General features: G+C 59.5%; 105 protein-coding genes and 10 pseudogenes (2 of these 115 only partly in view). 68 read left to right on the forward strand and 47 right to left on the reverse strand.

Going from position 1 to position 113,393, the window contains the following annotated elements; translation table 11 throughout:
* The 4 genes from OH764_RS31390 to OH764_RS31405 form a co-directional block, all read left to right on the forward strand.
* Positions 1-146, forward strand: the 3' end of a protein-coding gene (locus OH764_RS31390) for an alkene reductase (RefSeq protein ID WP_498849908.1). 1,069 nt of this gene lie to the left of the window's left edge; 146 of the gene's 1,215 nt are visible here — the last part of the coding sequence; the start codon falls outside the window, past its left edge; it ends in the stop codon at positions 144-146.
* Between the two features lie 88 nt (positions 147-234).
* Entirely contained in the window at positions 235-591 is a 357-nt protein-coding gene (locus OH764_RS31395) for a host attachment protein (RefSeq protein WP_498851336.1), read from the forward strand.
* Between the two features lie 329 nt (positions 592-920).
* The gene (locus OH764_RS31400) at positions 921-2,048 is read left to right on the forward strand and encodes a porin (protein WP_498849909.1); all 1,128 of its coding nucleotides are present in this window, start codon (positions 921-923) and stop codon (positions 2,046-2,048) included.
* A 534-nt stretch (positions 2,049-2,582) separates the two neighbouring features.
* Positions 2,583-4,271 carry an alkaline phosphatase family protein gene (locus tag OH764_RS31405; protein ID WP_498849910.1) on the forward strand — a complete coding sequence of 563 codons (1,689 nt, stop codon included), beginning with the start codon at positions 2,583-2,585 and terminating at the stop codon, positions 4,269-4,271.
* A gap of 291 nt (positions 4,272-4,562) precedes the next feature.
* Here OH764_RS31405 and OH764_RS31410 read toward each other — a convergent pair whose 3' ends face one another.
* Positions 4,563-5,966 (reverse strand): aminotransferase-like domain-containing protein, encoded by a 1,404-nt coding sequence (locus OH764_RS31410; protein ID WP_498849911.1) that lies wholly within the window; start codon positions 5,964-5,966, stop codon positions 4,563-4,565.
* Positions 5,967-6,258: 292 nt separating this feature from the next.
* Between OH764_RS31410 and OH764_RS31415 the strand changes: the two genes are divergently transcribed.
* The 10 genes from OH764_RS31415 to OH764_RS31460 all read left to right on the forward strand — a co-directional run bounded on the left by OH764_RS31415 (position 6,259) and on the right by OH764_RS31460 (position 16,243).
* The gene (locus tag OH764_RS31415; RefSeq protein WP_498849912.1) at positions 6,259-6,480 is read left to right on the forward strand and encodes a hypothetical protein; all 222 of its coding nucleotides are present in this window, start codon (positions 6,259-6,261) and stop codon (positions 6,478-6,480) included.
* Positions 6,480-7,715 (forward strand): NAD(P)/FAD-dependent oxidoreductase, encoded by a 1,236-nt coding sequence (locus OH764_RS31420; RefSeq protein ID WP_498849913.1) that lies wholly within the window; start codon positions 6,480-6,482, stop codon positions 7,713-7,715. Before OH764_RS31415 ends, OH764_RS31420 begins: the two co-directional genes overlap by 1 nt.
* Before the next feature lie 148 nt (positions 7,716-7,863).
* Positions 7,864-9,015 (forward strand): branched-chain amino acid ABC transporter substrate-binding protein, encoded by a 1,152-nt coding sequence (locus tag OH764_RS31425; RefSeq protein WP_498849914.1) that lies wholly within the window; start codon positions 7,864-7,866, stop codon positions 9,013-9,015.
* Positions 9,016-9,406: 391 nt separating this feature from the next.
* Entirely contained in the window at positions 9,407-10,285 is an 879-nt protein-coding gene (gene sapR / locus OH764_RS31430) for a MurR/RpiR family transcriptional regulator (RefSeq protein ID WP_498849915.1), read from the forward strand.
* Positions 10,286-10,290: 5 nt separating this feature from the next.
* Complete coding sequence (gene ddpX / locus OH764_RS31435; RefSeq protein WP_498849916.1) at positions 10,291-10,857, forward strand: D-alanyl-D-alanine dipeptidase; 567 nt, start codon at positions 10,291-10,293, stop codon at positions 10,855-10,857.
* 57 nt (positions 10,858-10,914) lie between these two features.
* A complete protein-coding gene (locus OH764_RS31440; protein WP_498849917.1) occupies positions 10,915-12,522 on the forward strand; it encodes an ABC transporter substrate-binding protein in 1,608 nt (535 codons plus the stop codon).
* A 21-nt stretch (positions 12,523-12,543) separates the two neighbouring features.
* Positions 12,544-13,614, forward strand: coding sequence for an ABC transporter permease (locus tag OH764_RS31445; RefSeq protein ID WP_498849918.1), 1,071 nt, complete (start codon positions 12,544-12,546; stop codon positions 13,612-13,614).
* 58 nt (positions 13,615-13,672) lie between these two features.
* Positions 13,673-14,587, forward strand: a complete 915-nt coding sequence (gene nikC, locus OH764_RS31450; protein WP_498851337.1) for an ABC transporter permease — start codon at positions 13,673-13,675, stop codon at positions 14,585-14,587.
* Position 14,588: 1 nt separating this feature from the next.
* On the forward strand, positions 14,589-15,479 hold the full coding sequence (locus OH764_RS31455; RefSeq protein ID WP_498849919.1) for an ABC transporter ATP-binding protein: 891 nt from the start codon (positions 14,589-14,591) through the stop codon (positions 15,477-15,479).
* Complete coding sequence (locus OH764_RS31460) at positions 15,476-16,243, forward strand: ABC transporter ATP-binding protein (protein WP_498849920.1); 768 nt, start codon at positions 15,476-15,478, stop codon at positions 16,241-16,243. The genes OH764_RS31455 and OH764_RS31460 overlap by 4 nt, the downstream gene beginning before the upstream one ends.
* A gap of 37 nt (positions 16,244-16,280) precedes the next feature.
* Here the strand turns inward: OH764_RS31460 and OH764_RS31465 are convergent, their stop codons facing one another.
* The 9 genes from OH764_RS31465 to OH764_RS31505 form a co-directional block, all read right to left on the reverse strand.
* Positions 16,281-17,384 (reverse strand): GntR family transcriptional regulator, encoded by a 1,104-nt coding sequence (locus tag OH764_RS31465; RefSeq protein WP_498849921.1) that lies wholly within the window; start codon positions 17,382-17,384, stop codon positions 16,281-16,283.
* Between the two features lie 19 nt (positions 17,385-17,403).
* Entirely contained in the window at positions 17,404-18,603 is a 1,200-nt protein-coding gene (locus tag OH764_RS31470; RefSeq protein ID WP_498849922.1) for an ABC transporter substrate-binding protein, read from the reverse strand.
* 32 nt (positions 18,604-18,635) lie between these two features.
* Complete coding sequence (locus OH764_RS31475) at positions 18,636-19,709, reverse strand: CobW family GTP-binding protein (protein ID WP_498849923.1); 1,074 nt, start codon at positions 19,707-19,709, stop codon at positions 18,636-18,638.
* A complete protein-coding gene (locus OH764_RS31480) occupies positions 19,706-20,005 on the reverse strand; it encodes a hypothetical protein (RefSeq protein ID WP_498849924.1) in 300 nt (99 codons plus the stop codon). Before OH764_RS31480 ends, OH764_RS31475 begins: the two co-directional genes overlap by 4 nt.
* Positions 20,006-20,021: 16 nt before the next feature.
* Entirely contained in the window at positions 20,022-20,780 is a 759-nt protein-coding gene (locus OH764_RS31485) for an SDR family NAD(P)-dependent oxidoreductase (RefSeq protein ID WP_498849925.1), read from the reverse strand.
* A gap of 36 nt (positions 20,781-20,816) precedes the next feature.
* On the reverse strand, positions 20,817-21,572 hold the full coding sequence (locus OH764_RS31490) for an SDR family NAD(P)-dependent oxidoreductase (protein WP_498849926.1): 756 nt from the start codon (positions 21,570-21,572) through the stop codon (positions 20,817-20,819).
* 18 nt (positions 21,573-21,590) lie between these two features.
* Positions 21,591-22,928, reverse strand: a complete 1,338-nt coding sequence (locus tag OH764_RS31495) for an MFS transporter (protein ID WP_498849927.1) — start codon at positions 22,926-22,928, stop codon at positions 21,591-21,593.
* 68 nt (positions 22,929-22,996) lie between these two features.
* Complete coding sequence (locus OH764_RS31500; protein ID WP_498849928.1) at positions 22,997-23,878, reverse strand: polysaccharide deacetylase family protein; 882 nt, start codon at positions 23,876-23,878, stop codon at positions 22,997-22,999.
* Between the two features lie 22 nt (positions 23,879-23,900).
* Entirely contained in the window at positions 23,901-25,277 is a 1,377-nt protein-coding gene (locus OH764_RS31505; RefSeq protein WP_498849929.1) for an amidase, read from the reverse strand.
* 403 nt (positions 25,278-25,680) lie between these two features.
* Between OH764_RS31505 and OH764_RS31510 the strand changes: the two genes are divergently transcribed.
* Complete coding sequence (locus tag OH764_RS31510) at positions 25,681-25,932, forward strand: GlsB/YeaQ/YmgE family stress response membrane protein (protein WP_214883518.1); 252 nt, start codon at positions 25,681-25,683, stop codon at positions 25,930-25,932.
* A 143-nt stretch (positions 25,933-26,075) separates the two neighbouring features.
* Here the strand turns inward: OH764_RS31510 and OH764_RS31515 are convergent, their stop codons facing one another.
* Positions 26,076-27,326, reverse strand: coding sequence for a DUF1479 domain-containing protein (locus OH764_RS31515; protein WP_498849930.1), 1,251 nt, complete (start codon positions 27,324-27,326; stop codon positions 26,076-26,078).
* Positions 27,327-27,470: 144 nt separating this feature from the next.
* Here OH764_RS31515 and OH764_RS31520 point away from each other — a divergent pair, with 144 nt between their 5' ends.
* Complete coding sequence (locus OH764_RS31520) at positions 27,471-28,562, forward strand: cupin domain-containing protein (RefSeq protein ID WP_498849931.1); 1,092 nt, start codon at positions 27,471-27,473, stop codon at positions 28,560-28,562.
* Positions 28,563-28,716: 154 nt separating this feature from the next.
* Here OH764_RS31520 and gltA read toward each other — a convergent pair whose 3' ends face one another.
* From gltA to OH764_RS31555, 7 genes are all read right to left on the reverse strand, one after another.
* Complete coding sequence (gene gltA / locus OH764_RS31525; protein WP_317016816.1) at positions 28,717-30,018, reverse strand: citrate synthase; 1,302 nt, start codon at positions 30,016-30,018, stop codon at positions 28,717-28,719.
* Between the two features lie 72 nt (positions 30,019-30,090).
* Positions 30,091-30,363: an FAD assembly factor SdhE gene (locus tag OH764_RS31530; protein WP_020071103.1), complete on the reverse strand. Its 273-nt coding sequence runs from the start codon at positions 30,361-30,363 to the stop codon at positions 30,091-30,093.
* 81 nt (positions 30,364-30,444) lie between these two features.
* Positions 30,445-31,149 (reverse strand): succinate dehydrogenase iron-sulfur subunit, encoded by a 705-nt coding sequence (locus OH764_RS31535; protein WP_020071104.1) that lies wholly within the window; start codon positions 31,147-31,149, stop codon positions 30,445-30,447.
* A 24-nt stretch (positions 31,150-31,173) separates the two neighbouring features.
* Complete coding sequence (gene sdhA / locus OH764_RS31540; RefSeq protein WP_498849837.1) at positions 31,174-32,949, reverse strand: succinate dehydrogenase flavoprotein subunit; 1,776 nt, start codon at positions 32,947-32,949, stop codon at positions 31,174-31,176.
* Positions 32,950-32,953: 4 nt separating this feature from the next.
* On the reverse strand, positions 32,954-33,322 hold the full coding sequence (gene sdhD, locus OH764_RS31545) for a succinate dehydrogenase, hydrophobic membrane anchor protein (protein WP_110406629.1): 369 nt from the start codon (positions 33,320-33,322) through the stop codon (positions 32,954-32,956).
* 4 nt (positions 33,323-33,326) lie between these two features.
* On the reverse strand, positions 33,327-33,740 hold the full coding sequence (gene sdhC, locus OH764_RS31550) for a succinate dehydrogenase, cytochrome b556 subunit (protein ID WP_440783612.1): 414 nt from the start codon (positions 33,738-33,740) through the stop codon (positions 33,327-33,329).
* A gap of 155 nt (positions 33,741-33,895) precedes the next feature.
* The gene (locus tag OH764_RS31555) at positions 33,896-34,696 is read right to left on the reverse strand and encodes a GntR family transcriptional regulator (RefSeq protein ID WP_027780668.1); all 801 of its coding nucleotides are present in this window, start codon (positions 34,694-34,696) and stop codon (positions 33,896-33,898) included.
* A 593-nt stretch (positions 34,697-35,289) separates the two neighbouring features.
* Between OH764_RS31555 and OH764_RS31560 the strand changes: the two genes are divergently transcribed.
* The 6 genes from OH764_RS31560 to acnA all read left to right on the forward strand — a co-directional run bounded on the left by OH764_RS31560 (position 35,290) and on the right by acnA (position 43,523).
* Complete coding sequence (locus OH764_RS31560; RefSeq protein WP_498849932.1) at positions 35,290-36,273, forward strand: malate dehydrogenase; 984 nt, start codon at positions 35,290-35,292, stop codon at positions 36,271-36,273.
* A 204-nt stretch (positions 36,274-36,477) separates the two neighbouring features.
* Positions 36,478-37,476 (forward strand): HpcH/HpaI aldolase/citrate lyase family protein, encoded by a 999-nt coding sequence (locus OH764_RS31565; protein ID WP_498849933.1) that lies wholly within the window; start codon positions 36,478-36,480, stop codon positions 37,474-37,476.
* A gap of 25 nt (positions 37,477-37,501) precedes the next feature.
* Positions 37,502-38,671, forward strand: coding sequence for a 2-methylcitrate synthase (gene prpC / locus OH764_RS31570; protein ID WP_498849934.1), 1,170 nt, complete (start codon positions 37,502-37,504; stop codon positions 38,669-38,671).
* A gap of 103 nt (positions 38,672-38,774) precedes the next feature.
* On the forward strand, positions 38,775-39,284 hold the full coding sequence (locus OH764_RS31575) for a hypothetical protein (protein ID WP_498849935.1): 510 nt from the start codon (positions 38,775-38,777) through the stop codon (positions 39,282-39,284).
* 24 nt (positions 39,285-39,308) lie between these two features.
* Positions 39,309-40,760: a bifunctional 2-methylcitrate dehydratase/aconitate hydratase gene (locus tag OH764_RS31580; protein ID WP_498849936.1), complete on the forward strand. Its 1,452-nt coding sequence runs from the start codon at positions 39,309-39,311 to the stop codon at positions 40,758-40,760.
* Positions 40,761-40,805: 45 nt separating this feature from the next.
* On the forward strand, positions 40,806-43,523 hold the full coding sequence (gene acnA, locus OH764_RS31585) for an aconitate hydratase AcnA (RefSeq protein ID WP_498849937.1): 2,718 nt from the start codon (positions 40,806-40,808) through the stop codon (positions 43,521-43,523).
* A 106-nt stretch (positions 43,524-43,629) separates the two neighbouring features.
* Here acnA and OH764_RS31590 read toward each other — a convergent pair whose 3' ends face one another.
* The 5 genes and pseudogenes from OH764_RS31590 to OH764_RS31610 form a co-directional block, all read right to left on the reverse strand.
* Positions 43,630-43,926, reverse strand: a complete 297-nt coding sequence (locus tag OH764_RS31590; RefSeq protein WP_498849938.1) for a hypothetical protein — start codon at positions 43,924-43,926, stop codon at positions 43,630-43,632.
* Between the two features lie 698 nt (positions 43,927-44,624).
* The gene (locus tag OH764_RS31595; RefSeq protein ID WP_498849939.1) at positions 44,625-45,020 is read right to left on the reverse strand and encodes a hypothetical protein; all 396 of its coding nucleotides are present in this window, start codon (positions 45,018-45,020) and stop codon (positions 44,625-44,627) included.
* A gap of 12 nt (positions 45,021-45,032) precedes the next feature.
* Positions 45,033-45,302 (reverse strand): annotated as a pseudogene (locus OH764_RS31600) (response regulator transcription factor); the annotation flags it as partial.
* Between the two features lie 653 nt (positions 45,303-45,955).
* The gene (locus OH764_RS31605; RefSeq protein ID WP_498849940.1) at positions 45,956-46,198 is read right to left on the reverse strand and encodes a helix-turn-helix domain-containing protein; all 243 of its coding nucleotides are present in this window, start codon (positions 46,196-46,198) and stop codon (positions 45,956-45,958) included.
* 607 nt (positions 46,199-46,805) lie between these two features.
* On the reverse strand, positions 46,806-47,345 hold the full coding sequence (locus tag OH764_RS31610; protein WP_498849941.1) for a hypothetical protein: 540 nt from the start codon (positions 47,343-47,345) through the stop codon (positions 46,806-46,808).
* A 904-nt stretch (positions 47,346-48,249) separates the two neighbouring features.
* On the opposite strand from OH764_RS31610, the gene OH764_RS31615 reads away from it, so the two are divergent.
* Genes OH764_RS31615 through OH764_RS31630 form a run of 4 tightly spaced genes read left to right on the forward strand, consistent with a single transcriptional unit; the run spans position 48,250 to position 49,666 of the window.
* Positions 48,250-48,399: a hypothetical protein gene (locus OH764_RS31615; RefSeq protein ID WP_498849942.1), complete on the forward strand. Its 150-nt coding sequence runs from the start codon at positions 48,250-48,252 to the stop codon at positions 48,397-48,399.
* Entirely contained in the window at positions 48,393-48,947 is a 555-nt protein-coding gene (locus OH764_RS31620; RefSeq protein ID WP_498849943.1) for an HAD domain-containing protein, read from the forward strand. Before OH764_RS31615 ends, OH764_RS31620 begins: the two co-directional genes overlap by 7 nt.
* A gap of 13 nt (positions 48,948-48,960) precedes the next feature.
* Positions 48,961-49,245, forward strand: coding sequence for a hypothetical protein (locus OH764_RS31625; RefSeq protein ID WP_440785557.1), 285 nt, complete (start codon positions 48,961-48,963; stop codon positions 49,243-49,245).
* A gap of 19 nt (positions 49,246-49,264) precedes the next feature.
* Entirely contained in the window at positions 49,265-49,666 is a 402-nt protein-coding gene (locus tag OH764_RS31630) for a hypothetical protein (RefSeq protein WP_309587182.1), read from the forward strand.
* A gap of 229 nt (positions 49,667-49,895) precedes the next feature.
* Here the strand turns inward: OH764_RS31630 and OH764_RS31635 are convergent, their stop codons facing one another.
* Together OH764_RS31635 and OH764_RS31640 are read right to left on the reverse strand one after the other, a co-directional pair.
* A complete protein-coding gene (locus tag OH764_RS31635; protein WP_498849944.1) occupies positions 49,896-50,603 on the reverse strand; it encodes an MgtC/SapB family protein in 708 nt (235 codons plus the stop codon).
* Between the two features lie 768 nt (positions 50,604-51,371).
* Positions 51,372-51,794, reverse strand: coding sequence for an HU family DNA-binding protein (locus OH764_RS31640; RefSeq protein ID WP_309587186.1), 423 nt, complete (start codon positions 51,792-51,794; stop codon positions 51,372-51,374).
* Positions 51,795-52,082: 288 nt separating this feature from the next.
* Here OH764_RS31640 and OH764_RS31645 point away from each other — a divergent pair, with 288 nt between their 5' ends.
* From OH764_RS31645 to OH764_RS31660, 4 genes are all read left to right on the forward strand, one after another.
* The gene (locus OH764_RS31645; RefSeq protein WP_309587188.1) at positions 52,083-53,855 is read left to right on the forward strand and encodes an SWIM zinc finger family protein; all 1,773 of its coding nucleotides are present in this window, start codon (positions 52,083-52,085) and stop codon (positions 53,853-53,855) included.
* Between the two features lie 94 nt (positions 53,856-53,949).
* Complete coding sequence (locus tag OH764_RS31650) at positions 53,950-55,491, forward strand: IS630 family transposase (RefSeq protein WP_498849945.1); 1,542 nt, start codon at positions 53,950-53,952, stop codon at positions 55,489-55,491.
* Between the two features lie 244 nt (positions 55,492-55,735).
* Positions 55,736-56,179, forward strand: a complete 444-nt coding sequence (locus OH764_RS31655) for a hypothetical protein (RefSeq protein WP_498849946.1) — start codon at positions 55,736-55,738, stop codon at positions 56,177-56,179.
* 128 nt (positions 56,180-56,307) lie between these two features.
* On the forward strand, positions 56,308-56,670 hold the full coding sequence (locus OH764_RS31660; protein ID WP_309587193.1) for a response regulator: 363 nt from the start codon (positions 56,308-56,310) through the stop codon (positions 56,668-56,670).
* 372 nt (positions 56,671-57,042) lie between these two features.
* On the opposite strand, the gene OH764_RS31665 is transcribed toward OH764_RS31660, so the two are convergent.
* Positions 57,043-57,780 (reverse strand): CBS domain-containing protein, encoded by a 738-nt coding sequence (locus OH764_RS31665; RefSeq protein ID WP_498849947.1) that lies wholly within the window; start codon positions 57,778-57,780, stop codon positions 57,043-57,045.
* Positions 57,781-58,413: 633 nt separating this feature from the next.
* Here OH764_RS31665 and phaP point away from each other — a divergent pair.
* A complete protein-coding gene (gene phaP, locus OH764_RS31670; protein ID WP_498849948.1) occupies positions 58,414-58,815 on the forward strand; it encodes a TIGR01841 family phasin in 402 nt (133 codons plus the stop codon).
* Between the two features lie 510 nt (positions 58,816-59,325).
* Here phaP and OH764_RS31675 read toward each other — a convergent pair.
* Both OH764_RS31675 and OH764_RS31680 read right to left on the reverse strand, forming a co-directional pair.
* Positions 59,326-59,543, reverse strand: a pseudogene (locus OH764_RS31675) (hypothetical protein).
* Positions 59,544-60,021: 478 nt separating this feature from the next.
* Complete coding sequence (locus tag OH764_RS31680; protein ID WP_498849949.1) at positions 60,022-60,231, reverse strand: hypothetical protein; 210 nt, start codon at positions 60,229-60,231, stop codon at positions 60,022-60,024.
* A 139-nt stretch (positions 60,232-60,370) separates the two neighbouring features.
* Here OH764_RS31680 and OH764_RS31685 point away from each other — a divergent pair.
* Positions 60,371-60,487, forward strand: a pseudogene (locus OH764_RS31685) (translesion DNA synthesis-associated protein ImuA); the annotation flags it as partial.
* A gap of 118 nt (positions 60,488-60,605) precedes the next feature.
* On the opposite strand, the gene OH764_RS31690 reads toward OH764_RS31685, so the two are convergent.
* The gene (locus OH764_RS31690; protein ID WP_498849950.1) at positions 60,606-61,847 is read right to left on the reverse strand and encodes an MFS transporter; all 1,242 of its coding nucleotides are present in this window, start codon (positions 61,845-61,847) and stop codon (positions 60,606-60,608) included.
* 69 nt (positions 61,848-61,916) lie between these two features.
* Here OH764_RS31690 and OH764_RS31695 point away from each other — a divergent pair.
* From OH764_RS31695 to OH764_RS31705, 3 genes and pseudogenes are all read left to right on the forward strand, one after another.
* Positions 61,917-62,423, forward strand: a pseudogene (locus tag OH764_RS31695) (Chromate resistance protein ChrB); the annotation flags it as partial.
* Positions 62,422-62,583, forward strand: a pseudogene (locus OH764_RS31700) (CDF family Co(II)/Ni(II) efflux transporter DmeF); the annotation flags it as partial. The pseudogenes OH764_RS31695 and OH764_RS31700, both read left to right, overlap by 2 nt.
* Before the next feature lie 12 nt (positions 62,584-62,595).
* Positions 62,596-62,829 carry a DUF1289 domain-containing protein gene (locus OH764_RS31705; protein WP_498851338.1) on the forward strand — a complete coding sequence of 78 codons (234 nt, stop codon included), beginning with the start codon at positions 62,596-62,598 and terminating at the stop codon, positions 62,827-62,829.
* 198 nt (positions 62,830-63,027) lie between these two features.
* Here OH764_RS31705 and OH764_RS31710 read toward each other — a convergent pair.
* Positions 63,028-63,839, reverse strand: a protein-coding gene (locus tag OH764_RS31710) for an IS5 family transposase (protein ID WP_498846769.1) whose coding sequence is annotated in 2 segments (ribosomal slippage) — positions 63,028-63,500 and positions 63,500-63,839 — 813 coding nt in all. Because the reading frame shifts where the segments join, the coding sequence is not laid out codon by codon here.
* Positions 63,840-64,427: 588 nt separating this feature from the next.
* On the opposite strand from OH764_RS31710, the gene OH764_RS31715 reads away from it, so the two are divergent.
* The 3 genes from OH764_RS31715 (at position 64,428) to OH764_RS31725 (ending at position 66,402) form a co-directional block, all read left to right on the forward strand.
* On the forward strand, positions 64,428-65,123 hold the full coding sequence (locus tag OH764_RS31715) for a glycine zipper 2TM domain-containing protein (protein WP_498849951.1): 696 nt from the start codon (positions 64,428-64,430) through the stop codon (positions 65,121-65,123).
* A gap of 149 nt (positions 65,124-65,272) precedes the next feature.
* Entirely contained in the window at positions 65,273-65,581 is a 309-nt protein-coding gene (locus tag OH764_RS31720) for a hypothetical protein (RefSeq protein ID WP_498849952.1), read from the forward strand.
* Positions 65,582-66,066: 485 nt separating this feature from the next.
* Positions 66,067-66,402, forward strand: a complete 336-nt coding sequence (locus OH764_RS31725; RefSeq protein WP_498849953.1) for a hypothetical protein — start codon at positions 66,067-66,069, stop codon at positions 66,400-66,402.
* 214 nt (positions 66,403-66,616) lie between these two features.
* Here the strand turns inward: OH764_RS31725 and OH764_RS31730 are convergent, their stop codons facing one another.
* A complete protein-coding gene (locus OH764_RS31730; RefSeq protein ID WP_498849954.1) occupies positions 66,617-66,925 on the reverse strand; it encodes an acylphosphatase in 309 nt (102 codons plus the stop codon).
* Between the two features lie 484 nt (positions 66,926-67,409).
* Here OH764_RS31730 and OH764_RS31735 point away from each other — a divergent pair, with 484 nt between their 5' ends.
* On the forward strand, positions 67,410-68,099 hold the full coding sequence (locus OH764_RS31735) for a hypothetical protein (protein ID WP_498849955.1): 690 nt from the start codon (positions 67,410-67,412) through the stop codon (positions 68,097-68,099).
* A gap of 286 nt (positions 68,100-68,385) precedes the next feature.
* Here the strand turns inward: OH764_RS31735 and OH764_RS31740 are convergent, their stop codons facing one another.
* Positions 68,386-69,192, reverse strand: a complete 807-nt coding sequence (locus tag OH764_RS31740) for an RMD1 family protein (protein ID WP_317015978.1) — start codon at positions 69,190-69,192, stop codon at positions 68,386-68,388.
* A gap of 736 nt (positions 69,193-69,928) precedes the next feature.
* Between OH764_RS31740 and OH764_RS31745 the strand changes: the two genes are divergently transcribed.
* Together OH764_RS31745 and OH764_RS31750 are read left to right on the forward strand one after the other, a co-directional pair.
* Positions 69,929-70,300, forward strand: coding sequence for a PAS domain-containing protein (locus tag OH764_RS31745; RefSeq protein ID WP_498849956.1), 372 nt, complete (start codon positions 69,929-69,931; stop codon positions 70,298-70,300).
* The gene (locus OH764_RS31750) at positions 70,297-71,625 is read left to right on the forward strand and encodes a sensor domain-containing diguanylate cyclase (RefSeq protein WP_498849957.1); all 1,329 of its coding nucleotides are present in this window, start codon (positions 70,297-70,299) and stop codon (positions 71,623-71,625) included. The genes OH764_RS31745 and OH764_RS31750 overlap by 4 nt, the downstream gene beginning before the upstream one ends.
* Positions 71,626-72,077: 452 nt before the next feature.
* Here the strand turns inward: OH764_RS31750 and OH764_RS31755 are convergent.
* Positions 72,078-72,295, reverse strand: a pseudogene (locus OH764_RS31755) (hypothetical protein).
* 1,080 nt (positions 72,296-73,375) lie between these two features.
* Between OH764_RS31755 and ligD the strand changes: the two are divergent.
* From ligD to OH764_RS31770, 3 genes are all read left to right on the forward strand, one after another.
* Positions 73,376-75,832: a DNA ligase D gene (gene ligD / locus OH764_RS31760; protein ID WP_498849958.1), complete on the forward strand. Its 2,457-nt coding sequence runs from the start codon at positions 73,376-73,378 to the stop codon at positions 75,830-75,832.
* Between the two features lie 225 nt (positions 75,833-76,057).
* Positions 76,058-77,008, forward strand: coding sequence for a non-homologous end joining protein Ku (ku, locus tag OH764_RS31765; RefSeq protein WP_309587208.1), 951 nt, complete (start codon positions 76,058-76,060; stop codon positions 77,006-77,008).
* Positions 77,009-77,037: 29 nt separating this feature from the next.
* Entirely contained in the window at positions 77,038-77,847 is an 810-nt protein-coding gene (locus OH764_RS31770; RefSeq protein WP_374121824.1) for a tetratricopeptide repeat protein, read from the forward strand.
* Between the two features lie 21 nt (positions 77,848-77,868).
* Here OH764_RS31770 and OH764_RS31775 read toward each other — a convergent pair.
* Together OH764_RS31775 and OH764_RS31780 are read right to left on the reverse strand one after the other, a co-directional pair.
* Positions 77,869-78,083 (reverse strand): annotated as a pseudogene (locus tag OH764_RS31775) (hypothetical protein).
* A gap of 26 nt (positions 78,084-78,109) precedes the next feature.
* Positions 78,110-78,319, reverse strand: a complete 210-nt coding sequence (locus OH764_RS31780) for a hypothetical protein (RefSeq protein ID WP_498849959.1) — start codon at positions 78,317-78,319, stop codon at positions 78,110-78,112.
* Positions 78,320-78,457: 138 nt separating this feature from the next.
* Here OH764_RS31780 and imuA point away from each other — a divergent pair, with 138 nt between their 5' ends.
* Positions 78,458-79,165 carry a translesion DNA synthesis-associated protein ImuA gene (gene imuA / locus OH764_RS31785; RefSeq protein WP_309587214.1) on the forward strand — a complete coding sequence of 236 codons (708 nt, stop codon included), beginning with the start codon at positions 78,458-78,460 and terminating at the stop codon, positions 79,163-79,165.
* A gap of 90 nt (positions 79,166-79,255) precedes the next feature.
* Positions 79,256-79,416, forward strand: a pseudogene (locus OH764_RS31790) (SOS response-associated peptidase family protein); the annotation flags it as partial.
* Positions 79,417-79,566: 150 nt separating this feature from the next.
* On the opposite strand, the gene OH764_RS31795 reads toward OH764_RS31790, so the two are convergent.
* Positions 79,567-80,280, reverse strand: a complete 714-nt coding sequence (locus OH764_RS31795) for a FadR/GntR family transcriptional regulator (RefSeq protein WP_309587216.1) — start codon at positions 80,278-80,280, stop codon at positions 79,567-79,569.
* A gap of 149 nt (positions 80,281-80,429) precedes the next feature.
* On the opposite strand from OH764_RS31795, the gene OH764_RS31800 reads away from it, so the two are divergent.
* From OH764_RS31800 to OH764_RS31820, 5 genes are all read left to right on the forward strand, one after another.
* On the forward strand, positions 80,430-81,311 hold the full coding sequence (locus OH764_RS31800; protein ID WP_309587218.1) for a fumarylacetoacetate hydrolase family protein: 882 nt from the start codon (positions 80,430-80,432) through the stop codon (positions 81,309-81,311).
* Positions 81,308-82,093 (forward strand): alpha/beta fold hydrolase, encoded by a 786-nt coding sequence (locus OH764_RS31805; RefSeq protein ID WP_498849960.1) that lies wholly within the window; start codon positions 81,308-81,310, stop codon positions 82,091-82,093. The genes OH764_RS31800 and OH764_RS31805 overlap by 4 nt, the downstream gene beginning before the upstream one ends.
* 23 nt (positions 82,094-82,116) lie before the next feature.
* Positions 82,117-83,460: a metal-dependent hydrolase family protein gene (locus tag OH764_RS31810; protein WP_498849961.1), complete on the forward strand. Its 1,344-nt coding sequence runs from the start codon at positions 82,117-82,119 to the stop codon at positions 83,458-83,460.
* 119 nt (positions 83,461-83,579) lie between these two features.
* The gene (locus OH764_RS31815) at positions 83,580-84,806 is read left to right on the forward strand and encodes an MBL fold metallo-hydrolase (RefSeq protein ID WP_309587223.1); all 1,227 of its coding nucleotides are present in this window, start codon (positions 83,580-83,582) and stop codon (positions 84,804-84,806) included.
* 101 nt (positions 84,807-84,907) lie between these two features.
* Complete coding sequence (locus OH764_RS31820) at positions 84,908-85,951, forward strand: porin (protein WP_374121825.1); 1,044 nt, start codon at positions 84,908-84,910, stop codon at positions 85,949-85,951.
* Between the two features lie 55 nt (positions 85,952-86,006).
* Here OH764_RS31820 and OH764_RS31825 read toward each other — a convergent pair whose 3' ends face one another.
* Positions 86,007-86,720 carry an SDR family oxidoreductase gene (locus OH764_RS31825; RefSeq protein ID WP_498849962.1) on the reverse strand — a complete coding sequence of 238 codons (714 nt, stop codon included), beginning with the start codon at positions 86,718-86,720 and terminating at the stop codon, positions 86,007-86,009.
* 2 nt (positions 86,721-86,722) lie between these two features.
* Positions 86,723-87,922: an MFS transporter gene (locus OH764_RS31830; protein ID WP_498849963.1), complete on the reverse strand. Its 1,200-nt coding sequence runs from the start codon at positions 87,920-87,922 to the stop codon at positions 86,723-86,725.
* Positions 87,923-88,034: 112 nt separating this feature from the next.
* On the opposite strand from OH764_RS31830, the gene OH764_RS31835 reads away from it, so the two are divergent.
* From OH764_RS31835 to OH764_RS31845, 3 genes are all read left to right on the forward strand, one after another.
* Positions 88,035-88,898 carry a LysR family transcriptional regulator gene (locus OH764_RS31835; RefSeq protein WP_309587229.1) on the forward strand — a complete coding sequence of 288 codons (864 nt, stop codon included), beginning with the start codon at positions 88,035-88,037 and terminating at the stop codon, positions 88,896-88,898.
* 313 nt (positions 88,899-89,211) lie between these two features.
* Positions 89,212-89,502 (forward strand): putative quinol monooxygenase, encoded by a 291-nt coding sequence (locus tag OH764_RS31840; protein WP_309587231.1) that lies wholly within the window; start codon positions 89,212-89,214, stop codon positions 89,500-89,502.
* A gap of 108 nt (positions 89,503-89,610) precedes the next feature.
* On the forward strand, positions 89,611-89,895 hold the full coding sequence (locus tag OH764_RS31845) for an SDR family NAD(P)-dependent oxidoreductase (RefSeq protein ID WP_498849964.1): 285 nt from the start codon (positions 89,611-89,613) through the stop codon (positions 89,893-89,895).
* Between the two features lie 71 nt (positions 89,896-89,966).
* On the opposite strand, the gene OH764_RS31850 is transcribed toward OH764_RS31845, so the two are convergent.
* A complete protein-coding gene (locus tag OH764_RS31850; protein ID WP_498849965.1) occupies positions 89,967-90,671 on the reverse strand; it encodes a TetR/AcrR family transcriptional regulator in 705 nt (234 codons plus the stop codon).
* Positions 90,672-90,761: 90 nt separating this feature from the next.
* On the reverse strand, positions 90,762-91,976 hold the full coding sequence (locus OH764_RS31855; RefSeq protein ID WP_498849966.1) for an MFS transporter: 1,215 nt from the start codon (positions 91,974-91,976) through the stop codon (positions 90,762-90,764).
* 152 nt (positions 91,977-92,128) lie between these two features.
* Here OH764_RS31855 and OH764_RS31860 point away from each other — a divergent pair, with 152 nt between their 5' ends.
* From OH764_RS31860 to OH764_RS31875, 4 genes are all read left to right on the forward strand, one after another.
* The gene (locus tag OH764_RS31860; RefSeq protein ID WP_309587238.1) at positions 92,129-92,893 is read left to right on the forward strand and encodes an aldo/keto reductase; all 765 of its coding nucleotides are present in this window, start codon (positions 92,129-92,131) and stop codon (positions 92,891-92,893) included.
* A gap of 60 nt (positions 92,894-92,953) precedes the next feature.
* Positions 92,954-93,685 (forward strand): SDR family NAD(P)-dependent oxidoreductase, encoded by a 732-nt coding sequence (locus OH764_RS31865; RefSeq protein ID WP_498849967.1) that lies wholly within the window; start codon positions 92,954-92,956, stop codon positions 93,683-93,685.
* Between the two features lie 83 nt (positions 93,686-93,768).
* Positions 93,769-94,164: a hypothetical protein gene (locus OH764_RS31870; protein ID WP_309587242.1), complete on the forward strand. Its 396-nt coding sequence runs from the start codon at positions 93,769-93,771 to the stop codon at positions 94,162-94,164.
* A gap of 227 nt (positions 94,165-94,391) precedes the next feature.
* On the forward strand, positions 94,392-95,354 hold the full coding sequence (locus OH764_RS31875; RefSeq protein ID WP_309587244.1) for an SOS response-associated peptidase family protein: 963 nt from the start codon (positions 94,392-94,394) through the stop codon (positions 95,352-95,354).
* A 145-nt stretch (positions 95,355-95,499) separates the two neighbouring features.
* On the opposite strand, the gene OH764_RS31880 is transcribed toward OH764_RS31875, so the two are convergent.
* Together OH764_RS31880 and OH764_RS31885 are read right to left on the reverse strand one after the other, a co-directional pair.
* Positions 95,500-96,504, reverse strand: coding sequence for an alkaline phosphatase family protein (locus tag OH764_RS31880; RefSeq protein WP_498849968.1), 1,005 nt, complete (start codon positions 96,502-96,504; stop codon positions 95,500-95,502).
* Between the two features lie 133 nt (positions 96,505-96,637).
* Entirely contained in the window at positions 96,638-96,874 is a 237-nt protein-coding gene (locus tag OH764_RS31885; RefSeq protein WP_498849969.1) for an alkaline phosphatase family protein, read from the reverse strand.
* A gap of 343 nt (positions 96,875-97,217) precedes the next feature.
* Here OH764_RS31885 and OH764_RS31890 point away from each other — a divergent pair, with 343 nt between their 5' ends.
* From OH764_RS31890 to OH764_RS31900, 3 genes are all read left to right on the forward strand, one after another.
* The gene (locus tag OH764_RS31890; protein WP_309587248.1) at positions 97,218-97,913 is read left to right on the forward strand and encodes a glycine zipper 2TM domain-containing protein; all 696 of its coding nucleotides are present in this window, start codon (positions 97,218-97,220) and stop codon (positions 97,911-97,913) included.
* A 149-nt stretch (positions 97,914-98,062) separates the two neighbouring features.
* Positions 98,063-98,353, forward strand: coding sequence for a hypothetical protein (locus OH764_RS31895; RefSeq protein WP_309587250.1), 291 nt, complete (start codon positions 98,063-98,065; stop codon positions 98,351-98,353).
* Between the two features lie 109 nt (positions 98,354-98,462).
* Positions 98,463-98,837, forward strand: coding sequence for a response regulator (locus OH764_RS31900; protein WP_498849970.1), 375 nt, complete (start codon positions 98,463-98,465; stop codon positions 98,835-98,837).
* A gap of 263 nt (positions 98,838-99,100) precedes the next feature.
* Here the strand turns inward: OH764_RS31900 and OH764_RS31905 are convergent, their stop codons facing one another.
* The 3 genes from OH764_RS31905 to OH764_RS31915 form a co-directional block, all read right to left on the reverse strand.
* The gene (locus OH764_RS31905) at positions 99,101-100,369 is read right to left on the reverse strand and encodes a GAF domain-containing sensor histidine kinase (protein WP_498849971.1); all 1,269 of its coding nucleotides are present in this window, start codon (positions 100,367-100,369) and stop codon (positions 99,101-99,103) included.
* Between the two features lie 335 nt (positions 100,370-100,704).
* Entirely contained in the window at positions 100,705-101,043 is a 339-nt protein-coding gene (locus tag OH764_RS31910; protein ID WP_498849972.1) for a PAS domain-containing protein, read from the reverse strand.
* A gap of 125 nt (positions 101,044-101,168) precedes the next feature.
* Entirely contained in the window at positions 101,169-102,638 is a 1,470-nt protein-coding gene (locus tag OH764_RS31915) for an ATP-binding response regulator (protein ID WP_498849973.1), read from the reverse strand.
* Between the two features lie 447 nt (positions 102,639-103,085).
* Here OH764_RS31915 and OH764_RS31920 point away from each other — a divergent pair, with 447 nt between their 5' ends.
* The 5 genes and pseudogenes from OH764_RS31920 (at position 103,086) to OH764_RS31940 (ending at position 107,538) form a co-directional block, all read left to right on the forward strand.
* Positions 103,086-104,024: an H-NS family nucleoid-associated regulatory protein gene (locus OH764_RS31920; protein WP_498849974.1), complete on the forward strand. Its 939-nt coding sequence runs from the start codon at positions 103,086-103,088 to the stop codon at positions 104,022-104,024.
* Between the two features lie 649 nt (positions 104,025-104,673).
* Positions 104,674-104,982 (forward strand): annotated as a pseudogene (locus OH764_RS31925) (transposase); the annotation flags it as partial.
* Positions 104,983-105,028: 46 nt separating this feature from the next.
* On the forward strand, positions 105,029-106,054 hold the full coding sequence (locus OH764_RS31930; protein ID WP_498848681.1) for an IS110 family RNA-guided transposase: 1,026 nt from the start codon (positions 105,029-105,031) through the stop codon (positions 106,052-106,054).
* Between the two features lie 266 nt (positions 106,055-106,320).
* Positions 106,321-107,258: pseudogene (locus tag OH764_RS31935) on the forward strand (IS3 family transposase); the annotation flags it as partial.
* A 10-nt stretch (positions 107,259-107,268) separates the two neighbouring features.
* Positions 107,269-107,538: a hypothetical protein gene (locus OH764_RS31940; protein ID WP_498849975.1), complete on the forward strand. Its 270-nt coding sequence runs from the start codon at positions 107,269-107,271 to the stop codon at positions 107,536-107,538.
* Between the two features lie 78 nt (positions 107,539-107,616).
* On the opposite strand, the gene OH764_RS31945 is transcribed toward OH764_RS31940, so the two are convergent.
* Together OH764_RS31945 and OH764_RS31950 are read right to left on the reverse strand one after the other, a co-directional pair.
* Positions 107,617-110,802, reverse strand: a complete 3,186-nt coding sequence (locus OH764_RS31945; RefSeq protein WP_498849976.1) for an anti-phage protein — start codon at positions 110,800-110,802, stop codon at positions 107,617-107,619.
* 615 nt (positions 110,803-111,417) lie between these two features.
* Positions 111,418-112,167 carry a hypothetical protein gene (locus OH764_RS31950; protein ID WP_498849977.1) on the reverse strand — a complete coding sequence of 250 codons (750 nt, stop codon included), beginning with the start codon at positions 112,165-112,167 and terminating at the stop codon, positions 111,418-111,420.
* A 12-nt stretch (positions 112,168-112,179) separates the two neighbouring features.
* Between OH764_RS31950 and OH764_RS31955 the strand changes: the two genes are divergently transcribed.
* Complete coding sequence (locus OH764_RS31955) at positions 112,180-112,815, forward strand: hypothetical protein (protein ID WP_498849978.1); 636 nt, start codon at positions 112,180-112,182, stop codon at positions 112,813-112,815.
* Positions 112,816-112,940: 125 nt separating this feature from the next.
* Positions 112,941-113,393, forward strand: the 5' portion of a protein-coding gene (locus OH764_RS31960) for a hypothetical protein (protein ID WP_498849979.1). The gene runs 150 nt beyond the window's last position; only the first 453 of its 603 coding nucleotides appear in the window; the start codon lies at positions 112,941-112,943; its stop codon lies beyond the right edge, outside the window.

Here is a 113,393-nt window from a genome sequence, read left to right on the forward strand (position 1 = left end):
AACGCCTCCGGTTGCACGCTCCGCTCAATTCGCCGGATCCGTCCACGTTCTACGGAGGCGGCGAGCGCGGATACACCGACTATCCGTCGCTTGCGCAGGAGCGCGGGGAAGCACCACGGTCCGTCATCGACGGGCGTTGGAGATAGACCGTCGTTGACCGGCGAGCTCGCTGACGTCACGCGACGATTCGCGATGGCCGCAGGGTCGGCGATCGATCATGCTGAGAGGTGCACCATGGTTGTCACTACCTGGGTTGTCGTTGCCGACGGCAGCCGTGCACGAATCTTCGAGACACCAGGACTTAAACTGGACTTGAAAGAGATCGAAGACCTCGTCAATGCCAGTCCAAGGGGACCGGCGCTGACCGAGAAGGATCGCGAAAAGTTCGCGAAGACCGTCGCCGACTATATCGAACAGGGGCGGCTCCATCAGCGGTATCAGCGATTGCGATTAGCCGCCGAGCCGAAGTTTCTCGGGATGCTGCGCGCGCGCCTGAGCGAGGAGACGCGTCAGATGATTTTCGAAGAGATCAACGAAGATCTGTCGGCCCTCGATGCTCGCGAAGTTCAAGCGCACCTGCGAAGTCATTGACGGCGAGCTGCCCGGTCGTAGGCCGCATTAAATACGTCAAGCCGTCAGAGAGTCGGGCCTGCACGCGGGCGTGTTCTCTCTGGTTCGCGGCGGGCGGCTAACCCCAATACCGTCGCTTCGATACAACAGCGACTCGAGCCATGGAATAAAGCACGGAATCGCTGCGCCTTGCGGGCGGGGATACCACCACAATTGTGTCGAAATTGTGGCGGATTACTTCAGAAAGACGCAAAGGTCCAATCCAGACCGGAAACGATGTGGGCTACCCGGGCGGTTCTATACTCGCCCCGCTGTCTTCTGACGCAATTCCAATACGCTCGAGTTAATTCATGAAAAAGATTCGCATCGCCCTCGCTGTCTCCGTTGCGCTTGGCGCGACCGCCGCCCATGCACAGACCTCGGTCACGCTGTACGGCCTCATCGACGCCGGTATCACGTACACGAATAACGTCGGCGGAAGCGGCCGGGTCGCACTGGCGAGCGGCAACATCAGCGGTAGCCGTTTCGGCCTGCGTGGCACGGAAGATCTCGGTGGCGGCCTGAAGGCCGTCTTCGTGCTCGAAAATGGCTTCAACGTCAATAACGGGACGCTCGGCCAAGGTGGCAGGATGTTTGGTCGCCAGGCGTATGTCGGCCTGAGCAGCAACACTTTTGGCACCGTCACGTTGGGTCGCCAGTATGACTCCATGGTTGATTTCGTCGCACCGCTGTCTGCCACGGCAGGCCCGTTCGGTGACTCGGGTTTTGCGCACCCGTATGACAACGACAACCTGCAACATAGCGTTCGCTTCAATAACTCGGTCAAGTTCACCAGCCTCGACTATGCCGGCTTCAAGGCTGGCGGTATGTATGCGTTCAGTAATACCCAGACCGGCTTTGCTGTCGATCGTGCGTACAGCGCGGGCGCCAGCTACAAATTCGGCGGCTTGAACGTGGCTGCCGCCTACCTGCAGATCAATGGTTCGGGCGCTTCGAATCCGAATACCACGGGTGCCGCTGACCCAACCGAGTTCAAGGGTGGCCTGACGTCGGATGTGCAGCGTACAGCCGGTGCGGGTGTGAGCTACGGCTTCGGCCCTGCGACGGTCGGCTTCGTTTACACGCACAGCCAATATCAGAATACGAACGCGTTCGGGCTGAAAAATGGTGGCGCTCATTTCGACAACTACGAACTCAATGGCAAGTACGCACTTACGCCCGCGCTCATGCTCGGCGTTTCTTATGCCTACACCGACGCGCATCTGAGCGGTGCAACGTCGTTCGGCGCCGATCCGAAGTGGAATCAAGTCAACGCGATTGCGCGCTACTCGCTGTCGAAGCGTACGGAGCTGTATGCCGAAGCCATGTACCAGCATGCAACCGGCAACAAGAACGTTGCAGTCATGTACAACGCAGGTGGCGCCTCATCGACGGGCAATCAGGTCATGGGTTCGGTCGGTGTACTCACCCGCTTCTAAGAAAGCCAGGCGCAAGGAATTAGCGAGCTAGCTCCGTCAGCGCACAAGAGCCGTTTGCGCCGGCAAGGCACCTGCCGGCGCAAATTCACCTAGGCTCGCGAAGTCGTCGGGAATCACTCGATAGAGTCCATCATTCCTTTAATTCCCGCACCGTCTGCCTGACGGTAGGGTCGCTTCCCCGACCTCTCGCAATACGGAGGCATGGTCACGAGCGTAAGTCCTTCTTGCGACGCAGCAGATGTACGACCGTCGACGTGAAGCTATCGATCATTGACAAGGGACACGCGATGGCCGTCGGAGTGGCTTCATCGCACTGGATTCACTGCGTCGAACTCGATACCGAGACATTCTGAACGGCCGATCACGACATCCTTAAGAAAACCTTAAGCAACCCTAACGCTCGCACTCATCCAATTCTTGTACGACCGGGCGAAATACAGCTAGTTGAAAGTCAACGTTCACGGATTCGACGCAAACACGTTGCACATTGATGGTCCGGCAGGTTGTGCTGTTACCCATCAATAAGGACGAGACATGAACCGAAGAAGACCGCAATGGCCGTTGCAGAACTTGTTCTCCACTGTAGCCCTGACGCTGGCGGTATCTTGCGCAGCGAATGCATCTCCCGCCGAGGACCATCGTCGCGGGCAAGACGGCGATCACGGCAGGCACAATGAGATCGAACATGTGCTTCTCGTCAGCTTCGACGGTTTGCACGAACAAGACGTGGCTCGATGCATCGCTTCTAACTCGTGTCCTAACATCGCGCTTCTTGCAAAGGCTGGCATCACATATACGGATGCTCATACGCCGGGTTTGTCGGACTCTTTCCCGGGCCTCGCCGCGCTAGTTACCGGCGGGTCGCCTAAGAGCGCAGGGCTTTTCTACGACGTGTCATACGACAGAACGCTATACGCGCCTTCGGACTCGACATGCAGCGGTCCTCAAGGCTGGAACGTCGTATTCGACGAAACCACCGGCACCGACGCCGAGAATGGCGGCGCACTGACGCATCTCGATGGCGGTGGCGGATTCAATCCACAGGCTATCCCTCACGCAAAAATCGATGGCGTCTGCAAGCCCGTTTACCCGCACGACTATGTGAAGACCAACACAATCTTTGAAGTCGTCAAACAAAACCTTCTAGGTGCGCGCACGGCCTGGGCGGACAAGCACGCATGGGGCTATGACTGGCTGAACGGCCCATCCGGGCACGGTGTCGACGATCTCATGCGGACCGAAATCAATTCGATCGACCCCGCGACCGGCACCGACTACACGGACGTCTACAGCCATACCGAAAAATTCGACGACTTCCACGTCGCGGCAATCATCAATCAGATCGACGGAAAGACATCGAAGGGCGATGCACCGTCGAGTGTGCCTACCGTCCTGGGCACGAACTTTCAAACGCTAAGCGTCGCACAGAAGGCGCCGGTGGCCAAGGGTGGTGGCTATCTGGACGCGAGCTTCACGCCCGGCCCGCAAGTTGCGGCGGCAATCGCGTACATCGACGCCTCCCTCGGTCGAATGGTGGCCGAATTGAAGCAGCGCGGCCTCTATCAGTCCACCGCGATCATCGTCACCTCCAAGCACGGCCAGTCGCCGACGGATCACTCGAAGCTGGTGAAAAACGGCGACACGCTGTCCAAGCTGCTTGAATCGAGCAACTATTTCGATCCGGACGGCAACATTGGACAGGCGAACACGAAAAGCGGCAACCTCAACGACGGGACAGGGCTCACAGGTACGGGCTTCATACAGACCGACGACGTCGGGCTGGTGTGGCTGCGCGACCAGAGTCAGCTCGCCGCCGCCGTCAAGACGCTCAAGGACAACCTGAGTTGCAACGCGCCCGGGATCTGCGCGGACGGCCCGCAGGCATATCTTCTGTACGGCCGTCCGCTCGCCGGGCGCTTTGGCGATCCAGCGCGTGGTCGCACACCGGACATCATCGTTCAGCCGAACCCTGGCGTCATCTACACGACGAGCACCAAGAAGGACGAGGAGCACGGAGGCAATGCGCCGGATGACAGCCATCTGGGCCTTGTCGTCTACATGCCCGGTGCTCCAGGTGCAGGTCGGGAGGTCAGTGAGCGCGTGCAGACAACGCAGGTCGCGCCGACGATACTGCGTTTGCTCGGGCTCGATCCGAAGCTGCTCAATGCAGTGGTACTGGAGGGCACGCAGCCGTTGCCGGGCTTCGACGCGCGAAAGTTCTAGACGGTTCTGGCTGCGGATGCCGCTCGCAGCGTCCGCAGCCACCGGGAACCGTAGCGGCGCCCGTTGGCGCCCGCATGGCAAATTCAACCAGCGCCAGATGTATCGCGCGTGGGATTGCTTGCTAGTACTGACGTTGATCAAATCGTTGTGCGACGCGTTTCCGGCCGCTGGCGACATCGCGTGGCCGCCCCGCGACCGGGCGACGTTCTGCGAGTAGTCGGTACGATCCTGAGCGTGCTGCCGTCGAGCTCAAAGCCCGGCCGTGCCTTTGCAACATCGACAAGCCAGAACTCAGATCGTCCCGAACAACGCCCTCGGCCGATCCTTTAACGTGCCCGCCAGCAACCGCAACGCGCTCACGAGCTGATCGCGGCTCGATGCACACGCGAGGTTGATACGCACGCCATGCTCGATTTCCGAGCGGTCCACCGCGAACGCTGAGGACGGCATGACCACCACGCCGCGCGCCTTCGCGTTGGCGGCAAAATCATCGGCGCGCCAGGGCGGCGGCAGCTTGAGCCAGACGAACATGCAGGCGGGATCGGTCCGTAGCAACGACTGCGGCAACAACTCCCGCGCGAGCGCCTGACGCGCGCGAATCTCTGCGAGCTGCGCATCCATGATGCGACGCGCGGTACCGTCCTCGATCCAGATCGACGCGATCAGCATCGACATCGGCGCGGGCATCCACGCGGTGGTGCGCACGGCCTCCGCGCACAGCGCGGAACTATCGGGCGGACTCGCCAGATAGCCGAGCCGCAGCCCGGGCGCGAGAATCTTCGACGTCGCGGCGATATGGAAGGTCAGCTCCGGACACAGACTCGCGAGTGTCGGCAGGCGCTGAGACACCAGTGGTCCATATACGTCGTCTTCGATGATCGCGACACCATGCCTGCGCGCGATGTCGACGAGCGCCATCCGGCGGTCGAGACTCATCGTCGTGACAGTCGGATTCTGCAGATTGGGCACCGTGAAGATCGCCTTCACCGGCATGCGCCGGCATGCGGCGTCGAGCTCATCGGTCAGCAGGCCGTCGGCGTCGCTCGGAATGCCGACGATCTCGAACTGGAACACGGGCGCAAGCGCCTTCAGCCCGTAGTAGGTGAGCCGGTCGGCGAGGATCACGCCGTCCGTGCCGATCAGACTGTTCAGCACCGCATACAGGCCATGCTGCGCGCCGCTCGTGACGACCACATGCGCGGCATCCGGCGTAAATCCGGGCGCCGCCATCCAGCGTGCGCCAGCCGCGCGCGCCCATTCGGGACCTTGTGGCGGCTGGTATTCCTGCAATTGCGCATAGCGTGGATCGCGTGGCAACTCGGCAAGCGTGCGCGCCAGACACTCCAGAAATTCGCCGGTGGCCGGCCGGTTCACCGTGAGGTCGATGGCGGCATTGTTTGCCGCGCGCGCCGGTTCAACGCTCGGCATCGCGCCGCCCGTCACTAGCGAGCCGCGTCGCTTGCTGCCGATCACCAGCCCGCGCAACTGCAATTCCTTGTAGGCACGCGACACCGTCGACACGTTGATGCCCAGTTCAGTCGCCAGTTGCCGCTGCGGCGGCAGACGGCTGCCGGGCGGATAGATACCGCTGCGGATCTCGCTCTCGATCGAGCTTGACACTTCGATGTACGTCGATCGCTTCGCCTGCTCCGGCGCGCCGTTGGCCGCGCGGGCTGCGTCTTTGCCAGAAGCCATAAGATCAACTGTCTCCATACAAACCGTCTTTGTCCGCAATTGTGCGGAGGTGTGCCGATTCTATACCAGACAGGCTCGAACGTACGCCGTCCAGCGCGTCCCGACGTGGTTGCGGATAGCGGCGAAGACTGTGCCCGCGTTCATCCAGGGAAAATGCTAGGACCACACAACAACCGTTTTAATTGCACACAAAAAATTATTGTGTGATTCTAGATGTCAGAGTTTGTCTGGTGGTGGCAATGTCGCGTCGCCGCCCGGCATCGTTCAGGAATCAGTCAGCAGGAGTGTTCCAGTGCGTGTTACGCAGTCCACGGTCTCCGACGCTATGCCCGAACCCGGCGCGGCGTTATGTCAACGGCACGTCACGATGATTACGCTCGGCGCAATCATCGGCGCGGGCCTGCGGCTGTTTCCGCGGCTCTCGCATGCGGTGGTGATCGCGATGCTCGGCGTGCCGGCCGCGACGGGCTACCTGTCTCCGATCGGTGAACACGCGATGGAAGGACGCACGTAATGTCTGAGATCGCCATCGTCGGCGCGGGATTTATCGGCCTTGCCAGCGCTGCTTCGTTGATGCGCGACGGACATCGGGTCACGCTATTCGATCCGTCCGGCGTCGGGCAAGGCGCATCGTTCGGCAACGCAGGGACGTTCGCGCATTACGCGTGCATTCCGGTGAACAACCCTTCTGTGTTCCGTGACCTGCCGCGCTACCTGTTTTCAGGCGACAGCCCGTTCAGGCTGCGCTATCAATACCTGCCACACCTGGTGCCGTGGCTCGCGCGCTTCATGATGAGTTCGTTGCCGCGCCGCTATGAGGCGAGTGCTGGCGCGCTCGCTGCGCTGCTGGCGCAAGCGCAGGAAGGCTACGCGCCGTTGCTGGCGAACGCCGAACTGGCGCGCTTCGTGCGGTCACGTGAATGCCTGTATCTCTACTCCAGCGCAGCTTCGTTCGACGCGGCGCGTCCCGCGCTCGATCTACGCAAGAAACTCGGTGTCATCTTCGACGTGCTGGGCGGCAACGACATTCGCGCGCTCGAACCATCGCTCGCTCCGATTTTCGAGCGCGGCGTGCTTTTCAGCGACAGTTGGCATTTCTCGGATCCGCAAGGCTTCCTGCAAGCGCTTTTTGAGCAACTTGCGGCGCAGGGACTGACGCTGCAGCGTTCGACCGTCAGCGCGGTGCAGCCTTCCGGCGATGGCGCGAGCGTGACGGCCGATGGGATCACGCAGCGCTTTGGCCATGTGGTCATCGCTACGGGCGCGCGCTCCGCGCAGTTCGCGAGGCAATGCGGCGATGTCGTGCCGCTCGACACCGAACGCGGCTATCACGTGCGTTATCCGGGCGCGCAGCAACTCATTTCGCGGCCTGTCGGCTGGGCCGAGCGGGGCTTCTACATGACGCCGATGAGCGACGGCATCCGCGTCGCGGGAACCGTCGAACTGGGCGGCTTCAGCGACACGCGCAACCGCTCGTTGCTCGACCTGTTGACGTTTTCATCGCGACGCGCGTTGCCTCTGCTCAAAACGCCGGACACCAGTTGGCTCGGCTTTCGTCCGACCTTGCCCGACGGTGTGCCGGTGCTCGCGCGCTCGCGTGCAAGCGAGCGTGTGATCTATGCATTCGGTCACCAGCATCTTGGGCTCACACTGGCCGGCGTGAGCGGGCGAATCGTCGCGGACCTGGTTGCGCGTCGTGCGCCTCCGCTCGATCTTGCGCCGTATGCGGCGACACGTTTTGGCATTTAGCGAAGGACCAGACTGCGGACAACTCATCGGACACAGCAGCGTCAAGGTCCAGTTTCATCTACCCATACGTGGGACGGTTTCGACGCGTCGCGCATCGAACCGCTCGTTCTATATAACGCGCGACGTGACACCTCGCAAGGAGCTCATCATGAATCGCCGCAACTGGCTGTTGAATCTTGCCGTCTGCCTACTTGGCGCGCAGACGCCGTTTGCGTCGGCGGCCGATCCGGAAGTCGTCAAGATCGGCTTCGTCGGGCCATTAACGGGCCCTGTTGCACGGGTTGGGAAAGACCTGCAGTACGGCGCGCAATTGGCGATTGACGAAGAAAACGCACGACATCCGACCGTCGGCGGGAAGCCCGTCAAATTCGTACTCGACGTGCAGGATGATCAGGCCGATCCGCGCGTTGCGATCCAGGTCGCGCAGAAGCTGGTCGACGATGGCGTGGTCGGCGTAATAGGCCATTACAACTCGGGTTGCAGCATTCCGGCGTCGACGGTCTATCACCAGGCAAATGTTGCGATGATCACGCCGGGCTCGACCAATCCGCAATTGACCAAGCAGGGCTACAAGAACGTGTTTCGCACGATGGGCCACGATGGCATCGGCGGTGTGGTCGCAGGACATTTCGTGGTGGAGCAGATGAAGGCGAAGCGGATCGGCATCATCGACGACCGCACGGCGTTCGGCCAGGGTCTTGCGGACGCCTTTGAGAAAGGCGCGAAGGAAGCAAACGGCAACATCGTAGTTCGCGAATTTACGAACGACAAAGCGGTCGATTTTCGCGCCATCCTGACGACGTTGAAAAGCAGGAACGTCGATCTGATTTTCTTCGGCGGTCTCGATGAACAAGGCGCAATGCTAATCAAGCAGATGCGCTCTCTGGGCATGAACGCGCAACTGTTCGGCGCGGGCGCGTTGAAGAGCAATGCGTTCCTGCAGATCGCCGGCACGGCGGGCGATGGCACTCAGGATCTGGAACCCGGTCCCGCGCTTGACAAGCAGCCGGCTGCGCTCGAGTTCGGCAAGCGTTACAAGGCACGCTTCAATCAGGACGTGGAACTGTACGCGCCGTTTTCGTATGACGCGGCACTCGCGATGCTCAAGGCGATCCACACAGCGAATTCGCTCGACCGCTCGAAGATCGTCGATAGTCTGGCCAAGGTCAACGTCACGGGCGTGACCGGACAGATCGCGTTCGATCCGTACGGCGATCTGATCAAGCCGCCGTACACGTTGTTCCAGGTTCAACAGGGTCAGTGGAAGAGCATGAAAACGCTGGCAGGGAGCGGCGCCTGAAATGCGCAATTACATCGCGAAGCGCCCGGCGGCTTCTCGAGTATTGCAGCAGGAATCACGAGGCTGCTGACTGCTTGTGTCGCTAGGTTCAGGCGAAGAGAGAGGCGATCATGCCTCTCTTTTCCGCCACACCTACACCCCGTGTCGGCGGCGTTCAATGTTCTCGCCCTTCGCAACCGCGACGTTGGATCGGCTCTGCTCTGCCCGCCAAGCGGCATGCCCTCGATACCCTAACTTCGCGACCCCTACACCTTCGCACATCGAACCGGCTATCAGCCCGAAGGCTTCGATTGAAAAATTAAGGTAGCGTCCGCTTTATTGTCCTTGTCAGATAGCTACCAGCGCACGTCGCCGTGACAGATAAGTAACGCACACTAACGCACAAGATCCGATGCCCACTGCGTTCGCCCATACCGTCAAAGAGAGCTTTACGACGCTCACGCCGACGGCCAAGCGCATTGCCAGCTATATGCTGGCAAATCTCGACCGGCTCGGTCTTGAAACGGCCGATCAGATCGCACAGCAGACAGGAACGAGCGGCATTTCCGTTGGACGCTTTTTGCGCAGCGTCGGTTATCGCAATCTCGATGAGCTGAAGCGCGAATTACGCGGTGCGCAAACACGTCCCTGGTTCATTACTGATCGCCTCGATGCCTATCGCAGCGAGCGCCATCAAGAAGACACACAAGGCACGAGTTCGGAAGGCGACTCACTCGCACGGTCAATGGAGCTGGAGGTCGACGCCGTACGTTACGTCTATCAGCTCGCACGAAGCGAAGGATTCGGGCGGGTCGCAGAGCGCGTTGCCACGGCTGACGCCGTTTACGTCGTGGGCATTCAATCGACTCGCGGCATCTCGAATGCGTTTTTCAGCTACCTCGAATACCTGCGACCACGTGTGTTCTATTCCGACGGTATGTCGGGCTCATATGCGGATTCACTGAACTCCGAATTTGCATCGCCCTACCTGATCGTGACGGACACGCGCGCCTATTCACGCATCGCACGCCGTTATTGCGAAGCCGCGACGCAGCGCGCCATCGCCTTCGCGCTCGTCACCGATCTCTATTGCCCTTGGGCGCGTGATTTCGATTGCGATCTGTTGCAAGTCAAGACGGACGTCGGACAGTTCTGGGACTCGCTTGCGCCGCTCACGTGTCTATTCAATCTTCTGCTGAGTTCAATTGTTGAATGCCTCGGCCCCGCCATCGACGGGCGCGTTGCGCGCAATCGCGAGCTGCAGCGCGAACTCGATCAATTCGAATTCTGATAGCCATGACCGACACTCCTCGCCTGATACATATCACGCACGACACGCACCGAGTGGATATCGACCTCGTTTATGCGACGCCCCGCAACTTCACGGGCAAGCCGATCTACCGCGAAGCGCACTGCCTCCTGCTCGAACCCGCCGAAGCTGCATTGCGCAAAGCCGTCGAGCTCGCGGACAGCGCAGGCATGACGTTGCGTATCTTCGACGCCTATCGGCCGCCGCAAGCGCAACAGGTGCTGTGGGACTTTCTGCCCGACCCGACATACATCGCCGAACTGGGCCGCGGCTCGAACCATAGCCGGGGCACGGCCGTCGATCTCACGCTGATAGACGGCGACGGTCAACCGCTAGACATGGGCACTGGTTTCGACGAGATGGTGAAGGCTTCAGAGCATTTCCACCAGGGCCTGCCGCAATCTGTGCAGCGCAATCGCCTGCTGTTGCTGGGCATCATGCACGCGGCCGGCTTTGCGCACATCGCAAGCGAATGGTGGCATTACGAATTGCCTGGCTCGCGCGCGCTGCCGGTTATAGACAACAGCGAAAGCGGCCCGTTGAAGTTGATGTGACTTGGTAGGTTCTGGCTGTCGGTTTGCAGGTTCTCTTCCTTTACACACGGAGCGAGTATGAATCTGGTTTTGCGCAATGCGCTGGCAGCGGTCGCGGTGGCATCCGCCCTGACGTTTTCCCTCTCGATGACAGGCAGCGCGCTCGCGGCGACGCCGAAAGACATGCTTGTCATGGCCACGACGCTCGACGAATTTTCGACGCTCGATCCCGGCGAGGTCTACGAACTGGTACCGGAAGAATATGTCGCGAACACCTATGACCGCCTCGTGCGGGTCGACCTGAAAGACCCCTCGAAATTCAACGGCGACGCCGCGCAATCCTGGACCGTGAGCCCCGACGGACTCACATTCACCTTCAAGATCCGCTCCGGTCTCAAGTTTCACTCCGGCAACCCTCTGACGGCCGATGACGTCGCATGGTCGATTCAGCGCTGCGTGCTTCTCGACAAAGGCGCTGCCGCCGTGCTGCAAGGCATCGGACTTACCAAAGAGAACGCGCTCGACAAGGTCAAAAAGATCGACGATTCAACGGTCAGTATCACGACCGATCAGAAGTACGCGCCGACCTTCGTGCTGAACGTTCTCGGCGCGTGGCCCGCTTCCGTGCTCGATAAAAAACTGCTGATGTCCCATCAGAAAGGCAATGACTTCGGCAACGAGTGGCTGCGCACGAACGAAGCTGGGTCGGGCGCCTACAAGCTGGTCAAATGGACCGCTAACGACAGCATCATTCTGCAGAAATACGACGATTACCGCGTGCCGCTCGCCATGAAGCGCATCGTGCTGCGACATGTTCCTGAAGCATCGAGCCAGCGCCTGCTGCTCGAAAATGGTGACGCAGACATCGCGCGCAATCTGAGCCCGGACGACCTCGCCGCATTGACGAAGTCGAACAAAGCTCACGTGACGGCCGTGCCGCAAGCCACGTTGCTGTATCTCGGCTTAAACGTGAAGAACCCGAATCTCGCGAAGCCCGAAGTGCAGGAAGCAATGAAGTGGCTGATCGATTACAACGGCATTCAGACGAACGTGGTGAAGACGACCTATAAGGTTCATCAAACGTTTTTGCCAGAAGGCTTTCTGGGCGCGCTCAACAGCAACCCCTATCACCAGGACGTCGCAAAGGCAAAGGCATTGCTCGCCAAAGCGGGCTTGCCGAACGGCTTCAACGTGACCATGGACGTGCGTAGCGCCTATCCGTACAACGAGATCGCGCAGGCAGTGCAAGCCAATCTGGCTCAAGCCGGCATCAAGGTCGACATCATTCCGGGCGATAACAAGCAGACGCTCGCCAAGTATCGCGCGCGCCAGCATGACATCTACATCGGCGAATGGTCTGCCGACTACATCGACCCGCACAGCAATGCGCAGGGCTTCGCGTGGAACCCGGACAACTCCGACAAGTCCTCGTACAAGATGCTCGCATGGCGCAATTCGTGGGACATCGCCGGTCTGACGAAAGAAACCAATGCCGCACTCGCCGAATCGTCCACTGCAAAACGCGCGCAGCTTTATCAGGCGATGCAGAAGGAAATGCTCGCCCAGTCGCCGTTCGTCATCATGTTCCAGCAGGTATCGCAGGTAGCGATGCGGCCCGGCGTGTCGGGGCTCGAAGTTGGGCCGATCAACGACCTGGTGTCTTACCTGCACGTGAAGAAGCAGTAATCGCCCGGCGGCGTCCGAACCATGTCGACAACGTTGACTCCTATCGACCGCATTCGTGCCGCGTCCGCTCGCCGCGCGAGCGTGCGCTGGACGCTGCGCCTGTTGCGCTGGGCACTGACGCTCGCCATCACCTTCACGGGTCTGCTCGCTGTAACGTTCGTGATCGGCCGCAAGGTGCCAATCGATCCGGTACTCGCGATACTCGGGGATCGCGCGTCGGCCGCCGCCTATGCGGCTGCGCGCATCCAGCTGGGTCTGGACAAGCCTCTCGTCGAGCAATTTCTGATCTACGTGAATGCGGTATTGCACGGCAACCTTGGCGTGTCGCTGCTGACAGCTAATCCAGTGCTCGACGACATTCGGCGCGTGTTTCCCGCCACGCTCGAACTGGCCACCCTCGCGACCATCGCCGGCGTTCTGGTCGGCGTGCCGCTCGGCGTCGTGGCCGCGACGCGCCATAACCGCTGGATCGATCACGTTGCGCGCTTCGTGGGCCTCATCGGCAGTTCCGTGCCTGTTTTCTGGCTCGGGCTGATGGGGCTGTTGCTGTTCTATGCGAAGCTGCATTGGGTGTCGGGTCCTGGGAGATTGGACCCGGTGTTCGATGGCATGGTCGAGCCGCGCACAGGCAGCCTGCTCGTCGATTCGCTAATGGCCGGCGAATGGGATGTGTTCTTCAATGCCATCTCGCACGTCGCGTTGCCCGCGGCGATACTCGGCTATTACTCCGTCGCGTACCTGAGCCGGATGACGCGCTCGTTCATGCTCGATCAATTGAACCAGGAGTACATCACGACGGCGCGCGCGAAAGGCGTGCCGGAGCGGCGCGTCGTGTGGGTGCACGCCTTCGGCAATATCGCCGTGCCGCTGCTCACGGTGATCGCGCTTTCGTATAGCTTCCTGCTGGAGGGCTCGGTGTTGACCGAGATCGTATTCGCGTGGCCCGGCATCGGGTCGTATCTGACGGGTGCCTTGCTCAATGCCGACATGAACGCCGTGCTCGGCAGCACGCTTGTGATAGGTGCCACTTTCATCGCGTTGAATCTGCTCACCGACGCGCTCTATCGCGTGTTCGATCCACGCGCCCGCTGATGCAACGGAGACTTTCGACGTGCGTCATCCTCTTGAACATTCGACGCAGGACTGGCCGATGAATGCCGCGCGCCTAACGTGGAAGCAATGGCTGCTCACCGACACGCCCGCGTCGCGCAAACAGGCAGCGTTGGGCCTCGCCTATCGACGCTGGCGGCGTTTCGCAGGCAACCCCCTTTCGGTATTCGGTTTTGCGATTCTGATGGCGCTGGTGATCGTCGCGATCATTGGACCGTGGATCGCCCCGCATGATCCTTTGCGTCAGGTGCTGTCGGACCGGCTGCTGCCGCCGGGCTCGCCATCGCACTGGCTCGGCACCGACCAGCTTGGGCGCGATATTCTCTCGCGCATCATCTACGGCTCGCGCCTCACTCTGTCGATAGCCATACTCGTCGTCGTCGTGGTGGTGCCGATTGGCCTCATGATAGGCACGACAGCGGGCTTCTTCGGCGGCTGGATCGATAACGTGCTGATGCGCATAACCGACATCGCGCTGGCGTTTCCGAAAATCGTGCTCGCGCTCGCCTTCGCCGCAGCGCTGGGACCCGGTGTGATCAATGCCGTGATCGCAATCTCCATCACGGCGTGGCCCGCATATGCGCGTCTCGCTCGCGCCGAAACCTTGAGACTCGTGCAGGCCGATTTCATCCAGGTGGCACGTCTGCAAGGCGCGTCGAATCTGCGCATCCTGCTGCGCTATGTCGTGCCGCTATGCATGTCGTCTGTGATCGTGCGAGCGACGCTCGACATGGCGGGCATCATTCTGACCGTCGCGGGTCTCGGCTTTCTCGGGCTTGGCGCGCAACCGCCGAGTCCCGAATGGGGCTTCATGGTCGCTTCCGGGCGCAACGTGCTGCTCGATTCATGGTGGGTCGCCACGATACCGGGCTTCGCGATTCTGCTCGTCAGCCTCGCGTTCAACCTGCTCGGTGACGGGCTGCGCGACGTGTTCGATCCGCGTCATGGAGACTGACATGCACACGAGCGAAGCGGCCCATCCGCTGTGTGAAATCGACGACCTGCGCATCGCGTTTCGCGCGCATGACGGCACGCTGAACGAAGCGGTACGCGGCCTGTCGCTCACGTTAAAAAAGGGCGAGCGACTCGGCATTGTGGGCGAATCGGGCTCGGGCAAATCGCTCACAGGCCGCGCCCTGCTCGGCTTGTTGCCGCCCGCCGCACATTGCACGGCCAAAGCGCTACGCTTTGACGGTCAGGACATGCTGGCGATGCAGGCCCATAAACGCCGTCGTTTTTGCGGCTCGCAAATGGGGATGATCCTGCAAGACCCGAAGTATTCGCTCAATCCGGTCATGACAGTCGAGCAGCAGATGCGCGAAGCCTTCGCGCTGCGTGATCCAAAGCTTGGCCGTCGTGAAATGCGGACAAAGGTCGTCGCGGCGCTCGAGTCCGTGCATATTCGCAACCCTGAACGCGTCGCCCGCTCGTATCCGCACGAGTTGTCAGGCGGCATGGGGCAACGCGTGATGATCGCGATGATGGTCTCGACCGGTCCACGCCTGCTGATCGCAGATGAACCGACGAGCGCGCTCGATGTGCTGGTCTCCATGCAGGTGCTGGCCGTGCTCGATGAACTCATCGAAAAGCACCAGACAGGCCTTATTTTCATTAGTCACGACTTGCCGCTCGTCATGTCGTTCTGCGATCGCGTGGTGGTGATGTACGCCGGTCGCGTCATTGAAACCTGCGCGGCGCGCGATCTGGTCAACGCCCAACATCCGTACACCCGCGGGCTGCTTGCCGCGAACCCGCCGCTTGTGGATCCGCCCGTTGAGTTGCCCGTGCTCTCGCGCGACTCGGCGTGGCTCAACGACTTAAGCGAACAGCAAGGAGCGCCGTTATGATTCGCGTCGATGCACTGACCGTTCGCTTCAAGACGGCCACCGGACTCGTCGATGCGGTTCGCGGCGCAAGCTTTCATGTCGCCGCAGGCGAGGTATTCGGTCTGGTAGGCGAATCGGGCTCCGGCAAATCGACTATTCTTCGCGCGCTGAGCGGACTCACCCCCGTTGCAGAGGGGTCCCTGCATATCGCCGGTTCGGATCGCGACATGCGCAAGCGCGACGTGCAGATGGTGTTTCAGGACCCATATGGCTCGCTGCATCCGCGCTTCACCGTCGATCAGACGCTGCGCGAGCCGCTACGTATCAACGGCATTGGCGATCATGAAGCGAGAATCGTGAACGCGCTGCGCGAAGTAGGCCTGAATCCGTCTTTTCGCTTTCGCTACCCGCATCAACTGTCGGGAGGGCAACGGCAACGGGTGGCGATCGCGCGAGCGTTGATCGTCGAACCGCGCATCGTGCTGCTGGATGAACCGACTTCCGCGCTCGACGTCTCGGTGCAAGCCGAAATTCTCAACCTGTTGAAGCGCCTGCATCACGAGCGCAATCTGACGATGATCCTCGTCAGTCACAATCTCGCTGTGGTCGGCTTTCTGTGCTCGCGCGTGGCGATCATGCGCAATGGAGAGATCGTAGAAGAGCTCCCTATAGAAAGCATTCGAGCGCAAAAGGTCGAGAGCGAGTACTCGCGCAGCCTGTTGCTCGCGACAGGCGGTTATCAGCGTAAGGTCGCGGAAGCATTCGGCGTGGACGCGTCGTTATGAAGGAAAAATGCCGGCAGAAATCGCCCGCCTTCAGCCCTTACGCAATCCGCTGCATGTAACTAGGCAGATCCGGATCGGGCAGCACGGCGAGCACCTTCAATCGTTGACGGGTACGCGTTTCGCCATGTCGAAGGTGCACGGCGAGCGCCGTCGACGCCGCGGCGAACTCCCCGCGCAGCAGCAGTTCGATCACGGTCCGGTGCTCCGTGAGCGTGCTCATCTCCGGATGCAGCCGGAAGGCATCGTAAAAAGCGTGATTCACGATCAGCGGCATATGCGCCTGGCTGATCGTCGCGAGCAGCTTGCGATTCGGCGCGCCGCTCAGGAACGTATCGTGCAGCGTGACTTCCAGGTGGTACAGCGTGCTTGCATCGACTGAATCCGGGTCTTCTATCGCGCGCTCGACGTCGCGCAGTGCTGCTTCGAGCTGGTCACGCGACAGTGACGGCGCGCTCGCCAGCAGTGCCGCCGGCTCAAGCAACGTGCGCAACTCGTAATCCTGCCGCACGGCGCGAGCGGTGAGCGGTCCGCATAGCCAATGCGAGTACGCGGACTTCTCGACCAAACCGCGGTCACGCAGCCGGTTGAGCGCTTCACGCACGGTTCCGCGACTCACGCCGAAAACCTCGGCCGCATTGCTTTCGTCGATACGAAAATGCCCGAACACGATGCCAAGCGAGATGGCGGCCTCTAGCGAATCGTAAATGCGCTCGCTGTTCGAAGGGATATCGAGCGGTTCGGAGGGGCGGTCGAAGCCCAGCGTCTCTTCGGAGATCGGCGCGCGCAGCGGCTCGGCCGCGCTGCCGTCTGCATTCGCCACGAGATAGCCCCGTCCTTCGAAGGTGAGCAGCAGGCCGCCGGCATGCAGCATCTCGAAGGCCTTTCTTACCGGCACGCGGCTCGTGCCGAAAATGCGCGCGACCGGCCCCTCCAGCAGCACGAGCCCTGGCGCGATATTGCCGAGCGCAATGGCCGACTTGAGCCGATCGTGAATCACGCGGTAGCGCAACCGGTTGTCGGCTTCGGGCGATACCTCCGCGGACTCGGTCGGATGGACCGGGTCCACAGTCAGCGGCGCCGCCGGCCGATGCGCGGCTGGATGTGAGCGGGAAGATCGGGAAGCGCCTGCGCGTCTTGTCATCGTCAAACGAACTTCGCCGTCAGGACCGCATGAACTCGGTCCAGCGGCGCACCAGGTAATTGTGCTCATCCATCACCGAATCCCATACGGCGACCCGGCTCATACGCGCGACGTAGCTGCCCCCGTCCCGCATCTGGCCCGCGGGCACGAGATGTTTGCTTATGGGACCGGGGAGATCGGCCGACGCGCGCGCACCATCGTACCAGTATGCCCATTCGTTGGCTTCCATATGTGCCCGCGAGCGCTCGGGATTCGAAATGTAGAAGCCTTGCCGCGCGACTGTCGCGCCAGCCCAGCCCTCAAGCCACCAGTTCAGATACTCGTAAGCGGCGTCGAGCACGCGACCATGCGCGAGCCGCGATATGCCGATGCCCCCGAACCACGCCCGATACCCTTCACGTGGCCGCGCGAGCCTGAACTTGAGACCCGCGCGTTCCAGTTCGACGGTGGCAGGCGACCAGATGCTCTGAATCGCCACCTTGTTAGCGATCATGAGTTGCGCGGCTTCGGCGAAGCTCGACCAGAACCCTGCGAAATGCCCACGCCGCTTGAAGTCGATCAGAATTGCGATCAGCCCGTCGATTTCCTCGATACTCAGATTGCCGATGTCGTCGAAGCGCATGAGCCCGCTGGCTTCGACGGCAAGCGCCGCATCGATCGCGCCGATTGCTGCATCCGCCTGCAGTGCGACGCGGCCGGCGAGTTCGGGCGCAAGCAGCCAGGCCCAACTCTCTTCGCCTACGGTGAGCGAAGCAGGTATCGCATCTTCCAGATAGACGAAGCTGTCCGCATTGTGCGTGAGCGGCAGCATGCTAATGCGCTCGCTCGGCTTGCGAGCAAGCGAGCCGTCCGGCTGAACGTAGAGGCGGTCGGCAGGTGTGCAGCCCGCACCACTGAGCTTTCCCGTCGCATGCCGTGCGGGCGCGCGGCCGATGCGTCCCGTGCGCGGCAGCACGTTGACTTCGTCCCAGCGGCGAATGCGCGCAAGTTCTATGGGTTGCAGCGCATGAGTCGGCCACAGGCAATCGAGACTGTGGAACCACTGGTCGTAGAGCTCATAGCGGTCGGGGTGCATCGCGCCGTCCCGCTGCACGGCGCCGCCATCCTGAACGATGAAGCGCAGCCGGATGCCCAGATCCTGCTCGGCTCGTTTGCGGATGTGCTCCTGAAGCGTAACGGTCGTGCCGAGCACGCGCAGTTCGACCCTGGATGGGTGCACGGCAGGGGCGGGCAAGCTCGGACGGGCGGATTTCAATCTATTAGGGCTTCGGCTGTTTGAAGATGCCGGCACAGGCGCCGGTAGGATGCGGCAACCGCGTCTCGCGTGAGGCCTTGCGCAATGATGACAAGGCGCGAACGAGGCGCTTCATGCTTGCCGGCGTCTGGCCATGCATCCAGATGCAGAACAGGATGCACGAGATGATGCACTGCATGCAGCACCACCGGTTGGTCCGCGCCGGCAAGCGCGAGAATGCCTTTGACTCGCAAAATGTTATCACCGTGGCGATTAAGCAGCAGCGTCAGCCACAGCGTGAAGACGGGCCAGTCCAGAGGTTCGTCGAACTCGATGCAAAACGCTTGCAGCGCCGCAAGCCCTTGACGGTGCGCCGGCGTCGCGTTGAGTCCCGCGAGGGGACTGTCTGCCTGGCGGGACTCTCGTGCGGTCATGCCCGTGCGCCGGATGAAGTCCCCGAAGTCGTGCTCGTTCGCCGCCGGGTCTAGTATGACCGACGCGTCGTCGGCGCACGTGCGGCGTGTGATGCTCGCGGCCGGGTTCAGTTGTGAGAGCGTTCGTTCGAGCAAAGCGAGAGCGGCATCGCCGGCAAGATCAGCCTTGCTGACGACAATACGATCTGCAGCCGTCACCTGCGCAAGCCATTCCGGATGCCGCGCACGTTGCTGATCGGCGTTGACGGCATCGACCACCGTAACGATCGCGCCGATCGAATAATGGCTCGATATCACGCGGTCGCCGAGCAGCGTCGCAACGATCGGCGCGGGCGTCGCGAGACCGGTTGTCTCCAGTACGACGCGAGAGAACGGCGGCACCTCGCCGCGAGCGCGCCGCGAGAACAGCGTGGCGAGCGCTTCCTTCAGTTCGCCGCGTATCGCACAACAGACACAACCGTTATCGAGCAGTACGGTCTGCGCATCTACCTCGCCGATCAGCAGGTGATCGAGCCCGACCTCGCCGAACTCGTTGACGAGCACGGCCGTATCGCGCGCGGCATCGCCCTTGAGAACGTCGGCGAGCAAGGTGGACTTTCCACTGCCGAGAAAGCCCGTAACGATAGTCACCGGAATCACGTCATAGGCGAGGCTCATGGCTGCGCCTCGTCTTCGGCGAACATCGTGAGCGGGTCAAGCGGACGGCCCAGCATGGTCTCGGCGGCTTTCCATATCTGCATGAAATCTTCGACGATGATCTGCGCGCCGGTCGGCGAAGACAGCACGAACGATTGCCCGTGAAAATCCACGAGCTTAAGCCGAAAGCTTTCGAGCACCCGGTTCGCATGCGCGACCTGCACATACCGCTGCCGCCGCGCGCTCACGCTTTCGCCTGCTGCCACGGTGTTGGACCAGTGACGCCCGCCGCCGAGCAATCCGCACATGCCGCACATTTGCACTCTCCACCGTTTAGGGCATGACGTCGCCGGAATTAGGGCCGAGCGTCTGTCCGACGAACAGATTGCCGCCAGGGTCGGAGGCGAGCAGCACGGCGGTCGGTGCGACCTCGTCTGCACGGCCGAAGCGTCGCAACGGCAATTCCTTTGACTTTGCTTCCTTCCATGATGCGCTGATTCCATCCACGAGGGGCGTCTCGATCGGACCCGGCGCGATAGCGTTCACGAGCACGTTGTCGGGAGCGGCTTCGAGCGCGAGAGATTTCGTAAAGCCGATCACGCCGGCTTTCGCCGCGGCATAGTGCGTGAGTTCGGCGCCGCCCTTAATGCCGAGTTGCGACGCCACGTTGATGATGCGGCCCCAGCGTTGCGCGGTCATTGACGGCAGCGCGCGCCGCGAGCAAAGGAAGACGCTGCGCAGATCGACGCGCAGCATGTCGTCCCACATCTGGGTGGTGAGATCGGTACAGCGGGCCTGCGTCAGCATGCCCGCGTTGTTGACGAGGATGTCGATGCCACCATAAGCCGCGAGGCAGCGATCGACGATGCCGTGCGCGCCCGTCTCGTCGCCCACATCGGCGACGATGGTTTGAACCTCCACGCCGCTTGCGCGGCAGGCGTCGGCATGAGCGGCGAGCCGGGCCTCGTTCAGGTCGGCGAGCACGAGGCGCGCGCCGGCCTGTGCGTAAGCGAGCGCAATGGCGGCGCCGATGCCGCTCGCCGCACCCGTGACGACCGCGCGGCGGCCGTCGAGTGAGAACATTGATGCCATGTTGATGTGTGTCCTGTGTGTGTCCTGAACGAAGGCCTAGCCGGGCCACCGCACGGTGAGACCGCCGTCCGCGATGATCGACTGCCCGGTGATGTATGAAGCGTCGTCGCTCGTCAGATAGCGGATCAGCGACGCGATCTCTTGCGGCCTGCCGACACGTCCAAGCGGAATGCCCTTGGCCGCCTCGCGCAGGCCGTCCGGGCCGAGCGAATTGACCGCGTCGAGCGATTGCGGCGTTTCGATGAGACCGGGAATCACGGCGTTACAGCGGATGTTGCGCGGCGCGAGTTCCATCGCCACGGCACGGCACAATCCAGGCACGCCCGCTTTGGCCGCCGAGTAATGCGTATGGTTCTCCCATCCATACACTCCGCCGGCGATCGACGACACCGCGACCATTGCGCCACCGTCCTGCATGTGGCGCGCTGCGGCGCGAAACGTGCGCATGACGCCGGACAGATCGACATCGAGCATTTGATGCCACTGCTCGTCGCTCATGTCCGCCAACGGCGATGCGCGCAGCAGGCCCGCGTTGGCAACCGCGTAGTCGATACGGCCAAAGCGTTCCATTGCCGCGGACGCGAAGGCCTCGACCTGCTCCGCCGAGGTGACATCGACGGCCTGCATCAGACATTGGCCGCCCGCCTGCTCGACGGCTTGTACGGTCAACTGCGGGTCGTGCGGGTCGCCAGGAAAATACCCGCCGACCACGGCGACGCCGGCTTGGGCATACGCTACTGCGAGCGCCTGCCCAATGCCGCTCGCGGCGCCCGTTACTAAAGCTACTTTCACAGAGATTCTCCTGTCGGATTACCTGGTTTCGGCAGGGTTGACGTGCCGCGCGAAAAGAATGAGGACGCCGGATAAGAAACACGGCACCGCGCCGAACCACAGCGCCGCGTGCAGCCAGTCGCCGCCATGATTGAGCATCCAGGTCACGCCCACGCCGGCGAGGATGGCGCCGATCGGACCCATCGCGTGGACGATCGAACTGCCCGTGCCGCGGATGGCCGTGGGATAGCTCTCGCCAATGAAGAACAACGCCGCCGAGTACGGTCCGATCAGGAAGAACAGGCCCAGGCTATAGAGCGCCACCACGACGCCGGCGCTGCTCGGACCGAACAGCATGCCGGCAAACGAAAGACCGCCGAGCATCCAGCCGATGGCGAGCGTATTGCGCCGGCCGATCTTGTCGCCGATGAAGCCGTGGCTTAGATAACCGCAATAGCCGATCACATTCGACAACACGAGAATCAGCAGGGAATTCTCGAACGAAACGTTATGCACGCGCGTCAGCACCGTCGTGCCGAGAACGCTGAACACCTGAATAGCCGACCAGTTGAGCAGGATGCCGCCGCCGAGAACGAGCGTCGCGCGTAGCGCATTGCCACGAAACGCTTCGGCGAGACCGGCGCGGCTATGCTCTTCGTAATCGACCGCATGCACGCTCGCGAGCGTGCGAGCTTCGCCGTCCTGTCCTGTTTCACGCAGCTGTTTGATGCGCTTATGCAGCAGAAATTGCGGGCTTTCTTTAAGGCGCCGCGTCATGAAGAAGATGACGATGGCGGGAAACGTCGCGAATACGAAGCAACCCTGCCAGCCAATGCGCGGCAACAAAAGCGCGGTGAGTCCGGACGCGATCAGCGCGCCGATCGGCCATCCGCCTTGCACGAGGCTGTAGATAAAGCCCTTGTTGCGGTTGAGCTTCGGGTCGTTGGCAGCCGAGTAAAGCTCGTTCAGATAGGTGGCATTGACGGTCTCTTCGGCGTAACCGAGGCCCGACAATGAGCGGATCAATACGAGCGGTACCTGTCCCATCGCCCCGCCGACCACCGTGAGCCCCGAGCACAGCGCCGCGCCCGCAACCGTCCACAGCAGACCGGCTTTACGACCGAGCCTGTCGAGTAACGGCCCGATCGCGAACGCGATCACCGCCGTGCCGACGGCGACCAGCGTAGCGATTTCCGCCTGCGCCGCGGCATCCCAGCCGTAGTGCTTGCCGATTTCCGGCAGCAGCGTGCCGAACAGAATGAAGTCATAAACGGCGAACACCCACGCGAAGAACGCTACTACGGTCGCCCGCTTCACGTCGGACGGCAGGATCTGCTCCAGCTTGAAACCGGAAGCATACAAAGGGTTTTCTTTCATCGTGGCGCTCCTTCGGAGCTCGGGAGTGGACATGGTCGGGACTCGCGTTGGTCGACTTGGTGTTGTGATCAGGATTGACGAGGCTGACGCCGCAGGAAGTCCTCGGCGATTTCGTCACAGGTGCAAAAGCGCACGCCCTCGTGCTCGCGGAAATGGGCAATCAGGCGTTCGAGCATGAGCAGCACCTGCGCGCGGCCGGAGACGTCTGGATGAATCGTGATGGGGAACACGGCGTAGTCGTGTTCGCGATACACCCAGTCGAACTGGTCGCGCCACATCTGTTCGATGTCTCGCGGATTGACAAAGCCGTGGCTGTTCGGCGCCTTCTTGATGAACATCATTGGCGGCAGGTCGTCGAGGTACCAGTTCGCCGGGATTTCGACGAGATCCGTTTCGCGTCCGCGCTGCAGCGGCTTCATCCATGTATCGGGATGCTTGCTGTAGTCGATCTTCGTCCACGAGTCGCCCACGCGCACGTAGTACGGGTGGTAGTCGTTGTGCATCAGGCTGTGGTCGTACTTGATGCCCTTTTTCACGAGCAGTTCGTTGGTCACGTTGCTGAATTCCCACCACGGCGCGACGTAGCCGGTCGGCCGCTTGCCGCTCAGCCTGGTCACGAGATCGATGCTGCGATCGAGCACCGCTTCCTCCTGCTCGGGCGTCATCGCAATCGGGTTTTCGTGGCTGTAGCCGTGAATGCCGATCTCGTGTCCGGCATCGGCCACCGCCTTCATCTGCTCGGGGAAGGTTTCGATCGAGTGCCCGGGAATGAACCAGGTCGTCTTGATTTTTTCGCGCTCAAAAAGCTTGAGCAGGCGCATCGAACCGACTTCACCGGCGAACAGACCGCGCGAGATGTCGTCGGGCGAATCTTCGCCACCGTATGAGCCGAGCCAGCCCGCAACCGCATCCACGTCGATGCCGAATGCGATCAGAATTTCCTTAGCCATCTTCAGTTCTCCTTTGAGCAAATCAATCGAGGGCGACCGTCTGTTCGACGGCCAGCGCGAGCGCGATGAGCGCATCGTCGTCGTTCTGCGCGCGCATCAGTTGCACGCTAGTAGGCAGTCCCGCCGGGTCAGCGCCGGTTGGCATCGCGAAGGCGGGGGTGTCGAGAAAACTGCCGGGCATGGTCATCGACAGCGTTGCGGCATTGACGGCTGCAAAGCGCTGCGGGTCCGCTTCGAGCGGCGCGCATTCCGGCGCGACATGGGGGACGGTCGGCAAGAGCAATGTAGCGCCGTCGATTTCGTCGCCGAATTCGCCGAGCAGGCGGCCGCGCTCTGCGAGCAATTCGGCAAGCCGAGACGCCGGCACGTCGCGGCTCAGTTCGAGCCGCGTACGCACGCGCTGGTCAATGCGTTCGGCATCTTCGGAGTCGAGCACGCTGCGATAGGCCTCGAACGCTTCGAGGGAGCCGATCCAGCCCCGCGTCGCGATGAGCTCGCATGCTGCATCGAAGGCGCCCACACGCACTTGCTGGATACGCGCGCCGGCCTTCGACAGACGCGCCACGAAGCGCATGAAGTTGTCGCCGACGTCGTTCGTCACCGCGAAGCGCGATTCCCAGCCCAGCGGCACGACGAAAGGTTGTCCACGCAAATCGGCGAGCGCGCGAGGCACCTCGCGTCCGCGCACGACGGCGTCGAACGCCGCGCAATCGGCAACGCTGCGTGCAAGCGGTCCGCAGGTATCGGCCGATTTCGAGAGTCCGATCATGCCTTGCTGCGGATACCGCGCGCTGCTTGCGCGGTATCCGACCACGCCGTTCAGCGCGGCAGGTATGCGTATCGAGCCGGCCGTATCCGTGCCGACCGCGATCGGCACGACGCCCGCAGCGACGGCAATCGCCGCGCCCGACGACGAGCCGCCCGGAACCCGATGCCCGCCGCCTTCGACTGTCGCATCGAAAGCGGAATTGAACGGCGTACCGAAGTGCGGATTAAGCCCGAGCCCGGAATACGCGAACTCGCTGAGGTTCGTCTTGCCGATGCACACGAAGCCTGCACGCGCGCCCGCGGCGACCAGCGGTGCATCTGCGGTGGCAGGCGGCCGGCCGCGGAACAGTGCCGAGCCCGCCGTGCTGACGGTGCCCGCGACATCGAACAGATCTTTCCAGGCAATCGGCACGCCGTCGAGCGCGCTGGCCGGGCGCTTTTCGCGCCAACGGGCGGCCGCAGCGCGTGACTCCTCGAGCGCGCGAGTCTCAGTCACGTCGATGAAGGCAGCGTTGCAAGCGCGTGCCCGGTCAATCGCCTCACGCACGACACCTTCGACGTTGGCCGAGCCTTCGCGATAGGTTTGAGCAAGGCCGACGGCGCTGCACCGGTCCCAGGATGAAACATTCATTCAGTTCTCACTCAGAATGTACTTCGTTGACAACATACGTTTACGGTGACGAGGTCAAAAAAAAACAGCAACACAGGGATTACCCTGGTTGCTGTCTTTTCACAGGGACCGCTCATCGTGCGGATGAACTGCACCGTCCTTCCCCGTAGCATCACGTGGTCCGCTTCTCCGCTCCGGCGATTCCGTCGCAGGTCCTGCCTATCAAGTAGAACAATGAGCTACGCCGTCTCGCAGATCGGATTTCGTTGGCAATGAACCGAGGCGCGGTTGTTGCTGAAGCATGCGACGCGCGAACCGGCACACATGGACCGCCGGCTCGCCTGTATGCTCGGAAATGCATCGCGGCAGCGAAGCAGCCCGTAGTTAATGAAAACGGTAGTACTCACACTCTTGGGAGGTCAGCATGCTTTCCTTCATCGGTACGGTGATCGTAGGGCTCGTGGTCGGATTGATTGCACGGGCGGTCAAGCCTGGGGACGACAGGATGGGGCTCATCATGACCATCATTCTCGGTATTGCCGGCTCGCTGATTGCGGGCTATATCGGGCGTGCGCTCGGCTGGTATCAACCGGGTCAGGCGGCGGGCTGGATTGCGTCGGTGATCGGCGCGATCATTCTGCTGGTCATTTATGGCATGGTGCGCCGGCGGACCTGATCGATCGCGCATGACGCGCTTACGTTGGCGATAGCGAACGGGCCCGCTCCGGATGAGAGCGGGCCCGGCAGCCTAGCCAGTTCAACCGACGAGCGAGATTCGATCTGGCGAGGCGGTTCGCTGACCGCCTCGCATTCGACGGCTCAGCGCGATAGATCGAAACCGAGTTGCGCGCGCCCAAGCGGCGTCAAATCGCTTTCCTGCGCCCGTCCGATAAAGTCCGTCTCGAAGTGGTCGGCCGGAAAATCGGGGGGACTTTCGCCGCGCAAGAAGCTCGGTAACTGACGCTTCAGATAATCCTCGTTTTTTGCGCACCACGGCGCGGACGCAATGTACATCACGTTGCTGTAGCCGTTGCCGCGGTGCGCGTCTTCGACCGAATGGACGACGTCGCTGTGCCAGAACACGGCGTCGCCCGGCTGCATGTGGGGGATCGGCGTCACCGCTTCGAGCAGCAAGCCGTGCCACTCCGGCTTGATCGACAGCGCGCGAGCGGGTTGAGCCCCGCACAGTTCGTCGTCGGGAACGTCGTCCTGCAGCGCGCGCAGAATCACGTAGGCCATGACGTTCGCAATCGGAATCAATTGCAGCGTGCCGTCGCCGGGACCCTGCGGCGTCAGCGCGGTCCAGCCCTGGAAAGTACGAAACATCGAGCACACGGCCGGCGATGGGATTTCCTGAACATCCGGCCGATACGCCGCGTCGAACGGATCGTACTCCCGCCAATTGCCGGTCAGCACATGCCGATACACCTTCTGAAAATTCGGATCGAGCCACCGCTCGACCGAGCCGCCGTCGACGTGCGGCGACAGACCCAGCGACTCGGAACCGGGCGGCCGACGACGAATGCGGTCCGCGTAGACCGGCACCCGCTCGGGATCGAAGTGCCGCCTGCCTTCGCTTTCCGACGTCCACAGGCGATTCAGGAACACTCGTGTGTTCGTTAGTTGTTCCGACTGACGGGCAGCTGTTTGCGGCTTCGACCAGTAAATGCCGTAAATCTGCGGTTTGCTCGACGACAGGTTGCCGAAATACCGGTCTTCCGCGCGATGTGCGAGTTTGGCGTCGAGGTCGTTGCGCTCGACGTATTGGGTGATCTCGTCGTTCCAGTCGCTCGCCTGCTCCCGGTCAAAAACGCCCCGCACGACGCATGCGCCGCGAGCTTTGATGCCATGGATCGTGGCTGGATCGACGTCGCCGGAAACAACTGACGAATAGTCGAACACAGGAATCGCATCGCGTCCCTGCGCGCGGTCGCGCTGAATCGCGTCGACCTGTCGACGGATCGCGCCCTCCACTTCGTTGAACACCTGCTTGTAGTTCGGCAGCGCGGCTCGCAACGCGCGCTTGGTGGCGCGAACCGCCTCCGGAAGATTGTCGATGATAAGTGGCATGGTTTGTCTCCTTGAGCGGTCTGTGTGGTGCTGTCTGATTTGAAGAGTAAGGACGTTTGGGCGTCGCGAAACATGGTTAATGGCCAGATATCGATACAATTCAGACATTGCCGCGCCTCCCGTCGTGCGGCCAGGCAGACCAGCGTGAAACCTCAATATGAACGCGTCACCATTCCCGACGGCTGCTCGGTCCGCGTCTACCACCGGCAGCTCTCGCAGATACCGTTCGAGTGGCACCACCATCCCGAGTACGAACTCACGCTGACGATGAATAGTCGCGGCCGCCGCTTCATTGGCGATCACATCGCCGATTACAGCGGCGACGATCTCGTGCTCGTGCCGCCGGACATGCCGCATACGTGGGCGTCGACTGAACCGATCGATGCCAGCGCGCCTCAGGTGGCGATCGTCGTGTGGTTCAGCGGCGACTGGGCTCGCCGAATGGCGGACTGCTGCCCCGAGTTCGCGTCGCTGCGCACGCTGCTGCGGCGCGCCGCGCCGGGGCTGAGGTTCTCCACCGAGGCCGCGAGGCTAATGCGCGAGCGAATGGAAGCGTTGCTCGACCAGTCGCCGCGCGTGCGGCTTGGCGCCGCGCTAGACGTGCTGGCGCAACTCGCGGACTCGGAATCCGAGCCGTTGGCGTCGCCGGCTGCGCATAGAGACGGAACGAGAGGACACGGCGTACAGCGCGATAACGCGATGCGGTCCGGCAGACGGGACCGATCCACCAACTCGGCCAATTCGACGGAAGCGGGAAAGCGGTCACTCGCGGGCCCAGCGCGCGCGACACCGGGCGGCAGCGCATCCGAGGCAGAGCGTCTGAACCGCGTGCTCGATCTGCTCGACAGGCGTTTTCACGAGCCGCTGCGCGTCGCGGAACTGTGCGAGGTGGCCAACCTGTCGGAGCGCTCCTTGCACCGCTACTTCGTGCGACATCTGGGCGAAAGCGTGGGGCGTTATCTGAGCCGCTTGCGGATCGGCTACGCAACGCGGCAACTGACGGACACCGCGTGGCCCATCGCGCTGATTGCCACGAAAGCCGGCTTTCCAAACCTGGCCAACTTCAATCGACAGTTTCTGTCCGCGCGCGGCATGACGCCGAGCGCGTATCGACGCTTCTTCGAAACCCACGGCCACCCGCCGAAAGATGCGGGCACGGCGCCGCACAACCTGCAGGCGCGCCCGCCGTCGCTCGAAAGATCGGGACGACGGCAACGAAGTACGCCATCGGCTTGAACTGCGCACACGACGAACGGCTTGCGGCAGACATACGCGCCAAAATAAAAACGCCCCAACGGTGTAACCCGTTGGGGCGTTTTCTCTTAAAGCCTTAGCATTCGCCTTTGTCCACAGCAAACCTCTTGCTATGGGCAGGCAAATTCAAACCCGATTAGCGTTGCGCAATCGGCTTCGCTTCACGTTGCGTGTCGCCGATAAACAGTTGACGCGGACGGCCAATCTTCTGTTCAGGATCGGCGATCATTTCGTTCCACTGTGCAATCCAGCCGACCGTGCGAGCCATCGCGAAGATACACGTGAACATCGACGTCGGGATGCCCAGCGCACGCTGCACGATGCCCGAGTAGAAGTCGACGTTCGGGTACAGCTTGCGCGACACGAAGTATTCGTCTTCCAACGCGATCTTTTCCAGTGCCATGGCCAGCTTGAACAGCGGGTCGTCGTGCAGGCCCAGTTCGTTCAGCACTTCGTGGCAGGTTTCGCGCATGAGTTTCGCGCGCGGATCGTAGTTCTTGTACACGCGGTGACCGAAGCCCATCAGCTTCACGCCCGAGTTCTTGTCCTTCACCTGCTTGATGAACTCAGGAATGTTGTCGACCGAGCCGATTTCTTCCAGCATGTTCAGCGCGGCTTCGTTCGCGCCGCCGTGCGCCGGGCCCCACAGACATGCGATACCGGCTGCGATACACGCGAACGGATTCGCGCCCGACGAACCGGCGAGACGCACGGTCGACGTCGATGCATTCTGCTCGTGATCCGCGTGCAGGATCAGGATACGGTCGAGAGCGCGCACCAGCACGTCGTTGACCTTGTAGTCTTCGCACGGGTTCGAGAACATCATGTGCATGAAGTTCGCGCTGTACGACAGGTTGTTGCGCGGATACGCAAACGGCTGACCGATGCTGTACTTGTACGCCATGGCGACCAACGTCGGCAGCTTCGCGATCATGCGGATCGCCGAAACTTCACGGTGACGCGGATTGTTGATGTCCAGCGAGTCGTGATAGAACGCCGACAGTGCGCCGACTGCGGCGACCAGAATCGCCATCGGGTGCGCGTCGCGACGGAAACCGCGGAAGAAGAAGTGCATTTGCTCATGCACCATCGTGTGGTTCGTGACGGTCTTCACGAACTCGTCCTTCTGTTGCACGTTGGGCAGTTCGCCCTTCAGCAGCAGGTAGCACGTTTCCAGAAAGTCGGCGTTTTCCGCGAGATTGTCGATCGGGTAGCCGCGGTACAGCAGTTCGCCCTTATCGCCGTCGATGTAGGTGATCGCCGAATTGCACGCCGCCGTTGACATGAAGCCAGGGTCGTACGTGAACTTGCCAGTCTGGCCGTACAGCTTGCGGATGTCGATCACGTCCGGGCCGAGAGTGCCCTTGTAAATCGGCATTTCAACGCTCGGCGAGTTATCGCTGAACGATAGCGTGGCTTTAACATCTGACGGGGTCATAGCACATCCTCAATCGAAGTATGTAAACAGGGTTTCGATAATTGCACGCCTGGAACAACGCACTCGCGGCGCTCAAGCGTTGCGCAGCAGCTCCAGGACCCGGATCACATCCGGGTCGGCAAGCTCGCCTTCAGGTTCCTTGCGCGCGAGAAGCAAGTCCATCAGGTCGTTATCGCTCAGCTCGAGCAAGCGCGTAAGTGCGCCCACATCTGCATCGCTGAGGTCATGCTCATATCGGCTGAAAAAACGTTCAAAAATCAGATCGTTTTCCAGCAGGCCTCGTCGTGCGCGCCAGCGAAGGCGTGCGCGGCGGAGAGGGTCGGACTGATGCGATGGTTCGTTCATGTCAGTACGTACCGGGCCGCTCACAAGCGTACTGACCGCCCGTTGAGGCAGCGAACGATTGTGAGCGTAAGGTTATTCATCCTAGACAGCGCGACGCACCATCAATTCCTTGATCTTGCCGATTGCCTTGGTCGGGTTCAGTCCTTTCGGGCAGACGTCGACGCAGTTCATGATCGTGTGGCAGCGGAACAGTCGGTACGGGTCTTCCAGATTGTCGAGCCGTTCACCGGTGGCCTCGTCGCGGCTGTCCGCGATGAAGCGGTACGCCTGCAGCAGACCCGCCGGGCCCACGAACTTGTCCGGATTCCACCAGAAGCTCGGGCACGACGTCGAGCAGCTCGCGCACAGAATGCATTCGTAGAGCCCGTCGAGCTCGTCGCGCTCTTCCGGCGACTGCAGACGCTCCTTCTCCGGCGGCGGCGTGTCGTTGATCAGGTACGGCTTGATCGAGTGGTACTGGTTGAAGAACTGCGTGAAGTCGCAGATCAGGTCGCGCACCACCGGCAGCCCCGGCAGCGGACGCAGCACGATCTTCTGCGGCAGGTCGTTCAGGTTCGTCAGGCACGCCAGACCGTTCTTGCCGTTGATGTTCATCGCGTCCGAACCGCACACGCCTTCGCGGCACGAACGGCGGAACGACAGCGTCTCGTCCAGCGCCTTCAGCTTCACCAGCGCGTCGAGCAGCATGCGCTCGTGCGAGTCGATCTCGATCTCGTACGACTGCATGCGCGGCGCCGCGTCGCGGTCCGGATCGTAGCGGTAGATTTCAAATGTACGCTTGGCCATTTCTGAATTCCTTTGATCTGTGCCTTAGAAGGTCCGCGCCTTGGGCGGCACCGATTCGACCGTCAGCGGCTGCATGTGCACCGGCTTGTAGTCGAGGCGGTCGCCTTCGCTGAACCACAACGTATGGCGCAGCCAGTTTTCGTCGTCGCGATGCTCGAAGTCGTTCTGCGCATGCGCGCCGCGGCTTTCCTTGCGCGCCTCGGCCGACACCATCGTCGCGCGCGCCACCTCGATGAGGTTCGCCACTTCGAGCGCCTCGACACGCGCGGTGTTGAACACCTTCGACTTGTCCTTCAGGTGGATATTGTCCACGCGTGCGGCCACCTCGCGGATCGCCTCCACGCCTTCGGAGAGCAGCGCCGAGGTGCGGAACACGCCCGCATGCTTCTGCATCGTGCCGCGGATGTCGTTCGCCACCGACTGCGCGTACTCGCCCGAGGACGAGCTCTCGAGCTTCGCCAGACGCGACAGCGCGAACTCCGCCGCGTCGGCCGGCAGCGGCTTGTGGTTCTTTATTTCCTTCACGTGCCTGACGATGTGGTTGCCCGCCGCGCGGCCGAACACCACCAGATCGAGCAGCGAGTTCGTGCCCAGACGGTTCGCGCCGTGCACCGACACGCACGAGCATTCGCCCACCGCATAGAAACCGTTGACCGGCTCCTCGTGACCCTTCGCGGTGCCCACCACCTGGCCGTGGATGTTCGTCGGAATGCCGCCCATCTGGTAATGGATGGTCGGCACCACCGGAATCGGTTCCTTGATGCAGTCGACGTTGGCGAACTTCAGCGCGATCTCGCGGATCGACGGCAGACGCTTCATGATCGTCTCCGCGCCGATGTGCGACAGGTCCAGCAGCACGTGGTCCTTGTTCGGCCCCACGCCGCGGCCTTCCTTGATCTCCTGGTCCATCGAGCGCGAAACAAAGTCGCGCGGCGCCAGATCCTTCAGGGTCGGCGCGTAGCGTTCCATGAAACGCTCGCCGTTCGAGTTGCGCAGGATGCCGCCTTCGCCGCGCACGCCTTCGGTGATCAGCACGCCCGCGCCGGCCACGCCGGTCGGGTGGAACTGCCAGAACTCCATGTCCTGCAGCGCGATGCCCGAGCGCGCCGCCATGCCCAGGCCGTCGCCGGTGTTGATGAACGCGTTGGTCGAGGCCGCGAAGATCCGGCCCGCGCCGCCCGTGGCGAACAGCGTCGTCTTGCCTTCGAGGATGTAGACCTCGCCCGTTTCCATTTCGAGCGCGGTTACGCCGAGCACGTCGCCGTCGGCGTCGCGGATCAGATCGAGCGCCATCCACTCGACGAAGAACTGCGTCTTGGCCGCAACGTTCTGCTGGTACAGCGTGTGCAGCAGCGCGTGACCGGTGCGGTCAGCCGCAGCGCACGCGCGCTGCACGGGCTTCTCGCCGTAGTTCGCGGTGTGGCCGCCGAACGGGCGCTGGTAGATCGTGCCGTCGGCGTTGCGGTCAAACGGCATGCCGAAGTGTTCGAGCTCGTAGACGGCGTTGGGCGCCTCGCGGCACATGAACTCGATCGCGTCCTGGTCGCCGAGCCAGTCGGAGCCCTTGATCGTGTCGTAGAAGTGGTAGTGCCAGTTGTCCTCGCTCATGTTGCCGAGCGACGCGCCAATGCCGCCCTGCGCGGCGACCGTGTGCGAGCGCGTGGGGAACACCTTGGAGAGCACGCACACGGACAGCCCCGCGCGCGCCAGTTGCAGCGACGCGCGCATTCCCGAGCCGCCCGCGCCGACGATGACCACGTCAAACTTGCGACGCGGCAGAGTATTCTTGATTGCAGCCATTCTTTTACACTCTCCAGAGAATCTGCGCAGCGTAGCCCGCGCACGCGAGCAGCCAGACGATGGTCAGCGCCTGGAGGAACAGGCGCATGCCCACGGGCTTCACATAGTCCATCCAGATGTCGCGGATGCCGACCCACGCGTGATAGAACAGCGAGAGCAGCGTGACGAAGGTGGCCAGCTTCATCCACTGGGTGGCGAAGATGGAGGCCCAGCCTTCGTAGGAGAAGTCGCGCGCGCCAAAGAACCACACGAGCAGGATCACCGTGTAGACGGCCATCACGACCGCGGTGATGCGTTGTGCGAGCCAGTCGCGCAGACCGTAGTGCGCGCCGACGACCAGACGCTTCGGACCGATTCGGTTAGGGGCTGCCATTTTTTTAGAATGCTCCGAAGAGTTTCGCCGCGAAGGCGAGCGTGAGAAGCGAGGACACGACGAACACGACGATGGAGGTCTGCCTGCCGCCTTCCTTGTTGACTGCGCGGTGCGTGTCCATCACGAGGTGACGGATGCCGGCGCAGAAGTGGAACAGGAACGCCCAGGCCAGCACCAGCGTGATGAGCTTGACGATGATGTTGGAGAGAAAGCCCTTGAAGACCTCGAAGCTCAGTTCGGAAGTCAGGCTCTGGTCGAAGAGGTACAGCAGGAACGGAAGGAAAACAAACAGCAGACCACCGCTCAAGCGATGAAGAATCGACACGCGCCCTGCAAGCGGCAGGCGATACGCCGTCAATATCTGCCCGATACCGATGTTCCGGAATTCCGGCCTCGGTTTTTTTACGGCTTCAGCCATGCTAGACCCCTACTTGTAGTCACACTAATCCGCAATTTTAGCGCCTTTTCATATCGCGCTGCAGCGAAAACCCCGACAGGTCCGTTGCAGCACGCGCAATAAAGGCACCGTCAAAAGACGCGCGCACGAGACGCAGCGCCTTCGTTCAGCCCGATTCAGCTCAGATCGTTCTGATAGTAATACCCGGTTGTGACATACCAACCTCGCCGGACTTCTACCGGCCTGTCACCGTAGGTATAGGACACGCGCTCCACTGACAGCAGCGGGAACCCCGGCGGCACGTGCAGCAGATCGGCCACCGACGGCTCTGCCGCGACCGCGCGGATTTTCTCCGTAGCGCGGATCATGCGGGTGCCGAATTCCGTCTCGAACATCGCGTACAGGGGACCCTTGTACTCCGAGAGCCGCTCGAGCGTAAGTCCGCGAAATACCGCACCAGGTAGCCAGATTTCGTCGAGCACGGTGACTTCGCCGTCGAACTGCAGCAGACGCTTGATCAGAACTACGGGATCGGCCGGCTTCAGATCGAGTTGCCGGGCGATTTCCGCGGACGCCCGCAGACGCCGGCATTCGAGCAGCCGGCTCACGTGCGGATGCTCGGCGCCGTCGTCAGCCAGTAGCCGGAGAAAGCGAAACTGTGCGCGATCTTCGTTGTGCGTCGCAACAAACGTGCCTTTCCCCTGACGGCGCACGAGGAGGTTCTCGGCGGCAAGTTCGTCGATCGCTTTGCGTACCGTGCCTTGGCTGACCTTGTATCTGGCCGCTAATTCGACTTCACTAGGAATGATCTCGCCAGGCTTCCATTCGCCGCTTTCGAGGCTCTGCGTTATCAGCCCCTTGATCTGTTGATAGAGAGGGCTAAAAGTGGGCGACGCAGCGGGGACGTTCGCGGATACACCTTCGCCGGCGGCCGTTTGACCGTTCGGATTCGTGGTGTTGGCCGGGTTGGAATTCATGCGCGCATTTCATCATAAAGGGCTGGGCCGCGTCCAGCGTTTCCCCGGTAATAGATGTGTCTTATATAAGACATAAGATAAGGTTGACTTTGCGTCTGCCGACTCCTACACTCCTTGTCGAGCAAGGGTTTGCGGGGGTTTTCGGCAGTTGCGATCTGCATTCGTTTCGTAGCGCCGCAACGCACCGGTAGCCACTCTGCACCATGCTGTTCCCACGCAGTCCAGGTTTCGATTCGCCGCCATTCGTTGGTCAGACGCTCGCCGAAACGCGCTGTTTGCAGGAGCCCGCACGGTGCAGCGGCTACGCGGCGCCTCGCTGGTCCGCTCCCGCCCTCTCAGAGAAATTACGGGCCGCCCCCAAAGTTTTCGCGTGCGGGCTGGACCGGCCGCGAAACGGCGGCTTGAGAGCGCTCGGCAGTACAGGTTTCCGGCATGGCGGTCTTGGCGCAACGCCGCTGTCGGTCCGCAATTCATGGGCTGACAGCGGGCGTCCGCAAACACTGAATTCCGCCGTGTTTCACAACGCTTCGAGGAACGCGCATATAGAATGGCGTTTTCCCTAGCGTCTAACGCATCGTCCTGGAGATTTCTCAATGGCTAAGCCCGCAAAGCGCGTTGCCGTCACCGGCGCCGCAGGTCAAATTGCTTACTCCCTGCTGTTCCGCATCGCCAATGGTGATCTGCTCGGTAAAGACCAGCCGGTTGTGCTGCAACTGCTCGACCTGCCGCAAGCGCAAGGCGCCGTCAAAGGCGTCGTGATGGAACTGGATGATTGCGCATTCCCGCTGCTGTCGGGCGTCGTGATCACGGACGACCCCAAGGTCGCATTCAAGGACGCTGACGTGGCGTTGCTGGTCGGCGCACGTCCGCGTTCGAAGGGCATGGAGCGTAAGGACCTGCTGTCGGCCAACGCTGAAATCTTCACGGTTCAGGGTAAGGCGCTGAACGAAGTCGCGAGCCGCGACGTGAAGGTGCTGGTGGTCGGCAACCCGGCCAACACCAACGCCTACATCGCGATGAAGTCGGCACCCGATTTGCCGAAGAAGAACTTCACCGCCATGCTGCGCCTGGACCACAACCGCGCGCTGTCGCAACTGGCCGCGAAGTCGGGCAAGCCGGTCGCTTCGATCGAAAAGCTGGCTGTGTGGGGCAATCACTCGCCGACCATGTACCCGGACTTCCGCTTCGCGACTGCAGAAGGCCAGAGCCTGACCAAGCTGGTCAACGACGAGGAATGGAATCGCAACACGTTCATCCCGACCGTCGGCAAGCGCGGCGCGGCGATTATCGAGGCACGCGGTTCGTCGTCGGCAGCGTCGGCGGCTAATGCTGCAATCGATCACGTTCGCGACTGGGTGCTCGGCACGAACGGCAAGTGGGTCACCATGGGTGTCCCGTCGGACGGTTCGTACGGCATTCCTGAAGACATCATCTACGGTGTGCCGGTGATCTGCGAAAACGGCGAATACAAGCGCGTGGAAGGTCTGGAAATCGACGCGTTCTCGCGCGAGAAGATGGACGGCACGCTGCAGGAATTGCTGGAAGAGCGCGAAGGCGTTCAGCATCTGCTCGGCTAAGCACCTGATGCAGAACAACCGGAACTCCGTAGCTTCATCGCAGCGGGTTCCGGTTTTTTTCGTGCAGATCGAGCGAAGCGAGCCAATCTGGCGCTTCGCGCGGTTCGCACCTGATTCGAACGCGTTTTGCCTGCCTGTACGCTCGGATAGAACGCGCCCGAATCGGTTTTCCCTCAACAAAAGCCCACGCTCCTGACGCCGAAGATGCGCGCCCTCACACCCGCCGAAGTGCTGTTTGACGGCGAAGTGCCGCCCGCTGTGCTGCCTGCCTGCGACCACTACGCCGGCAGCGAAAAGCTGATGCTGAAATCGCTCGCGTTGCAGCAGCAACTGGGCCCGGTGTTCGACATCACGCTCGACTGCGAAGACGGCGCGCAGGTCGGCCGCGAAGCGGAGCACGCGGAACTCGTCGCGTCGCTGCTCGGCAGCGAGCATGACCGCTTCGGCCGCGTCGGAGTACGGATTCACGACTTCGACCACCCGCACTGGCGCGACGACGTCCGCCTGATTCTGCGCGCGGCAAAGCGTGCGCCCGCCTACATCACCCTGCCCAAGATCCGCAACGTACCCGACGCCGCTGAAATGGTCGCGTTTATCGAGGCCACGCGGCGCGAGCTTGGCGTCGCCAGACCAGTGCCGGTGCAATTGCTGGTTGAAACGCACGGCGCGCTGACGCGTGTGTTCGATCTTGCCGCGTTGCCCGGTGTCGAAGCGTTGAGCTTCGGCCTGATGGACTTTGTTTCAGCGCACGACGGCGCGATCCCCGATACCGCAATGCGCTCGCCCGGGCAGTTCGACCATCCGCTGGTGCGCCGTGCGAAGCTCGAAATTTCCGCCGCGTGCCATGCGTACAGCAAGGTGCCGTCGCACAACGTCAGCACTGAAGTGCGCGATATGAGCGTGGTTGCAAACGACGCGGCACGCGCGCGCAACGAGTTCGGCTATACGCGCATGTGGAGCATTCACCCTGCGCAGGTCGAGGTAATTGTGGCCGCGTTCGCGCCGCGCGACGAAGAGATCGCCACCGCCACCGAAATTCTGCTGGCCGCGCAGTCCGCCCAATGGGGACCCACGCGCCATCGCGACACGTTGCATGACCGCGCGAGCTACCGCTATTACTGGTCGGTGCTGCGTCGGGCGCAATCCACTGGCCGGGCCGTTCCGCAAGATGCAGCGCCGCTTTTCGGGGAAGCAGCGCAATGAGCAAACAAACAGGAGAGTGCGGGACATGAGCGAGACAACGCAATCCGCCGGCGCACAAGGCGGCTTTAAACCGAAGAAATCCGTCGCGCTGTCCGGCGTGACCGCGGGCAACACGGCACTCTGCACGGTCGGCAAGACCGGCAACGATCTGCATTACCGCGGCTACGACATTCTCGACATCGCGGGCAATTGCGAGTTCGAGGAGATCGCGTATCTGCTCGTGCACGAAAAGCTGCCGACACAGGCCGAACTCACTGCCTACAAGACGAAGCTCAAGGCGTTGCGCGGCCTGCCCGCCAATGTGAAGGCCGCGCTCGAATGGATTCCCGCTGCCGCGCATCCAATGGACGTGATGCGCACTGGCGTCTCGGTGCTCGGCACCGTGCTGCCGGAGAAGGACGATCACAACCTGCCCGGCGCGCGCGATATCGCCGACAAACTGATGGCGTCGCTCGGCTCGATGCTGCTCTACTGGTATCACTATTCGCACAACGGCAAACGCATTGAAGTGGAAACCGACGACGATTCGATCGGCGGCCATTTCCTGCATCTGCTGCACGGTGTCGAGCCGTCGAAGTCGTGGGTCGATGCAATGCATGTGTCGCTGAACCTGTATGCCGAGCATGAGTTCAACGCGTCGACGTTCGCGGGCCGCGTGATCGCGGGCACCGGTTCTGACATCTACTCGGCGATCACGGGCGCGATCGGCGCGCTGCGTGGGCCGAAGCACGGCGGCGCGAACGAAGTCGCGTTCGAGATCCAGTCGCGCTACCAGACGCCAGACGAAGCGGAAAGCGATATCCGCCGGCGCGTTGAGAACAAGGAAGTGGTGATCGGCTTCGGTCACCCGGTCTACACGATCTCGGACCCGCGCAACAAGGTCATCAAGGAAGTGGCGAAGAAGCTTTCGAAGGAAGCGGGCAACAACAAGCTCTTCGACATCGCGGAAAGACTCGAATCGGTGATGTGGGAAGCGAAGAAGATGTTCCCCAACCTGGACTGGTTCAGCGCCGTGTCGTATCACATGATGGGCGTGCCCACGGCGATGTTCACGCCGCTTTTCGTCATTGCACGCACGGCTGGATGGAGCGCGCACATCATCGAACAGCGGATCGACAACAAGATCATTCGCCCGAGCGCAAATTACACCGGACCTGAGAATTTGAAGTACGTGCCGCTAAATAGGAGAAAATAGCGGTCGCTGTGCGCTTCCAAGGCGCGTGCAGTTTATCCCCGCGGCCGCCAGGACCGGTAACCCGCGCAATGTTTAACTGAAATTAGATAGAAAGGTTTTCTCCATGAACAAGCTGTTGATCGCCGCCGTCGTCGGCGCCCTGTCCACCACAATGTTGACCGTCGCGACCGACGCCGCCGCAGAAACGGCGACTGCCGCAACGCCGGCTGCCAAGAAGGCCGTTGCAAAGCGCCCGCAACCGCGCCGCCTCATCAAGCGCAAGGAAAACCCCGCCAAGGAAGCCAAGGTCGATCCGGTACCGGAAGGCGCCGAAAAGTGGTCGTGCAAGGAAGGTCTGGCCTTCGAACTGAAGGGCGACATGAAGCGTGACCAGATCGTCACGGTTCACTGGGCGAACAAAAACTATAGCCTGCCGCGCGAAGCGACCACCACGGGCGCAGACCGTTTCCACGACGCCGCAACCGGTATGGATCTGGTCGTGATTCCGACCAAGGCCATGTTGTTCCAGGACAAGGACAGCTCGCGTCTGGCCGACGAATGCCAAACGGCGGCGATGGCGCAGGGCGCACCGGCCCCGACGCAGTCGAACGCAATCAACAAGCTCAGCAACTAATCACGTCGTCAGGAAAGCTCCCCGATGTCCGCTCCGATTTCCAACGTGCGACCCGATCCGGACAAAGTCCTGGTCGATATCGTCGACTACGTTCTGGATTATCAGATCGACGGCGCGCTCGCGCTGGAAACCGCGCGTCATTGTCTGATCGATACGCTCGGCTGCGGACTCGAGGCGCTTACCTACCCCGCTTGCACCAAGCTGTTGGGACCCATCGTGCCGGGCACGATCGTCCCCAACGGTGCAAAGGTGCCGGGCACGTCGTTTCAGCTCGATCCCGTTCAGGCCGCCTTCAACATCGGGGCCATGATCCGCTGGCTCGACTTCAACGACACCTGGCTCGCCGCCGAATGGGGTCATCCGTCGGACAACCTGGGCGGAATTCTCGCGACAGCCGACTGGCTCTCGCGCACTGCCATCGCAGCCGGCAAAGCGCCGCTTACGATGAAAGACGTGTTGATCGCGATGATCAAGGCGCACGAAATTCAAGGCTGCATCGCGCTCGAAAACTCCTTCAACAAGGTCGGGCTCGATCATGTATTGCTGGTAAAGCTCGCGTCGACGGCGGTAGTCGGTCAAATGATCGGCCTCACGCGCGACGAGCTGATCAATGCGGTCTCGCAGGCGCTCGTCGACGGGCAAGCGCTGCGCACGTACCGCCACGCGCCGAACACTGGCTCGCGCAAATCGTGGGCCGCGGGCGACGCGACCTCGCGCGCAGTCCGTCTCGCGCTTATTTCGAAGACGGGGGAGATGGGCTATCCGTCGGTGTTGACCGCGAAAACGTGGGGCTTTTACGACGTGCTCTTCAAGGGCAACGAGTTCAAGTTCCAGCGCCAGTACGGTTCCTATGTGATGGAAAACGTGCTGTTCAAGATATCGTTTCCGGCCGAGTTCCACGCGCAAACCGCCGTGGAAGCGGCGATGTCGTTGCATGCGCAGCTTCAGCTGCAAGGCAGGCCCGTGGAAGACATCCGCAAGATCACGATCCGCACGCACGAGGCCGCGCTACGCATCATCGATAAAAAAGGTCCGCTCGACAATCCGGCCGACCGTGATCATTGCATTCAGTACATGATTGCTGTGCCGCTGATCTTCGGCCGACTGACGGCTGCGGATTACGAAGACTCGGTCGCGCAAGACCCGCGTATCGATGTGCTGCGCGCAAAGATGGCATGTGTGGAAGACCCGCAGTTCACAAAGGATTACCACGATCCCGAAAAGCGTTCGATCGCCAATGCACTGACGATCGAATTCAACGACGGATCACAGTTCGACGAAGTCGTAGTCGAATACCCGATCGGTCACAAGCGTCGTCGCGAAGACGGAATTCCGTTGCTGGTGGAGAAGTTCAAGACCAACCTCGCGCGCCGCTTCCCGGTCAAGCAACAACTGGCGATTCTCGACGTGTCGCTGGATCAGGCACGGCTCGAAGCCATGCCGGTCAATGAGTACGTCGATTTGTACGTCATCTAGTCAAGTTAAGTACTGTAGTTCCGCGATCAAACCAAGGAAAACACCATGGCCCACAACCTCCACAAAACGCTCAAGGAATTCGACAGCGGTTCCGGCAAAGGCAAGTTCTACTCCCTGCCGCAACTCGGCAAGGCACTGAACATCAAGATCGACCGCCTGCCGGTTTCGATCCGAATCGTGCTGGAATCGGTGCTGCGTAACTACGACGGCAAGAAAATCGCCGAAGAACACATCACGCAACTGGCGAACTGGAAGCCGACCGCTCCGCGCGTCGACGAAATCCCGTTCGTCGTGTCGCGCGTCGTGCTGCAGGACTTCACCGGCGTGCCGCTGCTCGCCGACATCGCGGCAATGCGCGGCGTGGCGCAACGCGTGGGCAAGAATCCGAAGTCGATCGAACCGCTGGTCCCTGTCGATCTGGTGGTTGACCACTCGGTGCAGATCGACCACTTCCGCGAAAAGAATGCGCTCGACCTGAACATGAAACTGGAATTCCAGCGCAACAACGAGCGCTACCAGTTCATGAAGTGGGGCATGCAGGCATTCGACACGTTCAAGGTCGTGCCGCCGGGCGTCGGCATCGTTCACCAGGTGAACCTGGAATACCTCGCACGCGGCGTGCACAAGAAGGCCGAAGGCGCGGACACCGTGTACTACCCGGATTCGCTGGTCGGCACCGACAGCCACACCACGATGATCAACGGTATCGGCGTGGTGGGCTGGGGCGTGGGCGGAATTGAAGCTGAAGCCGGCATGCTCGGCCAGCCGGTGTACTTCCTGACGCCTGACGTGGTCGGCGTGAACCTGAAGGGCAAGCTGCGCGAAGGCGTGACGGCGACCGACCTGGTGCTGACCATCACCGAACTGCTGCGCAAGGAAAAGGTTGTCGGCAAGTTCGTCGAGTTTTTCGGCGAAGGCACGCGCTCGCTGTCGCTGCCGGACCGCGCGACGATCGGCAACATGGCGCCGGAATACGGCGCGACCATGGGCTTCTTCCCGGTCGACGAAAAAACCATCGACTACTTCAAGGGCACGGGCCGCACGGATGCTGAAATCTCGGCGTTCCAGAACTACTTCAAGGCTCAGAACCTGTTCGGTATTCCGAAGGAAGGCGACATCGACTTCACGAAGGTCGTGACGCTGGATCTGGGCACCGTCGCGCCGTCGCTGGCTGGCCCGAAGCGCCCGCAAGACCGCATCGAAATCGGCAATGTGAAGTCGACGTTCAGCGACCTGTTTTCGAAGCCGGTGACAGAAAACGGCTTTGCCAAGAAGGAAGCCGATCTGGACGCGCAGTACACCACGAGCAACGGCGTCAACGTGAAGAATGGCGACGTGCTGATCGCCGCGATCACGTCGTGCACGAACACGTCGAACCCGAGCGTGCTGCTGGCCGCCGGCCTGCTCGCGAAGAAAGCTGTCGAAGCCGGCCTCACGGTCGCTCCGCACATCAAGACGTCGTTGGCTCCGGGATCGCGTATCGTCACCGAGTACCTGACGAAAACCGGTCTGCTGCCGTATCTGGACAAACTGGGCTTCACGCTGGCTGCGTACGGTTGCACGACCTGTATCGGCAACGCGGGCGACCTGACGCCGGAACTGAACGAAGCCATCACGAAGAACGACATCGTCGCGGCAGCGGTTCTGTCGGGCAACCGTAACTTCGAAGCGCGTATTCACCCGAACATCCGCGCGAACTTCCTGGCCTCGCCGCCGCTGGTCGTGGCTTACGCTATCGCCGGCAATATCACGCGCGACCTGATGACCGAACCGGTCGGCAAGGGCAAGGGCGGCAAGGACGTGTACCTCGGCGACATCTGGCCGACCAGCGACGAAGTCAACGACCTGCTCAAGTTTGCGCTGGACGCGGACGCGTTCCGCAAGAACTACGCGTCGCTGACCAAGAAGGGCGACCTGTGGAGCAAGATCGAAGGCGAAGAAGGTCAGGTCTACGACTGGCCGAAGTCGACGTACATCGCCGAGCCGCCGTTCTTCGGCAACGATTTCTCGATGACGCCGGCAGACAGCATCGCGGCAGTCAAAAACGCGCGCGCATTGGGCATTTTCGGTGACTCGGTCACGACCGACCACATCAGCCCGGCTGGCTCGATCAAGGAAGACTCGCCGGCAGGCAAGTGGCTGAAGGAAAACGGCGTGCAAAAGGCCGACTTCAACAGCTACGGCTCGCGCCGCGGCAACCACGACGTGATGATGCGCGGCACGTTCGCGAACGTCCGGATCAAGAACCTGATGATCCCGGCGAAGGCCGACGGTTCGCGTGTGGAAGGCGGCCTGACGATTCATCAGCCGAGCGGTGAACAACTGTCGATCTACGACGCAGCGATGAAGTACATCGACGCCGGCACGCCGACCATCGTATTTGCAGGTGAAGAGTACGGCACCGGTTCGTCGCGTGACTGGGCTGCAAAGGGCACGCAATTGCTCGGCGTGAAGGCTGTGGTCGCACGCAGCTTCGAGCGGATCCACCGTTCGAACCTGGTCGGCATGGGCGTTCTGCCGCTGCAGTTCAAGGGCTCGGATAGCGTGCAGTCGCTCGGCATCACCGGCGAAGAGACGTACGACATCGAAGGCCTCGGCGCGGACTTCAAGCCGCAGCAGGAAGTGACGCTCGTGATTCGTGGCAAGGACGGCAGCGAGAAACGTGTTCCGGTGCTGCTGCGTATCGACACGCCGATCGAAGTGGACTACTACAAGCACGGCGGTATTCTGCCGTTCGTACTGCGCTCGCTGCTGGCTGCTTAAGCATCGCGGCAACGCAAACAGCTTGGCTGTTTTGCAGGGGCTGCGTCCTGTGGAGGGCGCAGCCGACTTTCAAAGCCCGACCTTGGTCGGGCTTTTTTTTCGTCGATTATTGCTGTGCGTGGCCGGTCTGGAACGCGGCAGGGTTGTCGGTGATCCGGCGCTGCATCATGTGCGCGTTCCAGTCGATGTCGCCCGGCGCAGACACACTTGCACGCACACTGACATTCGCACGCCGTTGCTGCACAGCCCAATCGCGCAACGCGGCGCGCTCCACGGAATCGTTCGCAGACGATTGCGATTCAGCCATTTCCGGCTGGCTCGACTGCGAGAGGCGCACCGGAGATTCGATAGGACGATTCAACCGTGCATGCTGTTCGATTTCTGCATCGATTGCGTGACCCACCGCAGTCAATCGACGGAGCTTCGCGACACGGTCAGCCGCGACGGTATGGCGGGATCTGTTCGTTGAACGTTGCGACTCCGCGCGCTGGGGCAAGCTTGGCGTTTCGACAGGATGCACGGCGTCCGGCAACGGAGCCCTTACCGACGACGGCGCTTGCGTAATCGTTGAATGCGCCTCTACTGCTTCTGACGCGGTTTTGACCAACTCAGGCCGAACATTCGCTAACGGATTCACTATGACGGGGCCGGCTTGTATCGCCGCCGTAAACGGTCTCGCCGCCGTTCCGAAGCTGCCGGCGACTTCGTGTGTAGAACATGTCGCGAGTAGCCAGGCGAGCGCTATGCTGCAACTCACGAAGATGGCCGCGCCCAGAATATGGTCCGACCGTGACGACGTCGGCCGCGTGTGATCTGCCTGGAGGTAACGTTTCGCTTCAGCCAATTGTTCATCGAACCGATGCGGATCGTCTCGCCGCTGCGGCAGCTTGTACAGGAACAAAATCTTTGCGTTCTGCGGAATTCGACCGCGACGGTTTGCAGAGGCTGCATATCGCGGCACACCTGGGATCGCCGTTTGAGGGGCGCGTTGCTGTCTGTGCGACGTCGACCGCCGCCACGAGCCGAAAGGCGGCGGCAGACCCGACAGTGGACGTGCACTGGGAAGCGCCAGAGCGCCCTGTATCAAGGCCAGCGGCCGATTCATGATGATGTGTTCCGGTGTGGATAAGACGCTGCTTCCAGTTGCGCTATCAAAATTCGTCCACGCACTATGAGTGCGGCAATAGAGCCGGCATTGCGCTCAGACGGCGTGGTACTCGCGTGCCGCAGTGCGTGCATTAAATGCTGTGCGCCCACTAGACCCACAGCGCCGCTCACTCTGTGCAGCAAGGCCGGCAATTGCGCCGATTCGAGTTCGCAACGTAGGTCGCTGAGGCGGCCGAGATCGTCACGCATCGCTCGACACCAGCCGCTCAGAAAGGCGTCGAGGTCGATGCCTTCGTCTGCGAGCGCGTCGAGGTAGCCAGAATCAAAAGGTTCGGAGGGCTTAGAAAGCTCGACGGGCTCGAAAGCACAGTTGAAATTCGTCTTATCCATACCGCAAAAAATCTAGTCGACCAACTTGTGCAACGATGCGAACTCGATCAATGCCGCCAGCGACGACAGTCCAAGTTTCTCCTGAATGCGGCCCTTGTAGGTGCTCACTGTTTTGTCGCTCATGAACAGCGCGTCGCCGATCGCCTTGTTCGACATGCCTTTCGAAAGCATCTGCAAAATGACAAGTTCCTTGTCAGAGAGCAGCATGATTCTGCCCTCGTCACCGGTCGGCGACACGCCCGGCGTAATGGTCGCGCCGTCGGGCGCGACCGGAAATACGGTGTTAAGCAACCAAAACTGAGTGTCAAAACACCGTGCCTTTAGCCGGTTTTGAAAAACATTTCTCGCGTTGGGGCAAGCCGGCGCAGCCGGCGCGTCAGGCTCAAGTGTGTTCAACTCTGGCACCGCCCATCGGGCGGCTGTCCACACCCTTGCGGTGTGGGCAGCAGAGTTGTGCACACGGGGATTTGCGATGTCTCATGTGTACCCGCGAGGGGCCGCACAACTGCAGACAACAAGAACCGCAGTGTTGTGCATGAGACGCCGGTCGAGCACGCGCCAAGATACCTCCGGCGCTCGTGGCTAAAACTGCGTGTTATACGGTGAATGACATCCCGCCAGAATGCCCTCCCCCATAAATACCTCAACGCGCAGGAACTTGCCCACACCTTGCGTATATCGGAGCGCGCTGTGGTCCTACGAGCTACACACCGCCCGTGGCTCTTGCCGCCGCGTGCAGAGTTATACGACTCGCAGTTGCTGCGTTGGCGCCAAGATGTCGTCGAAAAATGGCTGGCTGCGCGTTCCTGACGCCACAACAGGAACCGTACACGCTCTCGAAGGCAACACGCCCATTTGGCAGTCGTAAGACGGGGGCGTTCGTTTGCTTTGCTCAGCCGCGAAATGACAAACGGTCGACGTCGCGCGACTGCCCTTCACTCATCTGCCCTTGGCGCCAGGAACTCAGCAGGGTCTATTTCCAAGAGTTCCGAAAGTTTCCAGATTGCATCGATTGTGATGTTGAGCTTGCATCGTTCTACTTGACTGACATAGGTGCGGTGGAAGCCGGCGACGTCGCCCAAGCGCTCTTGGGAGTAGCCTGCAGCAAGGCGGAGGCGCCTTAGGTTGGCTGCCAGTCGCTTTCGCGCTTCGTTCGGCTCGGAGATGATTTTAGACATGCCCGGTAGGGTGTCTAAAGCCTGAGCATAAATCTACACACTTACAACTCTACATATTGTAGACTCTCCATATTGACAGTCGACTTCGAGGCAAAGCCCTGTCGCGATACCGGAACTGCACGTGCGATGTTTAGCTGAGCAACGGCTTTGCGCCCATGGTACGTTTTAGACCGGGGCCAGGCTTGGTCTACCCTCCATCGTCCGATGCGGCCGAGGCAGCTAAAGTTAGCTCTGTTCGACTGACTCACCAAAGGATTTATCGTGAAGCCCGGACTGCCCCAACTTCTTCGTCCCCGTGCGAAGAGCAGCGCGATGCTCGCACCTCGTGTGACGCCCGCCTTTGATATCGACAATCGGAAATGCGGGTTGCCTGCACAAATGATGCAGGGAGAACTTGAATGGCCTGCCAAATTCATGCGGTGGATAAGCCGCCGTTGAATCCACTATCTTGTGCTGCACTCCGGCAACGACTGAGGCAGGCGATGATTCGAATTGAGGACCAAGTGGTGCGAAAGCACCTGATGTTGAACGTCGAGAGCCGCTTAGTCGCAGACGGCGTTTTCGCCTCTTTTCTCTGGCAGCAAATCACGGACATTAGGCGTAGGCGTCAGTACGCGCGAGTTGTCGTGCGGAGCCACAAATGCAGGTAACAGGAGTGCTCTCGGACGACACCAGCATGGATGAACCGCGGGAACGCGGACAGTGCCTCGAATGCATACGTCCTCGCCTTCTTACGTGCGGAGCGCTTCTTCGCGACGCCAAGACAGACTTGCTTTCGCTTCACGCGCGCTTTTGCCTTGCGTTTGAGTGCATATATTTTTGCTGCCTTGAGATAGCAGCCGCCAGTGGGGTCATGCTTGAGGCGCATACGCATCCCAGCTTCGACGTTCTGGATGCCGCGATTCCAACTTTGCAGGTCTCCGCTCAAGACAGCGTTACCGTAGATTTGCTGCTTTTTTGGACGGAGCGCGGAACGCCATTCTTGCCAGCAGTGCCGATAACCGAAGTTTGCGATGTGGCCGCACGGGTTCTCGATGCTACCTTCCGCCGTTTTGGGTACACGTAAGCAGATGGATTCGAGAACGAATCGCCGCTCCCGGCTTATGAACAAAGTGATGCGCTGGAACGCCAACGCCGCCGGCTCCATTTGAGTCCATAGCTGCCCAGGCTTTTAGAAAGCTCGGCATCCATGTCGGTCCCGGAGCGCTTACCCGCGAGTACAACGCCGGTCGTTCCACGCAGTTGCCGATGCGGGCAGTGGTGACAACCGGCCGACGACGTATTACCCGGCGGATTCAGGTGGGTACCAGAAGGGTCGAGTATGAGCGCGTCAAGAAGGACACACAGTGAGGCGCATCTACAGACCAGAGAGCAGGCGATGAGCGAAGCCCCCGAATTGTCGCCAGCCACCCCTTTGCTGCAGACAGATGTCGCCGTGTACCTGGGCGACTGCACTGGTGGCACCTTGCCCGTAGTTTGCGACGGCATCTCAATGCAAGCAGTCGGGTCGACATGGGAGCGCGCATTGCTCGCCCTTGCGCATCCGACTCCGCCAGGTCCATATCCAGTCGCCGCGCAATTCGCGGTTTTTGTTCACGAGACGTCTGGCGATGCGAAAGCAGGCGCTCGAGCAACGACCACGTTTCGACTTGATGTTCGATGCGACGGAAAGTGGGCGCACGCCAGCGTGCGAAGTGCTCAGTCCAGTGCGGACCTTCCGCCAATCCCGTATCTGATTGGCGACGATGTGGTCACTACTGCACGACGCGTGTTTGAGACTACATCATGGCCTTGATGCGGTTGAAACGGTTGGCACGAGGATTGGATGCTTCCGGCACGGCTACCGGCTGCAGCTCCACTTGCCTTTGCTACTAGCCGAATCCTCGAGAAGCGGCGCCAGCGACGAGGGCGTCATGGTGACCTTCGCACAATACTGATGAGTGTTTCGTGGACGGAGCATAGATGAAGCGCGACAACCAGCGCGCGAAACACCGCTTGTATCGCGCGATACGAAGGCGCTCAGGAACGCAGAGCTGAGCACGGCGACGCTCGTGGAAATCGAGGGCATGCCCGATGACGTCCTGGTTGCCCTCTTCAAGCAACGCATCCGGTTGATTCAGATGGAAGCCTGCAACCGCCCCCGCGCATCGAAATCGCACCTCATCGCCGCAGTCCACACCGCCTTGAAGAAAAAATGCTGACAGGAATCCCCGGGTCGACCTTTCCCGTGCCGCCGCCCCGACACACGGGTGGCTGCGTTCTGATGCTCGACTGGGACGGCGTTTTACATCCGGAGTCCGTATTTTTGCTCCACAAGCGCGGCCCGACGCTCATGGACGCACCGGGCCACCGACTCTTTGAACATTGCGAGTTGCTTGAAGAGGTGCTCGCGCCGTATCCAGACCTGCGCATCGTTCTCTCGACAAGCTGGGTTCGCCGCTACCGCGGAAGCATACGACGCTTGTCGCGCAAACTCTCGCCCGGCCTGCAGGCAAGGGTAATTGGCGCCACATATCACAGCGCCATGGACCCGCATGAGTTCGCAGCGGTGCCCCGAGGCATGCAAGTGTGGGCCGATGTACTGCGTCGCAAACCCTCCGCGTGGCTCGCACTCGACGACGATTACCTTCACTGGCCGTCGTGGTGCCGCGACCAACTGGTGCGCACGGACCCGGTGCTAGGCATTAGCGAGCCCTCGGTACTTGCAGAGCTGCGAACCAAGCTGGCGAAGATGTGTGAATGTACCTAACGAAGGAGCCCCTGTGCGATACGAAGAACTTATGCGCGACGCGCACAACCAGGCTTTGATGGCATCGACTCGTGTCCATGCCGCGTTTGACGCCATTTATTGCTGTTGCCCGCCCGCCGGTACGCTCGATGAAGCGTTGGGGGCGCTCGACCTAAGCCCGCCGGACAAGGCGCTTGTTATTCGCCTGCGCGACTGGGTGCAGCACGTCGCGCCGCTTGAGCCGCTGCCAATATCGCCGGCCCAGGCGGTTGCTCTCGCGGAGCGTGTTCACAAATACAACGCTTCCTCGCGCCACTAACCAGAGGTCACGAAAGAACATGGGTGAACTGACAATTGCGTTTTACGACGGCACCTATGGCGGGGACCCCGCCCCAATGGTGCATCTGTGCGATGTAGAGGGCAGTGTGGTGCCCGATAACAGACCTCCCTTTCCGCTACTTGAGGAGTTGAGGCGCGTGCTCGAGATGTGTGCGGAAAAGTATGCGGCGCCCTGTGCGTCCGGAGACCGCTTCTCTGTTCTCATCGGTCGGAAGACTGACTCGCAGGTCCAGCATCTGGCAAGGCTTGACGTGGTGGCGCAGCAAGGGCTCGCTCGCGCAAGCGTGATGTACGCAGACGGCTCTCGGACTGACATCAACGGCGCGGCCTTCGAGGGCGACGATGACGTCGTCACGACACTCCTCAATATTTTGGAAGCGCAAACGGACGGCATGCGATAGGAACAATGCCATGGCCCTCATGCTGCATTTGCTGTGGGAAAATCGGATGCTGCTAGCCATACCAGCATGCGCGGCTTTCCTCGGCTACATTCTCGGTCGCTTGCTTCGCGGTTGTGACCGGAAATAATGCCGGCTATCGGCGATGGAGCGCATTAGTTCTGCGGCAAGCTAAGCGAGTCATCGCACACCTCAGATGACGCACGTAACCTGAATTGCGCTTCGCGCACGTTCATTCCGGCGTCGGTTCAACTTCGAGTCCTGACCAGCTAACGCTCGACACGCTCTTTTCCATGCTCAGCCGACTGGCAATCTGTTCAAGTTTAGACTGGTCTTTCGGATGGAGCTTCAATGTCGCCGTAACCTCAATACGCTGCGGGTCATCCTCATAGTCTCGGCTCGTCAGGCTCTGGAAGGACAGGGGCGCGGAGGACATTGAGTTCGACAGGGCCGCCCGGATATGAACCTCGTCGGTTTCGCGGCAGACCACCGTAATGGTGTATTGCCGCACCAGGTCGGCCGCCGAGACCGGAGCTGTGTTGATAGCTCGGCTGACTTCGCGCAGGACGGTGTTGGTGAGCAGCACTACGCCGGTCCCCGCGAACGCTGGCCCAAAATGCCCTGAACCGCACAGGACGCCGACGGCAGCGGAACACCAAAGCGTAGCGGCCGTGTTGATGCCTTGTATCGAGCCTTTGTCACGCATGATGACGCCGCCGCCCAGAAAGCCAACGCCCGAGACGACATAAGCGGCAATCTGAGTCAGTCCCGTGGTTCCGTTTCCGGTCAGTGCCCCAAGCGTAACGAAGAGGCACGACCCACTAGCGACAAGCGTGATGGTCCGCAGACCGGCGGTGCGCTGGCGCATCTGGCGCTCGAGGCCGATGACCACGCCACACGCAAAGGCGGCGAGTAGCCGGAGGGTGAAATCGAGAGTCATGTTCGCTGATTCGAGTTGTGCCGGCGGCGGCACGCATGGTTCGGAAACGGGCTGAGCATCGCATGCGCACAAGACTGGATGAAGTCAGGCTTAGTCTCACGAGCCGCCGTGCGTGAGTCGTCCCTGCCAGTCTGATGGACCGGTGGGGCTACGCGGTTTCTCTTACAAAATGGAACGAACGCTGCCGCGCGCTCACGCGCGCAACGCGGTGCCGTACGCACGCGCGTAATCGCTGCGACTGAATGGCGCTAGTCTAGGTACACGGGATGGATAACTGCGGCGCGCACCGTTTGCCTGCTGGCAAGACGGCGGCTAAGAAATGAGAGCGCGGGCGTCCTGCCGGTCAGGCAGCGAAACTGTTCGAAAGTCGACTACTACAGAATTCCAAGGCGTCGGCCCCTTTTGTGAAGATGCGCGAATTTTATGTGTTGCTTTAAACCGAAGTCAACATGATTCGCTAAGCAGAGCGAATATGATTTACTGGTGCCCGATTCTTTCAACGCTACAAGAAAGAAAGGCGGAAGAAAGATGAATGGGTGCATTGGGCAACGTCTTCTGGCTCGCGCTGCAACAAGGGCGGCTCTTCAAAGAGTATTGCGCGAGTGACTCGATTTTCCCCGTCAACGTTCGCGAGTTAAAACCCCTAGCCCGCTTGAAGAGCAGTGGTTTGGCGAGAGGTCAGCGTGACAAAACGACTCCGACATCATCGCGGTGGCTACAAAAAAAAGCCCGCATGAAAGCGGGCTTCTGTAGACAGCGACGCAGTCGTTAAGCTGCCGCATCCTTCAGCTTTTTGAGCGGGCGCACTTTCAAACGCACTGTCGCCGGCTTGGCATCAAACCAACGGTCTTCACCCGTGAACGGGTCCTTGCCGAAGCGCCTCTTCTTTGCTGGCACTTGCTGGACACCAATTTTGAGCAGACCCGACAGCGTAAACTCGCCAGCGCCCTTCTTGTGAACAGCGCCGAGGATGGTGTCTTCCAGTGCTGCCAGGACGGCTTTTGCCTGCTTCGGCTCGACGCCCGCTTGGGTAGCGACGTGGGTCGCTAGCGACGCCTTCGTAAACGTGTCTTTCAGCGGCTTAAGGCTGCCGTTCCCGGCAGCAACTTTCTTTACCGGTGCGGTAGCCTTCTTCGCGACGGCCTTCGTCGCAGCTTTTTTGGCTGCAGGTTTCGCGGTCTTCGTTGCCATGTGGTTTCCTTTTTGGGATGGTTAACCGCTTAAGACGAAACACCTCGAGGCAAAGCGCCCGGCACATGCGTCGGCTTAAGCTGGCGGCAAGCGTATCAACGGTTTGCGGTCAAAGCAAGCGCAAAGCCCTTAAAACAAGGGCTCTTTCCTTTACACCCAATCACTGTCCGATAAAAATGCGACTTATTGAGCTCAGGAACCACGACGCACTGAAGAAGCGTTCTGCACACCGGGCGCTGTACGTGTCACGCTAGAATGGTCAGTAGCACACGTAGATACAGGCGCGCGATGCCCGGCACTTCTCCGCTTCCGGATGTCCTTACGCTCGAAGAAATCCAGTCGCTCGTGGACACGAAAACGTTCGCTCGCGGCAAAGCGTATTTCCATGGCGGTGCCGTATCGCGCCTTGACGAGCGTGACGGAGTTGTCCGCGCCAACGTACGCGGCACACATCGGTACAGCGTCGAGCTTGGCGCATGCGGCGACGGCGAACTGACATATGAATGTGACTGCCCAGTCGGTTCGGACGGCATTTTTTGCAAGCACGCCGTCGCGGTTGCACTTTCCTGGCTTGAGAACACCGGCGCGGAAGTCTTCCACGCCGACGACGTGGAGCCTGCGAAACCCCGCAAAAAGCGCAAGACGTTCGAGGAGCAGATTCAGGAATACGTTGCGACGCTGAACGAAGGCTCCTTGCGCGAACTTCTGCTGGAAGCAGTCGAGCGCGACATGGCGCTGCGCGACAAACTGCTCTTTGCTGCGCGCGCCGCGGCGGCCAGTGACCTTCCGAGCATGAAGGCAGCAGTCCGACAGGCGACGCGCATTTCGCGGCCACTCGACTGGCGAGAGGCGGGCGCATATGGCGATGGCCTGATGTCGCTCGCGGACATGCTGCGGCAGCGGCTCCGCGGTCCTCAGGCCGCGCAAGTGGTCGACCTGGCAGAGCTGGCGATTTCCGGCGCGGAAAAGAGTCTGGAGCAGATAGACGATTCTGGTGGCGATGTGATGCCCGGGATTCTTGAGCTCGCAGCCGTACACCTTGAAGCGTGTCGCCAGACCCGGCCAGACCCAACGAAGCTCGCCGAGCGCCTCTTTCACTTCCAGACCGAAGGAGTATGGGACACGTTCTACGACGTATTGCCAGCTTATCTCGAACCGTTGGGCGACTCCGGACTGCGGAGGTACCGCGAACTCGTTGAGAGAGGGTGGGACACGCTGCCGCCACTGGTTCCGAGCAAAGAATTCTGTAGCTCGTTCGACCCGCTGCGGATGCGACTGGAGCGGGCGATGGAGACGCTCGCGGAAAATGACGGTGATGTCGATGCACTGATTGTCATTCGGTCGAAGGACCTGTCGAGTCCGTACCGCTTTTTGCTAGTCGCAGAGCTTTGTGCAAAGTACGGGCGCCACGACGATGCTCTGGCTTGGGCAGAGCGAGGCCTCAGGGAATCCGGAAAGAACGTTGACCAGCGTCTACTGGACTTCTGCATTCAGGAGTACATCCGGCGCGGCGAGTTTGCCAATGCCGATGCTTTTGCCTGGCAGCGCTTCGAGATGCGCCCCGTTGCGGAAGCGTTTTTAGCGCTAATGGATGTCGCCGCGGCCATCGGTCGCCAGGATATGACGCGCGAGCGCGCGCTCAATCACCTATGGGCACTCGTGGATATCGAGGAGGCGCCGACGAAAACAAAGCGCGGTGTGTGGCATTCGATGACCCGCGCCGAACTGGTCAAGATTTTCGTGGCAGCAAGAGAACACGAGACAGCGTGGAAGGCGTTCTGCGGCGGCCCGGTAGCAACCGACTTGTGGGCAACGATGGCGTCTGTTCGCGCGAAGACGCATCCGCATGACGCCATTGCGCTCTACCACCGCCTGCTACCGGTCGCAGCAGAAAACGGAACGCGAAATGCCCGCTATGATGAAGCGTTCGGCATCGTGAGGGCTATCGCACGGTTACGGACGGCACTAAATGAGCGTCAGCAGTTTGTCGCCGAGCTCGATGAAATCCGGCACGCGTACAGGGCCAAACGAAACTTTATCAAATTGCTGGCATCGCTCTGACAGTCTGTAGGCGTGCATGATTGCGTGTCCCGGTAGCGAAGCCCAGGCGGGAGACTCGACGCACGGCGTGGCATCTGATGCGAGGAGGTGGCCAGTGTATTCAGACACCAGGGAATGGACACGAATACGCGCGCGTGTTCTCACCAAGGGTGAATCCATTCGGCACGTGGCCGACGATGAAGGGATAAGCCGGAACACTGTTCGCAAGATGGTTCGTCTCGAATTTCCTCCGGGCTACCACCGAAAGCGAGTCAACGAACGACAGCCTGTCGTTGACCAGCCAACCAACGCTCCGTGGACCAGGGTTCAACGCGTCGTACGTTCGCTCACGGAGCGCCAGGCAGCGCGGTTTTTGCGTGACGTGTTTGCGGCAGATGGCAACGACAAGTTAGAGGACGCAGCCAGGCGCCGCCTGCGCATGTGGGGCATCGAACCTCCGGCGACGGATTCCGACGCTCGAAGCCGGCAGCGATGGCAGAACTGGGTGTACCGGGTCGAGCAGGGTGTCGTATATGCGCCCGAAGGCGGGGACAGCGGGCAACATAAAGAACTGATGAGGATGCTGTTGCCGGTGCGAGAAAGCCAGCGCCATAAATCGCTTACCGCGCTCGCGCACGATGCCGGCTTTTCGGCGCGTCAAATCGCAACGCATCTGGCCATCAGCCGCGGGGCTGTTCGCGCTTACCTACGTGCCTACCAAGCTGGCGGTTGTGAATCGCTGTTCGCGAAAGCGAGTCGGTCCCGCATTGGCGATAGCGAAGTGCTGCAGAGCGCCGTCTTCACGCTACTGCACGAGCCGCCCTCTGCTTCAGGCATCAATCGAACCACATGGAAGATGGACGACCTGCGCCGCGTTCTGGCAGAGCGAGGCCATGATGCTGGTAAGGGTGCCATCCGCTCTATAATGCGGCGCGCTGGCTATCGCTGGAAATCCGCCAAGGTCATTCTCACGAGCACCGACTCGAAGTATCAGGAAAAGCTGGACCACATCCGGTCGACGCTGACGAATCTCCAGCTCGACGAACGGTTCTTCTCCATCGACGAATTCGGGCCCTTCTCCGTCACTATGAAGCCGGGACGCGCATTGACTGCTCCGGATGTTCAGCCGAGCGTTCCACAATGGCAGAAATCGAAGGGTTGTCTGATTTGTACAGCCGCGCTAGAACTTTCGTCCAACCAGGTGACGCATTTCTACTCCGGGGCCAAGAACACCGACGAGATGATTCGCATGGCAACTGCCCTGCTCGAAGAGTATGGTGATATGCGCAAGCTGTATCTGTCGTGGGACGCAGCATCATGGCACCTTTCGAAGAAATTGTCGGCATTCATCGCTGACCACAATGAGTCTGCGCAATTACGTCATGAGCCGATTCTTGAACTCGCACCTTTGCCGGCAAGTGCCCAATTCCTGAACGTCATCGAATCAGTGTTCAGTGGGATGGCGCGCGCCATCATCCACAACAGTGACTATGCGTCCACCGATGCTGCGAAGGCGGCAATCGACCGCTATTTCCTGGAGCGCAACCGGCACTTCGCGGACCATCCCAAACGCGCGGGAAAGGCAATGTGGCGAAAAGAACGGACGACGAGCGAGTTCTCTGCTGCCAACAATTGCAAGGACCCGGCATATAGGTGAGTTCGACTTGACCATCGGTGTCGTAGGGGCCGGTCGCCGCCGATGAGGAAGTCAATGCGGACGGCGCGAAATTCAGGCTTGTGCTTCAAATCGCCGACGGGTTTGCAATAGACGCGAGCGCTTCGCGTGGCACATCTGAACCGCGGGTTCCCGGCCGCCGCAATGGGGGGAAACCCATGACGTGACGGGCACAATGGTTGCGCAACTGTTGGGGCATCCCATTTGCGCAGACAGGAGACACCCTTTGGCAGTTCTTGTTGGACTTTTCGCCTATTACCGCGACGCTGCGGAGGCGCTTGGCGCATTGGAGGCGCTCGGTCTTGCTCCGGGAAGCGGACATCTTTACCAGAAAAGCAGGCATGGCTCGCGAGCCGCTCCTTGCTCAGAACCGTTAGACGACACTTCTCGCGCAGAAGAACGCGCCGAGTATGCCGCGCATGGTGACTACCTGAACGTCTGCGGCGCATCAAATCACTTCAGCGCAGACGCTGACTTCTATGTGCATATGTCGGGCGGCACTGCCAGCACGGACGCCTCCATGCGTACGCTCCTGATTGTGACCATGGGCGGCCTGGATTGCACGACGGGGTCCATGGTGCTGTATGACTATGGCGCAATGGCCGTCAGGGACGCGTCAGGGCGCTGGCGCTTCTCGCCTTACCGAAAGGTATGCCATAGTGAGGAGTAAGTAAGAAGCCTGCCCGAAAACAGCGCCCATTTTATGACCCGCCTTGGACTGTGCGTGCTTAAGGCGAACCCGCGCTCCCATTATTCGATTCATTGGGACGGGCCTCTGTTGTTGCCCTGGAGAAAAGAATGGCCCACGTGCTCCTCGTTGACGATGAAACGCATTGGTTGCAACTGCTCGAAGCGGTGCTTGTTCATGAAGGGCACACCGTACGAACGGCCCAAAACGGAGCAGACGCACTGCATGACGTCTGGCTGAATGTACCCGACATTGTAGTAACCGATGCCGTGATGCCCATCATGGACGGTATACGTCTCGTGCGTGCGCTCAAAGCGGCGCCACTGCTCGCCCATATTCCTGTGATTCTGACGTCCTTCGTTAATGTGCCGCGTAACCTGCCGGTGCACGCGTTATTGCGCAAACCGTTCGGCGCAACGGAACTGGTCGATACAATTAGCAAACTGCTGTGCAGTACATCGTGTATTCGTTAGCGGTATCGGTGGTTAGCGCGCCGGAGCGGCAACTTTCCAGGTTTCGCCGGCGCAGGCACTCGCGGCAAAGGTGTCACTGAGCGGGACTTTTGTTTGCGGTTTCCCAACGGTGATTCGCACCACGAAGCGATTAGCGGCGGAGACACCTTGCGGTCCGGGCAGTCGCACGTGCATAAGCTCGCGCGTCCTGCGGGAACACGTCCATCCGACGCAATTCATTCGCGCACGAATCCCGTTGCGGTTCGATTGAAGACATCGGGACATAAGCATTTCGCGTCCCGACGGAGGCCCAGTTCCCGCCGTCAGATGAAAGACCCAAGCGCGCTCCACGACATATCGGAGCATGTTGAACCGCCCTGCGAATACCGTGTTTTAATGTGCATCATTCGCTGGTCGACGGTTCGCATCCACTTCGTTTGCTGCCTGCTCCCAGAATTGGACCTCCCGTCCTTCAGGAGCACCGGCTTCTTCCCACAATGTCCGTGCGCGGGGGCGAATACGGGCGTCACGCTCGGAGGTGCACTCAAGGTCCTCAAGGTGCCTGCCGTCTGCATCAACTGACATGGTGACGACATCGTATCCATTGGCAACCGTCGCCCAATTCGAAACCTGCTGAGCTTTCTCAAACTGGGCGATTGCTGTTTCCACGGCCTCCTGCTTCGTCCCTTGGGCCACCGCGACGCGCATTAGCTCACTGTGATGCGGCATTCCCGCATTTCCCAGGACTTCCTTGTAGAAGACAACTTCGTACGGGCGCCTTTCCGAGGCGCCACCTTCCACATCGCTTATGGAGATGACGCCGACCAGATGTCCGTCGGCGTTGGTAACAGCGAGCCTCTGCACGTGAGCCGCGTGCATTGTCAGCACTGCTGACTCGACCGTGTCGTCTTCGCCGCAACGGATGATGTCCAACGACATGACGTCGCTGACTTTCATCACGTTTGAGTCGAAACCGTCGGCCACGCCGCGCATTGCGATATCACGGTCAGTAATCATCCCGAGAACCTTGTCGTCCTGGCACACTGGAAGACAGCCAATATTTTCCCGCTTCAGAATGCGCGCTGCCGCAGCCAATGTCTGCTCCGGTGTAACGCAGACCGCATCTTTCATCCGCTCTCTAACCAGCATGGTATGCCCCTATCAAGGTGAGTCGTAAAGCAGTCAGGCGCGGCTGCGCCTGCTCAGGTTGGTCGCGGCGGACAGGCGGATAGGTCTGCAAATGGGACGCCTACGCAAGACAAGCCGACACGTGGACGAGTCAGCTCGTATAGGTCGTTGTTGCTCGAATGTGCGGGCTGAACTGTTCGCGATGGCGGGGACTTTCCGGACGCCTCACCGCCGTTGCCACACAGTGCCGCTGACGTCCTCAGCGTACTCCTTATCGAGAGGCGAAAACCACCTATATTCAGTTCGTCCCTACCGTGCGTGCCTATGCCGTGAAGGCCTTTTTTGCGCCAGCTCGCGCTGACGTTGCAATGCCTAGCTATTTATTGTGAACCAAAACATGCGTGAGATGAACGCCTCCGGAAGGTGTGGGTGCCATCGCTGTCAATGGTTTGACAATCCGCCTGCTGTTGACCGGTCCGCGGGGAAAGCCGTCTCCCGAGAATCAATTGACTTCCGAAAAATTGGCCGTACAATGAATTTTGTTGCACCGCAGCAAACGGCCTTCGGCCTCGGCGCGTGGTTGAAATTTGAAGCAGAGTTCTCTTGCATTCGCCGCCCTTCCTATCAGGAGCAGTCATGAACACCGTCATTCCCAATCAATTTGCAGAAGCTCAGACCATCAATGTCCAGCAGCTGTTCGGTCTGTCGAACAGCGCATTTGCCGGACTCGAAAAGCTCACTGCACTGAATCTGCAGGCCATCAAGGTAACTCTCGCTGAAAACCAGGCCATCCTGATGAAGACGGTGTCCGCGCGGCCGGAGGAGCTGTTTGTGCTGTCAACGAGTCTCGCGAAGCCGATGGCGGAAAAGGTCTCGGCATACAGTCGTCAGGTCTATGAAATCCTGTCGGGAATTCAAGGCGGGCTCTCTTCAACGGCGCAGTCGCAGTTCCAGCAGTATCAGCGTGGAGCGCATGTGTTCGTCGAAAACCTGACTAAGAACGCTCCGCTTGGAACGGGCATTCCGCTCGCGGAATAAAGGTCGACCGTCACGACAGCTAGGCCATTACCACGCTGCGCGTCAGGTCCCGAAGAAACGTCGCGCGGTTCAACTCGAGTCGCTAAAAAAGTGATGCAGCGTGCCAATCGTCACGGGAGCGGCGCGGCTTATTTAGCGTGGGGGGCAACTGGGTAGGCCGAGAGAGGGGGCCCCACGCAGCAGCAATCTGCGTTGCGAGAGGCATCCTGCTCCTGCGCGACCTACTGGCGTCTAACAATCGGCCCGCCAACACACGCGCGTCCATCTAAGTGGCCGTTATAAAAAGTTAAAACCTTGTTATAAAAAGTTAAAACCTCATTCGCTAGATATGTCTTTACTCATTCGTATCATCGAAGAGTCTCTCAGACATTAAAGCCATTCAATGGATGGGACTCTTTTTAGGGCGGACAACCGCATCCTGCGGATGCTCGGAGGAAGCCTCGTGCACGGGGAAAGCCGGCTCCCCGTGGCTTGGCTCAACGCATGCGGAACGCAGAGCAGGTGATGACTCTAGCTATGAGCATCGACCCACGCACGAGCCCAATCCAGCCCCGCAAGCTCAGCGTCCTCCTCACTTTCGTAATGTCCAAGGACACCTGAAGCATGGACAAGCTTGCCGCGAAGGGTGATGGTTCCGCTAGCCGCATAACGTTCTCGCTGAAACCCGCCCTCGAGTTCCACGATTGAGTGTCCCCACACCTGATACCGTGGTAGCTCTGCGATTGCATTAGCGCACGACGTGAGCGGATAGCGCGTGGCCCCTTACGCGAAGGACGTTGCCCTCCGGTGTAACCTGACGCGGGATTTCAGACATGCCCGGTTCGTCTTTAGGCAAAGTCCTTGGCACATTGCCTTGTTTCGCGACGAGCTTTGATGCAGGCGCCGATGTGCGCCGCGAATACACCTTTTTCGCATGCAAAGCCACGTGCTGCCGCACGGCGAGCTTGTGCAGGGCAGGCGCCCTGTGTGGCGCAGTCGCGCGCGCCTCCGGCGGATTCCAGACTTCCGAATATATGCCGGCTCCGAAAGCAGTCGGCGCAAGCGCCGCCGTCAACAACGCAAGTCCAAGTTTTCGCATGTTTTCCCTTGCCTAGTGGACTCCAGAATGGTTTCGCTAACGCGCCCCAGGCGTTCGAAGGCAGCGGACTCACTCACCCAACGACGCGAGCTCGCCGAGCGCCGATTACCCCTACAGATGGCATCGTCTTATTGCCGACAGCGCGCGACGTCGATTCCGGCCGTCTTCAAAGCTGCGTCAATCGCCTCAAGCTCCTGGCCGAAGTCCAGCGCCCATTCCTCGCCGTCGCATCGCACAGTAATGCCGTTGTGCATCGAAATGAGATTGCGCGCTTTATACAGCGCATCGACAAGCCTCGATTCTCGCTGGGCCTCCCGGACCCAATTATCCGCTCTCATCCTGCACCTCCTTTAACAAGCCTGCGATTCCGCACCTCGGGGCCGGCCAATTGGCCTGGCTGACGACCGACGAATCTGCGGTTCACACATCCCGTTTTCGCCCGTAGGATACTGTACATCCATACAGGTGTTTTTCGCAATGACCACTGTCACGCCGTCTCCCGAATCGATACACTCGTCCCTGTGGCGGGCGTCCCAGCTAGCACATGGGCGAGGCCGGGTAGTTGAGACGGGCTATCGCCCCGTGCTGTCAAACATGTAATGCGTCACGCCATGTCCGTCTACCAGCATCCCCTCGTTCACATGAACCGGTGCTGCGACGGCACTGGCGGAAGAAAGAAAACAAACAGCAATACCGCCGCCTTCACAATAACCTACTGCACAAGCTTTACCCGCCTGAAGGCCCGTAGCAATGTGAGGTCGTAGGTAATCTTCAGTACTCCGCATGCCACCAGCGGTACACCGGCAAATCCCGAAGCCATCATTGCCCCCGCCATCATCGGTCCGATTGTAGCCGCGAGACTTCTTGGCACGGCGGTGAAACTCGCAGCAGCCGGCCGTTCGGGCGGCGTTACCACGGACATGACGTACGCCGTTCGTGTTGGGACATCCATCTGGGAAAGCGCACTGCGTATCAGCAAAAGCGTCAGGGTCGCCCACACGGAAGAACAAAACGCCGCGCCAATCAGACAGAGACTGGAAGGAATGTGAGTGAATACCATCGTATTGAGGAGGCCAATTTTGCGGGCGAGCGGAACGGCCAACAGTTGGGAGGCCGCGGACAACAATCCTGTCCAGAAGAAGAACTGCGCAGCGATGCCGAGCGACAAGCCGAACCGCTGCAGCAGCCAAAGCGAAAGGAGCGAATTCACAACCAGGCCACCCGCGAAGGCATCCACACTGAAGAGGAGCGCAAGTCGAGTCACGACGCGCCGCGAGGGACCCAGTGACACTCGAGCAGAGCTCTCACCCGGTCGGCACTCAGGCAGCCCACGATAGAGCCAGCACAGCATCGCTCCAGCCAGGGCGTACGTCAGAAACATGATTCGCAGCGCAGTCAGCATTTCGAGTCCGACACGCGAAACGAGCCACGCCGGCACCGCTGCAGCAAACGCGCCGATGGCCGCTGACAGCGCCCCTGCGAGGCTGTAGCGCGCGAAAATCGCCGTCCGCGCTTCGGCCGTGGCCAACTCAGCCAGACGTGACTGCTCAAGCGGCAAAAACAGGCTGACATCCCCTGAGCTGGGGTTGAGCGTTCCGATAAATGCCATGAGGACCAGAGGCCACCACGACATCAACGAGGCAAAACCCAGTCCCGTGGCGGTCATCAGGACGGCAGCCCAAATTAGCATCCGTCGAAGCGGGTACCGAGGCCCAATCACACCAACCGCAATGGTCGCTAACGCCGAGCCAAACAAAGTGGCGCTGCCAATCAGTCCGACCTCCACTTGCCCGTAGCCCAGCGCAAGCAGATACACCGGCAAAATCACGGCAACGTATCCATCGCAAAAGCCGCGCAATGAGCGTCCCGCCAGAACCCGAGCGATTCCGCTGTCGACTTGCGCCGGCAGTACAAGGTGCAAGGCGACCTGTCGAGCTTTTTTGCACCGACGCATTTCTGCCTCCCCTCTTCAAATCACATCGAACTCTTGTAGACTACTCTACATGATTGTAGAGTAAGCATCATGAGAGAAATTGACTGGTTCCTCTTGGTCCTGACCTTTCCGACCGATAACGCCACGGCCCGCATGCGGTTCTGGAGGGCCTTAAAGGCGCGAGGATGCGCCGTCCTCCGCGACGGCGCATATTTGCTGCCTGCTACCGTTGCCTCAGAAGCAGACCTCCTCGAACTGACGAGTGGAATCAATGAGGCTGGCGGGACCGCACATCTAGTGCACGTGGGCAACAGGGACGACGAACAACGCCATCTCTTTCAGTCGCTCTTTGACAGGAGCGAGGAGTACAACACGTTCGTGCGGGGGCTCGCGGAGTCGCGAAAGACCTTGTCTGTGTTGTCCCCGGTGGAAGTCGAACGACTATTGCGCCGCACGCGGAAGGACTACGACGCTATCGTCAGCATTGACTTCTTTCCGAAAGAGGCTGGAACTCGAGCGGAGGCGGCCTGGCAGGACTTTGTGAGTCTGGCCGATACCATCTTGTCGCCGGGCGAACCGCATTCATCCGAAGCGGCTACTGGACCTGCATGTATGGCGTGTCGGCCCGGGACATATGAGTGCAGTAGTGTCAGTCGCAACCGATGAAGCGCAGCGCAGTCCGAGCTTCTATCACGCAGCCCTCAAGCGACTCAAGGGCCAGTCGCACGTGACAGTCGAGGTGAATCCCTCCCGCGCGGCGGCTTTAGAAATGGCGGTCAACTCACCGTGTATCGACGTGTGCCGAATTGATGGCAAATCCGGTTTGTGCGTGGGATGCCTCCGTACTCGCGAGGAAATTCGCGGCTGGAAGACGATGACCGACCACCGGCGTCATCAGGTCATCAACGACAGGTCTCGCCGGATGGCGAAGCTGCAGCGTGAATCACCGCGACCGATGTCCGGTAGCGAATCCACGAACGGGTATTCTGACGACGCGAGTTAGGGGGGCGAATCAAATTATTCCCTGCAGCAGACTTTGATATCTGGTGGGTGCTCCGTAACCCGTGTCCTATCCCATACCGCCTTTCATCGCGGCGCCCTTCGTTTGCACAGCCACGGATAACGAATATCAAAGTCACTGACAGGGATGGCGCATAGCCGTCGCGCGCCGCTGTCTCGTCATTTAGAAGCTGTTGCGAAATTAGTTAAACATTGGCCTGAGTCGCGTCCAGCAAATCAAGGCGCAAGCCAGGGACAGAAAGGCTTCATGGACATGGGCATAACGTTCGTAGCGAATCTTCAGGCGTCGAAACGAGTGAAGCCATGCAATCGAGCGCTCGACTGGCCAACGCGTTTTGCCCAGACCACTGCCATGGGGCGAGCCAATCTTTGCGAGCACCGGCGTGATGCCGCGCTCTCTCAAACGCTGTCGATGTGGTTCCGAGCTGTAGCCCCGGTCGCCCTGAACGATTTGCGGTTTATGCAACGGGCGTCCCCGCTTGCCTCTAATGTGTGGAATGGCATCGACGAGTGCATCAAGCTGGGTGACGTCGTGGCGGTTCGCCCCGCTCAGAATGACCGCGAGCGGGATGCCTTTCGCGTCGACGATGAGGTGGTGTTTGCTGCCGAGCTTGCGCCGGTCCGTGGGATTCGGGCCGGTTTTTTTCCCGCCAGCATCGCGCGAATCGACGAGCTGTCTACAAGCGCTCGTGACAAGTCGATTTCGCCACGGCGACGCAGTTCGGCCAGCAGCGTTTCGTGGATGCGTTGCCAGACTCCTGCTTCTTGCCATGCCACGAGCCGCCGCCAGCAGGCGGTGCCCGAACCGCATCCCATCTCCTGCGGTAGCAGATTCCACGCAATGCCGGAGCGCAGTACGAACACAATGCCCGTCAGCGCGGCACGGTCGGGAGTCGGCTTGCGGCCCGCATACTGGCGATTGCGCGGTGCCCGAGCAGGTAAAAGCGGTTCGATGAGCAACCACAATTCGTCGTCGATGAGTTCTTTAGGCATCGCTTCCTGTTGGACAAAACAAGACAGGAAGTTAACACCAAGTCAGAAAAGTTAACAGGCCCAGAACTTAATTTCGCAACAGCTTCTTAGACTGGGACTTCTCAATTGGCGTCAGCAGACTAGCGGTCCTCACATCTCTCCGTCAGGGCCGCTCGTTGCTGGCCAGGCGCGCGCTAAGAATAGGCGTGTATCCTGAGCTCCTCGAACGTACTGCGGTCATTTTCGCTTGCGCTCGTCGCAGGTTGGCTCGTCTCGGTTGCCGTGCTCGTGTCCAACGGTGCCTGGTTCGTAGTGGCCGGTCAGTAGCGTTCGTTTCCCACGGCCAGCGGATGGTCGCCGCCGCCGGGTCAACAGGGCACTGAAGTGCCGTCATTGACCTCCGGCAACAGCCATCCTTTTGGGGACCCGACAACACGTACGGGTCCTTTTTTTCCGCATGCCATGGACGTTGCTGATGTTGTTGCGTCCGCGCTGAGTGGAAACCAACGTTCGGCAGCGCACTACAAGTGCTTACAAATCTCACACTGACGCGGTGCACCTTTCCCTCGGCTGCGGCGTTCTTGCTGACACACACCAACGGAGCGCGACATGAGCACCAACCTGACTTCCAGTTCACCGCAACGCAGCCGTATCCATCCGCTGGTTGCAGGTGCTGCCGTAGCCGTCATCCTGGCCAGCGCTACGGGTATCGCGGCGATGACGGGCCTTCTTCCGACGTCCCGCGCTGTAACGGCGCCTTCGACGCAAGCTATGCCGGTCGCGGCACAAATCGCCAGCGCGCCGGTTGCTTCACCGCAGCCCAACGCAGAGCAACGGGTGACCCGGGAGCAAGCGCCCGCGCAGCCGCGCGTCCATCACCACCCCAAGGTGCCGGTTGAGCAGGGGGCAAGGTATGCGAACAGCGACGCGTATCAATCCACGGTGACGCCCACGCCGAGGCCGGTCGCCGTTGACCCGACCGCTGGCGAAGTGGTCGCCGTCAATACGGTCCAGGAAGCAGAACCCACTACGGGTCTCGGAGCGGTAGGCGGGGCCGTCGCTGGCGGGCTGTTGGGAAATCAGGTCGGCGGGGGGCGTGGTCGCATTCTGACCACGATTGCCGGCGCCGTCGGCGGCGGCCTCGCCGGCAATGGAATCGAGCATGCTGTGCGAAAGGCGACGAGCTACCAGGTGCAGGTCCGGATGCAGGACGGCAGCTACCGGAATTTCAATTACTCAACGCAGCCGCCGGTCCAAGTTGGTGAGCGCGTTCACGTATCGGGCGACTCCCTGAGCGCGTCGTAATGAGGCTGCAAAACCGGCGGGACTTTTGCGGTTACTGCCGGTTACAGGATTGACAATACGGCCTTACCTGCTGCGGCTTGGCCCCCCTACAATCTGCGTCGTTCGTCGTTGTCTGGCATCCGCCAGAAACGGGAAGGACTGGAGAAGTCATGAAGCACGCTACCCTTATTCTCGCAGTGGGATTTTCTGCTGCCTGTGCGTCCAGCGGGGCTTTCGCTCACGCGGATATCGGCGTTTTTCTGGGGGTTCCTGGTCCGGTGTATGTCGCGCCACCTCCGGTCGTGTACGAGGCGCCACCTCCGGTCATGTACGAGGCGCCGCCCCGAGTGGTGTACGCACCAGCTCCAGTCTATGGCTACGGATACCGCGATGAAGGCGACTACGGCGACGAGCGCCGATGGCATGACCACGGCCGGCACCGCGGATGGGAACACCATCGTCATGAAGATGACGACTGATTTGCCGCTGGCGGCCCTCGACAGCGCATGATTGGCCGCACTCGGAACTGAGCGCGACTCTCCTTCGATAAGAGCGATTTCTCGCAGCCCGATAAGCCAAGCAGGCGAAAGCATTTGCTTCTGCTTCCTGCTGCCGCTTGCAGGCGATGCCCCAGCAGGCTACCCCGCGGCGTAGCGAATCATGTCCGGTCGACTCCGCGTTTGTGGGTGAGTGCACGACCATTTGTGGCACGAGGACAGCGCGTGATGCGCGCGAACTCTTTTGGAAATAACTCGCCTGGTAAAAGCCCGCAAGACGCCGGTCGTCCGGACGAGAATTGGCGCCGAAATCCGCAAACCGAAAGAGACTCTTGATTCACCTAGGCCGATTGGTTTGCGAGACGAACCGTTACATTTCGACGAATCACGTGACGTCAACGGGGCGACGGCTCGCACGTTTATATCGGAGGGGCAACGGGCCTCACATCCTGAGGAGGGACATAGCAATGAACAAATTTTATGCGGTTGCTATTGCAGCATTGTTCTCCATAAGCGCCTCGTACGCCCAGACGTCCGCGCCGGCGGCATCCAGCAAGGCTGCAGCTCCCGCTGCTGCAGCTCAGTCAGCGTCGTCTAGCTGTGAAACCCAGGCAATTGGAAAAAATGGGAAGCCGTTGACCGGTGCAGCGAAGTCATCCTTCATGAAAAAGTGCGAGGGCAATGCCAAGAGTGCGGCGTCGACCGCATGTGAAGCCAAGGCAGTTGGAAAAGACGGCCGACCTCTCGCCGGCGCTGCGAAGGCGTCGTTTTTGAAGAAGTGCGAGGCGGGTGCTGGCAGTTAATCCGGCGCTCGACTCATAGGCCGGTGGGCGAGCCGGCGGTGCTTCTACGTTGTAATCGGTTTTTTCGGATAATTGAGGCTGTACAAACACTGACGGCGACCGTCAGGGTCTCGTATTCGGAGTCGCGAAACCTTCTCGAAAAACGTCGAAGTCAACGCGCCTCAGGCTCGAAGTGGTGTTTGTACAGTCTTTCATTGGAGCGATTTGCCTGCCCCTACAGGGTGGGCAGGTGCTCGAAGTCGTCAAAGCTAGCGAACGGCGGCTGCACCTCGGTTGCCTCAAGCTCATCCACAAGAGCTGCGGACATTCCCTCGCATAACCAGGCGCACATATCGGCAAGCTGCTCGGGCGAACCCTGCAGCATCGCTTCGACCGAACCGTCCATGCGGTTACGTACCCAGCCGGTGACGCCCAGCGCTCTCGCGTAGCGCACGCAGGCCTCCCGATAGCCGATGCCCTGCACCTGGCCACGGACCTTAACCAGCCGGGTTTCAAGCGTTCCATCGTTGTCGTCAGTGTTCATGCGTGTGCTCTCGCAGTGAGTAGAGGAGCAATTACACTGGCCTCTCGATGCGGCGGGTCGGCTGCAATTGCGTGCTTGCGCATCCTTGACTGGGCGGGACCAACTGGTCTCTGCTGGAAATCCCCGCCCATTCGGTACCATACGCCTGTGGGTGTGCCGGCGGGCACTCCGAGTTGACCGGGCAAGTTCGGTGGGCGACATTGAATCGGCACAAGATGCACGCATGCATCTCAACGCGCAAGAGCGTGCAAGCGGCGGGCGGGTATCGGTGATGCGGAGTCAGCAACTGGCGCTGCTCCCCCTCAACGGCATCTTGAATGCACATGCTCGGATGCTCGAGGGCTTCATATGCTAGAGACTCATCAAACCCGCTTCTTGCGACATATACCCTTCGCGCTGAAACGTTTGGATGCCAACGTGTCATGACGGGATTCGGAACATGCCAAAGGACGGTCACAGAATACACAGAATACAAGGAGGTCTGGTGCGTTCGAGGCAGTGTCTGGAACTGCTGCTGTACATCGCCGTCCTCGCTTGGACCGGAGCATCGGCCAGTGGCATTGAATGCGCGGCAACCCGCCAACCAGCCGAGCGCGTCATCTGTAAGCACGCCATTCTGAACAACGAGCACAACGGTACCTTCGCTCAGCAACAGGCCCTTCTCAGCAGCGGTAACCTATCACCCGGGCAACTCGCTCAAAGCGGGCACTTCGGGAACGCGAATGCCGACGTTTGCTGCATCGGCACGGTCCTCGTGCAATGGAAAACGAAAGCTAAGCCCGTGGAGGCGAAAACTGCCGCTGCGCCCGCTCCGGGTATGGCTGCCGCACCCAACTTGGCTTCCGTTGGACCGACATCGGGTGCAGGCGTTGTTCCTCTTGACGAGCTCAGTCTTTCTGCTGCCGCAGCATCACCAACATCTGGAGCCTCTGTGGCGCAAGGCACTGAGGCCAGCGCCGCGCTGCTGCAACCGGCCGCAAGTAACACGCTCTCACCGCGGGATATGTCATCCGCGTCCAGCCCGTACGACGCGCGCCGCGAAAGGAGGCTGACCGTCGCGCTCATAGTGCTCATCCTTATCGCTATTCCACTTAGCGCATTCATCATCCGCCGGAACAAGGCGTTGGGCATAACGACCAATTACCGAAGGGCCCGCGGTAAGAAGAACCGCTGAATTGACGCACCTCATCATCGGCATGGCATGCGGCCAACACCGATTGGATGGACGGCGCGCTGCCATTCCACACCGCGGACTGGTAGCCCTGACCGTCGGGCACTTTTTGGTAGCGTCAAACCGCGGCATGAATACCCGGCGCAGATTGGTGCGTTGGTCGACCCGCTCGTCAATCAGGTATGCCGGGTTAATCTCAATTGCGAGTGCCAGCGAGGTTCGGACGTCTTCGCATTTGCAGGGCGCAAGGGTTCTGCGGGCAGCACGACGGCCAGCCAGGCGAAAGCACTCAGAAAAGGAATTTATGCGCCAGGTCCGCCAAACCAATCACGATTTCAAGGGCAATAAGCCCTATGACATACCATTCGAGGCGGTGAACGTGTTTGGTTTCCGCGATTTCGGCCAGGGTTTGCGCAGTTCCCGAAATTAGCTGCAGCTTGCGTTCAAGCGCGGCTTGTCGCTCGTGCAGTTCGTATTCGTCCTCCAATAGTGCATAGAGGCCGCCGAGCTCCGGGTGTTCCCAAAGGGTCTCCGGCTTGTCGCCGATTTCAGCCCGGCCGACCATGCGGTGTTCGATTAGGAGCATCCCGCCAATTTTTGAGAGTAGCGTTTTGGCGTCCGCGCTCACCTTTCCCGTTCTCGCCAGTTCCGATGCCAGCGGAATGATGCTATCGAACTCGCTCGCGGTCTTGTCTTCGTACATCGACAGCACAAGGCTTTTGCTGAGGCTGTCCGCTATCACTTGAGCCTTTTCCAACGTCAGCGCATCGAGCCAGACTGCACCGCCTTGCACCGCAACGTTCGTCTTGCCGCTCTGGATGGCGATTTCTTCGAGCTGAGGTCGCCCGTAGGCGTTGTACAGCAACTGACCTAACGAGGAGAGAAACCGTTGTTCATCACCAAGCGACACACCAAAAAGCACGACGACGCCGTACCTGAAAAGAACGGCGATGCCGTCAGCCCCCCCTACCGTTACGGTCAGAGGCGTGGTGGCGAGTGAATCCGTGATTTTGAAGTTCTTGAGGTCAATCCGGTCGGCGATGAGATGTGCACGAGCCTGTACCTGCGGAAGCGAACTGATGGCGAGATTCGACATTGGGTCACTTCAATTCGTTGAAGTCATCGAAAGTATAAATGCCGTAGCCAGCCAAGCGCCTGAGCACGTCGCATATTCCAAGAAAAAGCCCTCTGGAAAAGCGGGCCTTCTAACAAGTGGCGGGTCGCTTATGCTAACGAGCTTGACCGGGCAAAACGTCTTGGCATTACTTTGCTTTCCAAACCGTTCAACATTGATGAACTCACGGCGCTCATCGCTACGCTGCACCCTCACTCTGGACGCGAAAGTACGGTCTCGTGACTCAGGGCTTGCCGCGGGCAGGACCGACCCGCCGCCGCAGCTCGTCGGGTGGCCGTGCCGCGGCGCCAGGAAGTTGCCGCAGACGATGGCGGTCCAACGACATGACAACGTCGGCCGCCATCCCTGTAGTCTTTGTTCGCCGCGACAGTGCAATCCTTTGTAACTGCTCGTCGCGGGTATCGACAGGTCGAAGGACCAGTTTCGTCTGAACTTGCCCGCGGCTGTAATGCCTTCCCCGCCACTCTCCAGCTTCCGCCGGTTCTTCGGGCGAGCAATTACCGGCCTCGCGCACCGAGCGGGTTCCCAAGCGACGATGTGGGCATGCGGCAACGACTCACTTCATGTCGCACATCGGCTAAAGTTTCGACTCGCGCGGCCGACAACGTATCTGCAGTGATTTGCGTTGCGGCTGCTCCCTATTGCGTGAACCAGACCATCAAGCCGACTCTGTGTGACAGGACGGGGCGAGACGAAAATGAATAAAGAATTTGAAGCTGTGCGGATTGAAGAACTCCTCGCGCTGGATGGCGAGCACCTCGATGCGCTGCCTTTCGGCGTTATCGGCTTCGCTCCCGACGCGATTGTCACGTTGTACAACGCAACGGAATCGAAAAACGCTGGGTTGCGACCGGATAGAGTGCTCGGGAAGCACTTCTTCGAGGAAGTGGCGCCGTGTATGAACAACTTCATGGTGGCGCAGCGATTTGCTGACGAGGACGAACTTGACCACATAGTTCCCTACGTCCTGACCTTGCGGATGCGGCCTACGCCAGTGCGCCTGCGGTTGCTCAAAGCTCCGGGGTACGCGACGCGTTTTGTGCTGATTGAGCGAAGGGCGACAAGTTGAGCACGGCGAACATAGAACCGAACGACGTCGAGGCGGAGTATGAGGCCCTGCTGTCGTTCATGTATCTTTCACCGGTCGGCATTGTCCGCAGTGACAAACGCGGCGTTGTTGACATGATGAACCCGCTCGCGGCACAGCTTCTGATGCCTCTGGTGAAAGACGGAAGCATGGAAAACATCTTTGATAGCCTTGCGTCCGTCGCACCGGAGCTTCGCAATCTGGTGAGCAGTTTTCAGGCGGAGCGCGGGCCCGTCTGCGAGAACCATCGAGTGTTTGTGACACAAGCTAAGGATGGCCCTGTCGTCCTTGGCTGTTCCATCATCAAGGTGGCCGCCAATTTGCTGATGACGGTCTTGTCGGATATCTCGCGACAGGTCGCTGCCGAGCGTCGGGCCCGGCAGACGGAGGCGTGGCTGGCCGGAATCTACACGAGTGTCAATGACTTCGCGTTCTTTACGCTGGACTCGCGCGGTCGTATCGAAAGCTGGAATTCATCTGTCGAGCGCTTGACGGGCTTCGTGGAGCCGGACGTTATCGGGCGAACGCTTGCCCGCTTCTATGCGAGGGGCGAAGCCGCTTCACACCACTCACCCGAGCACATTGCCCTGACGCGTGACGAGGGGTGGCATGTCGAAGAGTTCTGGTGCGAAACAAAGACCGGTCGTCGCTACTGGGGCCAATTGCTCGTGGCCGTGCTCCGCGAGGTGGAAGGTGATATTTCAGGATACTCGGTAGTCTTGCGCGACGTGACTGAGCGAAAGGTTAACAGCGACAACCTCAAGCGCCTCCTCACAACTGACCATCTGACCGGGGCGACCAGTCGGGCGCACTTCTTCGAAATTGCGGAATCGGAGGTTGCACGCGCCAAAAGGCAGGGCCGGACATTGTCTGTCGTTATGCTGGACGCGGACCACTTCAAACGTATCAACGACACTGCAGGGCATCAGGCCGGCGATGAGGTCCTGAAGCGTATCGCCGCCGAGGCGAAGGCAGTGCTGCGAGTATCGGATGTCGTCGCAAGGCTCGGCGGGGAGGAGTTCGTCCTGATGCTACCTTCCACCACGACGCACGAGGCAATGGAGGTCGCTGAGCGACTGAGGCGAGCGGTAGAACGCGCCAGTATTGAGACCGGAGTCGGACAGTTGAGGGCGACGATAAGCCTGGGTGTCGCGAGCCTGGGAGACGCAGCCCCGACGCTTCAAGAGTTGCTAGCTGCCGCCGACAAGGCTCTGTATAACGCAAAAAGAGCAGGCCGGAACTGCGTCCGGAGCGCGGATGGCGCAGCGACGTCCGCCGCCGACGAAGGCAGCCTGCGTCAAAAGTGATGAGCTATCAATGGTGGGACCACCGTGCGGCCACGCACAGCGGCAGGCATTGCTTCGGTCAAGCAGGTGACCGCTTTTAGGGTTCGTACTTATGAGCGTGTGCTGGGCTGGGCAAACTGCGTAACGGAGCCGGCGCCGGTAAAAAACCTTGTGTGAGGTATCTGCTAAGGATGCTCCGCGACCCGCTGGCATCTAACATCCGCCTACAAAGTAAGACGCGCCCATCTAAAGTGGCCGCCACAAAAAAGTTAAAACCCCGTTCGCTAGATATGTCTTTACTCATTCGTATCATCGAAGAGTCTCTCAGACATTAAAGCCATTCAATGGATGGGACTCTTTTTAGGGGGGGCGACCGCATCCTCGGATGCGCGAGGAAGCCTCATGCGCAGGGAAAGATGGAACCACCTTGGCCCGGCTCAACGCAGTGCTGCAACGCAGTGCGGCTGATAGCTCTAGCTATGAGCATCGACGCACGCGCGAGCCCAATCCAACCCTGCAAGCTCAGCGTCCTCCTCACTTTCATAAAGACCAAGGACACCTGAAGCATGGACAAGCTTGCCGCGAATGGTGATGGTTCCGCTCGCCGCATAACGTTCCTCTGCAACTGGCCATCGTGCTCAACGATTGAGTGTCCCCACACTTGATACCCTTGGTAGCTTTGCGATTGCATTAGCGCACGATGTGAGCGGATAGCGCGTGGCCTCTCACACGAAGGACGTTGCCCTCCGGTGTGACTTGCCGCGGAATTTCAGACGTGTCCGGTTCGTCTTCAGGCAAAGTCCTTGGCACATTGCCTTGTTTCGCGACGAGCTTTGATGCGGGCGCCGATGTGCGCCGCGAATACACCTTCTTCGAATGCAAAGCCACGTGCCGCCGCACGGCGAGCTTGTGCAGGGCAGGCGCCCTGTGTGGCGCAGTCGCGCGCGCCTCCGGCGGATTCCAGACTTCCGAATATATGCCGGCTCCGAAAGCAGTCGGCGTAAGCGCCGCCGTCAACAACGCAAGTCCAAGTCTTCGCACGCTTTCCCCTTGCTCAGTGGCCTCCGGAATGGTTTCGCTAACGCGCCCCAGACATTCGAAGGCGACGGACTCGACGACCCAACGACGCGAACTCGCCGAGCGCCGATTAACCCTGCGCCGCAAACGTCGCAATCCCGGCGTGGGGAGGCTCGCGGCTTGGCCCACGCCCATCGACTGCGTCTTTGTTCCGGAAAACTGGCCCTTCGCCGTCACGAAAATACCAGCCTAGCACTGTACATCCATACAGGTTATCGCGCAATGACATCTGGCGTGCGTTGTGACGTCCAGGTGTCAAGGAGCTCGGAACGTCGTTTGCTGTTCGTAGTGTCTCTACCACCATATAAGGAGTGGCGATGGCAGGCGACAATTCCTACAAGCCGGGCGCAATAGTGAAAGTCTCAGGCATCTACTCAGTTCGGCAAGGGCGCGCACTTCGAACTGAAGTACGCGACAACGCATTCCCACAAGCACGGAGAACTCCAAGGCACAGAAGCTCGAAGTTAGGCTGCGCCCACCCTAGCAACCGACGTCGAACCTGCGGTCGGTCGCAGGCTTTCGCGTCGAGTAGTTCCCGCGCGATTCGTACCGCATGACAGGCCGGATATCGCGCGAGATGTAGTGTGCGCCCGACAGGGTAGTCGGGCATCGTTCACAACGCGGCTCTTCGTTCGACTGCTCAATGGCTACAGCACGCGGTTCGCAATCTCCAGCTCTAAGCCGTTACGGGAAGATGCGAGACTTCGCGCATACGCCCGAACCGGCGCCTGCGAGACGAGCGACCCGTCGCCCGGCGCGCCTCGGTTTCGTCATCCAGAAGCATTGGGCGAGCCGCCTGCATTACGACTTCCGCCTGGAACTCGACGGCGTGCTGCTTTCCTGGGCGGTACCCAAGGGCCCATGCTACGACCCGAAAGAAAAGAGAATGGCCGTCCACGTGGAGGACCATCCGGTCGAGTATGCGACGTTTGAAGGAACGATTCCGCCAAAGCAGTACGGCGCCGGCACGGTGATAGTGTGGGACCGTGGGACGTGGGAGCCTGTCGGGGACCCTCGAAAGGCAATGAAGGCCGGCAAGCTGGTGTTCCGCCTCCATGGCGAAAAGCTCGCCGGTCTGTGGGAGCTGGTCAGAATCTCAAAGCCGGAAGACAAACAAGACCAGTGGATGCTTTTCAAGAAGCGCGACGACTGGGCGCAACCGTTATCTGAGTATGACGTCATTAAGGCGCTGCCCGACAGCGTCACGACAAAACCACTCGGTCTCGTCGAAGAGCGTGAGCCGAAAGTAGCGCGGCCCGCGCCTGACACTCTGCTGGCGATAGACCTGTCGGCCGCAGTCTGCTCGCCGCTACCCGCCAAACTCGAACCGCAGAGGGCAACGCTAGCTTCATCGCTACCGACGACGGGTGACTGGATAGTCGAGTCCAAGCTGGATGGTTATAGACTTCTCGCCCGGGTCGACAAGGGGCGTGTACGGTTGTTCACCAGTGGCGGCCACGACTGGACAAAGAAGCTTGCAAGGCTGGCCATCGAGGTTGGAGAACTCCCTCTTTCCAGCGGATGGCTTGATGGCGAAATAGTTGTACTCAGCAACGGCCTGCCCAACTTCGGCGCTCTGCAAGATGCGATAGACGGCGCAGCGAATGACGAAATCATCTATTTTCTGTTCGACCTGCCGTACTGTGATGGCAAAGACTTCAAGAACGTCCCCTTATGGGCAAGGCGCGCGCGGCTAGCCCAGTTACTTGGGAAAGGTAGCGACCGCATACGCTTTAGTCAGGATTTCGACGCTCCAGTCGCCCAGATATTCGAGGCCGCAGCAGGTTTGGGTCTTGAAGGCCTGATGTTGAAACGCCGGGACGCCCGATATGAGTCCGGAAGGACGCAGACCTGGGTTAAAGCGAAATGCCGACTGCGACAGGAGTTGGTCATCTGCGGTTTCACTGCCAGGGGCGGCAAGGAGGGCGAAGTGGGCAGTTTGCTGCTCGGCTACTACGTAGGCAAAAAGCTTCACGACGCGGGTAGCGTGGGCACTGGGTGGAACGCTCGAACGGGTCGGGACCTCTGGCAGCGCCTGCTTCCTCTGGAACGCGATACGAGCCCGTTCGACGTTGCGGTATCAAAGCCAGGCCGCTGGTCCAGGCGTGCCGCCGGCGCTGAACGTTGGGTACATCCAGAGCTGGTTGCCGAGGTCGAGTTTGCGGAGTGGACAGGCGAAGGCGATGTCCGGCAGGCGTCCTTTAAGGGCTTGCGTGTCGATAAGCCCGCGCACCGCGTAATCCGCGAAACCGGAGAAGCGCTGAGGCCTGCTCCTCTCACTCAGGTGAAGGTCACGCATCCGGAGCGCGTCATTGACCCTGCGAGCGGCGTCAGCAAACTCGAACTCATCCGGTACTACGAAAGCGTCGCCGAGTGGATGCTGCCGCACCTTGTAGACCGGCCAATTGCAATGGTTCGCGCGCCGGCGGGTATAGCCGGTCAGACGTTTTTCCAGAAACACGCGGAAAAGACCGCAATGCCCGGACTGAAGGCGCACGACCGCAATCTGTGGATGAATCATCCGCCCGTGCTCACGGTCGATACGGCAGACGCGCTGCTGTCGGCAGCGCAGATGAATGTCGTTGAGTTTCATACGTGGAATTCAACGACCGAGCACATTGATACACCGGACAGGGTCATCTTCGACCTCGACCCTGGCGAGGGAGTGAAGTGGAAGCAAGTTCAGGAGGCCGCGCTTCTTACGCGGGCGTTGCTTGAGGAGCTTGACCTGCAGGCGTGGTTGAAGACGAGCGGCGGTAAGGGGCTGCACGTCGTCGTCCCGCTTGCGCCCAGACTCGACTACAAATCCGTCAAGTCGTTCTCGCAGGCGTTCGTCAGACATCTGGCGAAAACGATTCCCGACCGCTTTTCCGCAACATCAGGGGCAGCCAACCGAATCGGCAAAATCTATGTCGATTACCTGCGCAATGGCAAGGCGCAAACCACCGCCGCCGCCTTCTCCGCGCGGGCGCGGCCAGGAATGGGCGTCTCGATGCCCGTGTCATGGGAACAACTGTCCGACCTTAAAAGCGGTGCACAGTGGACGGTGCAAACGGCGAGGGAGTATCTTAGCTTTCAGACGCGAGACCCATGGGATGGTTACTGGTCAGCGAAACAGTCGGCGGCGTCGGCGATAAAGCGCCTGCGATGAATTGCCTGGGATGCAAACGGCTGGCGCTGGCAGGAATAGAGGCTACAGGCGAGAGATTCGTTCCAGCGCGGCAGGCGCTGACATGTCCGTGAGCCAATCTCAGTCTCACGATGCGGACCTGCCACTCACCGGCACAAGACGTGCTCTGTCGCGTGCAACCGGGCCTGCGGACTTTGAATCATTGCAGCGCCGATAAATTACCGCGTCCGCTCACAGGAGGCTCACATGGCGGCTCGTTCCATCGCATCGCTAACACTGTCCTTCGGTCTTGTGTCCATTCCGGTGAAACTGTATTCGGCGACGGATAGTGCCGCGGGTGTGGGCTTCAATCTTCTGACGCCGGAGGGTGGCCGCGTAAAGCAGCAGTACATCTCTGAGGCCACGGGCGCTGTGGTGGCTAGAGCGGACATGAAGAAAGGGTACGAGTTCGAGAAGGGGCAGTTCGTCGTCTTCGCTCCGGAAGAACTGAAAGCGCTGGAAGAAGGCGCGAGCCACGTCGTGGAGATTGTGTCGTTCGTTCCCGAGAAGTCAGTGGACCCCTTGTACTACGACAAGGCGTACTTCATCGCGCCGGACAAACGCGGTGGCAAACCGTACAGCCTGCTTCAGCTTGCGATGCGAGAAAGCGGACGCTGCGCGCTGGCAAAATGGTCGTACAAAGGCAAGACCCGAATCGTGCAGATAAGGCCTGCCGAAGACGGCATGGTCTTCCAGCAACTGCTGTTCGCCGATGAGGTGCGCGCGCTGAGCGATTTGCATATCGAACACGTGACCGTGAGCGATACAGAGCTCAAACTCGCGCTGCAAATTATCGACCAGGTGTCGGAAGACGCCTATGACCCGACGGCTTACGAGGACGAAGAGAAGAAGCGGATACTGGAAGCCATTGACCGGAAGATAGCAGGCAAACAGATTGTTTCGCCGGAGGCACCGGCCGAAGAGTCGGGCGGTCAGGTGATTGACCTGATGGAAGCACTCCGCGCCAGTCTCAGCGCCAATAAGGACAGGCGTGAGACACCTGTGACGACAGCGGCGCCAAAGACGCCGGCGACGAAAAAGACTTCACCTGCCGAGGTCGAAGTACTCGCCGCCAAACCGCGTCGGCCGGTCAAGCGCGCGACACCGAAAGCGGACGTCAAAGAGGCGCCCCCAGCCAAGGTCCGGGCACGCAAGTGACAAGACCGAGCCAGTCTAACGATTACTCGTTGCGCAGCCTTCAATCGCTGCTGGGCGTGTCGCGCCGGGTGCTTTCCGGGCTGATTGACGCTGGATTTGTCCACCCGTCGCGTGGCCGACGCAACGAGCTTCGATTTTCCTTCCAGGATGTTGTGCTGCTGCGCACTGCGTTCCAGCTGCAATCGGCCAAAGTCTCCGCACGAAAAATTCTGAGGGCGCTTGCCAAGCTGAAATCCGAACTCCCTGATGAGCTTCCACTGTCCGGGATTCGAATTACGTCTGTGGGCGAGACCGTCGCCGTGAAGTCAGGACAGGCGCAGTGGGACGCTGATTCGGGCCAGCATCTGCTTGACTTTGAGGTCGCGCCTATCCGGGGGGACGTGGCGTTTCTCGACTCCGTACCGCGAAACCAGGAGAACCGCGAAGAACAGGCAGAAGAATGGTTCGCACTAGCCGAACAGTTGACCGAAACCGACGCTGTCGGCGCGGAGCAGGCCTACCGGAAAGTGCTCGAGCTCTCGTCATCACCGCACTACGACGCATATACCAACTTGGGCGTATTGCTATGCGAGGCGAAGACGCGCTGCGATGAAGCATTGTCCATTTTTGAAGATGCGCTTGAGCACTTTCCCGAGGATGCGTTACTGCACTTCAATCGCGCGGTCGTCCTCGAAGAGCTTAAACGCTACGATGCTGCCGAAGCGGCCTATCAGCGAAGCATAGAACTCGACCCGACGCATGCTGATGCTCATTTCAACCTCGCAAGACTGAGCGAGATTCGTGGCGACAAGCAAGGCCTCGTCCGACATCTAAGCGCTTATCGTCGGCTCGTCGGCTGAACAGTCTTCAATCGCGCGCCGTTATCCATTGCTGTCAATCCAGGCGCGCGCCCATGTTAGTCCCGCTTCTTCTGCGTCTGCGCGTCGTTAAATAGACCCCGAACGCCTGAGGCTTCGACGAACTTATTGTCGCGCGTGATTGTGCCGCTCGCTGCGTATCGCGAGTTGGGACAAACCTTTCCCTCTTCTATCGCATGTCCCCATAGCGCGTATCCACGCAACACATCGGCTTGCATCCCTTGCCCCTGCAAATGGCTACTTCCTATTGCCGAAAGCGCGCGACGTCGATTCCGGCCGTCTTCAACGCTGCGTCAATCGCCTCAAGCTCCTGACCGAAGTCCAGCGCCCATTCCTCGCCGTGGCATCGCACAGTAATGCCGTTGTGCATCGATATAAGGTTGCGCGCTTTATACAGCGCGTCGACTAGGCTCGATTCTCGCTGGGCCTCCCGGACCCAAACATCCGCTCTCATGTTCCACCTCTTGGGAAACACCATGCCTCTCACCCTGCAGCCGGCTCATGGGCTTCGCTGACAAGGTCAAGAAACGCCGGTTAACATTTAACAGCCTCACTTGTAGGATACTGTACATCCATACAGGTGTTTTTCGCAATGACCACTGTCACGCCGTCTCCCGAATCGATAGACCCGTCCCTGTGGCGGGCGTCGCAGCTGGCACATGGGCGAGGCCGGGTAGTCGAGACGGGCTACCCGGTCCTGTCAGCGGAACTGCCGGGCGGCGGATGGCCGGTAGGTGCACTGGTGGACTTTCTCGTGCAGCACCCAGGTGTCGGAGAACTTCGGCTGCTGCGTCCTGCGCTGACCCAAACGGGGAGCAGGCCCATCGCATTCGTTCAACCGCCACATACACCCGACGGGCTCGGGCTCGCCTACATCGGCCTGACGCTCGAACAGATGTTTCGCGTCAAGGCACCGAAGACTGCGGACGCGCTCTGGTCGGTAGAGCAGATATTGCGGGCAGGAAGTTGCGGAGCCCTCATTTTCTGGACTCAGTACGCGCAGTCTTCATCGCTTCGACGGCTGCACCTTGCGGCGCAGTCATCGGAAACTCTCTTTGTGATGGTCCGGCCGCTCGCCGCAGCACAGGACGCGTCACCGGCACTATTGCGCCTGGCGCTCAGACCCTCTGCCGACGGCCTGACCGTCGACATTGTGAAACGACGAGGACCCTCATGTGGGGAGCCCCTTGCCGTTGCCCTGCAACCTACCCCCGTCCTGCTGTCACGACATGAGCGTCTCTCGCGCGGGTCACCTGCCGAAGTCGCGACTGGAGGTCAGCGGAAGGAAGTGCTCGCCTGAAGTCATTGCGGTAACGTCGTGCATGAACGTTGCGTTGCCGGGCCGCGGCCCGGGGTGTGCTTATCATGACAGCATCGAACGGAGGCATTCATGTGCTACTCGGCTCAGGTCGTAGCAGATTATCGAAAACTTGTACGTACCTTTGGCGCCATCATGGAAACCACGAGTTCGCCCGGCTGTTCTTCGAGCGCGCGGAGGGAATCAGCAAAGCGAAAACACCGAAGGCCATGGGAGACGCCTTCGCCGAACCGGCTGAAGCAAACAGCCTTAAGATTTAAGCGCTCTTGCTGATAAACAGTGGCCTCCGGCTCCTCTTCATAAGCGATTCAAGCGGTGCGAGTCTCTGATAGGCCCAATCCAATATCAAAAAAGACCACAGTTAAATCTTTCCGGCTGGTGGCTTAAAACCCGAACAGGTTGTGCTGAATCTGGCGCAGGTGACCTGTCAGTACCTGGCCAGCTTGTTCGGCATCGCGGTCACGCAGTGCTTCGACAATCGCTCTGTGCTGCGCTTCGTATTCTTTACGGCGTTCGGGCGTCAGTGAGTGGCGCTTGAGCCGGCCCCATTCGCCCTGTTCGCGAACGCGGTTAGTCAGTTCAAGCACCTTGAGGAAGAAAGAGTTGTGGGTCGCGAGTGCGAACGTGCGATGCAACTCGCCGTCCCAATGCTCGAACTCCTCGACGGTCTGCGCCGCTTCGGACCGCTCAATGCACTCCATCATCCGGGCGAAGTCCGATGACGTGGCGTTACGCGCAATCAGCTTCGGCATCAACGGTTCGATGAGGAGGCGCGCTTCCATCAGCTCAGCAGGACTGGTCTGCGTCTCGGATATTTCGTCAATGACGATTTCCGGCGCGGGCAATGCGTTCGCAGCGCCGGGAAGCACAAAGGTCCCGCTGCCTACTGTCTGCGTAATCAGCCCGCGGTCCTTCAAGTCCTGCAGGACACGCCTGACAGCACCACGAGACGCGCCGAACTGCTCGCTCAGTTGACGCTCAGCGGGCAGTTTGACGCCATCGCGCATCCGACCCGACGCAATCTCATCGTGAAGGTATGCGGCCAGCGCCTTCGCGCCAGCTGCCCGTACAGGGCTCTTTGTCTCGACATCACCCATCTTGAGTTCCCTCGGTTTCCATTAAGTGAATCATACCACATTAAGTACCAATTGGTAGCGTTATTGGTTAACCCTCACTTGCTAAGCGTCCAATATGGTTCTACAGTACGACCTACGCAAACCAATTGGACTACTTCAGGAGCCATTTCATGAAACTTGCAAACCTCCACGTGGACGGCGCTGCGCTTATCGCAGTCGTCGATGCCGACAAATCAGTGTTCTGGCCGGTCTCGACGCTGGTCCCGGAGTTTAACGGGGATATGGTCCAATTGGTCCAGTCTTTCGGCGCATTCAAGGGCGACCTCCGTCCTCACGGGGAGGGACGTGCCCTCAGCGACGCAACAGTGCTCGCTCCTATCGACCAGCCGCGTCGGAACATCTTCTGCGTGGGCAAGAACTATCACGAGCACGCGGCTGAATTCCAGAAGTCGGGCTTCGACAGTAGCGCCAAGGACGGCGAACACGCCCCCGAAGCACCTGTCGTCTTTACGAAGCCGGCCAGCACGGTCATCGGCCCGGGCGCGAAGATTCCGCGTCACGCCGATGTGACCAGCCAGCTCGACTACGAAGCAGAACTCGGCGTCGTTATCGGCAAGGCGGGTCGCGGCATCAAGAAGGCCGACGCGATGGACTACGTCTTCGGTTACACGGTCATCAACGACTTCACCGCTCGTGACCTGCAAAAGCTCCATCGTCAATGGTTCATCGGCAAATCGCTCGACGGCTTCTGCCCGATGGGCCCGTATCTCGTGACCGCCGACGAAGTGGATGGTCAGAACATTGATGTGAAGTGCTGGGTCAATGGTGAGTTGCGTCAAAACTCAAACACCAAACAGCTCATTTTCGACATCCCCACGCTTATCGAAACGCTGTCGGCCGGCATCGAACTGCAACCGGGCGACGTAATTGCGACCGGCACCCCAGCTGGCGTTGGCATCGGCTTCAGCCCGCCGAAATTCCTCCAGGCAGGTGACGTCATCCGTATCGAAATCGAAAACGTCGGCGTGCTGGAAAACGAGGTGAGCGAATGACTACCCAGGTAATCAGGAACGTCGCAGTAGAAGTCGACGGCGATGGACAGGCGGTAGTCTGTATTCACGGTCTCGGCGGTTCGTCCAACAACTGGACGCCAGTTCTTTCAGCGTTCGAAGGCATGAAAGTCGTTCGCCCCGAATTGCCTGGCAGCGCGCGCTCCGCGCTCCCGTCCGAGCAATTGTCCATCGACCTTTACGTCGAGACGCTCGCTGGTGTGCTGGGCGAACTAGGCGTCTCAAAGGCGCACGTCGTTGCGCACTCAATGGGCACCATCGTCGCGCAACACCTGGCCATCAAACATCCCGAGCTCGTGAAGAGTCTCGCACTTTTCGGGCCGTTGCTGGCGCCTTCGGAACAAGGTCGCCCCGGCATTCAGGCGCGCGCTGCCCTGTCCCGCGAGAAGGGAATCGCAGGCGTGCAGGAAATTGCCGACGCTATCGTCAAGGGCGCGACGAGCGCTGAAACGAAGGCGCAGCGCCCGGTCACCATCGCTCTCGTACGCGAAAGCGTGATGCGGCAGTCGCCGGAAGGCTACGCGCAGAGCTGTGAAGCACTGGCTGGCGCGCAGGCAGCCGAAGTCGAAAAGATTTCGGTGCCGACATTGCTGGTCACCGGCGATGAAGACGGTGTCGGTCAACCGGCTGCTGTCAAGGCAATCGGCGAGCGCATCGCGGGGAGCAAGGTCACGGTCCTGTCCGGTTGCGGTCACTGGACGACCTTCGAAAAGCCCGCCGAATGCGCCGATGAGCTCAAGGCATTTTATAAGTCAATGCAGTAAGTTTCCCACCAATCGGAGGAGACATGAACAGAATCGTTTTTACCAACGTCAATATTTTCGACGGCACTGGCGCGGACCCGTACATCGGTGAAATTCTGGTCGAAGATAACCGGATAGCAAAGGTAGCGAAAAACGGCGACAGCGTGAATGCCAGTGGTGCGCATACCATCGACGGTCGCGGACGTTTCATCATGCCGGGCATGACCGAAGCGCATACGCACTTCTCGTGGAATGACCAACCTTCGCTGTCGGCAATCCAGTTCATGCCGCCAGAAGAGCACATCCTGTGGTGCGTCAGGGTGGCCAAGCGCTATCTGGAGATGGGCTTCACGTCTGCGCTCGGTGCAGCAGCAGCAAAGGCTCGTCTTGATGTCGTGTTGCGCAATGCCATCAATGCGGGTGAATTCCCCGGGCCGCGTTATCTCGCTGGCAGCCAGGAAATTACCACCCTTGGTGGCCTTGGCGACAACACGTTGCCCCATCTACCATTCCGCGAGCTGAACTTTGGTGAGGTGGTAAGCGGCCCGGAAGAAGTACGCCGCGCGGCCCGCATGTTCATCAAGTACGGTGTCGACCATCTGAAAATCAACCTGTCTGGAGAATACATTGCAGGCATCCCGGCGGAAGCCTCCCCGTTCTCCGAGGAAGAAATCGCGATGCTGGCGGCGGAAGCGAAACGTGCCGGCAAACGCGTGGCAGCGCATGCCCGTTCGAGCGAGTCGGTCAAGCAGTGCGTGCGTCATGGTCTCGAGCTGGTATTCCACGCGAGCTTTGCGGACGAAGAAGCGCTGGATATGCTGGAAGCGAACAAGGAGAAACACTTCGTGGCTCCCGGTATCGGCTGGCTTGTCAGCACGCTTTACCACGCTGAGAAATGGGGCATCTCGCAGGAGGTCGCGACGAAGATGGGCTATGCGCGTGAGCTGGAGGTTGCTTCCGAAACGCTGACGAAGATGCATAAGCGAGGCATCAGGATTCTGCCTGGCGGCGATTATGGCTTCGCGTGGATGCCGCATGGTACGAATTCCCGCGACCTTGAGTATTTCGTCAAGTACATCGGCATGACGCCCAAGGAAGCACTCCTCTCGGCGACGCAGCTCGGCGGCGAACTGATGATGCAGCCGGAGAGCATCGGGAAACTGGCCGAAGGCTACTACGCAGACATCGTGCTGGTCGACGGCAACCCGCTGGAAGACCTCAAGGTGCTGCAGGACCCGGCAAAGATTTCCCTGGTCATGAAGGACGGCGAGCTCATCAAGAGTTGCTATGACATGAAGGCTCCAGAAGGTGCTATCCACGTCACCGGCGGCAACGAGCCGATGAGGGATGAAGGCGTCAAGAAGGCCATGCACGCCGAAGCCCATTGAAGTGCGGCCGGGACGTCCACCTAAGTCCCGGTCGTTTGTTCCTAAAAAAATGAAGCCAGCTAGCTCACCGCGCTCCGCCGGTGTGACTGCGCTCGTTCAAACATCTGAGGCAGACCGAAATGTGCGATTGCATTGGCAAGGCCCTCGAGCTGGGCATGTCGCGACGGGGCTTTCTCGGCGCGGGCTGGAAAATGGCTGGCGCAGGACTGCCGCTTCTGATGGGCGTGCCGGCAAGCGCAGCCGAAGTAGACCAGCGTAGTCAGGCGATGGCCGAATCTCGTGCCAAGGCGCAAAGACACGGCACCCGCCTGGTGCTTCTAGGTACGGCAGGAGGTCCAGTCTGGTGGCCGAACTGTGACCGCGAGGGCATCTCTTCCGCTTTGGTTGCGGGCGATGCAGTCTATGTCGTCGACTGTGGCGACGGTGTCGGCAAGCGCTACAAGCAAGCCGAACTCGGTCCCATCAATACCGTGTCAGGCATGACAGGAATGGAAAACCTGCGTGGCATCTTCCTCACACATCTTCACTCAGACCACACAATCGATTACTTCAACCTTTTCCTGTACGGTTGGTATGACGGGCTCGCAGGTGTAAAGCAGCCCGTCCAGATTTATGGTCCAGGCCGACGCGGTCAGATGGAACCGATTTTCAACATCCCGGGGCAGCCGACTTCCGCGCCTCCTCCTGTCGTCAACCCGGAGAACCCGACGCCAGGCACGGTCGATATGACCAACTACCTGTATCAGGCATACGCGCTCGACATCAACGACCGCCTGCGCGATGCTCATCGCCCCGATTTGCGCACCCTGATGCAAGTCCACGACATCGCTATCCCCCCGGTCAATGGTTTCAGGAGTCCCAACGAGACGCCGGTTCCCAAGATGGAGCCGTTCCTGGTCCACGAGGACGAGCGCGTCCGTGTCACAGCTACGCTGGTGAATCACTTTCCAATCTGGCCTGCGTTCGCGTTCCGCTTTGATACAGACGATGGCTCTGTGACGTTCTCCGGCGATACGTCGCCATGCGAGAACCTGGTCAGGCTCGCGCGCAATACCGACGTGCTCGTGCACGAAGTCATCGACACCACATGGGTCGACGCGCTGTTTCCACCACCAGTGGGAGACAAGGAAGCCGCGTTCAAGCAGCACCTGCTCAGCTCACATACATCCATCGACGATGTGGGAAACGTTGCCGAAGCCGCTGGTGCGAAGACGTTAGTGCTGTCTCACATCGCCCCAGGCCACGCCCCACGGGCAAATCTGATGCGGGCGCAACGTAACTTCTCCGGCCAACTCATCATCGGCGAAGACCTGATGCAAATCGGCGTAGGCCACAAACGCGGCTAGTTGCCTGATGTAGGCACCTGCTTTTATTTTTGTCCCAACCAGCGACCTTCGTGAGTTCGCGGGACGCCTTTTATTTGAACTAGCAAAATAGGACTACTAATATGAATACACAGCGAATTGCCCCGGTTGCGACTCTCATCTGTGCTATGACCGTACTTATTTCAATGCCGACGTTCGCACAATCGAGCGTTACGCTGTTTGGACAGGTAGACCAGTGGGTCGGGGCGAAGAAGCTGCCGGGTACGGAGCGCGCGTGGGGCGAGCGCGGCGGCGGCATGCAGACTTCGTACTGGGGGCTGAAGGGCCAAGAAGACCTCGGCAACAATCTCAAGGCGATTTTTTCGATTGAGGGATTCTTCACTGCGAACGACGGTCAAGCAGGTTCTTACAAAGGCGATGCCTTCTTCTCGCGCAACGCGTACGTTGGGCTACTGAGCGGGTACGGGACCGTGACGGCCGGTCGACATACGACACCATATTTTGTGTCGACCGTGCTCTTCAATCCTTTCGTGGACTCATACAATTTCTCACCGATTGTTCTCCATACTTTCCTTGGGCTCCAAGGCCAAGGGCTGGTCGGCGATTCTGGATGGAATAATTCCGTTCAGTACCAAACGCCTGACTTTAGCGGTCTGAACGCGACAGCAATCTACGCGTTCGGGAACGCAGCCGGTCAAACTGGCCAGAACAAATGGGGCGGCACCGTGGCATACAGTCGGGGACCGTTTGCGATGATGGCTGCCTACCAGCAAGTACGTTTCAACTTTGCGCCGAACGACTTGAGTAGCGTCGCCCCCGGCTTTTCGAGCCAGCAGGCTGCGCAGGTTGGCGCGACGTTCGACTTCGGGTTGGCGAAACTATATGCGCAGTACCAGTATATGAATGATTCGATTACGCCGGTCGGCGCGCACAGTAATGGTGGACAGGTGGGCGTCTCCGTGCCGCTCGGTGCCGGCAAGGCGCTCGCATCCTATGCATACACGAAAATGGTCGGTAGCATTGATGTCACCCGAAACACATGGTCCGTTGGATACGATTACAGTCTTTCGAAGCGCACCGATGTTTATGCGGCTTACCTGAATGACCGGGCGACCCGGCTCAGTTCGGGCAATACGTTCGGCGTTGGAATTCGGACGTACTTCTAGCAAAACGACAAGCCGGGCAGATGCCCGGCACCTACGTATTGCGTTACCCTCGGCTTCAGGTCAGGCTGCCGCCGCCGTTCACGTGCAACACCTCACCGGTCAGGTACGGATTGGTGAGTGCAAACAAAGCGGCGTCGGCAAGGTCGGCAGGAGCGCCGATGCTGCGAACCGGCAACTTCGTCGCGAGCTCGGAAAAGAATCCTGCGCGGCTCTCGGCGTCCATAAATGACCAACCTTCAGTCTCGACGACTCCTGGCGAGATGGCATTCACGCGCACCGGGGCTAGCTCTACAGCGAGCGCTCGTACGAGACCTTCGACGCCAGCGTTTAGCGCGGACACCATCGACGTGCCCGGTGCGGGACGGTCCGCAGCGAGTCCGGAGAACAGCAGGATAGAGCCGGCCGCCTGCAGATTCGGCAGACCAAACTGGACAAGGTTAATTGGCCCCCAGAACTTCCCCGCAAGCATGCGGTCGATAGCGTCCCGCTTCATTTCAGCGAGCGGCGCGTAAGTCAGGTCGGCGACCGTCGACACAAAATAGTCGAAGCTTCCAACTTGCCTGAAGCCTGCCGCTGCGGATGCCGCATCACCAAGGTCCATCTGCAATGTCGCGACACCACCCAGCCGAGTGCTTGCCTCCGCGAGTTTCTTTTCCGTACGTCCTGCAATGGTTACGCGCGCGCCGCGCTCAAGCGCCAGTTGCGCGATTGCGAATCCGATGCCAGAGCTCCCGCCGGCGACCACAATATGCTTACCTGTAATATCCATTTTTAAACTCCGTGGTTAGTGAGATTACTCGCTGCTGGCATGCGACTTTGCGCATGTCTAGCAAGACGCGAGGCGAAAAGACCGGCCAGAATCAGCGGAAGCAGTGCTGCAAGCATCGGGGCATCTGGCGAGTGCTTGCTTGCGAAACCGCCCAGGACCGACCCAACCGCAATTCCGACATTGAAGGCCGCGATGCTCATTCCCGACGCGACCTCCGGGCTTCCCGAACGGTTCTGTTGAGCGGCTACCAAGACCGTCTTTTGAAGAATCGGTACAGCGGCGAACGAAGCGAGGCCCCAAACAATCATTACGCCCGACATGGCAACCGTCGACGGACCACCTAGATAGGCGCCACCGAGCGCAACGACCAGACCAGCGACAACGGTGCACGACGCGAGACGACTTCCGACGCTGTCCACAAACCGCCCGCCTATAGCATTGCCGAGGGCTGCGCTGACGCCGTAGAGTGCAAACATGCCTGTTATTCCGCTCGCAGACAGATGCGTTACCTGCTGCAGCAGGACGGAAACGTAGGTGAATCCGGTGAAAGAACCTGCATATGTCAGCGCCGTGGTCGCCACAGATTGCAGCGTTGCGGTGTCAGAGAGGGTTGCCCAGACCGATGGCTTATCGGCGGCCACGGCCGTCCTCGCGCCCACGACGGCAGGCGTGAACAGCATCAATGCAGTCGAGCTGACTGAACCGATGAAGGCTATCGCTATAAACACGTCCTGCCACCGAAAGTAGCCACCGGCAAGCGTGCCGAGCGGCACGCCCAGCATGAGTGCGACGGTAAGACCTCCGAAGACAGTCGCGATAGCATTGCCACTACGTTCCGGGCCGACTGCGGCACCGGCTGTCGAAGATGCGAGTGCGAGCACTACACCGTGCATCAGACCCGCCAGCAAACGGCTGCCCAGTAGCATCGGTAAGGACGTGGTTAGCGCTGAGGTTAGATTGCCGAAAGCGAACAGCAGCATGCTGGTGGCCAGAACTCTGCGTCTGGGGGCGCGGGCAAGTATGGCGCTTAATGTAGGAGCGCCAATGCTCACGCCGATGGCATAGATGCCAATCATCATTCCGACCGAACCGACGCTCAGATGAGTTCCGGCCGCAATCGACGGGACCAGGCTAACGGCGACAAACTCCGCAAAACCAAGTGCAAACGTGCACGCACTTAAAGCAAGTAGGGCCAGTGACATAAGGCTCTCCGTTAATTCGAGCCCTGATGTTAGTTTCTTGCTTCCTGGCTGATAATCCGGCTATCGTGTTAAATACTTTTGCTGACCTGCAAATATGAGTGCGCTTGAGGGAATGCTGGAATTCGTTGCTGTGGTCGAGCGCGGGACGTTCACCGGTGCGGCGCGGCAGCTCGGCGTGTCCGTGTCACATATCAGCCGACAAATCGCTGACCTGGAGGCCCGGCTTGCCGCGCAGCTCTTCGTCCGAACAACGCGACAGATGCAATTGACTGAGCCCGGTCGCCGTCTCTTCAAGACAAGCCAACCTTTGCTTGAGGACCTCCTGCGAGCTCAAGAAACGATTCTCGAAACACACGACGCCATCGAAGGAACCATTCGTGTAAGTCTCGCCGGGAAATACGCCGAAGAGCAGCTGGTACCTTTGCTCACCGGGTTCTGTGCTGAACATCCGAAGGTGAGTCTTGAGCTCGACATCTCAGCTCGCAACGTAGACCTCATCGCGGAGGGAGTCCACCTGGCGGTCCGCATGGGACCACTTGAGACCAGTAGTTCGCTGGTTGCGACTCGGCTGCTTTCCGCGCAACTCATTGTCCTTGCGAGTCCTGCACTGTTAGATTCGTTACCCGATATTCGGTCGCCGTCCTCATTGCCCCCAAATCGATGCCTGCCCCTGGTTAATCGTCCTTGGGAGTTCGTGAAGGGTAAGCACCGAGAAAGCGTCAAGCCGGTCGGCCGCTTCTCCAGCAATAGCGGAGCTGCTGCAATACAGGCCGCGTTGGCAGGCATTGGAATTGTCAATGTGCCTTCCTACTACGCTGGCACGTTGTTGGATGCAGGATTGCTAGTCCAAATACTGCAGGACTGGCGTTCTGTCGAAGAAGCAATCTTCTATCTCGTGTTCCCTGCAGGACGGTATATGCCAGCGCGCGTGCGACGGCTTATCGAATACCTGCAGGCCTCCGTTCCGTCCCGATAAGGACTGCATTGCGAATGAGCAATCAGTCACCATCCGTCCCACGCCGTTCAAAAAGAGGAGCGTAGGTCGCCCTTCGGTGAGCGTCGCGAGCGGCTGACCGCGTTTTTCCGTTCGGATGTACCGCCTCCGCCGAGATAACGCAGCGGCGCACTCTCCTGTTGACTGCGGCCTAAACAAGGGCATAGACTTGCTTCATGCATTGCACTGCACAGTGCAATGCATACTCAGAACCGAAATAGGAATGGGCATCCGGTGCGCAGGCGTACCAGGGATGTCGTCGTCCGAAGACCGCAAATCCGCTATAGGAAAGAATATGAAGCCCGTTACCGTTGTCGCTTTTCCCGTTGCCCCGGTCGGTAAAGAGAAGGAACTTGCCGACGTGTTCAAGACTCTTGTCGACGCCACGCGGGCTGAGCCAGGCTGCATATCGTTCATTGCTCACCAGCATCCGAAGATTGCAAATCGCTTCGCCGTCTTCGAGCAGTTCAAAGACCAGGCTGCTTTCGATGCCCACCTCGAATATCCCCACACAAAGGCTTTCGTGCAGTGGATTCAAGAAAGTGGCGCTGTGCTGAATTTCGAGTTTTGGAACGAACTGGCGTAATCAAGCTTTTCAGGACCCGCACCTCTGCGGCGGTCGAAATCGGCCCTAGCCGCTTTCCTCTACGTTGATTTCTTTTTGACCGTACTGCGCCAAATGTAAAGGTCAAGAATGCAATTCGATTTCAATTCAAAGATTGTCTTGGTTACAGGCGCGGCGAGCGGCATAGGGTTGCAGACCGCAGGTGAATTTCTCGATGCAGGCGCGACCGTCATCCTGAGTGACCGTGATAGTGCGGCGGTCAGGCAGGCGGTTACCCCAATGCCGACGCCGCGCCATGGGTTCGGCGCAGCCGTCTACCACAACAAGAATTTCGCTATCGTCGGGAGCCCAAATCCCGGGGGCGACCATTCGACCGTGGTCGAAATCTTCACGCCAGTCTCACCAAATCCGTAACGAAGCGCGCGCGTACGTCGGATTCGACCGCACATCGCTTGCCTCATAAATCGGTGTGCGGTTGCTACGAGTCATTGCTTGACGAGGTAGAAACCAAGAAACATTTCCACCGCGTTTTCGACGATGAGCTCCCGCTCCTGCCTTGAATAGGTTTCTTCGACACCAAGCACACGGACCCAAAGCAACGGCTCGTCTATGAGTCCGAGAAACTGTCTTGCGGCCAGCTTCGCGTTCTTGATTTTTACCAGTTTGCGTTTGGAGAGGGCGTCCAGATACGTAGCAACCGCATCCATCGCAGGGGCTTTGCCCTTCTCGAAGAAAGTCTTCGTAAGGCCCGGAAAGCGTGGGCCCTCGGCGATGACCATACGCAGAAATGCCACCGCTTCGGCAGGAATCCAAAAGTCAGAGACGGCGCGGCCCAGTCGAGTCAGACCGACTTTTGGGTCACGGAGCGACTCTTCATCACGCGTGATGTCGAATACCGGAAAACTCGCCCAGATTCGCGCTGTCATCGCTTCGAATAATGCTTCCTTGCCGTCAAATTGGTTGTAGAGAGTCCGGCGTGCCGCGCCGGACTCAGCAGCGACGCGGTCCATGCTCGTGCCTTCGAAACCGTGTTGGAGGAACACGCGCGTCGCGGCGTCAAGAATCTGATTCCGCTTTGTCGGCGCCGAGCTAGCCGCCTCAACGCCTGGCTCGCTCGCGCTGGTCATTGTCGCTCGCGCACCCTTGGTCGCAGTAGCTGTGCTCTTGCCGGTGTTTGCTGTCTTGGCCACGTTTTTCGACTGTAGGAGTGGACTAAACGCACGATTGTACGCAATGAGCCGGGGTATTCGACAACGCGCGATTGCCGGTGCTGCGCAGATTCAGCTCACGGCGGCTGCGCGTCGGCTGCGGAACATCGAGCGCAGCAGTAACAGACATCCGACCACCCCAACGAGTGCGAACCCGGCGAAACACACCCCTCGCCATGCACTGACAGCCCACGCTGTCGTGCCGATGGCGGACCCAACGGCACCTCCGCCAAATGTGCACACCATGTACACCGTGTTAAGGCGTGCACGTGCTGCAGGGTCCAGCTTGAATATCCGCGCCTGATTGGCTATCTGTCCCGACTGATTGCCGAAGTCGAGAAGATTGACGCCGACGACTATAGCAAGCATAAAAACGTCTCCGCCGCGAAGGAACACGGCGAATGCGAGGGCGGCGCAACACATTGAAAGCACGTTGACGGCAGTCGCGCCGAAACGGTCGGCCAGGCGCCCGCAAAATGGAGCAATCAGGGCGCCCGCAGCGCCCCAAAGCCCGAACAGACCAGCCTGTGCCGAACCGAACCCGAACGGCGGCTGCGCGAGGTGGAACGCGAGTGTTGCCCAAAACGCCGAAAACGCTCCGAACATTGATGCGCCCAGTGCGGCGGAGAATCGGAGGTCCCGATACGCAAGGAAAAGCTTCGGTAGGGATGTTAGAAGGCTTAAGTAGCTTTGGTCCGGGTCGCTGCCGGCGCGCGCGCGTTGGGGAATGAATCGTGGAAGGACGAGGAATAGGCTGCCTGTCAGGAAGGCTGCAACGAGATAAGACGCCCGCCAGTTCCCCGTGAACTGAGCGACTGCTCCCGAGACGGTACGGGACAGCAGGATTCCCAATATAAGACCGCTTTGCATTGTGCCGACAACCCTCCCGGACTCGCCCGGGGCGGCGACGGAGACGGCTACGGGAATTAAAACCTGTGGGACGACCGTTACCGTTGTGACGAGTAAGGTCAGCAGCGCCAGGGCGTGTATCGACGGACTAAATCCAGCACAGAGCAACGCAACACACGTCATCCCCAACAGGACGCGCACCAGACGGCGAGGGTCCGCCCGGTCAGCCATCGGTACAACGAGCAGAATTCCCAGTGCGTATCCGACCTGCGCACCTGTGGCAACGAGTCCGGCGGCCGATGCTGACGCATGAAAGCTCGATGCCATCACCGATAGTAGCGGTTGACAGAGGTAGACATTGGCTACAGCGATACCGCACGCGGCAGCCATCATCGGGATTGCGCCGCGCGCAGTTGTTAGGGTGGGCGGAGTTTCCATTGAGTACCGGCGAATTTGAATTTGAGAACGAGTCCGCATGGTGCTACACTGCACTGCACAGTGCAATGCATTTTTATAAATTCTGACTTTCGACTAGCTGACCCGAAATCGGGCCCTGCTTGTTGGAGATGCGTTCTATCGAGGAGGTTGCGATGAGTACACCGCCAGAAAAGCTGGGCATGCCGGTGGTCGGATTAGGGACCTACCAATTGCGGGGTCACGAGTGTGTGGATGTCGTTCAGTTGGCGTTGGCAATGGGCTATCGTCATATCGATACCGCCGAAACCTATGGTAACGAGGCTGAAGTCGGACAGGCCCTCACTAACTCAGGCGTTCCCAGAGACTCGGTCTTCGTGACGACCAAGGTCTGGCCTCACAACTTTCACAAAAGAGACTTTCTGGCCTCCGCAGAAGAATCGTTGCGCAGACTTCAGACAGACTATGTAGACCTGCTGCTGCTTCACTGGCCGAACGAGGACGTCCCGCTCGAGGAGCCATTAGGCGCTCTTGAAAAACTTATTGCTGACGGAAAGGTTCGTCACGGCGGGGTGAGCAATTTTTCGGTTGGTCAGATGAAGAACTCGTTACGAATCGCAGGTCCTGCGATTGCCTGCAACCAGGTCAAATGCCATCTCGGCGCGGTTCCAACGGATGTTGTCCGGTATGGGAGCGACAACTCGATTGTCGTAACCGCGTATTCGCCCCTTGCCAAGGGCGCAGTCGCAAAACAGAGGCATCTGCCCGAACTGGCTCAAAAGTATGGCAAAACCGCAAGCCAGGTTGCTCTTCGCTGGCTCAGCCAGCAAGGTGTCGCAGTCATACCCAAAACAGCACGGCGTGAGCGCCTCGAAGAGAACCTGGCCTCCGGCCAATTTACTCTCGCCGTAGAGGACGTTGACCTGCTTGGGCGACTGTAGAACCAGCATTCGAGCTTGCGCCAAACGCAGTTTCTATTCGCCGACCAAAAGGAGATTTACATGACAGACTTGACCGGCAAAGTCGCCCTTATCACGGGCGGGAGCAAAGGCATCGGACGGGCAATCGCACTGGCGTACGGGAAGCGTGGAATCGCAGTCGCGTTGACCTACATGAGTGACGAAGACTCGGCGCAGGACGTGGTACAGGAGATTGAAAGTGGCGGCGGCCGAGCCGTGGCAATTCATGCGGATGTTCGCGATGAGGCCAGTGTGGAAACGATGGTCACCGACGCACGCGACGCCCTTGGGCAAATCGACATTCTGGTCAATAACGCGGGAGTGACCATGCCGAAAGCCTGGGAAAAGATAACGACCGACGACTGGAACACAATCGTATCGACGAACCTAACATCCGCATTCCTGACGACCCAGCAAGTTGTCCCCGAAATGGTGAGTCGCGGATGGGGGCGGGTCATCATCCTGTCGTCGGTGGCCGCGCAATTGGGCGGCGTAGTCGGTCCGCACTACGCGGCGTCGAAGGCTGGTTTGATTGGTCTCGCTCACGGCTATGCGTCGGTGCTCGCGAAAACCGGTGTAACTGTCAACGCGATTGCGCCCGCACTGATTGATACTGGAATGCTTGCTGGCAATCCCAACATCAAGAAGGAGCTGATTCCGGTTGGCCGTTTCGGCGAACCCGATGAAGTTGCGGATGTAGCGGTACTGCTTGCTCGCAACGGCTACATGACCGGGCAGACTATCAACGTCAACGGTGGGTGGTACATGAGCTAACCACTCGCACGGCATGGAGACCCTCAAATGACAACGATTCCCATCTAAACTGATGGCGTTCATTTGTTCGTTTGAGGTCTGCCATGCAGCTATCCGACTTTACTGTTCATTACGTCGCTCGGTTTCCGGAAGTGCGATGCACGCCGGAAACGGTTCATCCAGGATACTCGGCGCAGTGGCGCTTGGAGCTGGAGGCATTGATTGAACGAGGCGAACCGTTCTTCATGCTATTCGCAGACGGTGACTTCGATGAAGCGCCGGAAGACACGCGAGTTCGCGCGGTATGGTTGAAGGAAAATAAAGCCCGGCTTGCAAAGGTCTGTCGGAGTATCGTGAGCATCGAGTCAGATGCGGCAAAGCGTGCAAAGCTGCTAGTCCAACTGGTGGGACTTGAAAGAGCGTTTGGGATACCTCGGCTAGTCGCTTCATCTGAAGCCGAGGGACGGGTTGCCGGATTCAGGTCGGTGCCACAAGGTTGATAAGGCTAGCGCCTCAAACTTTTGAAGTGTCGGCAACGCGCTACCGCATACACTCGCGTGCTTGGGCTTGGCTATGTGGCCGTGTCGCTGGACCAGATGCTTTCGTAACGGTCCAACAACTGCGAGAAGCAGGTGGTTGCCCCAGTTCACTAGAGCGGTGCCTGAACACTGTCTTGCAGGCTGCGGCGCGGGATGTGCTTATCATCGCACATCGAACGGAGGTTCTCATGTGCTACTCGGCTCAGGTCGTAGCAGATTATCGAAACTTTGTGCGTACTTTTGGCGCCATCATGGACATCCACGAGTTCGCCCGGCTGTTCTTCGAGCGCGCGGAGGGCATTAGCAAATCCAAGATACCCAAAGCCATGGAAGACGCCTTTGCTCAACCGCAGGATGACGCAGAGCTTGAAATCAATGCTCTTATCGCCAGGTACGCTTCAGCGCAGGCTACCAAACTTGAGCAGGAGCTGTTCAAACAACGGAAGCGGTTGGCCGATGCCGAACGCACGTTGCAGACGAAGGTAACCAAAGCCGCAACGGACAGTCAGCGAATCGCCACCGACAAAATCGCCTGGGCGAAGGGAAAGCTAGAGGACCTGCAGCGAACCGTACCGCAGCCGCGCGACGCTCGTATCTTTCCGGGAAACTACGCACCCGTGATGGTGATGGAAAACGGACAACGAGTAGTCAAACCGATGCGTTACCAGTGCCGCATCGCTGGAAAGCCTGCGTCTTACGATGTCAAATATCCGGGCACGTACAACGCGCGCCGGGATAGTCTCGAAGGTTTTTGGGCTCCATGCTTTGGGTACACGCATGCCGTCCTGCTTGTCGAAGTCTTCTACGAGAATGTGAGCAAGGCAAAGTTTGAAAACACACTGCTTGAGACTCACGAGCGTGATGAGAACGTCGTTCTCGAGTTCCGTCCGAGCAACGGGGGACTGATGCATGTCGCCTGTCTGTGGTCACGATGGAGCGCGCCGGGGGAGCCGGACCTCCTGTCGTTCGCGGCCATCACAGATGAACCTCCGCCTGAGATTCAAGCTGCCGGGCACGACCGGTGCATCATCCCTATCAAGCCGGAAAACATAGATGCATGGCTCAACCCCGACCCAGAGAACCTCGAGGCAATGTACGCAATACTCGATGACAGGGACCGGCCGTACTATGAGCATCGATTGGCCGCATGAGCCATCGAGAGTACACGACACAGGTGTTCGTTTACGCGGGGTGCGGTGGTACTCGGACATTTGTGTTACATCAAGCGGACAAAGTCTGCTGCCATAGGAACTGCGGTCTGCCGGGTCCGGTGCCCCTTGGCGCGTGTCGCCGGTTCTAGTGATGCGCATACAGGGGCAGAAAGGGGTCCTTCGACCGCGGGGCGCCTTCGCTGGTGGGTCTCGGGTCTCCACTCGCCGCGACGGGTGACGGGCATTGCGGAATGTCGGAGCGAGGCGTAGAAAGGCTCAACATCTTCGAGAAGCTGTCCGCTGCACGTACGCGCGCCGTCAAATTAAGGGCGCCATTGAGCCCAAGCAACGTATCCGTTGTTTTCAGAATTGAGCTGTGGTCGTACACCGAATGGTCAATGGTGCCAGCAGGAACGAAAGGAGAGACGACGATGGCCGGAACGCGTACGCCTAGCCTGTCAAACGCAAAGTTATGGGTTTTCAGGCGGCCATTTTCCGGCGAGGCCGGCGGCTCCGCATTCGGAGGTGTCACATGGTCAAAGAAGCCGCCGTGCTCATCGAAGACGACGAGCAGGACACTGCTCGACCATAGTTTGCTGCCACTGATGGCGTCGTACACCTGCTTGACTAACGCCTCCCCTTTTCGAACGTCGCCAGCCGGATGCATCGAATTGCCGTTCCTGAAGTCATTCTTCGCATCGTACGTTGGCTCAATAAAGATAAATTTCTCGGTTAGTGAATTATCAGCAAGCCGGGAGAGCAGCGTATCCATTCGAACGAAACGACTGAGCAGATTTTGCATCCCGTGAATACCGCGCGTCTGTGCAACGTCGCCTTGCACGATAAGCCAGTCCGACTCCTGAAGCTTTGAAAAAACCGTACCGTTCGGAAAAGCGAAAAGCGGCGCGTTGAAGAACACCGCTTCCACAACTTGCGCGTCACTCGGAGAATGGTCGAGCCCGGACGAGGTGCCCGCCACGGCAAAGAAACGATTCGGCCACGTTGGCCCTGGCATCGATGCAAACCAGTTATCGCACACACCGTACTGGCGGGCCAGGAAGTTCAGTACCGGGAGCTGGTCCGGTGTGAAGGCGTTAAAGGCGTCGGCTACTACGTCGGAATGGTCCTCGTATGTGGCGGCAAAGCCCATCGTCGAAGCGTCCGTCGCAAAAGGTGGATAGCCGTACGGACCGAAAACGAGGGAGTCGTTACGTACGGTATCTCCACTGGCGACCTGTAGCCCGCACAACTGGACACAGGCGTCGGTAAACTCGTGACCCGGGTCAAAGCCAAGCGCATAGGGCGCACCCTTGCCTAGCTGATAAGCCGTCCCGGTTCGTCCGACCTAGCTGATAAGCCGTCCCGGTTCGTCCGAAATTGACTGTGGGCGTAGCGGGCAGTCCGTTGGCGGTTGTGGTCTCACCTCCAGGCGTGACGCCAGTCAGGTTAGACCAACCAAACACGCTGTCGTAAGAACGATTCTCAAGCATCAGAACGAAAACGTGCTGTATCGCTGCCATAGGTCGCCTCCGAATGTATTGCCCATGGGTTGCTGTTGAGCGCAATCAACTGGTTTATTTATATGCTCACGTCTGGAAAACGCAATGACAATCCGCCCCGTACTGCATTGCCCACAGCGTCGTATCCGGTTATTGGGTGGGTTTCATGTGTGCCCGCGACGCGCATGAGCGTTCGGCGACCCGACGCGAGGCTGTCCTTGATGCTTCTGCCGGACTGGGCCTGAGCAGGCTTCCCCTTGCACCCTCCGTAGCGCGCTACACCTGCTTACAAATCTCACACCGACGCGGTGCACCGTTCCGTCGGCTGCGACGTTCTTGTTGACACACATCAACGGAGCGCGACATGAGCACCAACCTGACTTCCGGTTCACCGCAACGCAACCGTATCCATCCTCTGGTTGCAGGTGCTGCCGTAGCCGTCATCCTGGCCAGCGCTACGGGTATCGCGGCGATGACAGGCTTTCTTCCGACGTCCCGCGCTGTAACGGCGCCTTCGACGCAAGCTATGCCTGTCGCGGCACAAATCGCCAGCGCGCCGGTTGCTTCACCGCAGCCCAACGCGGAGCAACGGGTGACCCGGGAGGAAGCGCCCGCGCAGCCGCGCGTCCATCACCACCCCAAGGTGCCGGTCGAGCAGGGTGCTAGGTATGCGAACAGCGACGCGTATCAATCCTCGGTGACATCCACGCCAAGGCCAGTCGCCGTTGACCCGAACGCTGGCGAAGTGGTCGCCGTCAATACGGTTCAGGAATCAGAACCCACTACGGGTCTCGGAGCGGTAGGCGGAGCCGTCGCTGGCGGGCTGTTGGGAAATCAAGTCGGTGGGGGGCGTGGTCGCATTCTGACCACGATTGCCGGCGCCGTCGGCGGCGGCCTCGCCGGCAATGGCATCGAGCATGCTGTACGGAAGGCGACGAGCTACCAGGTGCAGGTCCGAATGCAGGACGGCAGCTACCGGAATTTCAATTACTCAACGCAGCCGCCGGTCCAGGTTGGTGAGCGCGTTCACGTATCGGGCGACTCCCTGAGCGCGTTGTAATCAGGCTGCAAAACCGGTGGGACTTTTGCGGTTACTGCCGGTTACAGGATTGACAATACGGCCTTACCTGCTGCGGCTTGGCCCCCCTACAATCTGCGTCGTTCGTCGTTGTCTGGCATCCGTTAGAAACGGGCAGGACTGGAGAAGTCATGAAGCACGCTACCCTTATTCTCGCAGTGGGATTTTCTGCTGCCTGTGCGTCCAGCGGGGCTTTCGCTCACGCGGACATCGGCGTTTTTCTGGGGGTTCCTGGTCCCGTGTATGTCGCGCCACCTCCGGTCGTTTACGAGGCGCCGCCCCCGGTGGTCTACGCACCGGCCCCAGTCTATGGCTACGGATACCGCTATGGAGGCGACTACGGCGACGAGCGCCGATGGCATGACCACGGCCGCCACCGTGGATGGGAGCACCATCATCATGGTGATGATGACGACGACTGATTTACCGATGGCTGCGCGCCGATAGCGTTTGGACGGTCCTGAACGGAGTTCGATGCGCTGCGCGCGACAACCGTTCCCCAAAGCCTCCCCGGAACTGGCCGGAAGCAACATGAAAACCATTCTTGTGATAGATGACGAACGGAGCATTGTGACCGCGTGGAAACGCATCCTTCAATTCGAAGGCTATCGGGTGGTGACTGTTGGCAATGGTCTCGAGGGACTTGTCGCAGCGAAACAGGCAAAGCCCGACCTCATCATCACAGACCGGTCGATGCGGATAATGGATGGCGTTGAGTTTTGCCGCCACCTGAAGCGAAAACGGGAGTTGTCGCGAATTCCTGTGATTCTTACCAGCGCTGACCATCAGGAGCCAGGAGTCAGGCTATGGGATGAGTTTTTGCTTAAGCCGGTGACCACCGAGGTTCTGCTAGCGTCGATACGACACTTTCTGAACCGTGATGATGCTCATGCAGAAAGTCGCTGATTGCTGCGTGCACTGCCTGGACGACACCGTTGACGAGGAATGCGGTCAGCGCCGTAAGACTCGTTGTTGCCGTCCTCTTACTTCTCCAAAGCGGTGTACCGCAGGCGATTCGACCTCCGCTTGCCGGCCGCAGTGGACTGACGCCCACTTCTGATTCGTCCGTGCCAACCGTCCGCTCCGCGATGAAGGGTTTCAAAGGGGCAGGGGAATAGTCTCAGTAGATACAAGACACTGGTCACGGTGAGTGCCCGCGGGTCACCGCGTCACTTCGATACAGGAACCCGTGCTGTGAAGCGGGTGCCATCCTCTTTCGACGAACTGACCTCGATAGTGCCCCCATGTGCCTCGACAATCTCTTTGCAGATGAAGAGACCAAGTCCGAGTCCCCCACCCGGCGAACTCGTCGGCGGTCGCCAGTACGGCTCAAATACTTTTTGCAGCACCTCCGAGGGAATCGGCTCGCCCCGGTTTTCCACGCTCATATACAGACGGTTGTTATCAGTCGCCGCCCGGACAAAAACAGGTTCGCCCGCCGCGCCGTGAGTTAACGCGTTTCCCAGTAAATTTGATAGCAGTTGCTGCATGCGGTATGGGTCACAAGCAACGGGCCTCGTCACCACAAAATCAGTGACTATATCGCACGATGGATTGCCGAGTCTTAGCTCATCAACCACTGCTCGCAGACGCTCGTCGAGGTCGACGACAGGTTGAATCGAAACAGCCATTCCGGACCCCAGCCGCCCTCTGGCAAAATCCATTACGTCATCGATAAGGCGCGCCATCCGCGATACAGTGCGCTTTAGCCGGTTACCTGCATTCACCAGACTCGTGTCATCAGTGCGGCGAACCAGATATTCGGCCGTCGCATTAACGGCCGAAAGCGGATTGCGCAAGTCGTGTCCGAGCACGGCGATAAATTGTTCTCGCAAGGTGCCCGTCTCCCGCTCGGTCGCCAGTTGCGCCTCAGTCGATGACTGTCGCTGTTCGCTCTCAATCTGCATGGCAATCAGAGTAGCGAAAACTTCGAACATCCTGACAACTCGCGGCTCCGAAACGCGCGCGGGCCTCGGGTCGATGGCACACAGGTTTCCGAAGTAGTCGCCACCTGGTGTGATGATGGGCACGGATATATAGCTGCCCAGTTTGTATATCTTCGACGTGTGATGGCCACGATAGACAGCGTCGGTGCTGAAATCATCGATGATGATTGGGGTCCGAGCGACTCGGGATTCACAACACAACGTGCTATGCAGTTCGAGTTGCTGTCCGGCCTGCAACCCGAAGCCAATATTGTCGTGGACCGCGCAAGCGGTCCAGCTGAGGTCAGTTACCCGAGCGACAGCGGCGAAGCCCATGCCGGTTTCGTCGCAAATCATCTTAAGCATTGAAGGGACAGCGGCGATGCGCGATATCAACGCTATGTCACGGGATATCGACTGGGGCGACTCTTTTGACGAGTCTGCACTGAGCATGAGTCCTCCGGTCAGATTGATACCTGCTGGCATGATGGCAGGATGAGCGGCAGGCCACATTATCCCTCGCCGATTTGACTTCAGCGCGGAAATGCGTTGCAACGTGAGCGGTGCACGCGGGTTCAAGTGGCGCAGCGGCGTGAAAGTACAGACCTGGCGCAAGGTATGAGGTAAAAGCGCCGTCTCAGGCCTTACGCTGAGAGGCGCTCCAAATTGCAGAATTCGATGAGTTGCCCGCCTACCGGAATACCGAGCGGTGGGCCTCAAGCATCGCCGTTATCCAAGAGGACTCTGCGGCGACAGAGATGCCTTCCGCAGCACCAAAGGCCTTGGGCACCAGAAACCCACCATACTTCGTAAGCATGGTTAAAATGTGGGCATAGTCTTCGTTGCCGTCACTCACCAGCGCCTTCGGCGTACGACTTTGGGGAGCCGGACAGGCCACCACTCGCGTCCCTGATGGCGGCAATAACAACAATGCTTGCCCAGAACAGTGGGCCATCCTTGCGGACCCGCCATCCCTCCTCCGAGTATTCGCCGGCGGCGAGAGCGTTCTGCAGCACTTCCTCTGAATGTTCTGCCGCGGCCTGGTCGGGAGGATAGAACAACGAAAAATCGCGACCTATTACTTCGCTGGCGTGATACCCCTTCAGGTGCTGCGCGCCTCGGTTCCATGTCGTCGCTATTCCCGTCTCGCCGAGACGAAATATTGCGTACTCGCTAACAAAATCCACAGGCCGCCTGAAGGTGGCGTCGCTGGCATGAGCTCTCTTCCAGCGCGCACTGAGGCCGTCCCCGGTCGTCCCCGTATGGCTGGCTGTCCATTGATTCCCCCATGTGTTGTGACTAGCGTCGGCAGTTAATGCCGATGTTTTGCCAGCAACTCGACGAGCCTTTGCGGAGGTACCGGTTTGCCAACATGCTCGTCAAAACCCGCGGCGCGCGCGCGTTCGCGGTCTTCAGCCCGCACAAAAGCCGTGACGGCAATCGCGGGTATCCGATTACCCGTTGCCCGCAGGCCGGACATAAACTGATGACCGTCTTCCCCTGGCATACTGATGTCGGAGAAAATCACATCGACCGTCCGCTCCGAGAGAACTTCGCGCGCCTTCGCAGCCGAGTTCGCCCGATACGCGGCGACCTGCTCGTGTTCAAACAGCATGGCGAACGCGTCCAGCGTATCTTCATCATCATCGACGACAAGTACAGACATCCCTGCAACTGACGGTCGCACTTGGCTTCCGTCATGTCCAGATGCAGTAGCAGCAGCGGTGGCGGTGGCGGTGACGTGGCGGCCAGTCTGCAAGGGCAGTCGAACGGTGAATGTCGCTCCTGTGCCAACACCGTCGCTGAAAGCTGTAACACTGCCGTTATGCATGGCGACGATGCTTCGCGCGATGGCCAACCCTAGTCCCAAACCTCCGTGCTTCCTTGTGGTACTGCCGTCGGCCTGGGCAAACGGTTCGAAGATGGTATTGAGCAGACTCTTCGGAATTCCCTCTCCTGTATCGGTGACTGACAGTTCAGCGTAACCGTCGACTTCCTGGAGCGTCACGGTTATTTTGCCGCCGCTTGGCGTGTAGTTCAGTGCGTTACTCAGAAGATTTGCGAAGACCTGACGAAGCCGCGTTGCGTCTCCCGGAACGAACGCGCCGACGCCCAGCAGGTCTGTGGTAGTTATCCCCTTTTTTTCGGCCAGGGGGGTCACGTTATCGAGCTCGGCGCGCGCTGCATCGGCAACGTTGATAGGGGCCGTCAACACAGTCAGCTTGCCTGCCGTAATTCGGCTAACGTCCAGGAGGTCATCGACCAGACGGGTTTGCGCAGCAATATTGCGACGGATGACGCTTACGCCGTGCTTCACGAACTCTTCATCGATAGCCCGGCGCTCCAGGAGGTCAACCCACGCCAGGACGGCAGTCAGGGGCGCACGCAGTTCATGTGAAACTGAGGCGATAAAGGTATCTTTCGTGTCGCTGGCGTGTTGCGCCATTTCCTTCTGAAGGCGCTCACGTTCAAGCAGGCGGTCACGCTGCGCCTCAAGCTGTTTCTGCGAGGAAATATCGATGGTAATACCGTCAAAGCGCGTCGGCTTACCACTTGGGTCGAACGTGGTGCGACCCTTGGCGCGAATCCAGCGCATCTCCCCGGTCGGCGAAAGAGTTCGGTACTCAACGTCGTATGAGACATTCGAGAACACTGCGGCGAGGATTTCCTTGCGTGTTCGTTCCCTGTCGTCGGGGTGCAACCGGGCATAAAAGAGGTCGAAGTCCACTTCGGCGTCGTAAGGCAGCCAGAAGTGCTCCTTGCACTTGTCGTTCCAGACCATTTCGCGCAAGGGGACAGGGCAGTAAAATGTGCCAATGTCCGCGGCCAGGATAGCAGACGCGAGTCGCTCTCTTGCGTCCTCTACTGACTCAGCCGTGGGCTGTTGCGGAGGCGGTTCTGGAATCTGCTGGGAGCCCATACATAGCTAATTGGATGTTTGTGGGAACGCAATGGGGGCCGCGCGCAATGGCCAGTGGGTTCGCTTTCTTAGTACGTACGCACTCTGTAGCTATTCGTATCAGCAACTACCGAAGGCTTCAGCCAGAACCTCCAAAATGCTGCCGCAATATTCGGACCCAGCTTTCAAATGCGCACCGGATGGGCGCAGCGATTATGCAATAACGTGTTTGTGCAAACGCCTAAAGCCTTCACACGTCAGCTTCGCGCTCAACTAGCCGACGCGCTCATCCGCATGGCATAGTTTGATATCTTAACTGCGGAGACGCGAATGGCGACCTTGGAATCCTTGCAAGCAAAAATCCAGAAACTACAGATGCAAGCTGAAGCGCTCGCTGCAAAGAAGTCGAGCGCCGTCATAGAGAAGATTAAGAACTTGATGGCAGAACACGGTCTTACGACTGCTGACATCGATGCGCACACTGGCTGCAAAAAGCGTGGACCCAAGCCGGGAGCCAAGGCCGCAGCCAAGTCGTCGGCTTCGGCCGCAAAGTACCGTGACCCGAAGACGGGCGCGACATGGTCGGGTCATGGCCGCGCGCCGGGCTGGATTGCTTCAGCGAAGAACCGCGACAAATTCTTGGTTGACGGAGGTTCGGCGACGCCGAAGCAGAAGCCCTCTCCTGCCAGCGAAGCAAAGACTGCCGGCAATTATGTTCGCGGCCCGCAGCCTGCGCTTTACGCTGACCCTAAGAGTGGTGCGACATGGAGCGGTCGCGGACGCGCGCCGGCGTGGATTGCTAACGTCAAGGACCGCAGCAAATTTTTGATTGCAGGTGGTGGTCAAGCGACGGTCGCTTTGACTAAGGGGACTGCGGGCAAGGCCAAACCTGCCGGCAAGAAGACGTCGAAAGTTGCAAGCCGGGCAAAAACTGTCGGCAACTATGTTCGCGGCCCGCAGCCGGCGCTCTATCGTGACCCGAAGACCGGCGCGACCTGGAGTGGACGTGCACGAGCACCCGCTTGGATTGCTAATGCGAAGGACCGCAGCAAGTTTCTGATTGATGGCGCTCCTGTAGCTGGCAAGAAGCCGGCTGCCACCGATGCTGCTGTAAAGAAGGCTCCGGCGGTGAAGAAGGCTGCTGCCAAGAACGCCGCGGGCGCGAAGGGGTCGACTAAGAACGTTGCGGCGAAAAAGGCATCGGGCAAGAGCGCTAGTGCGGCCGACCCGGCGGGGTCGGACAAGGCAGATGCCCGGTTGACGAGCTGAACGCCCGGCTCAAGTGCACAGTAGGAGTGGAATGTTGCCGGCCCAACTGTGCAGTATGCGCGTATCAACACCCGGTCGCTCAATGCGACAGCGGAATACCGCCCTAGGGTGCGCTCACGGCGGCTGCTCACCATCCTGGACCATACGTTGGCGCTGGAGGCGGGGGCGCGTGGCGGCGTCTACTTTGGAACCAGTCGTGAAGTGACCTCACCGACTCAAATTCCATGAAGTCGCAATTGCCTGAGCTTTCATCTCGAACGAGAAGTTCGAGCCCGGAAGCATTGCGCTCCCCAAGACTACAGAGCCATTCTATGTAGGCCTCAAATTCGTCGATGGGTAGCATCCTAGTGGTCGGGTCTTCGAAAAACGAACGGGCAAATGCAACTGCGCTTACCCGCGATTCCTCGGCTGGAACATCGTCTTCCAGCTTGCAACCGCGCCCAAAGATGTAACGATTGCATACTTCCTTCCTGTAGACGTTGATGCTAGGTCGACGTTGAGGAAGGTTCATCCAAGCGATGAAATGGCAACGGTCATGGTGGCTGCGCATACGTGCGTTAAGCGCCAACTGTTCACACAAGCTTGTGGGCCGGCCCCCGCGAAAACCGGACACGAGGTAACGCTTAAACTTTGAGGTAGTCTTACGCCTATGTTTAAGCCCAGCTCTAACGTGGAACCGATTGAAGTTCTGACCCAGCCCGAACAGCGCCGCCGGCGCTCTGTCGATGAGAAGCTCGCGATAGTGCGCGAGACCTTCGAGCCCGGAGCAAGCGTTTCCGGAGTTGCCCGTCGTCATCAGGTGAATGCAAACCAGGTGTTCGCCTGGCGCAAGCTCTATCAGGACGGAAGCCTGTCAGCAGTCAGTGCTGGCGAGCAGGTTGTGCCTGCATCCGACCTGGCCGAAGCGATGAAGCAGATTCGTGAACTCCAGCGACTGCTGGGCAAAAATGGTATGGACGCCTCCTCATCGCATAATTGAGGCCTCGTCCTACCGGAGAGCGCAAATGGAACCGACAGTCGTGGGCGTAGACATCGCCAAGCGGGTTTTCCAGCTGCACTGGATAGTTACAGATACCGGCGAGGTGTTCGACAGACAGCTTCGTCGTACCGAGTTTCTGGAGCACTTTGCTAATCGCGAACGATGCCTTGTTGGGATGGAGGCTTGTGGAGGTTCACAGCACTGGGCACGTCGTCTCATTGAGCTCGGGCACGAGGTCAAGCTGATGCCCGGCAAGCTGGTGAAGGCGTTCGTGACAGGAAACAAGAATGACGTAGCTGATGCGCGTGCCATCTGGGCAGCAGCAAAACACCCGGGTGTGAGGGCCGTGCCGGTTAAGACTGAAGCCCAGCAGGCCGTTCTTGCGTTGCATCGAATGCGGCAGCAGCTCGTTATATTCCGACGCTCCCAGTCCAACTGTCTGAGGGGTTTGCTGGGAGAGTACGGAGAAGTGATGGGCGTTGGGCGTGCGGCAATGAACCGGGCCATGCCAGACGTCCTGCAGCGTCTCGATTCGCGCCTGCCACGGGTATTGATAGATTCTCTTCGAGAGCAATGGCAGCGGCTAGTCGATATCGACAAGCAGATTGCTGTCATTGAGCAGCGACTACGTGCATGGTTACGTGAGAACCCGGCCTGCAGGGCAATCGCAGAAATCCCGGGCGTGGGATTCCTCACTGCTACTGCCGCTGTCGCTTCCATGGGCGACCCGAAAGCCTTCCGGTCCGGGCGGGAATTCGCGGCGTGGCTGGGGCTTGTTCCCGCGCAGTTCGGAACTGGTGGCAAGGTCCGCCTGCTTGGCATCAGTAAGCGAGGAGACCGATATCTGCGGACCCTTATGATTCACGGTGCCCGCTCCGTCATGAAACATGCGAAAGACCCAGGTTCGTGGGCCGTGCAATTAAGCATGCGTCGTCCGCTCAATGTCGTAGTCGTTGCGATGGCAAACAAAATTGCCCGAACTATATGGGCGCTGCTGGCCCACGGTCGTTCATACAGCGCTAGCTACCCACCGCCCGTCGCGGCGACTTGACCCACCACCGTACCACGTCGTTCTGATTCTCAACTCTATCGTTCAAGGTTGCGCAAGGTGACGTTGCAATGGTAAACAGGTAAGACCGAGACTCATCAAACCTGCATCGTCTTCCGGACGTCATGGTCCGTGGCAAAAATGAGGATTGAGTCAGCGGATTCCATTGGGGCCAGCGGGCATCGACCTGCACGGGCCGAATATAAAACCGCAGCCTGCATCTGTTCGACAACGCAACAAGTCCTTGGCAAGCCGGAGGCGTCCATATAAAGACGATGGAAGTGGAAATCCTCCGCGAAGCAGTGGAGTACGGCCGGGCAAAAAAATTGATTGCGCGCTCACCATTGCTGCCGGGGGACGACCGATGAAGACGGTCTGCGAAGTCCTGGGTGTGTCGCGCTCGAATCTCGCGGTGAAATCAAAGCGCGACGCTGAATGGGTCGACAGGCGTAAGACGCCCGCCCGTGACGACATGCCGCTCGTCGCGGAGCTCCAGGAGTTGGTCGCTGATTTGCCAACTTACGGCTACCGGCGCGCCTGGGCCCTGCTACGGCGAAACCGCGACGCACAGGGGCAGCCTCGCGTTAATGCAAAACGGGTTTATCGGGTTATGCATACCTACGGCCTGCTGCTCGAACGCCGCCCGCGCCATGCCCAGTCAACGCGCCGACACGACGGCAGGGTCGCGGTGGACCGGAGCAATGCGCGCTGGTGCTCGGACGGCTTCGAATTCCGTTGTGATGACGGCTCGCCGCTGCGCGTCATCTTTGCACTCGACTGCTGCGACCGGGAGGCCATGAGCTGGGCTGCGACCACTGGAGGCTATACCGGAGACATGGTGCGCGATGTGATGCTTCAGGCTGTAGAAAACCGTTTCGATGGTGCGCTGAAAGCCGACAACGAAATCGAATGGCTCAGCGACAACGGTTCCTGCTACCTGGCCGAGGACACGCTGACGTTCTCGAAAAAAGTGGGCCTGAAACCCATCACGACGCCGGTCAGAAGTCCGCAGAGCAACGGCATGGCCGAGAGCTTCGTCAAAACGATGAAGAGAGACTACGTCTCGTGGATGCCCAAGCCGGACGCGAGAACCGCGTTGCAGAACCTGGCCATCGCGTTTGACCACTACAACGAGTCGCATCCGCACAGCGCCCTGAAATACTGCTCGCCACGCGAGTTTCGCCAGCGAGCAAATTCACCAACCTAAGCGTGACCGCATGTCCGGTCATGCGGGGGCAAGTCCAGCTTGCCGCCTTCCCTTTCTTCTCCTCACTCGAAAGTTGGGGGAGCGTAAATTTGAACTCGACAAGCATAAATGCCGATTCATTCGTCAAAATATAGTCAGCAAGAACGTGTCGGTCTTGTCCGTCCAGCGCAATATGCCGGAAGTTATGCTTGCGCTTGCCTGCTTCGGTATGCATGAACATGTTGAAGCCATCAATGACGGCTTGTTCGTGACGTGGCATAAATTCTTTGCAGCAGCCTAGAAAATGGCGCCCTTCAGCCGTCGGTAGCTGCGGAGCATCCAACAATCAAAGGGTGGAGGTTTTGTAGCTTCAGGATGACTATCTACCGTCCTTCTTGCTCTCCTTCACTTTTTCAAGGACGGAGTCGATAGTCTTCTCATTTCGAAGCAGGAACGACTTATGTAATCGCCCCAGAAGATTTCTTGGGTTAGATGGCTGGTTGCCGTGAGCCGGAAGCTTCTTGACATCTGCACGAACCTCATTGACTAATTGTGTTCGCAAGTCGATTCCGACTGCTTGCGCAAGTCGCTGCCTCTCATCAATGGGCAGTGAGAACATGTACATATGACGTGCAACGATTCCTTGGAGCAACCGATGACCGAAGACGTTCGTTTTCACATTCCTCGACAGTTGCTCGATAGCCGCCATTGGAACGTGACCTGGATAACTGAGCTGTGCAGCAATGCTGACTAGCGAGAACGTATCTTGATTGGCCTCTCGGGCGACTTGCTCTACCGTCTCTTTCAGTTTCGGGGACCCGACTAGCTCTCCCTGCCGAGCAAGTAGGCCCTCTGCAAAAAGTCCGAGGGAGTAGAAAATAAGCCTTTGCGCCTGCTTATCCGCTTCCTCTTTGGTGAGCTTGGGCAACCGGTCTCTCAGTTTCGCGCTGACGTCCTCCATCAATGCTTCCGGAGCTTCGTTGACGAGATTAAGAAACCTATTGACGCCGCGCAGCGGTCCCGCAAACAGCTCGCAAACAAGTTCACGTTTGAACGACTTGTCGAGAGAACCGTATCGGTTCTTTAATATCTGTCCAAGTATCTCGCTCGTCTTGAAAAGCAGATTTAGCTGAGCAACTTGGTCGAGTTCCTCAAGAGAGGCAACTTCACCCTCCGGCTCGTGCTCGGGCAACCTCGAAGCTTCGTCGGCCTGCTCTCGTTGCGACGAGCGGTTCGCCTCAACATTACTGGCGTCAACGATTATCTTCGCGCGTTGTGTGACCCACTTGTTCAGTACAACCGTGTCACGCTGTAAATCGAACGGCGAGACATCGGCGACCAGTTTAGCGAGAACTCCAGCCACTTCACGGATTATCCACTTGCTGGCACTATGATGCGTCAAGAACAGGACTATGTTGGCATTGTCACGTAAGTAGAGATGCTGACAGGCGTGAAGCACCATCGCGCGAAGTTCGGGGCGGTCCTCAATGTTGTTCGCAATATGCTTCGCAGCGAAAAAATACCGAATGTACTCGTACCTGAACGAGTAGCTACTTCCAGTCTTAGCCAGAACCCTGCATCGGCTCAGCAGGTCCAGCCGAGACGCCAAATCGGTCCGGTGAATGTTCTCGGAAAATTCAGCGTTAAACCGCTCAAGGTCGGTCTCGTCGAGACTCTTTACACCGCTGGAATGGAAGACCCAGGCAAGGTTTGCCAGATAGCTAAAGACTTCGTCGAGCTCTTCACCGCGGAGCTTCGCCTGGAACAAGCTTCTCCGAATGAGGAACTCGTAGTATTCAGCCATACCGGAGTTGGCAAGCGACCCTTTAGCGCTCACCTCGAGAGACTGCAACAGGACTAGGACGTTGAATGCAGTTGTGGGAACGAGACCTTTCCCTATCACCGAATCTATAATGCTCTCCGCGTCGTGAACACGAGCCTGAAGGTCGGCGGGCGGATAAGCGTCACCCAGTGTCAACCACCGTCGGATAAGCAATGACCGCAGCTTATACCCAAAGCCAAGCAGGCGATATTGCGAAAACCGTGCGCCGATTTCGGCAGTGCGAGCAGAGGAGAGCTCCGCTACATCAAAGCGTTCGCTCACAGAGACGACGGCTTGCTGGAAATGACGGTCAACGTACTCCAGCGCCTTTGCGAGGGTCTCCGGCCGATGATTCGTCCTGTCGAGGTCGTCCACCAGAAGCACCTTCGATGCTTTTTCGAGTTGCCCGTATTTCGTAGCCGTATCGGGCCCATATTGCGATTCAATGGCATTGTGCAGTATACGTTCCAACCGCTCTTCTGACTCGCTCAAGAGGTCGCGGCCAGTCACAAGCACCGGTACGTAGCCAGCATTGAAGTAAGCTTTGTAGAGAGTGTGCAACAGCGCCGTCTTGCCGAACTGGTCATCGCCACGGACAAGGGCCTTCCCAATTTTGTTGATTTGCTTCGCCAGGATTTCCGCGCTGATGGTCGTGGGCCCATCCAGTTCAATCGCGGAAAGCTCGTGCAAGTCCGGGTACACGAAAATATCCGACAGAACGATGCGTTCCTTGCTTGGATGGGTGAACGTGGCACCAACGTCCTCAAGGCGCGCTTTCGTCTCATCGGTCAATGCAAAGCCGTCATTTCGCCGGGGCGGCAACGGAACGAAGGAGTCCCACACTGCGTCTCCGTCGGTCGGCATATACCGTTGTCCGTCCCATGCAAAGTCGACCTTCGCGAACAGCTGCTTGTCAAGGTCGAGCTTCACTACGGAGAAAGAGCTAACTCCATCTGGTTCATGCGGGTCCAATGCGCCTGCTTCAAGATTCAAACTGTCGCCGAATTGCAAGTCACTCACCGTCGACGCGCTCGCCGAATGCTCGTGACCTGACATCACCACTTGGTATTGACTGCGGCAAAGTTCCCGTAGGGGGTGGTAAGTGTTCTGCGCATACCAATTCAACGGATGATGCATCAGCGCAATGCGCACTGATGCGTTCCCTTTCGCCGCGTTCACATATCGCTTTACGGGGAAAACGAGCTTTCCTGGCGTCTCCGGGACCTGAGACAGCCAGCTTGCATTGATAGCACTGAAAGAGATAACGTGGTCGTCGACCGGAACTTCATGCTGCACCCAAAGCCGGTCACGAAAGGTCGCGTAATCGGATGAGAATCGCTCTGCAAAGGCGAAATAATGCGCTTGGGGCGCCACGCAGGCGTCGATGACGCTGTCATCGATATCTCCCCCGCTGATAACACTGTCGATGATTGCCTTTCTCGCGGCGTTTGGTCGCTTGAACGTGCCGTCATGGTTTCCAGGAACCGTGACCATGTAGACAACCGTGTCGCTCTTCACCCTCCCCCGAATGCAGTCGAGCAGGTTACCAAAGAACCTATCGGCTAACTCGTATTCCTTATCCTCTCCGCCGTATGCAATGTCTCCAGTCACTACGACGAAGACAGCGCGAACATCGGGCAGAAGATTGTTCGCGGTTGCGCAGATTTTTTCCCATCTATCAAGGACATGCGTCTTTCCCTCCTTGATATGGATGTCACTGAGATGGAGGATGGCGATTTTCATTCTAATTCTGATGACCTCGGCATGTAATCCTGCAAGTGTACTTCAAGCGTCGCATCGAAAACCGGTTATGCACTGACTCTGAGCAGACGCGCGGCTTGCAGAAAGCCTCACCGGCGACTTTCTTTATTGCCTATCCGAAAAAAAACGAGGCGTCGATTAGGTGGCGTCACGGGAACAAGTTCAAGTGACCAACATGTATCACCGGCGTCAATACCGCGCCGACGAGTACACCGCTACCACCTATCCGAGGATGCAAGAACATTTCTCAAACCCGGGGGTTTGTGCCCTGCTCATCGGATGGCCAGTCTATTGCCCGCAAACCTAGCGAGCCTGAGCGGCGCCGTGAGCGCACCGCTCGAGCAAATTGCATCTGCCAACCATTTTGAAAACACTGGAGTGGGCGCATTACTCTCGAGCATGGCGCGTCGGCTTGGGGTCAACGCAGCCAAGCGTTCTTGCAGCGCAAGCAGTACTATGAGTGCATGCAAACGCCGTTAGGACCGGATAGTGCTCCGCCCCCCCCCAATCTAAACTGCTACCTCGCGGCCCATGCCGCTGCAGCCCGCGCAACGACCGCGGAGCGAGCGACACCTTACACGTCACCTCATTGTCGTCTCAGTAAGACGCGTAATTCAGCAACCAGGAACCGTCTTGATTGATGAACTCGTAGACGACCGCTTGGCTTTCGCCGCTCTCCGGGCTGTAGTAGACCGTACGGTAGCGGAAGGAGTTGAGAGACTTCTGTGTCCATGAATCGGTGCGTAGAACGCTAAGACAGCGACTCTTTGGCGCGTACTTCATGGTCCCCCACGGTGCGGGTATAAAGCCGTTGCCAATTTGCGACGAGGTGTACATGCTCAATACACGGGAGTCGTTCCAATCCTGATAGCAAGCCGCCTTTGACATCACTGAAAGCATCACGGGTTGAGCGGAAACGACCACGCTTCGGAAAGAAGCATCGCGCGACGACAGCGAAGCCGTCAGCGCGCTGCGCAACTGTCCTTGCTGCTCAGCGGACAGCGACGGCCCGAACATCGCAGGCGTGCCGCTGCCGCTCGGCACCATTGCCTGATTAACCTGAGCAAGGCCATTGTTGAGGCTTTGCAAAGCGGCGCCTGTCTCAGCGCAACCAACGCATGCGACCGCCACTGCGGCCAAAGCAAGATGCAACTTCACGCGTTTATCCCGTTTAATGAGTTGTGACCTCTGGATATCGGCTTCCGCATCCAAGTCTTTAGGCCTGTCGAACACCGCCAAAGAGATTAAAGCGAAATACTCACAATCGACTTGGAACGGGAGCATAAGATAGAGATAATTGTTGCCGCGCGTCGTTGCGACGCGACCTAAAATATATTCATGACGCATAGGGGTGATTCAATGTTGAAGGCAGGTGTTATTGCGGCCGTTACCTGTAGTCTTCTGGCTTTCGCCGCCTGCGGCAGCAAGCAGGATGCGAATAAGAGCAACTTCCAATCTGCTATCCAGGACTATCTTGATACCAAGAAAGGCGTGTGCGTCATGGTTCCCGCGAAGGACTTGCCCTTCACGCTGCAGAAGTCGGGCGGTATGAACTTTATCAACGAGCCAGAAAAGGCTGCGGCGTTAGTAAGCGCCGGCTTGCTTTCGGCCAAAGATACGCAAGTGAAGGCCGCATTTGGTAATCAGATGGTCGCGGGCGTCGAATACTCGCTCACTGATGAAGGCAAGAAGTATCTGGTCAAAGGTGGCGCCGACAATATGGGCAAATGGGATGCCTTCTGCGGTGGCAAGTACAAAGTGAAGGAAGTGGAAAACTTCACGCAACCGGCGGATATGTTTGGCACCAAGATTTCTCAAGTCAACTACCTGTACGAGGTCGACGACGCGCCAGCTTGGGCGAAACAGCCGGCAATTCAGGCCGCATATCCTTCAGTACAGCATGACTTGAGCGGTGCACCTGGGGACAAGGCCGTGCTCGTTGTGACCAATGATGGCTGGATGCACGAGCGACTGTTCAAGAGCAAGGGCGGCTGACGCACGGACCGAAACGCTGTAGACAGCTCTCTTCGCGGCTCTCGCCACTTCCTTTTGTTGAGCGGGAACCAAACGACTGTCGGCGGGCCGCTAAGAACGGCTTCGACCATGCTGCTGAGGAATCTATGAGAATCCGAGCTACCATTTCCCTTGCATCGATTTTGCTGGGAGCTGGCCTTGCTATAAAATTTTTATTTGCCGCTGCGTATTTCAGCGCTGCGGCCGTGTTCCTGTGCGGGATTCTGGTCGGCGCTGCGGCTATGCTGGGTTTCGTCGATTCTTTCTTTTCACCCTGGTGGGAGGCTGGTGCAGCCATCTGTACCTGTCTGTCAATAGCCGCAGTGTTCTGCGAAACTCCGGGCGCCGACATAGAAAGACAAAAAGTACAGCTGGAAATATGGCATCAGACCATGAGTGTCGAATTTGGGCTGTTCGGACAAGTTCAAGGCAGTCCTGCATTCGACAGCGCAGCGCACAAAGCCTTTCAAACATGTGCGCTACAAAACACCGTCGACATGATGGAAACGACTGTAGCGGCAGAAAAAGCCATTCAGTTTGGCCCGACGAGTTCGCTGGTT

This window comes from Burkholderia sp. M6-3, assembly GCF_050858985.1.
GTDB lineage: Bacteria > Pseudomonadota > Gammaproteobacteria > Burkholderiales > Burkholderiaceae > Paraburkholderia > Paraburkholderia caledonica.

What these genes read in the sequence shown, in the direction of transcription:
- OH764_RS31395 (WP_498851336.1), top strand. Translation starts at nt 235, where the DNA reads ATGGTTGTCACTACCTGGGTTGTCGTTGCCGACGGCAGCCGTGCACGA.
- OH764_RS31400 (WP_498849909.1), top strand. Translation starts at nt 921, where the DNA reads ATGAAAAAGATTCGCATCGCCCTCGCTGTCTCCGTTGCGCTTGGCGCG.
- OH764_RS31405 (WP_498849910.1), top strand. Translation starts at nt 2,583, where the DNA reads ATGAACCGAAGAAGACCGCAATGGCCGTTGCAGAACTTGTTCTCCACT.
- OH764_RS31410 (WP_498849911.1), bottom strand. Translation starts at nt 5,966, where the DNA reads ATGGCTTCTGGCAAAGACGCAGCCCGCGCGGCCAACGGCGCGCCGGAG.
- OH764_RS31420 (WP_498849913.1), top strand. Translation starts at nt 6,480, where the DNA reads ATGTCTGAGATCGCCATCGTCGGCGCGGGATTTATCGGCCTTGCCAGC.
- OH764_RS31425 (WP_498849914.1), top strand. Translation starts at nt 7,864, where the DNA reads ATGAATCGCCGCAACTGGCTGTTGAATCTTGCCGTCTGCCTACTTGGC.
- sapR (WP_498849915.1), top strand. Translation starts at nt 9,407, where the DNA reads ATGCCCACTGCGTTCGCCCATACCGTCAAAGAGAGCTTTACGACGCTC.
- ddpX (WP_498849916.1), top strand. Translation starts at nt 10,291, where the DNA reads ATGACCGACACTCCTCGCCTGATACATATCACGCACGACACGCACCGA.
- OH764_RS31440 (WP_498849917.1), top strand. Translation starts at nt 10,915, where the DNA reads ATGAATCTGGTTTTGCGCAATGCGCTGGCAGCGGTCGCGGTGGCATCC.
- OH764_RS31445 (WP_498849918.1), top strand. Translation starts at nt 12,544, where the DNA reads ATGTCGACAACGTTGACTCCTATCGACCGCATTCGTGCCGCGTCCGCT.
- nikC (WP_498851337.1), top strand. Translation starts at nt 13,673, where the DNA reads ATGAATGCCGCGCGCCTAACGTGGAAGCAATGGCTGCTCACCGACACG.
- OH764_RS31455 (WP_498849919.1), top strand. Translation starts at nt 14,589, where the DNA reads ATGCACACGAGCGAAGCGGCCCATCCGCTGTGTGAAATCGACGACCTG.
- OH764_RS31460 (WP_498849920.1), top strand. Translation starts at nt 15,476, where the DNA reads ATGATTCGCGTCGATGCACTGACCGTTCGCTTCAAGACGGCCACCGGA.
- OH764_RS31465 (WP_498849921.1), bottom strand. Translation starts at nt 17,384, where the DNA reads ATGACAAGACGCGCAGGCGCTTCCCGATCTTCCCGCTCACATCCAGCC.
- OH764_RS31475 (WP_498849923.1), bottom strand. Translation starts at nt 19,709, where the DNA reads ATGAGCCTCGCCTATGACGTGATTCCGGTGACTATCGTTACGGGCTTT.
- OH764_RS31480 (WP_498849924.1), bottom strand. Translation starts at nt 20,005, where the DNA reads ATGTGCGGCATGTGCGGATTGCTCGGCGGCGGGCGTCACTGGTCCAAC.
- OH764_RS31485 (WP_498849925.1), bottom strand. Translation starts at nt 20,780, where the DNA reads ATGGCATCAATGTTCTCACTCGACGGCCGCCGCGCGGTCGTCACGGGT.
- OH764_RS31495 (WP_498849927.1), bottom strand. Translation starts at nt 22,928, where the DNA reads ATGAAAGAAAACCCTTTGTATGCTTCCGGTTTCAAGCTGGAGCAGATC.
- OH764_RS31500 (WP_498849928.1), bottom strand. Translation starts at nt 23,878, where the DNA reads ATGGCTAAGGAAATTCTGATCGCATTCGGCATCGACGTGGATGCGGTT.
- OH764_RS31505 (WP_498849929.1), bottom strand. Translation starts at nt 25,277, where the DNA reads ATGAATGTTTCATCCTGGGACCGGTGCAGCGCCGTCGGCCTTGCTCAA.
- OH764_RS31510 (WP_214883518.1), top strand. Translation starts at nt 25,681, where the DNA reads ATGCTTTCCTTCATCGGTACGGTGATCGTAGGGCTCGTGGTCGGATTG.
- OH764_RS31515 (WP_498849930.1), bottom strand. Translation starts at nt 27,326, where the DNA reads ATGCCACTTATCATCGACAATCTTCCGGAGGCGGTTCGCGCCACCAAG.
- gltA (WP_317016816.1), bottom strand. Translation starts at nt 30,018, where the DNA reads ATGACCCCGTCAGATGTTAAAGCCACGCTATCGTTCAGCGATAACTCG.
- OH764_RS31530 (WP_020071103.1), bottom strand. Translation starts at nt 30,363, where the DNA reads ATGAACGAACCATCGCATCAGTCCGACCCTCTCCGCCGCGCACGCCTT.
- OH764_RS31535 (WP_020071104.1), bottom strand. Translation starts at nt 31,149, where the DNA reads ATGGCCAAGCGTACATTTGAAATCTACCGCTACGATCCGGACCGCGAC.
- sdhA (WP_498849837.1), bottom strand. Translation starts at nt 32,949, where the DNA reads ATGGCTGCAATCAAGAATACTCTGCCGCGTCGCAAGTTTGACGTGGTC.
- sdhD (WP_110406629.1), bottom strand. Translation starts at nt 33,322, where the DNA reads ATGGCAGCCCCTAACCGAATCGGTCCGAAGCGTCTGGTCGTCGGCGCG.
- sdhC (WP_440783612.1), bottom strand. Translation starts at nt 33,740, where the DNA reads ATGGCTGAAGCCGTAAAAAAACCGAGGCCGGAATTCCGGAACATCGGT.
- OH764_RS31555 (WP_027780668.1), bottom strand. Translation starts at nt 34,696, where the DNA reads ATGAATTCCAACCCGGCCAACACCACGAATCCGAACGGTCAAACGGCC.
- OH764_RS31560 (WP_498849932.1), top strand. Translation starts at nt 35,290, where the DNA reads ATGGCTAAGCCCGCAAAGCGCGTTGCCGTCACCGGCGCCGCAGGTCAA.
- OH764_RS31565 (WP_498849933.1), top strand. Translation starts at nt 36,478, where the DNA reads ATGCGCGCCCTCACACCCGCCGAAGTGCTGTTTGACGGCGAAGTGCCG.
- prpC (WP_498849934.1), top strand. Translation starts at nt 37,502, where the DNA reads ATGAGCGAGACAACGCAATCCGCCGGCGCACAAGGCGGCTTTAAACCG.
- OH764_RS31575 (WP_498849935.1), top strand. Translation starts at nt 38,775, where the DNA reads ATGAACAAGCTGTTGATCGCCGCCGTCGTCGGCGCCCTGTCCACCACA.
- OH764_RS31580 (WP_498849936.1), top strand. Translation starts at nt 39,309, where the DNA reads ATGTCCGCTCCGATTTCCAACGTGCGACCCGATCCGGACAAAGTCCTG.
- acnA (WP_498849937.1), top strand. Translation starts at nt 40,806, where the DNA reads ATGGCCCACAACCTCCACAAAACGCTCAAGGAATTCGACAGCGGTTCC.
- OH764_RS31595 (WP_498849939.1), bottom strand. Translation starts at nt 45,020, where the DNA reads ATGGATAAGACGAATTTCAACTGTGCTTTCGAGCCCGTCGAGCTTTCT.
- OH764_RS31605 (WP_498849940.1), bottom strand. Translation starts at nt 46,198, where the DNA reads ATGTCTAAAATCATCTCCGAGCCGAACGAAGCGCGAAAGCGACTGGCA.
- OH764_RS31610 (WP_498849941.1), bottom strand. Translation starts at nt 47,345, where the DNA reads ATGGAGCCGGCGGCGTTGGCGTTCCAGCGCATCACTTTGTTCATAAGC.
- OH764_RS31620 (WP_498849943.1), top strand. Translation starts at nt 48,393, where the DNA reads ATGCTGACAGGAATCCCCGGGTCGACCTTTCCCGTGCCGCCGCCCCGA.
- OH764_RS31630 (WP_309587182.1), top strand. Translation starts at nt 49,265, where the DNA reads ATGGGTGAACTGACAATTGCGTTTTACGACGGCACCTATGGCGGGGAC.
- OH764_RS31635 (WP_498849944.1), bottom strand. Translation starts at nt 50,603, where the DNA reads ATGACTCTCGATTTCACCCTCCGGCTACTCGCCGCCTTTGCGTGTGGC.
- OH764_RS31640 (WP_309587186.1), bottom strand. Translation starts at nt 51,794, where the DNA reads ATGGCAACGAAGACCGCGAAACCTGCAGCCAAAAAAGCTGCGACGAAG.
- OH764_RS31645 (WP_309587188.1), top strand. Translation starts at nt 52,083, where the DNA reads ATGCCCGGCACTTCTCCGCTTCCGGATGTCCTTACGCTCGAAGAAATC.
- OH764_RS31660 (WP_309587193.1), top strand. Translation starts at nt 56,308, where the DNA reads ATGGCCCACGTGCTCCTCGTTGACGATGAAACGCATTGGTTGCAACTG.
- OH764_RS31665 (WP_498849947.1), bottom strand. Translation starts at nt 57,780, where the DNA reads ATGAAAGATGCGGTCTGCGTTACACCGGAGCAGACATTGGCTGCGGCA.
- phaP (WP_498849948.1), top strand. Translation starts at nt 58,414, where the DNA reads ATGAACACCGTCATTCCCAATCAATTTGCAGAAGCTCAGACCATCAAT.
- OH764_RS31680 (WP_498849949.1), bottom strand. Translation starts at nt 60,231, where the DNA reads ATGAGAGCGGATAATTGGGTCCGGGAGGCCCAGCGAGAATCGAGGCTT.
- OH764_RS31690 (WP_498849950.1), bottom strand. Translation starts at nt 61,847, where the DNA reads ATGCGTCGGTGCAAAAAAGCTCGACAGGTCGCCTTGCACCTTGTACTG.
- OH764_RS31705 (WP_498851338.1), top strand. Translation starts at nt 62,596, where the DNA reads ATGGCGGTCAACTCACCGTGTATCGACGTGTGCCGAATTGATGGCAAA.
- OH764_RS31715 (WP_498849951.1), top strand. Translation starts at nt 64,428, where the DNA reads ATGAGCACCAACCTGACTTCCAGTTCACCGCAACGCAGCCGTATCCAT.
- OH764_RS31720 (WP_498849952.1), top strand. Translation starts at nt 65,273, where the DNA reads ATGAAGCACGCTACCCTTATTCTCGCAGTGGGATTTTCTGCTGCCTGT.
- OH764_RS31725 (WP_498849953.1), top strand. Translation starts at nt 66,067, where the DNA reads ATGAACAAATTTTATGCGGTTGCTATTGCAGCATTGTTCTCCATAAGC.
- OH764_RS31730 (WP_498849954.1), bottom strand. Translation starts at nt 66,925, where the DNA reads ATGAACACTGACGACAACGATGGAACGCTTGAAACCCGGCTGGTTAAG.
- OH764_RS31740 (WP_317015978.1), bottom strand. Translation starts at nt 69,192, where the DNA reads ATGTCGAATCTCGCCATCAGTTCGCTTCCGCAGGTACAGGCTCGTGCA.
- OH764_RS31745 (WP_498849956.1), top strand. Translation starts at nt 69,929, where the DNA reads ATGAATAAAGAATTTGAAGCTGTGCGGATTGAAGAACTCCTCGCGCTG.
- ligD (WP_498849958.1), top strand. Translation starts at nt 73,376, where the DNA reads ATGCGAGACTTCGCGCATACGCCCGAACCGGCGCCTGCGAGACGAGCG.
- ku (WP_309587208.1), top strand. Translation starts at nt 76,058, where the DNA reads ATGGCGGCTCGTTCCATCGCATCGCTAACACTGTCCTTCGGTCTTGTG.
- OH764_RS31780 (WP_498849959.1), bottom strand. Translation starts at nt 78,319, where the DNA reads ATGAGAGCGGATGTTTGGGTCCGGGAGGCCCAGCGAGAATCGAGCCTA.
- imuA (WP_309587214.1), top strand. Translation starts at nt 78,458, where the DNA reads ATGACCACTGTCACGCCGTCTCCCGAATCGATAGACCCGTCCCTGTGG.
- OH764_RS31795 (WP_309587216.1), bottom strand. Translation starts at nt 80,280, where the DNA reads ATGGGTGATGTCGAGACAAAGAGCCCTGTACGGGCAGCTGGCGCGAAG.
- OH764_RS31800 (WP_309587218.1), top strand. Translation starts at nt 80,430, where the DNA reads ATGAAACTTGCAAACCTCCACGTGGACGGCGCTGCGCTTATCGCAGTC.
- OH764_RS31805 (WP_498849960.1), top strand. Translation starts at nt 81,308, where the DNA reads ATGACTACCCAGGTAATCAGGAACGTCGCAGTAGAAGTCGACGGCGAT.
- OH764_RS31810 (WP_498849961.1), top strand. Translation starts at nt 82,117, where the DNA reads ATGAACAGAATCGTTTTTACCAACGTCAATATTTTCGACGGCACTGGC.
- OH764_RS31815 (WP_309587223.1), top strand. Translation starts at nt 83,580, where the DNA reads ATGTGCGATTGCATTGGCAAGGCCCTCGAGCTGGGCATGTCGCGACGG.
- OH764_RS31820 (WP_374121825.1), top strand. Translation starts at nt 84,908, where the DNA reads ATGAATACACAGCGAATTGCCCCGGTTGCGACTCTCATCTGTGCTATG.
- OH764_RS31825 (WP_498849962.1), bottom strand. Translation starts at nt 86,720, where the DNA reads ATGGATATTACAGGTAAGCATATTGTGGTCGCCGGCGGGAGCTCTGGC.
- OH764_RS31830 (WP_498849963.1), bottom strand. Translation starts at nt 87,922, where the DNA reads ATGTCACTGGCCCTACTTGCTTTAAGTGCGTGCACGTTTGCACTTGGT.
- OH764_RS31835 (WP_309587229.1), top strand. Translation starts at nt 88,035, where the DNA reads ATGCTGGAATTCGTTGCTGTGGTCGAGCGCGGGACGTTCACCGGTGCG.
- OH764_RS31840 (WP_309587231.1), top strand. Translation starts at nt 89,212, where the DNA reads ATGAAGCCCGTTACCGTTGTCGCTTTTCCCGTTGCCCCGGTCGGTAAA.
- OH764_RS31845 (WP_498849964.1), top strand. Translation starts at nt 89,611, where the DNA reads ATGCAATTCGATTTCAATTCAAAGATTGTCTTGGTTACAGGCGCGGCG.
- OH764_RS31855 (WP_498849966.1), bottom strand. Translation starts at nt 91,976, where the DNA reads ATGGAAACTCCGCCCACCCTAACAACTGCGCGCGGCGCAATCCCGATG.
- OH764_RS31860 (WP_309587238.1), top strand. Translation starts at nt 92,129, where the DNA reads ATGAGTACACCGCCAGAAAAGCTGGGCATGCCGGTGGTCGGATTAGGG.
- OH764_RS31865 (WP_498849967.1), top strand. Translation starts at nt 92,954, where the DNA reads ATGACAGACTTGACCGGCAAAGTCGCCCTTATCACGGGCGGGAGCAAA.
- OH764_RS31870 (WP_309587242.1), top strand. Translation starts at nt 93,769, where the DNA reads ATGCAGCTATCCGACTTTACTGTTCATTACGTCGCTCGGTTTCCGGAA.
- OH764_RS31875 (WP_309587244.1), top strand. Translation starts at nt 94,392, where the DNA reads ATGTGCTACTCGGCTCAGGTCGTAGCAGATTATCGAAACTTTGTGCGT.
- OH764_RS31880 (WP_498849968.1), bottom strand. Translation starts at nt 96,504, where the DNA reads ATGGGCTTTGCCGCCACATACGAGGACCATTCCGACGTAGTAGCCGAC.
- OH764_RS31885 (WP_498849969.1), bottom strand. Translation starts at nt 96,874, where the DNA reads ATGGCAGCGATACAGCACGTTTTCGTTCTGATGCTTGAGAATCGTTCT.
- OH764_RS31890 (WP_309587248.1), top strand. Translation starts at nt 97,218, where the DNA reads ATGAGCACCAACCTGACTTCCGGTTCACCGCAACGCAACCGTATCCAT.
- OH764_RS31895 (WP_309587250.1), top strand. Translation starts at nt 98,063, where the DNA reads ATGAAGCACGCTACCCTTATTCTCGCAGTGGGATTTTCTGCTGCCTGT.
- OH764_RS31900 (WP_498849970.1), top strand. Translation starts at nt 98,463, where the DNA reads ATGAAAACCATTCTTGTGATAGATGACGAACGGAGCATTGTGACCGCG.
- OH764_RS31905 (WP_498849971.1), bottom strand. Translation starts at nt 100,369, where the DNA reads ATGTGGCCTGCCGCTCATCCTGCCATCATGCCAGCAGGTATCAATCTG.
- OH764_RS31915 (WP_498849973.1), bottom strand. Translation starts at nt 102,638, where the DNA reads ATGGTCTGGAACGACAAGTGCAAGGAGCACTTCTGGCTGCCTTACGAC.
- OH764_RS31920 (WP_498849974.1), top strand. Translation starts at nt 103,086, where the DNA reads ATGGCGACCTTGGAATCCTTGCAAGCAAAAATCCAGAAACTACAGATG.
- OH764_RS31930 (WP_498848681.1), top strand. Translation starts at nt 105,029, where the DNA reads ATGGAACCGACAGTCGTGGGCGTAGACATCGCCAAGCGGGTTTTCCAG.
- OH764_RS31940 (WP_498849975.1), top strand. Translation starts at nt 107,269, where the DNA reads ATGTCCGGTCATGCGGGGGCAAGTCCAGCTTGCCGCCTTCCCTTTCTT.
- OH764_RS31945 (WP_498849976.1), bottom strand. Translation starts at nt 110,802, where the DNA reads ATGAAAATCGCCATCCTCCATCTCAGTGACATCCATATCAAGGAGGGA.
- OH764_RS31950 (WP_498849977.1), bottom strand. Translation starts at nt 112,167, where the DNA reads ATGCGTCATGAATATATTTTAGGTCGCGTCGCAACGACGCGCGGCAAC.
- OH764_RS31955 (WP_498849978.1), top strand. Translation starts at nt 112,180, where the DNA reads ATGTTGAAGGCAGGTGTTATTGCGGCCGTTACCTGTAGTCTTCTGGCT.